Source organism: Branchiibius sp. NY16-3462-2 (genome assembly GCF_001594145.1).
Taxonomy (GTDB): Bacteria; Actinomycetota; Actinomycetes; order Actinomycetales; family Dermatophilaceae; genus Branchiibius.
The window spans coordinates 1-99,831 of record NZ_LVCF01000020.1 but is presented as its reverse complement, the minus strand read 5'-3'; the positions used below and the strand labels follow the sequence as shown (position 1 = coordinate 99,831).

The window sequence follows — 99,831 nt, the reverse complement described above, 5'->3', positions numbered from 1 at the left end:
ATCCCGAACCCGGAAGCTAAGCCCTTCAGCGCCGATGGGACTGCACCCGTGAGAGGGTGGGGGGGGAGGACACCGCCGAACAACCCTTCCCTTTCAGGGCCACCACACGGTGGCCCTGAAAGCATTTTCAGGGAGGTTTCGGCTGCCGCGCCGGGACCATCAAGCAGACTCGCAGAGTCGTGTGGCAGGCTGGTTGTCTTATGGCAAGCACCGTCACCGAGGTTGCATCGTCGCGGCCTGCATCTACGCCACGTCCCCGCCCATCCAACGAACCGCACCACCGGGATTCCTGGCGCGAGGCCGTTGCGGTCTGGGTGGGTCGACTCCTGATGATCGCGGCCGTCTGGTCGCTGATCTCCATTCCGCTGCGCGGGTCTGTCGTTGCCGAGTTCGGCGCAGACCTCCTCGGGCTGGTCAACATTCCCGCCGAGCCAAGCTTCTTCATGGCCGGGTTCCTGGCCGTGCTGGCCGGTGGTGTCCGCCGGCGGCTCCGGGCGGCGTACCTCTGGTTGGTCGTTCTGTCTGCGGTATCGGTTGCGGCGTCCGTCGCGATGGTCATTCGTGCCCAGGACCGCCCGGAGTTCATCGACGATCTGCGGCTACGCGGGCTGGCCCATGAGTACGCCGTATTCCGCAACAGCGAAGTAACCTCGGTGGTTGTCCTGATCATCGGGGTTGCGGCATTCGTCGTGCTGCTGATGTGCAGGAAACAGTTCCCCGCGCGACTGAGCAAGAACGCGGTCGGTGCCGCGATCGGTGTCCTCATCGGCGGCCTGCTCTTCTCTTTCGTAGTCACCTTCCTGCTGACGCTGCAGTTCCACGGGAGCTTGCGCACGGTCGGTGAGAAGCTGCTGTGGTCCGCGCGATCGACGTTCGGTATTGACTCGAATGCCTCGAACGGCGCGGTTCTCAACGGGCATAACGGCTTGCCGTGGGTGTACGGCCTGGCCGGCGTCCTTTCTGCTCTGGCATTGCTTCTTGCCCTCCTTGTCTTCTACCGCTCGGGCCGGCAGGCCGAGGCCGTCACGGCTGATGAGGAACTGCACATCCGGCGGTTGCTCTTGGAGTACGGCGAGGACGACTCACTGGGTTACTTCGCCACCCGCCGGGACAAGAGTGTGTTGTTCTCCCACGACGGGCTGGCAGCGGTGACCTTCCGCAACGAGGGCAGCGTGAGTCTGGCCAGTGCGGATCCGATCGGACGGCACGACTCCTGGGCAGACGCGGTTGATCAATGGATCAGGCAATGCCGCGAGACGGGTCGCTACCCAGCGGTCCTTTCCTCCTCTGAACGGGGCACGCTCACCTATAAGGCGGCCGGTCTACGCGCCTTCCCCCTCGGTGACGAGGCGATCATCTCGGTGGAGCGCTTCAACCTGAACGGCCCCACGATGCGGCCTGTTCGCCAGGCGGTCCGCCGGGTCGAACGCGCCGGCTACACCACCCAGGTGCGGCGGCACAGCGAACTCAGCCCGGACGAACTGACCCTGATCGCCAAACTGGCCGAGGAATGGCGCGGTGAGGACACCGAGCGGGGATTCTCCATGGCGCTCAACCGGCTGGGTGACCCAGCCGACGGTCGCTGCCTGATCATCACCGCGCACGACACGACGGGGACGATCCGGGGCTTCCTGTCGTTTGTGCCGTGGGGCAGTCGCGGCATCTCCCTGGATCTGATGCGCCGGGACCACGCCGCCGAGAACGGCCTGAACGAATACATGGTGTCTTCACTGGTCGATGCGGCACCAAAACACGGCATCCGGCGTATTTCGCTGAACTTCGCGGTGTTCCGTGAGGTGTTCAGTAACGCCGACCAGGTCAGTGCGGGACCGATCACCAAAGTCACCGATGCAGCGCTGGGCTACGCCTCGAAGTTCTTCCAGATCGAGACGCTCTACCGCAGCAACGACAAGTATCAACCGGATTGGGTGCCGCGGTTGCTGTGCTACGACCCCGCGCTGACCGTGGCCCGTGCCGGTCTGGCCATGGGCACGGCCGAAGGTTTCGTGCCCGTCGTCGGTCCGCGATTCCTGGTGGGTCAGCGCCTCGCTTCGGAGCAGGAGCAACGGTCGGAGCCCGACTTCGTCGCCAAGGTCCACGAGCAGGAAGTCGAGTTGCTGACCGCCCGGCCGCCCGAGCCGGTGCTCAACGAGCAGCAGCGAGTTCGTCGCAACAAGATGGCGCTGTTGGAGAGCGAGGGGCTGCAGCCCTACCCCGTATCGGTGCCGCGCACGCACCGGGTCGCGGATCTTCTGGTGCGCTACGGGGACTTGCCGGCGGATCAGATCACCGACGAGACGGTATCGATCGCCGGCCGTATCCGCGCGGTGCGGGACTTCGGTGGGGTGCTCTTCGCCGTACTCGATGATGAGGACGCCCGGATCCAGGTGATGGTCACGCGCGACGGGACGCCGGAGCAGGTGCGCACCTCCTGGCGCTCAGCGACCGACCTTGGTGACCTGGTCAGCGTGACCGGCCGGATCGCGACCTCCCGCACCGGTGAACTGTCGGTGTTGTTGGAGTCGTGGCAGTTGGCCGCCAAGTGCCTCTCGCCGATCCCGACGCTGGGTACGACGTTGGGCGACGACGTGCGCGCGCGGAACCGGACGTTGGAGTTGCTTGCCGACCCGACCGCGATGGACGTGTTGCGCAAACGGTCGATCGGTGTGCGGTCAATGCGAAAGACCCTGCAGGACCAGGAGTTCCACGAGGTGGAGACTCCCATGCTGCAGACCGTGCACGGCGGTGCGAACGCCCGGCCATTCACGACGCACATCAACGCCTATGACATGGACCTGTATCTGCGGATCGCACCGGAGCTGTTCCTCAAGCGCCTCGCGGTGGGCGGGATGCAACGCGTCTTCGAGGTGGGCCGCAACTTCCGTAACGAAGGCGTCGACGCGAAACACAACCCGGAGTTCACGTCGCTGGAGGCCTATCAGGCGTACGCCGACTACAACGTCATGCGCGAACTGGCCCGGGAGATCATCGTCAACGCCGCGATCGCGATCCACGGCTCGCCGGTTGCGTCACGCAAGCAGGACGACGGAACCCTGGAGCTGATCGACCTGTCCGCGCCGTGGCCGGTCAAACCGGTCTATCAGGCGGTGTCCGAAGCGGTCGGCGTCGAACTGACCACCGCAACGCCCCGGGAGCAGGTAGCGGCGGTGTGCCGGGAGAAGGGTCTGGAACTCGATGACCGGATGACGGCCGGTCAGTTGGTCGCGGAGTTGTACGACGAGTTCGTGGAGGGTCAGACCACCTTCCCGACGTTCTACATCGACTTCCCGGTGGAGACCTCTCCACTGACCCGGGTGCACCGCACCGACCCGAAACTGTCAGAGCGGTGGGACCTGGTGGCCTGGGGCGCCGAACTGGGCACGGCCTACAGCGAACTCATCGACCCCATCGACCAGCGTCGCAGACTCACGCAGCAGTCACTCGCCGCAGCGGCTGGTGACCTGGAGGCCATGGAGGTCGACGAAGACTTCCTGCGAGCGTTGGAGTTGGGGCTTGCTCCCACCGGTGGATTGGGCCTGGGGGTGGACCGGGTGATCATGATGATCGTCGGTGAGCAGATCAAGGCGACCCTGGCCTTCCCGTTCGTGAAGCCGCGTTCGATCGGATGACCCGTCCTCTCATCGGTCTGAGCAGCTACCACGCCGCGGTGGATCGGGGGGTGTGGGTGGCGCAGGACTCCGCCTACTTGACCTACTCCTATGTCGCGAAAGTCGCTGCAGCGGGAGGGATTCCGTTGCTGATCCCACCGATCGACGACGCGGACGAAGAGTGGGCACGCGCCGTACTGGAGACGTTGGATGGGTTGCTGCTCACGGGAGGCGACGACGTGGCGGCCGCCCGGTATGGCCAGGATCCGCATCCGGCGGCCCAGGAGCCGAGCTCGCAGCGGGACGAATGCGAGTTGCTCCTGGCGCGGGTGTCCCGTGACCTCGACCTACCGGTTCTCGGGATCTGCCGCGGGATCCAGGTGATGGCCGTGGCGGCCGGTGGCACGCTGATCCAACACCTACCGGATGACTACTCGAGGGTCGACCATCCTTCGGGCGGCGGCGTTTTCGGCTCCCACCCGGTGCAGATCCTGCCCGGCTCAGTCCTGCACGACCTGCTCGGAGACCGGTTTGAGGTGCCGACCTACCATCACCAAGCGGTGCGTGAGGCGCCGGGCTACGAGATTGCGGCACGCGCCGACGATGGTGTGATTGAAGCAATGGTCGACCCGGGAGCGCGGTGGCGGATCGGGGTGCAGTGGCATCCGGAGGAGGCGAGCGACCTGCGCATCTTCGAGGCCTTCGTTGCTGCGGCTACTGGAAATCGCGCGACTGGGTGACCACAGTGATCGGCAGTGCCTCAATGCGGTCAGCGACCACATTGGTGACCCCTTCCGAGGTGCGCTCCAGGATGCCGCGGATCACCATGGCCGACGCAGTCCGGGCAGTGCGCCGGTAACGCTGCCAAACTCCTTTACTGACAACAACATTCGCCAAACCGGTCTCGTCCTCGAGGTTGAGGAAGGTGATGCCGCTAGCTGTGGCGGGGCGTTGCCGGTGCGTGACGACTCCGGCGACCCGGATGCGCCGTCCTGGTTCGGCTCTGGCCAGGTCGGTGACCCGCAGGACGCCGTCCTTGATCAATTCCTCGCGAGCGTGCCGCATGGGATGGTCGACCGGGCTGATCCCTGTCGACTGCAGGTCGTGGATCAGCACCTCGCCGGTAGTGAGCTCCGGCAGCAACGGTGGTTGGTAGGCCTGCTGCACCGGGAGTTGATCGCTGCGTACGCTGGCCGCGGCCCCTGCCTGCCACAACGCCTCGCGGCGGGTGCCGGCGATCGGCTCCAATGCCCCGGACAGTGAAAGGGCTTCCAATTGATCGGTTTCCAGGTGGCAGCGCCGGGACAGATCGTTCATATCGGTGAAGGGGCGTCGGGCCCGTTCGGCCACGATCCGCTCAGCCAGGTCGGCACCGATGGCGGTGATATCCGCCAGACCCAGGCGCACGGCGTACCCGCAATCTCGTCGGTGACTGGCCGAATCGTCCGGTGCGTCCGGATCGAACGGTGGCATGGCCGCCGGGTCCGCGTCGTGCAGGCAGTCCTGCCTGCCTGGCTGATGGGCACCCGCCACCTGGAGGTCGGCGTACACCCCCGACCGGAGGATGTCGGGGCTGAGCACCTCGACCCCGTGCCGACGCGCGTCATGGGTGAGGGTCTGGGGTGAATAGAACCCCATCGGCTGCGCACGCAGCAGACCCGCCAGGAATGCCGCCGGGTAGTGCAGTTTGAGCCAGGAACTGGCGTAGACCAACACCGCGAAGCTGAGCGAATGCGACTCGGCGAACCCGAAGTTCGCGAACGCCTCGATCTTGGTGTAGATCTCGTTGGCGACTTCGTCGGAGAGGCCGTTGGATTTCATTCCGGCGTAAAGCTTCTCGCGCAACGAATCGATGCGCTCGACCCCTCGTTTGGAGCCCATCGCCCGGCGCAGCAGATCCGCGTCGGCCGACGAACAGTCACCGACAGCCATCGCCATCTGCATCAACTGCTCCTGGAAGAGGGGTACGCCGAGCGTGCGCTCGAGCACCGGCTCCAGCAACGGGTGGGCGTAGGTGATGGGCTCTTCACCGGTGCGCCGGCGGATGTAGGGGTGGACCGCGCCGCCCTGGATCGGACCGGGCCGGATCAGGCCGATCTCGACGGCCAGGTCATAGAAACAGCGTGGTTTCAGCCGGGGCAGGGTGCCGATCTGGGCCCGGCTCTCCACCTGGAAGACGCCGATCGAGTCCGCGCGGCAGAGCATGTCGTAGACGCCGGGTTCCTCCTTGGGAATCGTCTCGATCCGCCAGGTCTCGCCCAGGTGCTGTGCGGTCAGATCGAAGGTGTGCTGCACCGCCGCCAACATCCCCAGGCCGAGCAGGTCGAACTTCACCAGACCCATCCACGCACAGTCGTCCTTATCCCATTGCAGGACAGTGCGATCGGCCATCCGAGCCGGCTCGATGGGGCACACCTCGCTGACCGGTCGGTCGGTGAGGACCATGCCACCGGAGTGGATGCCCAGGTGCCGGGGGAAGCTGAGCACCTGGGTGGCCAGGTCGACGACCTCAGCGGGAATGTCGTGATCAGCGCTGCTGACCTCGGCGCCCCACCGCTCCACCTGGCGGGAGTAGGCATCCTGCTGGCCTTGGCTGTGTCCCAACGCTTTGGCCATATCGCGGACGGCGTTCTTGGGACGGTAGGTGACGACGTTGGCCACTTGGGCGGCGTTACGTCGGCCGTACCGGCGGTAGACGTACTGGATCACTTCTTCGCGGCGCCGGGAGTCGAAGTCCACGTCGATGTCCGGTGCTTCTTCGCGCAGTTCGGATAGGAACCGCTCGAACGGTAGGCCGTAGTAGATCGGGTCGATGACGGTGATGCCGAGGACGTAACAGACCGCCGAGGCCGCAGCACTACCCCGGCCCTGGCACAGGATGCCGCCCCGCTTGGCGAACTGCACGATGTCGTGCACGATCAGGAAGTAGCCCGGGAAGTCCTTGCGCTCGATCACGTCCAGCTCGCGCTCCAGCCGGGCCTTGGCTTCCGCAGTGAGCCTCGGCCACACCCGCGCCGCACCCCGCCAGGTCAGTTCGCGCAGCCAGGACATCGGCGTATGACCCTGCGGCACATCCTGTTTCGGTAACCGGGGACTGGCTGCCCGCAACGGGAACGCACACTCGTCGGCGATCTCGACCGTGCGTTCGATGGCACCCGGGAACCGCGCGAACCGGCTCTGCAACTCCGCGCCGCTTTTGAGGTAGGCCTGTCCGTGGGCGGGTAACCAGCCGTCCAGTTCCTCCAGACTGCGCCGGGAGCGCACCGCCGCCAGGGCCGTGGCGATCCGGAACTGCTCGGGGGTGGCGTAGTGGACCGCGTTGGTCGCCACGACCGGTGTGTTGGTGACCGCGGCAACCTGCGCCAGTTGGTCGCAGCGCACCGAATCGGCGGGGGATCCGTGGTCGGTCAGTTCGACGAAGACGTTGCCGGCGCCGAAGTGCTCCTTGAGGATCTCGACTTCCCGGGTGGCAGCGTCGATCCCGTGACGATCCAGGGCTCGCCGGACAGCGCCCTTGCGGCAGCCGGTGAGCACGACCCAGCTACCCGCCGCCTCGGCCGAGACCCGGGTCAGGTCGTGCACCGGTCGGCCTTTCTCGGCGTCGTGGGCCAGGTGGCCGTCGGTGAGAGCGCGGGACAACGTGCGGTAGCCCGCGCTGCCCTTGGCCAGCACCAGCAGATGATCGCCCTCCGGGTCGGCGACGCCGTTCTGCGGTTTGCCCAGACCGAGGGAGAACTCGGCACCGAAACACGTCCGCAGGTCGACCGCGTCTTCGGCCGACGCGGCGTACGCCTCGGCGGCTTCGGCGAACCGGACCACCCCGTAGAGGCCGTCGTGATCGGTCAACGCCATCCCGTGCAGGCCCAGTCGCGCCGCCTGGGTGATCAGCGCCTCGGGGGAGGCGGCACCGTCCAGGAAGCTGTAGTGCGAGTGGGCGTGCAATTCGGCGTAGGGCACGCTTGGTCCGTGGGCCACCTCGAGGGCGCGTGCTGTGAACGCAGCCCGTTTGCGGGAGAAGCCGGGCGCATCACCGCCGTCGGCGGGATACGCCTTGGCTCGCGGTTCGGGCCGGATCCCCTGGGACAGAGCGCGTTCCAGCTGCCACCAAGGGATCGCCGGATTATTGAAGCCCATGGGTCACCTCAGTCATAGCGCGCCTCGGCCCACCACTGCCCAGCAGCGTGCAGCACCAACCAGGCCTGCTGGTGGTCATCGACCAGTTGGAAACGATGCAGCGGTTTCTGGTCGGTCTTGGCGCGTCGCCACCACCGGCCGTTCACCGGCCACGGTCCGGCCCACGCGGTGATCCGGCCAGATACGCCTCCCGGCCACTGCGCACTGGTCGGGACACCCGTGAGGACCCCGCGATCGCTGATCGACAACGAGGTGCCGCGCTCGGTCAGCACCCGCATCGCCTGGGCTTCACGGAAGACAACGGAGGGGGCGGGGCCGGGCACGGTGTCCGGCCACGGCTGCTCCAGGCGTCGCACCGCTCGATCGGGAGTGGCTTGCCCGAACGGCGAAAAAGCTTGTCGTTCATGCAACATCCGTCCGCCGACAACACTGCCGACGAGTACCGCGTCATAACCCAGCCGGTGCTGCAAGCCAGTGAGCGTGTGCAGTACATGGTCGTCAGGTCGATCCCCCCATAGGCCCTGGCTGTGCTGCACGGCGGCGTCCAGTTCGGTGGCGGCGATCTCGATCAGGGTGATCGGCCGGTGGCTCTTCTTGCCCAGGTCGGTCAACTGCCACTGCACGCGGTCGAGGATCTCCCGGGCGCCCAGATGCCACGGGTGGCGCCACTCGCGTTCGTGGATCTCACCGGCGCTCTCCCGGGGTCCGGGCTCGTGATGGGTGATGATCCGGATGCCGGTGCACACCAAGGATCCGTCGTTGATGCGAGCGCTGAGTTGCTCGACGGCAGAACCACATTCGCTGACGATGACCTCGATGGCATCGGAGGGTTCCTCCAGCACGATGCGGGCGGCGAGTTCGTCGGGGGCGGTGCGCGGGTTCAGGATCGGCGCATCGAGTCCACAGGCCAACTGGTGGGCGCGCAACCCGGACGCGCCGAACCGGTCGAGTACCTGTTCGCGGGGCAACCCGGCCAGGGCTCCGATCGTGCGAATGCCCATGCGGCGCAACACGTTCGCCATCTTGGGGTCGCCGGCGGCTTCGGCGATGACTGTGACGGGAAGGTCGGCGAGGAGACCGGGGGAGCCACCGGGCGGCACGACCTCCACATCCTGGTACGCCGCCTGTTCTGCTGCGAAGAGACCGTCAGCCACCGCGACGCGAACCTCAGGTGCCCCGTCAGGATGGGCTCGGCGTACGGCGATCTGCAGCTCCTGCGCCGCCCTCGCCTCGGACCCGTAGAAGCGGGCCGCCCCGCCGGCCCGGACGGCCGCGACACCGGGCCGGACCAGATGCACACTCGGGACCACGTCAGCCATGGCCCGCAGGATGGGCTCGAAGGCACGCTGCTCCGCATCCGGATCATGTTGCAGGACAACTAGATCCGGGCATCGGTGTTGTGCCTGGCGCAGACGGTCGCCGGGCCGGATACCTTCGTCGCGCGCGGCCGCTGAACACGCGACCACGGCTCCCTTGGCCACCAACGCCATTGGTGCCTCGGTCGGGACACGGTGGATCATCCGGGCGGCGAGCACCGGCCACTGGGGGCACCAGACCAGCATGACGCGGACCGGTTGGGGTGCCGGCTTCACGTCAGCCACCGACGATTTTGAGGATGCAGCGGATTCTGAGGATCGTTCGGCGCGCAGCCGTCCTCAGAAAGCTCGATCTCCTCAGAATTGGTGATCCTCACGTCAGCTCCAGGTGCACGCTGCGGGTCCGGTGCCGCTCGGTGATGTCCAGTCGCACGTGTCGACGAGTCAGGTAGCCGCGGCCTTCACCGATACCGTCCCAACGCTCGGTGTGCGCGTGCACCTGCGCCATGGATCCGGCCGGCCAGCGACCCAGCACGACCACGGTCGCGCGACGATCGCGCAGGCGGGCCACCAGACGGTTCAACTCCGCCGGGGCGATCCGCGGTGGTGCGGGGGTGATCACCAGGTCGACCGCTTCGATCAGGGTGGCGATCACCTGCGTCCAGTCCTGACCGCCGGTCGGCAGCAGGATCAGCCGGTCCAGATCGATACCCCACCCGGCGGCGGCTTCGATACCCAGGTCGGGGATGCCGACCACGCCCGCCCAGCCCCCGGCTTCACTGGCTCCGGCGATCAAACCCAGAGCCACCGTGAGAGAGCCGGTCAGGTGATAGATGCCACCGCGGCGCAGGCCGCCGGGGAAGGCCGATGCCAGAATCGGGTGCACCGGCAGGTTGCCGCGCGGTGGCCTAGATGTTCCACTGAGGTGCTCGATCGGATCCAGCGGGCGTACGTCGGCCGGGCGCACCGCGGGGGCGCGATCGGTGACGGGAGCCGGTTGGAGCATTCTCCGATCATCGAACACTTGTTCGAACGATGCAACCCGCGTCGGCGTGTCTGCCTGGTAACGATCAGGACATCGGTGACACGCGACCCAACGGCTCACTGCGCTAGCCGCGAAGCGGGTAGACGGTCCTATGTCGATCGTCAGCAGCGACCGTTCAATCTGTACAAAACGTACAATTAAGAGTATTTGGCTATCATGGACGCCATGAGCGAGATCACCGTGAGCGATGCCCGAGCACGACTGGCTGATGTTGTGGATGCCGCGCGGGTGGGGCACGACCCGGTGTATCTCACTCGTCGGGGGCGACGGGTGGCGGCGGTGATCGACGCGGATGATCTTGACCGGCTGATCGAAGCCGCCGAGGATCTGGCGGACATCGAGGCTGTCCGTGCTGCCCGCGCTGAGATCGCCGACGGTGAAGCGACCATCCCGTGGGAGCAGGTCAAGGTAGACCTTGGCCTGGCATGACGTATCGGGTGCAGGTGGCGCCAGCGGCGCTCCGCCAACTGCGCAAACTTGACCCTCCTGCGCGGCGACGTGTCCAAGCTGCCATTGAACTGCTGCGGGATGAGCCGAGACCGAACGGCGCTAGGAAGCTCGTCGGCGGCGAGGGTGAATGGCGAGTCCGGACCGGCGACTACCGCATCGTGTACGAAATCAACGACAACGTCCTGGTGGTCCTGGTACTAGCAGTCGGCCACCGGCGCGACATCTACGAACGGCGCTGAGAGTCAGTTGGAGGAGTCAGCCAGGTACTGGTTGGCGCATTCCATGATGTAGCTCAACTGCTGCCGGGTCTGCTCGATGACGTGCAGTTGCTCGCCCAGCCGGGCGTACTCGGACTGCAGGATCGCGACGGATTCGCGCGTGACCTGTGTCGAAGGGGCATCGACGCATGGCAGCAACGACGCAATCACCGCGCTCGACAAACCCGCCGAATACAACTGCCGCAGCAGGCGAACCCGGTCCACAGCGTCCTTGTCGTAGACGCGATGGGTGCCTCCGTGGCTGCGCTCGGCGGTCAGCAGACCCTGCTCCTCGTAGTAGCGCAGCGAGCGGACGCTGGCGCCCGTCGTACGGGCCAACTCACCGATGCGCATGGTGACTCTCCTCACAAACGGTTGAAACTGACATCGATGTCAGATTCTACGCTGAGGCGAGAGCGCCCATCGGGGCGAAGAAGAGAGAAGGAAAAGCCATGCGGGCAGTGCAATACGACCGGTTCGGTGATTCGAGCGTGCTCACGATCGCCGAGCGCGACGAGCCCCACGCGGGCCCGGGTTCCGTGCGCATCCGCGTAGCGGCCGCCAGCATCAACCCGATCGATCGACTGCTGAGAGCAGGGGCGCTGCAAGAGATTCTTCCCCTCGAGCTACCCGCGGTGCCGGGCCGGGATGCCGCCGGCGTCGTGGACGAGGTCGGTGCCGGAGTCACCGATGTCGCGATCGGTGACCGGGTTTTCGGGCTGGGTGGGCTCAGTGACACGACTGCGGAGTACGCCGTGTTGACGGCCTGGGCGCCGACCCCCGCCGCCTGGAGCGACGAGCAGGCCGCCGCGGCAGGCCTGGCCTCGGTCACCGCGTGGCGGGCACTGGAGGCGCTCGGTGAACCCAAGAACGCCACGATCCTCATCGGTGGCGCCGCCGGGGCGGTCGGTGGTGCGGCCGCCGCGTTCGCACTCGCCGACGGCAACCAGGTCATCGGGACCGCGAGCCCGCGCAACCACCAACGCCTGCGAGAACTTGGCGTTATCCCGATCGCCTACGGAGAAGGTCTGGTCGATCGCGTGCGCGAAATCGCCTCTGCAGGTGTCGATTACGCCATCGACGCGGCGGGAGCCGGCTCGCTCCCGGATCTCGTCGAGCTGACCGGGCGGCCCGACAACGTCGTGACCGTGGTCGACCACCAAACAGCGGCTGAGCTCGGTGTGAAGTCCGCCAACGCCGACAATGACGCAGCCCTGCTGCGGCGCGCCGCTGACCTCGCGGGGTCCTACACGCCGTACGTCAATGAGGTCCTGCCCTTCGCAGACGCGGCCGAGGCGCACGCGCGATCCGAAGCCGGCGGCGGCAAGATCGTCCTGCGGATCGACTCCGGCACCTGACCCGCGGGACCCGTCAGGCGGCCGGCTGCTGGTCGACGTGCACCAGTCCGGCAATGAAGGCGGCCCGTTGGGTCCGGGCGGCGTCCGGCAGGTGATTGCCGCCCCCGCAGGTGCACTGCCAGGTCCAGTGCTGCGGAGCGGCGCGATGGATCCTCGCGTGATGAACCGTCGTGCGGATCAATGAGATCGCCATGATCCTCTCCCTTCCTCCAACCGTCAGGAGTCGCAACGTCCTGTTACAAGACAGTTCGGAGCGAGGAATCCACCGGATCACTGTGTCGGGAGAAATCCTTCCTTCCCTCCGGAGCCGATGAGGAGTTTGCTGCTAGAGGTAATCCTCGCCCGACAAAGGAGTCGCCATGCCCCGCCTGCGCAGCATCGTCCTCACTACCGTCATCGCCAGTGTCACTGGACTGGGCTTGGTGCCCACCGCTGATGCAGCAACCGTGCGATATGTCGCCCTGGGCGACTCCTACTCCTCGGGGGTCGGCGCCGGAAGTTACCTCTCCAGCAGTGGCGATTGCGACCGAAGTACGAACGCCTACTCCGCCCTCTGGGCCACGGCGAACCACCCCACGTCGTACGTCTCGGTCGCCTGCTCGGGCGCGAAGACCACTGACGTTCTGAGCAACCAGGTCTCGGCGCTGTCCTCCAGCACCACGCTGGTCAGCATCACCATCGGCGGCAACGACGAGAACTTCGCCGGGATCATGCAGGACTGCAACCTCAAGGGCACAACGACCTGCGTCAACGAGATCAACGCCGCCAAAGCCGACGCCACCGCGAACCTGCCCGGCAAGCTGGCGAAGGTCTACACCGCGATCAAAGGCAAAGCACCCAATGCCCACGTCGTCGTGCTCGGCTACCCCGACTTCTACGACCTGGACAAGTCCTGCATCGGCCTCAGCCAGTCGTCACGGACCGCGATTGACAGCGGCATCGACCTGCTCGACTCGCTGACGAAAACCGCTGCCAGCAAAGCAGGTTTCACCTTCGGCGATGTGCGCTCGACGTTCAGAGGACACGAGATCTGCGACTCCGGTCGCTGGCTGCACTCGGTGAATCTGCTGGACATCGAGGAGTCCTACCACCCGACCGCCACCGGTCAGAAGTCCGGCTATCTACCGGTCTTCAGCGCCAAGGCGTAACGCTCACAAGTCCCGGTAGAACTCGGCGGCCCAGCCGACCGGGCGAAATCCCATCGCGTCGTTGACCGCGATCATCGGTGCGTTCGACTCCGCGTTCCAGGTGCGCACGTACGGCGCGTCCGGGAACGCCTCCTGCATCGCTCGCGCTGTGCGCACTTTGAGTGCCATTCCCAAATGGTGTCCGCGATGCTCGCGATCCACCAGCGTGCCCCATTGATAGACCCGGCCACCGTCGGTCGCCGCGTGCACCAGATCGGTGTAGCCCACCGGCTCGCCGTCCGGCGCCATCGCCAGGGTGGTGATCCGGGTGCGCCCCTGCTGCTCCAACTCGGCCTCCTGGTCGCGGATGCGCCGCTCGTCCCACACCTCCACCTCGGGCACGTGCTCACCGGTGGGCGCCTCAGTCTCGACCTCGCCCACCAAGCGGCCGTACCCCGGCAGCACGTCCTGCGGTGCGGCGCCCGTCCACGTGCGGAACGTGTAGCCCGCGTGGTACGTGGCCGCCTCGCGTTCAAGATCATCCAGTACGTCGATCGGTACCGGCAGGTCGAGCACGCGCTGGACTTCCAGCTGGCTGACGTGGAATCCCGTGGCTGCAGCGAATTGCCTTCCAGGAGAGGCAGATCCGGCCCGCCCATCGTCGTACGACCACTGCAACCACGCGATCGCCCGGGTGCGGTCGGCAGCACGCGCCTCGCGCAACAGGTCCTCCAGCAACGCCGTCCCGATACCCTGCCGCCGTGCCTCCGGCACGACCGCCACGCCCACGTCGGCGACGGACGTGTTGTCCAACAACGGCAACCCGGCGGCGCCTACTCCGACAACCGCACCATCGAGGCGCACCTGCCGCAGGATCCGCCGGGCTGCATGCTCGGAGCTGCGCAGCATCGCCATCGTCTCCGGCAGCGAGTAGGAGGTGTGAAAGGCGAAGTCGTGTTCTTCAGCGCGGTTGCGAGCGGCGTGGAACGCTTCGATCGCCGCATCAGAGGTCAGGTCCAGCGGTTCGATGACGAAGCTCACGGCGTGAGTGTGCCTCGTCTACAGCGCTGGTGCCACTGGGTTTCCCGCCCGGCCAAAGCGATGCGTCAGGATGGGGCCGTCAGCCACGGAGGGGAGAGATGGGTCATGCAGCGTCAGGCGCCGCGCGTCGTACTGCCGACCAGCCTCGACCGGCTGTTCCCGGCCCGGCTGCGTGACCACGACGATGACGACCCGGTCGGCCCGCTGTGGCGCGCGGCCCAGATCTTCCGGTTCGCTTCGTATCTCTACGCCTTGGGTTTCCAGATCGGGATCACTCACGACCTGGTCCGACCCGGCGTCACGTGGGCCCTGTTCGCCGTACTGACCCTCGCGAACCTATGGTGGGCAGCCGGGTACCTGGTCGGCTTCGGGCGGCACTGGTGGTTCGTGGCCGTCGAACTGGCGGTCTGCGTCGTGATGATGGGATCCACGGCGTACGTCGCGGACGCCGCTTGGATCGACCAGAACCAGACCTGGCCGACGACTCTGTGGATGGCCAACGCAGTGGTCTCCGCGGCGCTGCTCGGCGGTCCGCTCGTCGGGATGGGTGCCGGCGTCGTGATCGCGTTGGCCAACTACTGGGTGAAGGGCTATTTCGTCTGGAACTTCGGCAGAAACGCGACCACGGTCCTGCTGCTCACGGCAGGGATGGCCATCGGGTTGGCGGCAGCACGGGCGCGGGCCACACATCAGCAGCTGACCGCGGCCATCCGGACCGCCGCGCAGGCCGGTGAACGGGAGCGGTTGGCGCGCGAGGTCCACGACGGTGTCTTGCAGGTCCTGGCGCTGGTCGCGCGGCGCGCACCCGAACTCGGCGGTGACGGACCGCAGTTGGGCGCCCTGGCCGCCCAGCAGGAGCAGCGGCTGCGTCGGCTCGTGGCGGACGGTGAACAGCCGCCCCCACCGGTCGGGGCCGAGGACCTCGGGGCGTTGCTTCGCTCGTTCACCGCGGACGGCGTCTCGGTCAGTTGTCCGGGCGAGCCGGTGACCGTGCCGGTCGGAACCGCGCGCGAGATCGGCGCAGCGGTCCGAAACCTGCTGGACAACACCCAGCAGCACGCCGGCCCCGGAGCGCGCAGCTTCGTTTTGCTGGAGGACCTCGACCAGCACGTCGTTGTCACCGTCCGCGATGACGGAGCCGGGATCGCGGACGGTCGCCTGGACCACGCGCAGGCAGAAGGCAGGATGGGCGTCAGTCGCTCCGTCGTCGGCCGGATCGAAGCGCTTGGTGGCCGGGCGCAGCTGACGTCCGCTCCGGGTGAAGGCACCGAGTGGGAACTGACCGTGCCGACGGCAGGAGAGCCGCGCTGATGACCGATTCCACTGCACAGCAGACTGATTCAGTGATCCGGGTGATGATCGTTGACGATCACCCGATGTGGCGCGAAGGTGTCGCCCGTGATCTCACGGATGAGGGTTTCGACGTAGTGGCGACGGCCGACGGGGTCCGGTCGGCCGCCGTACGGGCCGCGGCGGTGGACTTCGATGTCGTGCTGATGGATATGCACCTGGCCGACGGCACCGGTGCGCAGGCCATCGCCGAGGTCCTGGCTGCATGCCCCGCGGCGAACGCCCTCGTCCTGTCCGCATCCGACGAACGCGACGACGTCCTGGAAGCGATCAAAGCCGGCGCCACCGGCTATCTGGTCAAGAGCGCCCAGCGCTCCGAGTTGGTCGCGGCGGTCCGGGCTACCGCACATGGTCAGGCGGTGTTCACCCCCGGGCTGGCCGGATTGGTCCTGGGGGAGTACCGCCGGATCGCGCGTTCTCCCGGTCCCGAGACCCCCGTGCTCACCGAGCGCGAGACCGAGGTGCTGCGCGAGGTCGCCAAGGGTCTGTCGTCGCGACTGATCGCGAAGCGACTGGGGATCAGTGTGCGGACCGTTGAGAACCATGTCGGCGCCGCGCTGCGCAAACTGCAACTCGCCAACCGGGTCGAACTGACCCGCTACGCCATCGAGCACGGGCTGGACTCCGAGTAGCCGCACGGCCGATTACCCACGACCGGTGAGTAGTTCTACGCATGTCTGACGCAGCATCCCCGGCGAGGCTCGAGACATGGCTACTCCAACCTTTCCCGAGAACACTCCCGCTGCTGCTGTGAAGCAGATCCGCGCGCACCTTGCGGACATCTCCACCCGCGTGACCTGGGTCGGTGCAGAACTCGAGGCCCTCGATGAACTCATCGATGCGCAGGCCCAGCAGACGCCTGCGCCGTCGCCTCCCATGGCGGCTCCGACGGCGCCTCCCGTCGCGCCGCTCGCACCGCCGGTCGCGCCGGTCAAATCCAACCAGCCGCGCAACTTCTCCCCTCCGCGCACCGCTCCGGTCCCGCCGCCGGCTGCCCCGCCACCGCAGGACGTGTGGTCCCTTCCTCACCCCACGCCCCACTCCCCCCCCGCGTTCTCCGAGCGGGTCGCGGCTGCCGCTGAGCGCGGTCTGGTCGGCAAAGTCCTCGGCGGCGCCGGTGTCGCCATCACCCTCATCGGTGTCGTGCTGCTGTTGTTGCTGGCCGCGCAGGCCGGTCTGCTGAGCCCGTGGATCCGCGTGGCCGGTGGTGCAGTCCTGGCCGCCACCCTGTTCGGTGCCGGTCTTCGCGTCGGTCGTGACACCAAGCGCCGCTCCGGTGCCATCACCCTGGTGGCGACCGGTGTCGCCGCCGCGCTGTTCGATGTCCTGGCCGCCACCGCGATCTATCACTGGTTGGCGCCGATCGCCGGTCTGGCCGTCGCCGCTGTGGTGGCCGCAGGCGGCTTCGTCGTCGCCCATCGGTGGAACAGCCAACCGCTCGGCCTGATGGTCGGAATCCCGCTGTTCGCCCTGGCCCCTGCGGTCACCGGCGGCATCAACGAACTGCTGGTGGGCTTCCTGCTGACCTACGCTGCCGCCACCCTCTGGATCCAGCTGGGTCGGGACTGGTCCGCGACGTACGTCGTGAACACCGTCGTCTGCACCGCGCCGCTACTTGCTCTGGCGGGCACCACCGTCGCGGACAGCGTCTTCGCAAGCAGCCTGGAGACCGCCGACACCCGACTGGTCGCTCTCCTGGCCGGCCTGAACGTGCTGCTGGCCGTGGGTTCAGCCGTCGCCCTGTTGCGCACCTCGTCGCGTCCCACTGTCCTGGCCCTGACCGCGACCGCATCGTTGCTGCCGGTCATCCCGCTGACCATTGAACGCTTCGACCGGTATCCCGGCGTCATCGTCCTGGCCGGAGCAGCTCTCCTGCTGGCCGCGTTGGCCGTCAGTGGACGACAGCTTCCCGGCGTGACTCACACCGTTCGCGTCATCTGGCTCGCGACCAGTGCGGTGTGCCTGCCCGTCGGCTTCGGCGCGATCCTGCGAGGCAATTCGTTTGCTATCGCGCTGGCCGCCAGCGCGGTGGTGCTCGGTGCGGGGTCGCTGGTCGGCCGGGATCTGAGCGTTCCGCTGCGGATCGCCGCCAGCACCTTCGCCGGGCTGGCCGCCCTCGTCTCCCTGTCCGAACACCCGGCGGCGCGCCTGGTCCACTCCACCGACCTTCCGGTCGCCGTCCGGCTGAACCTGGTGATCGTGGACGTGCTGCTCGTGGCCGCGGTTGTCGTCCTTGGCTGGTCCTGGATGCGGGTTGTCACAGACAGCGAGCGCGTGCTGGTGGGCACCGGCACGGCACTCACAGTCCTGGCCCTGACGACTGCGTTCCTGGTCGACCTGGGCGGCGCGCTGGCCCCTGGTGATGCCGGGTTCCGCGCCGGCCACACTGCGGCGACGATCACCTGGGCGACTGCAGCGGCGGCTGGACTGGTGTGGGCACGTCGCCACACCGGAACTGCTCGCACGATGACCGTCACCGTGAGCCTGTCCGTCATCGCCCTGGCGGTGGCCAAGTTGTTCCTGTTCGACATGGCGACACTCGACGGGGTGTTCCGGGTCCTCGCGTTCATCGTGGTGGGACTGCTGTTGCTGACGCTCGGCGTTGTCTACGCCCAGTCGCTCACACCACGAGAGGACCGCACGCACGACGCCATCGCACACTGACGAACGCACGCCCACCGGCACCACCGGCCCCTGAGGGGGAGGTGGTGCCGGTTTGCGTTCTAGCCTGGCAATCGTGAGCGAACTGAGTGGGACCGTGGCCCTGGTGACCGGAGCATCGAGTGGGATCGGGGAGGCGACTGCCCGCACGCTGGCCGGCGCCGGAGCCACCGTCGCGCTGGTCGCCCGGCGCAAGGACCGGCTCGACACCCTCGCGACCGAACTCGGTGGTGGTGCGCTCGCGATCGAGGCCGACATAACCGACCGTGTGCAAGCGGAAGGCGCTGTCGCACAAACGGTTTCGCAGCTCGGCCGGTTGGACATCCTGGTCAACAACGCGGGGGTGATGCTGCTCGGACCCATCGAGGAGGCTCCGATCGACGAGTGGGACCGGATGCTGGAGATCAACCTGCGCGCCGCCCTCTCGATGACCAAAGCCGCGCTGCCGCATCTGCTGAGCGCAGCCGACAGCGACCCGCGACGGGTCGCCGACCTGATCAACATCTCCTCGACCGCCGGACGCCAGGTGAAGAAGGGCTCAGCCGTCTACAACCTGACCAAGCACGGGCTGGGCGCCTTCAGCGAGTCGTTCCGGCAGGAGTTCAGCCGACGCCACCTACGGGTCGGCGTCGTCGAACCGGGCGCCGTGGTCAGCGAGTTGCGGGATCACCTGCGCGACGGAGTGCGGGAAGCCAACCTGAAGCGGCTGGAACAGATGGAACCCCTTCAGCCACAGGACATTGCCAATGCCGTGCACTTCATCGTGACGCGACCGCGGCACCAGACGATCAACGAACTGCTGATCCGCCCGACGGAGCAGGACGACTGATCCGGCCGCTCACAGCTCTTGCACCTCACGCCACGTGAGGGTCTAGCGTCGCGAACAGCCGCGACGCAGGTTCGGCCGTGGCTCGAGCGAAGGAGAGCGACATGGCACGAATAACCCCCTACCTGACCGTCGACAACGGCGCGGCCGCGATCGACTTCTACGCCGCCGCCTTCGGGGCTCGGGAGGTGGGCCTGCGGTACGTCGAGGACGACGGCAGGGTCGGGCACGCCACCTTGCGTATCGGTCCGGATGAGTTCTATCTGTCCGATGAGTCCCACGAGCACGGCGCCTACGCGCCAAGGACCCTCGGCCACAGCACGACCGCGATCGTGCTCGGCGTCGAGGACGTTGACGCGACGTACGCCGCCGCCGTCTCTGCTGGTGCCACCGTCGACCGAGAGCCGACCGACGGCGCCGACGGAGGGCGGCGCGGGTGGCTGGTCGATCCGTTCGGGCACCGCTGGGCGATCGGCACCGCACGGGATTGACGATGGCTGACCAGGAATCCGGATGGCGCGTCGGCGAGCTCGCGGAACTCTCCGGGCTCACAGTGCGCACGCTGCACCATTACGACGACATCGGCATCCTGCGACCGGAGCGGACCTCGGCCGGGCACCGGGTCTACCGCCGGGAGCACCTCGAGCGGCTCTACCGGATCAGTGTGCTGCGCCGGTTCGGGACCCCGCTGGAGGAGATCGGCCGCGCCGTCGACGACCCGTCGTGGGCGCTGGGTGACGCACTGCGGGCACACCTGGCGGCGCTCGAGGATGAGGTGCTGCGCACCGAGCGACTCCTGCACCGGCTCACCGACGTCCAGGTCGAACCCAGCGCCGGGGACGGCGAGGTCGACGTCTGCCGGCGCCTGCTGGCCGTCATCACCGACACCGACCTGACCCGCACCGAGCCGCTGCGCCGGATCGCCGTGATGGTCTATGAGGACATCGAGCGTGCCCACGACCATCTGGTGCACGTCTTCGGTCTGGAGCCGGGGCCGCTGCACCGTGACCCCGAGGGGCGGGTGGTGCATGGCGAGGTGCGCACGGCCGACGGGACGATCATGCTGCATCCGGTCTCACCGCGATGGCGGCTGGCCTCACCCGCGGCGCTCGGAGCCGCCACGGGCATGCTCGTGGTCACCGTGCAGGACGTCGACGCGCACCACGCCGGGGTGCTCGCCCGCGGCGGAACGGTCACCTACCCGCCCACTGACCAGGACTACGGCGTGCGCGAGTACGGCGCGCTCGGCCCGGAGGGTGAGCCGTGGTCCTTCTGGACCCCGGCGGCACCCTGACGACAGCGTCAGGCCGCGATCGGCGTACGTCGATCAATCAGCCCGGCAGGATGTCCTGCTGGGCGGGCAGCTGGTCCTGGCGCACGATGCCGACCGGACAGGTCATGCCCTTGAACCCGTGGTTGCAATAACCGCCGGGGTTCTTGTGCAGGTACTGCTGGTGGTAGCCCTCGGCGTAGTAGAACGGACCGACCTCGGACGCCGGCTTCTCCTCGGTGCTGATCGCCCCGAAACCGTTGTCGTAGAGGACCTTCTGGAAGTCCTTGGTCGTCTGCGCGACCGCCGCCTCCTGCTCGGGCGTGGTCCAGTAGATCGCCGAGCGGTACTGCGTGCCGACGTCGTTGCCCTGCCGGTTGGCGGTGGTGGGGTCGTGGTTCTCCCAGAACGCCTTCAGCACCTCACCGGCACTGATCTGCTGCGGGTCATAGACGACCATCGCGGTTTCGGTGTGCCCGGTGCGGCCGGTGCACGTCTCTTCGTACGTCGGGTTGGGCGTGTAGCCGCCCATGTAGCCGACGGCGGTGGTGATGACGCCCGGGAGGCGCCAGAAAATCCGCTCAGCGCCCCAGAAACAGCCCATCGCGACGTAGAGCGTCGCGGAGCCCTCCGGGAACGGCGGGTGCATGGAAGTGCCGAGGACCACGTTGGTGTCGGGGATGTCCGGCAGCGGCTCGGGTCGACCGGGAAGTGCTTCTTGCGGCGTCACCATGGTGGCGGTGCGTCCGAATCCAAAGACCATGGCGTCGATTGTCTCATTTTGATCACAGCCCGGGGCGCTCGCGGGTGGGCAAAACCGATTCGGCGGCCTCCCGGGTGATGGGTAGCCTTGCCGGGTGCTGACCGTGCAAGACGCTTTGTTGACCCTGCAGAAGTTCTGGACCGACCGGGGTTGCCTGGTCGTGCAGCCGTTCAACACCGAGGTCGGCGCCGGAACCATGAACCCCGCGACCATCCTGCGGGTGCTGGGTCCCGAGCCGTGGCGGGTGGCGTACGTCGAGCCCTCCGTGCGCCCCGACGACAGCCGGTACGGCGAGAACCCCAACCGTTTGCAGACGCACACGCAGTTCCAGGTCATCCTCAAACCCGACCCGGGCAACCCGCAGGAGCTCTACCTGCAGTCCCTCGAGGCCCTCGGCATCGACCTGGATGCACACGACGTGCGTTTCGTGGAGGACAACTGGGCCCAGCCGGCGATCGGTGCGTGGGGTCTGGGCTGGGAGGTCTGGCTGGACGGGATGGAGGTCACCCAGTTCACCTACTTCCAGCAGGTCGGTGGGCAGAACCTCGACCCGGTCTCGGTCGAGCTCACGTATGGCATCGAGCGGATCATGATGGCCCAGCAGGGCGTCACCCACTTCAAGGACATGGTCTATGCGCCGGGTGTCACCTACGGCGAGTTGTTCGGCCAGTCCGAGTTCGAGATGTCGCGCTACTACCTCGACGACGCCGACATCGACACGAACCGTGAGCTTTTCGCTTACTACGTCGCTGAGGCGGAGCGGTTGATCGAGGCCCGGTTGCCCGTGCCGGCGCACACCTACGTGCTGAAGAGCTCGCACGCGTTCAACGTGCTCGATGCGCGCGGTGCGATCTCCACGACCGAGCGGGCCGCGGCGTTCGCGACGATGCGCCGGCTCTCGCGTGAGGTCTCCGCGTTGTGGGTCGAACGCCGTCAGGAGCTGGACTTCCCGTTGACGAAGTCCACGTTGTCCTCGATGGGCGGGCTCGCAGCGCCTGCTCCTTCTGCCTCCGTACTTCCGGCTGAATTGCCTTCTGAGCCAGCCACGTTCGTGCTGGAGATCGGCACCGAGGAGTTGCCGCCGCACGTGGTGGACCAGGCCATCGAGCAGGTGCGTGCGCTGGCGACCGAGGCGTTGGCGGACTCCCGATTGACGTACGGCGACCCGAGCGTGGCCGCCACCCCTCGCCGGATCGTGCTGACGGTTCCCGCTGTTTCTGCGACAGAGCCGGACGCGTCGACGTTGCGTAAGGGCCCGAAGGTTGCCGCCGCCTACGACGCGTCCGGCGAGCCGACGAAGGCGTTGCAGGGCTTCGCGCGGGGCCAGGGTGTCGACGTATCCGATGTCGTCACAGCCGAATTCGACGGCGCCTCGCACGTCGCGGTCTCCGTCGAGCAGAAAGGCCGCACCGCTCCGGTCGTCCTGGCTTCGTTGATCGAGAAGGTCGTCGAAGGTCTGCGCGCCGATCGCAACATGCGCTGGGCCGACCCGCAGTTGGCCTACAGCCGTCCGATCCGGTGGTTGGTGGCGTTGTGGGGGGACCTGGTGGTGCCCGCCCAGGTGTCGTCGCTGGTCACTGGCCGCACGACGTACGTGCAACGCGGCGATGACACGCCGCTCGTCGACGTCGCGACGGCCACCGACCTGATTCCGACCCTCGGTGCGCACGGCATCGTGCTCGACGTCGCTGCCCGCCGGACCGAGGTCGTCGACCAAGCGACCGATCTGGCGCAATCCGTCGGCGGCACAATCGAGTTCGACGGCGAGTCCGCGCTGGTCGAGGAGATCACCAACCTGGTGGAGCAGCCGGTCGGCATCCTTGGCTCCTACGGGGAGAAGTACCTGGAACTGCCCGAGCAGATCCTGGTGACGGTGATGCGCAAGCACCAGCGCTACCTGCCGGTGCGGGATGCCGCGGGCAAGCTCAAGCCGTACTTCGTCACGATGGCCAACGGCGCGTGCGACCCGGACGTGGTGCGCACGGGTAACGAGTCGGTGCTGCGCGCGCGTTACGAAGACGCGGCGTTCTTCTTCGACGCCGACCTGAAGGTGCCGTTGGCCGAATTCCGTTCTGCCATCGACAAGCTCACCTTCGAAGAGCGGGTCGGCTCGGTAGCGCAGCGGGCCGACCGGATCGCGGCGGTCGCGACGAAGCTCGCCGGCGGCGTCGAAGGGGTCGACAGCGCGACGCTGCAGCGGGCCGGGGAACTGGCCAAGTTCGACCTGTCGACCCAGATGGTCGTCGAACTCTCCTCGCTGGCCGGCACCATGGCCAAGGTCTACGCGACGCGGGCGGGGGAGACCCCGGCCGTCGCGCAGGCGCTCTATGACATGGAGTGCCCGCGGACCGCTGGTGGCGCATTGCCCGAGACCCTCGAGGGCGCGCTGCTGGCCCTCGCGGACCGCTTCGATCTGCTGGCCGCGATGTTCGCGATCGGGGCCAAGCCGACCGGCTCCTCCGATCCGTTCGCCCTGCGTCGCGCCGCCCTCGGTGTGGTGTCGATCCTGCGGGCGCGACCGGAGTTGTCGGCAATCACCGTGAAGGATGGGTTGCAGGCGGCCGCGATGCGCCTGGTCGCCCAAGGCGTGACCGTTTCTGACGAATCCATCGACGCTGCAGCGGAATTTGTCCGCGAGCGGTTCGTGCAGCAACTGCGTGATGAAGGCGTTGCGGCCGGTGTGGTGGATGCGGTCGCTCCGCTGACCGGTCGCCCGGGTGCTGCTGAGCAGGCGCTGGCCGACATTGCCTCCCTCGCGGATGATGCCGATTTCGCGAAGCTCGTGGAGGCGACCCAACGGATCACCCGGATCGTCCCGGAAGGCACGTCATCGGCGTACGACGCGGCGGTCCTGACCGAGCCGGCCGAGCTGCGCCTGGAGTCCCAGGTGGCCACGCTGCCGGACCAGTCCGCGGCTGGCCTTCCGGAATGGGCCGCCACGGCTGGTGACCTGACCGATTCGCTGAACACGTTCTTCGATGACGTGTTGGTGATGGCGCAGGACCCTGCGGTCCGCGCCGCGCGGCTCGGGCTCCTGCAGTCGGTCGTCGATAAGGCACCCTCCGGGATCGACTGGAAGGCGCTGTCCAGCGCGCTGGATTAGGCCGGCTGAGATCTCCGGAGGTGGTCAGGCGCGCGCGTCCGTGGTTTGGTGCAGGACATGGCATCTCGCGCATCCAACTTCTGCATCGACGCCGCCGACGCCTACGCCCAGGCGGTGTGGTGGGACCAGGTGCTGGAGGACTTCACCCTCGAGCCGGAGGCCGAACCGGGTGATGATGAGGTCAGTCTGAACGGTCCGGACGACCGCTTCCTGATCTTCCTGGAGGTCCCTGAGCCCAAGACGGTGAAGAACCGCATGCATATCTGTCTGCGACCGACCGACATCAGCCGGGACGAGGAGATCGAGCGGGTCCTGGGACTCGGGGCAACGTTGGTCGACGATCTGCGCAACGGCGACAAGGGGTGGGCCGTGCTGGCCGACCCGGAGGGCAACGAGTTCTGCGTGCTGGCGCCGTACCGGCCCTCCGGAGGCGACTCGTAGGGTGGAGCCCATGACGGGTTTCTCGACGAAAGCCATCCACGCCGGCCAGGAGCCGGATCCGCGCACCGGATCGGTGGTGCCAGCGATCTACCAGACGTCCACGTACAAGCAGGACGGTGTCGGCGGGTTGCGGGAGGGCTACGAGTACTCCCGATCAGCCAACCCGACCCGTGACGCTTTGCAGGAGTGTCTGGCCGAATTGGAAGGCGGCACAAAGGGATTCGCGTTCGCCTCCGGTCTGGCGGCCGAGGACGCCATCCTGCGGGCTGTCCTCAAACCGGGTGACCACGTCATCATCCCCAATGACGCGTACGGCGGGACCTTCCGGCTCTTCGACAAGGTGCACCGGCCGTGGGGGGTCGAGGTCTCCTTGGCCAAGGTGTCGCAAGCGGATGCGATCCGCGGCGAGATCCGGCCCAACACTAGGCTGATCTGGATCGAGACACCCACCAACCCACTGCTGGGCATCGCGGACATCGAGGCGGTAGCAGCGGTCGCCCGGGAGGCAGGGGTGCTGCTGGTCGTGGACAACACCTTCGCCTCGCCGTACCTGCAGAATCCCCTCACGCTGGGGGCGAACATCGTCGTGCACTCGACCACGAAGTACTGCGGCGGGCACAGCGACGTCGTGGGTGGCGCGGTCGTGGTGGCGGACGCGGAGCTGGCCGAGAAGATCGGCTTCCACCAGAACGCGATGGGTGCGGTGGCCGGACCGTTCGACTCGTGGCTGGTGCTGCGCGGTCTGAAAACCCTTGCGGTGCGGATGGAACGGCACAGCGACAACGCCGAGAAGGTCGCTGACTTCCTGCTCGGCCGCGACGACGTCACGCACGTCTACTACCCGGGGCTGGACTCCCACCCCGGGCACGACGTCGCCGCCCGGCAGATGCGCCGACCGGGCGGGATGATCAGCTTCCAGGTCGCGGGTGGTCAGCAGCGCGCGCTGGATGTGGTCAGCGCGACGAGCGTCTGGACGCTGGGGGAGTCGCTCGGTGGCGTCGAATCGTTGATCGAGCACCCGGCGAAGATGACCCACGCGTCGGTGGCCGGCACCGAGTTGGCCGTGCCGGATGACCTGATCCGTTGCTCGGTGGGTATCGAGGATGCGGACGATCTGATTGCTGATCTGGGCGAGGCGCTGGACCGCACCCGCCGTTGATTGGTCCTTAAACACTTTTGGATCGGGATTCACCCGACATCGCGCGTTCGAGGTGAATCCCGATCCAAAAGTCGGGGGTAATGAGCTGGGTGGTGGCAATCAGCCCTTGTACGGGCTCGCTGAGACGATCTTGACCTCGATGGTCTTGCCGTTCGGCGCTTCGTAGCTGACCGTCGAGCCGACCTTCTGGTCCAGGATGGCCGCACCCAACGGCGACTTCTCGCTGTAGACGGTCAGGTCGTCGGCGGCACCCTCACGGCTGCCCAGCAGGAAGTTCTCCTCCTCGCCGAAGATCTCGGCCTTCACGACCATGCCCGGGTGCACCGTGCCGTCGGCCTTGGGAGCGTCACCGACGGTGGCGTTGCGCAGCAACTCCTCCAGGGTGCGGATGCGGGCCTCCATCTTGCCCTGCTCCTCCTTGGCTGCGTGGTAGCCGCCGTTCTCCTTCAGGTCGCCTTCCTGGCGGGCCTCTTCGATCTTGGCGGCGATCTCGCTGCGACCGGTGGTCGTGAGCTGCTCGTGCTCGGCCTTCAGGCGGTCGAAAGCGTCCTGGGTCAGGAACGTCGTGCCGGTGTCAGTGCTGGTCACGTCGATCTCCTCCAAACTGGTGTAAGACAAAAAAGGTAGGCCCGGACCCGCGGGTCGCCGCTCGCTGGACATCTCCGTAGTGGAAAGTCCCAGATGCGCGGCCGGTCTGCAGGTCCAGACCCGTTCGTGCAAGAACCACCATTGTAAACGACGCCGTGCGCGGGACCCGACATTCTGGTGATCTGGCTCACCGCCGGGCCAGCCGGGGTCAGCTCAGCGGTACTGGCAGGAGTCCACGGTTGCGGCCACCGCACGGGAGACCGTGGCGATCGAGCGGGTGTAGCGGGTCGTGGTCAGGTTGCTGGCGGGCAGGTCCACCTGGAGTACGCCGACCTGGCCGTGGCTGTTATCCAGGGCTTCCAGCGTGCACTGCACCGGTCGGCCGTCCTGGTTGGTGACATCGAAGATCACGTCGACCCGCGCGTCGCTAACCACCTTGTGCCCCGCATCCGACCACGCCAGACCGCTGGTGGCCGACAACCCGAACCAGATCGCGGCGATCACGCCGAGAGTGATCCCGATAGTGCCGACCACCCACCACTTACCGGTGCCGGGGGCGGGTCGGGGCAGGGCCATGGAATGAGACAATAGAGCGCGTGACTGACTCGGATCAGACCGCCCTCGATGCAGACCGCAGCGGTCTTCGTCTGCTTGCGGTCCACGCCCACCCCGATGACGAATCCAGCAAGGGCTCGGCCACCGTGGCCAAGTACACCGCGGCAGGCCATCAGGTGATGGTCGTGTCGTGCACCGGCGGTGAGCGCGGCGACATCCTGAATCCCAAGCTGGCTGACAATGCCGAGGTCAAACGGGATATGGCCGAATACCGCCGCCATGAGATGGCGAAAGCCGCGCAGATTCTCGGGGTGGAACACACCTGGCTGGGTTTCGTGGACTCCGGTCTGCCCGAGGGTGACCCGCGACCACCGCTGCCCACGGGCAGCTTCGGCCTCGAACCGCTGGAGGTCACCGTGCCTGCGCTGCTGCGGGTGATCCGGGAGTTCCGGCCGCACGTGATGACGACGTACGACGAGAACGGCGGCTACCCGCACCCGGATCACATCATGACCCACGTCGTGTCGCAGGCGGCGTTCCGCGCGGCGGGTGACCCCTCGGCGTACCCGCAGACCGGGCCGGCCTGGCAACCGCTCAAGCTGTACTACGACCGGGGGTTCTCCCGGGAGAAGATGTCAGCCATGCACGAAGCTCTGCTGGCGCGGGACGGTGAGTCGCCGTTCGGGGACTGGATGAAGCGCTGGGACGGTATGCCGCCGCCGCGGATCACCACGCGGGTCAATGTCGGCGACTACTTCGGGGTCCGGGAGCAGGCCCTGCTGGCGCACGCCACCCAGATCGACCCGGACGGTTCGTTCTTCGCGTTGTCACCGGCTGAGCAGGCCGAGATCTGGCCGACGGAGGAGTGGGAGTTGGCGGCGTCATATGTGCCGGTTCCGGCCGACGAGGACGATCTGTTCGCCGGGATCGACCCGGCCACAGCGGACGCCCTGGCCAGTAAGGGTGGGCTGGACCTGGTCGTCGACGACATCCGCGAGAGCACACTTCCTGAGAATCTGCGGGTCGGCTGATGGGCGGCGACGAGGATGTCTCGACAACGGCGGGCATCTGGGGCTTCATCATCTTGTTCGGGCTCGCACTCGCGTGCTGGCTGCTGTTCCGCAGCATGAACCACCGGTTGCGCAAGGTGCGCTATTCGGCGGCCGACGAAGCGCGGGACCGCGAGGCGGTGGAACTGTCCGAAGAGACCGGTGAGTCTGAGCGGCAGGCGGCCATCGAACTGGACGAGGAGCGCCTCGAGGAAAAGGGCGAGGAAGAGCAGCGGTAGCGGTCAGTGCAGCAGCGTTGACGCAGTCACGTCGTGACCGGTGACGGCCAGCGACGCTGCGACGTAGTGCACCGCGAACGCCAGGATCGTGAAGGTGTGGAAGATCTCGTGGAAGCCGAACCAGCGCGGTGAGGGGTTGGGCCGCTTGGTGCCGTAGATGATCGCACCGATCGAGTAGAGCGCACCGCCGGTGATGATCAGGGCCAGGACCGCCGGACCTCCGCCGTGCAACATCGGTTTGATGTAGAAGACCGCGACCCAGCCCAGCGCCAGATAGACCGGTACGTAGAGCCAGCGTGGTGCACCGGTCCAGAAGACCCGGAAGCAGACACCCAGCAGCGCGCCGCTCCACACGAGGATCAGCAGGGAGCGAGCCTCCGCCGCCGGCAGCAGGGTGAGCGCGAAGGGCGTATAGGTGCCCGCGATGATCAAGAAGATGTTCGCGTGGTCCATCCGGCGCAGGGTGATGGCCGTGCGGGGACTCCAGTTGCCGCGGTGGTAGATCGCGGAGGTGCCGAACAACAGCACGGCGGTGATGGTGAAAACGATCGCACCGACTCGACCGGCGGTGGTCTTCGAAATCGCGATCAGGACGATTCCCGCGATCAGCGCCAGCGGAGCCATCACCAGGTGCAACCAGCCGCGCAGCTTGGGTTTGACCGACTCCAGCAGCGCCTTGGCGTCCTCGCGGGCGTCGGCGATGCTCTCGCGCACGCCCTCCCGGACCTCGGACATGCTGTCGCGCACGTCGCTCATGTGGTCGCGGACGCCGTCCTTCACCTCGGAGAGGCTGGGCAGGTCGGGCAGGTTGGGCTTGTTCATGGTGCTACCTCAGGATCCAAACCGGCGGTCGCGCTCGGCGTACGCGCGTAGAGCCCGCAGGAAGTCGACGCGACGGAAGTCGGGCCAATAGGCCTCGCAGAAATAGAACTCGCTGTGCGCGCTCTGCCACAGCAAGAAACCCCCCAGCCGTTGTTCGCCGGAGGTGCGGATGACCAGGTCCGGGTCGGGCTGGCCTTTGGTGTACAGGTGCTGGGCGATGTGGTCGACGTCCAGGTCGGCGGCAAGCTCTTCGATCGTCGCGCCCTTGGCCGCGTGCTCCAGGAGCATGGAACGTACGGCGTCCGCGATTTCGCGTCGGCCGCCGTAGGGGACGGCCACGTTGACCAGCAGCCCGGTGACGTCAGCGGTGTCCTCGGCGGCCTGCTTCAGCACGTTCGCGGTGCGTTCGGGCAGCATGTCCAGGGCGCCGACGGGGTTGATGCGCCACCGCTGGGCGGCCGCAAGATCGGTGACGACCGACTCAATGATGCCCAGGAGCGGTCGCAGTTCCTGCTCGGAGCGGGACAGGTTGTCGGTGGACAGCAGCCACAAGGTCACAACCTCGACGCCGACTTCTTCGCACCAGGTCAGCAGCGGCTCGATGTTGTCGGCGCCGGCCTGGTGGCCGCTGGCCGTGTCCGCGCCGCGGGCCTTGGCCCAGCGGCGGTTGCCATCCAGCATGACGCCGACGTGGCGCGGCAGGTTGTCCTTAGGCAGATCACGGGCCAGGCGGCGTTCGTACACGCCGTACAGCACATCGCTGATCCGCATCACTGCCCTGTTTCCTTGTCCCGGTCCTGAAGTGTTGGCTACTACCCCGTATGCCAGGTTAGCCCCGAACGGGCGGGCCTCGCACCGACTACGCGTGCATGACAACCGTCATGACGGAAGTTGTTCGAGAGTGCAAAGTCTGGTTTCCACGGCGGCCAGGCACTCGCCGTACGCCGTTAACAAAAACGTCACACACGGATGGGCGAGGCGCAGCACAATCGCCGTCGGCCTGCCGTAGCGTTCCGAACACGACCACACTTCGTGGTCGAACGGAAAGGCCCACTGGATGCAGCTGCTTCGGCTGCGGGATAGAGGGCCGGTTGCCCTCGGTGGGCTTATCCGGTCACTGTTCCGCAAGTGATTGCGCGGTTACCACCCGCGCGCCGAGGGAGTGTTATGAGCGAGATCGCCCAGCCCGGCCGCCGCACCTACGTCCTGGACACTTCGGTCCTGTTGTCCGATCCACGAGCTATTACCCGCTTTGCTGAACACGAAGTCGTGGTGCCCGTGGTCGTGGTGACCGAACTGGAAGGCAAACGGCACCACCCGGAGTTGGGCTACTTCGCCCGCTCCGCGTTGCGGTTCCTGGACGACCTGCGCGTGCAGCACGGGCGTCTCGACGCTCCGGTGCCGATGAATGACGGCGGCACGCTGCGGGTGGAGTTGAACCACACCGATCCGCAGTCACTGCCCTCCGGCTTCCGTCTGGGTGACAACGACACCCGCATCCTGGCCGTCGCGCGCAACCTGGCGAACGAGGGCCACGACGTCACTGTGGTCAGCAAAGATCTGCCGATGCGGGTCAAGGCCTCCGCGGTCGGGATGAACGCCGAGGAGTACCGCGCCGAACTGGCCGTCGACTCCGGCTGGACGGGTATCACCGAGATCGAGGTCGGCGACGCCGAGATGGGCACGCTGTACGACGAGGGGCGGCTGGAGCTGCCCAGCGCGGCTGAATTGCCTTGCCACACAGGCGTTGTCCTGCTCGGCCCGCGCGGATCCGCACTGGGTCGCGTGACGCCCGACAAGTCGGTGCGACTAGTGCGCGGCGACCGGGACGCCTTCGGTCTGCACGGCCGCTCGGCCGAACAGCGCATCGCCCTGGACCTGCTGCTCGACCCCGACGTGGGCATCATCTCCCTGGGTGGCCGCGCCGGCACCGGCAAGTCGGCGCTCGCGTTGTGCGCCGGTCTGGAGTCGGTGATGGAGCGCCGCCAGCACAGCAAGGTGATCGTCTTCCGTCCGTTGTACGCCGTCGGTGGTCAGGAACTGGGCTACCTGCCCGGCACCGAGAACGAGAAGATGGGGCCCTGGGCGCAGGCCGTCTTCGACACCTTGTCGGCCGTGGTGTCACGTGAGGTCGTCGAGGAGGTCGTGGACCGTGACCTGCTCGAGGTGCTGCCCCTGACGCACATCCGGGGGCGCTCGCTGCACGACGCCTTCGTGATCGTGGACGAGGCGCAGTCGTTGGAGCGCAACGTGCTGCTGACCGTGCTGTCGCGCATCGGGCAGAACTCCCGTGTCGTGCTCACCCACGACGTCGCGCAGCGCGACAACCTGCGGGTCGGCCGCCACGACGGCGTCGCTGCGGTGATCGAGAAGCTGAAGGGTCATCCCCTCTTCGCGCATGTCACGTTGCACCGCAGCGAGCGCAGCCCGATCGCGGCGCTGGTCACCGACATGCTGGAAGGCCCTGACGCGTAACCGGTTCCGCGAGTCTGCCCTCCCTTGCGTCGCGGGGGAGGGCAGACTGCGTTCATGCGAGCCTCGATGACCGCGGGTCGGAGGTCTGGTCCTGGCGATGGCCTTCGCCGCCGGGCTGTTGGGGGGACTGGCGGTGTGGGGGATCTGGGCGCTGACGCACCGCTCACCGGCCACGAACCTCACCGGCTGCGACGTGCCCACGGTGGCGAGCGACGTACTGCCATCGGTGGTGACGTTGTCGGTCAGCGGCCCGTCCGGCTCGGGCACGGGGTCAGGGGTGATGGTGCGTACGCCGATCGAGGGGGCGGGCAGCATCCAGGACGTCCCGCGCGGGCGGGATTACATCATCACCAACGACCACGTGATCGCGCCGCAGGGTCAGCCGGGGGAGATCCGGGTGACGTACGCCGATGGGCACTCCAGCGCGGCGACGCTGGTCGGGCGCGACCCGCTGACCGACCTGGCGGTAGTCAAGGCGCAGGATCCGTCGTCGCATGCGCGGGCGATCTCCGTCGGGTCGACCGGGGACCTGGTGGTCGGGCAGTCGGTGGTCGCGCTCGGCGCACCGCTGGGACTGACCTCGACCGTCACCTCGGGCATCGTGAGTGCGACGGACCGCTACGTGCGGGTGCCCTCGGAGTCCGGCACCACCCACCACTTGATCGGTGCGGTGCAGACCGACGCCGCGATCAACCCCGGCAACAGTGGCGGGCCGCTGGTGAACTGTTCGCAGCAGTTGGTCGGGATCAACTCCGCCGGGGCGGCGCCGGGTGGTGAAGGTGGCAGTGTCGGCCTCGGATTCGCCATCCCGTCAAGCCTTTTCGCGCCGCTGGCGTCGGAGATGATCGCGACGGGGACGGTCCGTCATCCGACTCTGGGCTTGCAAGTGGCGGAGGTGACCGCGGCGTTGGCGCAGCAGTACGGACTCCCGCCGGGCCTCTTCGTGCAGGCGGTGACCTCCCCGTCGGCGCAGGCGGGTCTGCGGCAGGGGGACGTGATCACGGCGATCGGTGGGCAGGCGGTGCGGTCCATCGATGACCTGAACACCTTCGAGTTGCACGCGACGCCGGGCGATTCGGTGAAAGTCGACTTCTCGCGGGACGGTTCGTCGCACACTGTGTCCGTAACGGTGGGGCAGGCGACCTAAGGGGATCGGTATGCGGATGGTGGCAGTGGTGGCTCTTGCGGCGACGGCGCTCGCGGGGTGCGGCAGTTCGTCGAGCTCACCGTCGACGGCGACCGGTACGGCGTTGACGTCACTGAGTGACCTCAACGGCAAGTCCTTCGTCTCGACCTCGGTGAAAGGCCATGACCTGGTGAGCGGCACCGCGATCACGCTGAAGGTCACCGACGGGAGCCTGTCGCTCAACGGCGGGTGCAACATGATCAACGGGGCGGCGACGGTGAGCGACGGCGTACTGAAGTTCACCGGGCACCCCATCCAGACGATGATGTCGTGCGGTGACGAGAAAGACGCCCAGGACAAATGGTTGACGGAGACGTTCATGACGGGGGTTTCCCCCACCATCTCTGGCGACGTTATGACCCTGACTCATGGCGACCTCACGATCGTGATGGGTCCCGGCTCGGCGGCGGCCTCGTCGAAGTAGCTGCGGCGGATTCGTCGGCAGAGCAGACTGTGGGGCATGACTGATGGATTCAAGCCTTACGAAGAACCCACCGCCGACGTCGTTGGTGCGCTGAACGGCCGCTCGTTCGTGAGCAGCACCGTCACCGGGCACGATCTGGTCGCCGACAGCAGCATCTCGCTGTCCTTTGAGGACGGTCGTCTGGCCGCGCGTCCGGGGTGTAACAACTACAGCGGCCCGGTGGCCGTCACCGACGGCAAGATCGCCTGGTCCGGACCGGCGATCTCGACCCGGATGGCGTGCAGCGAAGAGTTGATGGCCCAGGACGACTGGTTCAGTCAGTTGCTGACCGACGGCGCGGAACTGAGTGTGGGGGACAACGCGCTCACGCTGACGGCCGGCGACGTCACCCTGGAATTCAGCGAACTGCAGCCGCAGGACGAGGTCTGACCCATCTGCCCGAGCGGTCGCTGATTTGCGTGGCTAGCGGCGATCGGCGAGAGTGGCAGACGGTCTCGTTTATATAACGGGGCCGTTCTGCTGTCTCCGAGGGAAGGCTCCCGATGGCTCGCCAGGTTGGCCGGCACCGTGCACGTCGGAGCATCCGCTCTGCCGTTATCCGGCCGGCGGCGATGTCGGTGACCGCGTTCGGCCTCGTCTGCGGGTCGGCCGCCGTCTATCAGACTGCTACCGCGAGTCACGCGCACACGCCGACGGTGGAGGCTGCCGTGGTGGTGAGGCCGCAGCTTCCGGTGGCCCCTTCGCTGTCACCTTCAACGTCGCCTTCGGCGGCTGTCGAGCAGCTGTCGCGCTCGCAGGTCCGGCCCGTGTTGCCGGTGGTGCCGCCGGCGAAGGCGGTCACGCCGTCGCCGACTGCGACCCCTGCTCTAGCGGCTCGCCCGGCCAGCCCGGCGCAGGCCCAGCAGATGGCACAGACGATGCTCTCGGCGTACGGGTGGAATCAGACGCAGTGGCCGTGCCTGAACAAGCTATGGACCCAGGAGTCGTCCTGGATGACGACGGCTGAGAACCCGTCGTCCGGTGCGTACGGGATCCCGCAGTCGCTGCCGGCCAGCAAGATGGCCACGGTGGGCGCTGACTACCGCACCAACACCCGGACCCAGCTCACCTGGGGGCTGCAGTACGTGAAGGATGCGTACGGATCGCCTTGCCAGGCGTGGGATTTCCATCTCGCGCACAACTGGTACTGAGCCCCGGCTGCACCGCATCTGCGAGAATGGTGGAGATGTTCCGGAATCGTGCGTTCGCCGTCTGCTACTGGCTGATCACCATCGCGCTGGCCGTCGCCGGCGGCGTGTGGGGGTCGTCTCTGCTCGGTTCCCGGTCGCCGGAGTTCCACGATGACGGCAACGGTGTCGTCGTGTCGTCCGCTTCGCACGTGTTGTTCGAGGTGCTGGGCGGAGTGCTCGGTGCAGCGATCGTGCTGGCCATCGCCTCGCTGATCTGGTTCTTCCTATGGTGGCGCGCCCGGCAGGACGGCTTGGGTGTCGAGGACGATTACTACGACGACGACCTGTCGCTTGAGGATGTCGACGACATGATGGTGGACGACGAGGCGTCGGGTCGCGAGTAGCGGTCAGTCGGTGTGGCCGCAGGAGTTGTCGCACAGCAGCCAGAGCGCGGATTTACCGCAGCCGCACGAGGTCAGGCGCGTTTCGTGCTCGGCGACGTAGGTGACGTCATCGGGGATGTCGCTGATCTGTAGGTCGCCTTCGAGGACAACAGCACCATCGGCGTACGGCGTGACGGACGTTGTCGTGGACGGCAATTCAGCCGGCCCGTCGGCCAGGCGATACTGCAAAGCGCCACTGTGGCAACGGCGTACGACCTCGGCCACCTCGGACGCGGCGGCGTTGTCCACTTGGATCCACGGGCGTTGCTGGGTGTCGAAGACGGCAGGTAATCCGCGCACGCACTCGGCGTAGTGGATGCATCGGGTGGCGTCGTACGTGACCTCGATGTCCCGTCCGGAATATCGCTTGCCCTGCTCGAATGGGGTCTGGCTGGCCATGGTGACCTCCCGGGTTCGTGTGCAAGGTATCACCGCGGGTCGATAACCCCTCCTCATGGGCGTCAAGGTCGACACCGGAAAGGACCGCCAGCTGTGAGCGATGCCGAGGAGCCAGCCGCCCCGCCGGCCGACACAGAGCGGCCGCGTAGGCGAGTGCGGCGCGGGGCGCTCCCGACCAGTCCCGAGGACCTGGCGGCGGCCACCCCCTACGAGCCAGCTGACTCTCCCTCGTCGTCGTCGTCCTCGTCCGATGTCGAGCCTGACGAACCCGATTCAGAAGAAAGCAAGTGAAGGAGCACGATCATGCCCAACCCAACCCTCGGTCGCGGGGCGATGCCCACGCCCTCGCACGTGATGAAAGCTGCAGTGCGGCACAAGGCGAAGATCGCGGCACCGCCGTCGTACATCGTCAAGCCGCAGCGAATCTCCATGTGGGGCAATGACGTTCACGGTGACTGCGTGACCGCTGAGGAAGCCTTCGCCAAGGCGTGCAACTCCCCGGAGATCTTCATCAGCGACCAGCAGGTGATCTCCTGGGCGACTTCGCACGGCGTCCTGGAAGGTGCCTACCTGACACCGGTGATGGACACCATGCGCACCGACGGATTCACCTCTGGCAGCTACGAATACAACGACGGGCCGCACTACCTGGTCGATTACACCAGCTCGAGCAATCTGCACAGTGCGATCAGCCAGGGACCGGTCAAGCTCGGTATCGCCGCCGACCAGTTGGAGGACGCTTACTGGGGTAACAACGGCCACACCGGTTGGTACGCAACGGGATTCAACGCTGACTCGAACGAGGACCACTGTGTGTCGTTGTGTGGGTACGGCACCGTGGGTTGGCTCGCCGGGAAGCTGGGCGTTCCGGTTCCGGCCGGAGCCAACTCCTCGACCCCGGCGTACGCCATGTTCACCTGGAACTCCATCGGCATTATCGACGCGGCGTCCATGGTGGCGATCACGCAGGAGGCGTGGTTGCGCACCCCGACGACCATCACGACGCGCAACTTCAACCCGGGTCAGCCGACGATCCAGCAGGGTGCCACGGGCGACGCGGTGAAGCGGCTGCAGCGGGCGTTGCGGCGGACGCCGGACCTGAGCGTGGTCGTCGACGGCAACTTCGGGCCGCGCACCAAGGCCGCGGTGATCGCCTTCCAGCAGGGTGCGGGTCTGACTCCGGACGGGATCGTGGGTCCGATCACGTGGGCGGCATTACCCGGCGGGGGAGCGATGCCGACGCTGCAGCAGGGTGCCTCCGGTGCCGTCGTCACGAACCTCCAGCAGATCCTCACCAACGGCGCTGCCGGTCAGTGGGGTACCACGCCGGGTGGCGTCGACGGCCAGTTCGGTCCCCACACCCTCGCGTCGGTAAAGGCGTTCCAGCGCTGGGGCCACGTCACGCAGAACGGTGTGGTGGCCGACCCGACGTGGGACGTGTCGCTGCACGCCATGAGCGCTGATCTGGAATCGGCGGTGGGGCTGCAGTTCGCCGCGCCGTGACGGTTCGGATCTACTACGGGTCTACTGCCGGTCGCTACTTCGCGACCGGCAGTAGCTCGCTCGGGTTGATTCCGTACTGCCGCTTGAACGAGCGAGAGAAGTGGCTGGCGTCGGAGAAATGCCATCTCCGAGCGACCTGACTGACGGGGCGACCGGAGGTGAGATCGTCACGGGCGCGGGCCAATCGGCGTACGCGCAGGTAGCCGGACACGGTCTCGCCGGAGTCCTCGAACGCCCGGTGCAGGGACCGCACGGACACCCCGATCTGGTCGGCGATGGTGGCCGGGGTGAGCGTGCCGCGGTGCAGGTTGCGCTCGACGAAGGCCTCGGCGGCGGATCGGGTGGCGTACGTCGAGGGCGGCCAGGTCTGTTGCGGCGCCTGGAGCGCGGCAGCAAGCAATTCGATCGTGGCGTTGCGGGCCGCGGGCAGTGCGCCGAGCGGCAGGTCGTCGATGGTGCGGGACAGGCCGTCGAGGAAGTTGCGCAGCAGCGAGACAGCTGGCGCGGAAGAGTCCAGGACCGAGCCGGTGAGCAGTTCGCCGCGGGCGCCGACCTCGGCCAGCGCGGCCTTGGGCACCAGCAGACTGCGTTTGATCAACGGTTCCTGGACCACGAACTCGGCGTGCTGCGCGGAGTCCCACATCACGACGCTGCCCGGGCCGAGTTGCGCGGTGCGACCGGACTGGGTGACCAGTTCGCGGCCCTCCAGCGTCATCAGCATGATCAGGTACTCGCCGTCGGTCTGACTGATCTGCGGGCCGCGGCGGACGCCGGCGCACGGGTCGCAGGAGCAGTCGACCAGCACCAGATCGGCCAGGTGCCGTTGGCGGACGGAGGCGGAGTACGTCGTGTGGTCGGCGGGGGTGAGTTCGGTGATGTCCCAGGTCAGGTGGGTTTGCGACAGCAGCCGGGCCCACGATTCGCGAGCGGCCGCCAGGTCGTCCTCGCGCAGCGTCTGCACCATCGAAGCCTCCTTGGTCCCCTCGAATGTAACCCCGATCACAGCGCGTGGACCATGCGCTGCGCAGGTTGGCGCGCAGTGGCACGAGGTCGGCACGCAGATGCATGGCTGTGATCTGGGTCACTTCCTACCGTCGATGGCAACCCGCCGTTCCGAGTGGGAGATCAAGGGAGATCACGATGACTCAAACGCTGGACGAGAAGGCACAGGTCGCCGTACCGGACAATCGCACGGACGTGGAGTTCGACTCTGACGGAGTGACGCTGCGCGGGTGGTATTACCGCGCGTCGGGCGGTGGCACGGCGCCCACGATCGTGATGAGCCACGGGTTCGCCGCGGTCAAGGAGATGTATCTGGACAAGTACGCCGAAGCATTCTCCGCGGGCGGGCTCAACGTGCTGGTCTACGACAACCGCAACCTGGGCGCCTCCGACGGGCAGCCGCGTGGCGAGATCACGCCGTGGCAGCAGATCGACGACTACCGCAATGCGATCACGTACGCCGAGACGCTGCCGGGTAGCGACTCGGACCGGATCGGGATCTGGGGATCGTCGTACTCCGGTGGGCACGTCCTGGTGGTGGCGGCGCAGGACCGGCGCGTGAAGTGTGTGTCCGCGCAGGTGCCGGTCGTCGACGGGGACGCCAACTTCCGGCAGTTGGTGCGGGCTGACTTCGTGGGCGGCGCCCGCGATGGGTTCAACGCGGACCGGCGGGCGCGGTTCAACGGTGAGGCGCCGACGATGATCGACGTGGTGAATAAGGACCCGATGGCGCCGTCGGCGTTGCCGACCCCGGATTCCTACGAATGGTTCATCGGCACGCACGAGCTGCGGGCGCCGTCGTACGTGAACTCGTGCACGTTGCGCAGTGTGGAACGGTTCGCCGAGTACCAGCCAGGTGCGTATCTGCGGCTGATCGCGCCGACGCCGTTGCTGATGTGCGTGGCCTCGGACGACGTGCTGACGCCGACGAAGATCGCGATCGACGGTTTCCAGGAGGCGCGCGAGCCCAAGAAGCTGGTGGTGCTGCCGGGCGGCCACTTCGACGCGTACGTCAACGGGTTCGAGATTTCGTCTGCAATGCAGCTGGATTGGTTCAGGCAGTATCTGCTGGCTGGCGCTCCGGCTGCCTCGGGGAAGGGCTGACGTCAGCCCGCCATCGCGGCCAGTCGTGCGGCGGCGGCCGTGACGACGGCCCGTAGTTCCGGTGGGCCGTCGATCCTGATGGGTGCATCGATGGTGACCAGCCGCTGCGGGATCCAGTCGAGCCGCTCGGCGCGGATGGTCACCCGCTGCCAGCCGTCCGCGCCGGGCTCGACGGTCGCGAGGGTCCGCGAGAGCCAGTCGTTGAGTTGCTCGATGGGTGCCTGCACCCGAAGCGTGACGGTGTATCGATAGTCAGCAGAGGCGAATTCGGCAGCCAGGTCAGTCGGGTCGGTGACGGGGCGCTTGAAGTGGCCACGCGCCGTACGGGCATGCAGGATGCGATCGCAGCGGAAGGTGCGGGTCGCGTGCCGGGTGGTGTCGTAGGCGATGAGGTACCAACGTCCCTGCAGTACAACGAGTTCGTAAGGATGGACGGTGCGGCGGGGGCGTTCGCCGGCGCGATCGACGTAGCTCAGATCCAGGGGTGTGCAGGTGCGGACGGCCTCGCCGACAGTTAGCAGTACGCCGGGGTTGGGCTGTTCGTCGATCGCGCCACCCTGCGCGGAGACCGCCGCTTCTTGGAGCACGGCGGCCCGCTCGACGAGGCGCTCCGGGAGCGCGCGACGCAGCTTGGCGATTGCCGTGGCTGCGGCCGTCTGCGAACCGGGGGAGTGGGCGGCGGCAGCGCTCTCGGAGAGGGCGAAGAGCACGGCGAGCGCTTCGTCGTCGTTCAGCATCAACGGCGGTAGGCGGTATCCGGGCGCCAGCCGGTAGCCGCCGTACCGGCCGCGCACGCTCTCCACCGGGATGTCCAGGTCGCGCAGGTGCTCGACGTAGCGCCGGACGGTGCGTTCGTCGACGGCCAGTTCAGTGGCCAGCTCCTGACGACTGCGGGTGCCGGCGGACTGCAGCAGGTCCAGCAGCAGCAGGACGCGGGCGGCGGGTCGGGGCATGAGTCTCAAGCTATCGGTATTAGTGGGCGGATTCTGTCCACTATTACTCCTAGCGTCGTTGGCGTCCGCCGCCCCAAACGAGGAGATGTCATGAAACTCGCCGCTACTCGCATCATCACCGACGACGTCGACGCACTGGTTGCGTTCTACGAGCGGCTGACTGGTGCACCCGCCGCTCGCCTGCATCCGCTATTTGCTGAAATAGGCTCGGACACAGGGACATTGGCAATCGCCGGTTCGCAGACGGCGCCCCTACTAGCCGGCGCGGTCACCGCGGCGGACAACCGATCGGTCACCCTGGACTTTCTCGTGCCGGACGTGGACGCGACGTATGAGCAGGTGCGCTCGTGGGTGCCGATCGTGCAGGGGCCGACGGATCTGCCGTGGGGCAATCGGTCGGTGCTGCTGCGGGATCCGGACGGCAATCTGATCAATCTCTTCACGCCGACGACGCCGGCCGCTCGGGAACGATTTGGGTTGTGAGGAGGTCGGTCGCTCTGGCGGGGGAGACTGGTCTCGGCGATGGCATGCGGGTTCGGTCTTCTAATAAGGCGCCCTTATGAAGTGTGGCCGAGCCCCGTCGACTCAGGCGTGGGGCTCAGCTCGGTCTTTACAAGCCCAATCGCGGCCCCCAATATTGCGCCCATCGCTCTACGTCGCCGACTATCGACGAAACCACCACTAGTCGCGGCCATCCTCGGCCCAGCCACCTCAACTGACGACGAAACCGCCATGAGTAGCCACTTGTGAATCCTTCGACGGCACCGAACGTGTTCGTCCAGCCAGTTGACGAGGAAGTGTCAGCGGGCGGGTGACGCGTCCAGGGTGACTGCGCTTTCGCGGGCTGCCGTCGAAAGGGCGATAGCGTCGCGGATTATGGGGTTGGCAATTGGGCGGGTGTCCCGGCCGAGCATCATGGTGATCACCGCCGTCGTCTCGCTGCTGGCGCTGGTCGCTTTCGCGGTGGCGCTGGGACTGGGTTGGTTCGGTCCAGATGTGGGGGCCGGCGCGAACTTCTGCGAGGCCGCGCGCGATGGCCTGATAAAACAGCCGGCCAACACGTGGAGCAACCTCGGGTTCGTGATCGCCGGTCTGGCCGCTGCGCTCTACCTTGACCGTCACTGGTCGGAGCTTGCCTACCCCACGTTGCTGGCACCGTTCCCGGTGCTGATGGCGCTGCTCGGCCCGGGAAGCATGGCCATGCACGCCACCCAATCCAGCCTCGGTGGTCGGTTCGACGTCGGGTCCATGTACCTCTTTGCGGGCTACGCCGCGGCGTACGGACTCACGCGTCTCTTGGGTCGTGGACTTTTCACTCTCTCAATACTTTTCGTCGTTCTGGTGGTCGGCGCCGAGGTACTTGGGGCGTCGGATATCCCCGCGCCACTGGTCGACACCGCCGGGAACTTGGCGTTCGCCGTACTGCTGCTTGTCGCCGTACTCGTCGAGGTCTTCATCCAGCGGAGGCCGACCCATCCCGCGTCGTGGCGATGGGCGCTGATGGCGGTGGGCGCGATGGCGCTGGCGTTCCTGATCTGGAGTCTGAGCCACTCGGGTGGGCCGTTGTGCGATCCCCAGTCGCTGCTCCAGGGGCACGCGGTGTGGCACGTCCTGTGCGCGGTAGCGGCGTACTCACTGTTCCGGTTCTACGCGAGCGAGCGGCCTGCCGCCTAACTAATGCGAACCGTAGTGGTCACTAGCTCCCATTCTCTCGTCAGCTTTCGTGCGGGTCTTACTCAGCTGCACGGCCTAGCTTTCGCGTCACGGGGGGAGGAGCCGGGGTGGACAACGGGAACGCACCACCGAGTGGCAACGGCCGCCAGGCGCCTGCTGGGTACTACCCGGACGGCGCCGGCAACGAACGGTTCTGGGACGGGTTCAACTGGACCGAGTACGTGCGACCGCTGGCCGGCGGGCCTCAGCCGCAGAAGCGGAGAGGTTTGAAGAATCTCCCACAGTGGGGACGCGTGTTGCTGGCCCTTCTACCGTCACTGTCGGTGTTCCTGTCGGTCGCAGTGCGGCACATGGGTAACGATCCGCAGCCCGCCACTTCGCCTGCCACCGCGGTCGCGTCTAGCTCGGCGCCGACCCCCGCGGTTACCCAGAGCAGTCCGACCGTTTCGGACCCACCTCTGCCGACCGATCTGCCGACGGGGGCCGCCGCACATCGGATGAATCTGTCGGCTGGCAAGTACGTCGCGGGTGTGAAGGACATCGCCGATGGCACGTACGACGTTGTGCCGCTAGGCGGAACCTCCGGCTCTCTGGTCGTGGACTCCAGCGTCGACGACACAGACCCGCCGATCACCCAGCAACGCCTGGGCAATGATGCGGCGGGCTCCGTCCAGAAGGTGCGCGTCGACCTCAATCTCGACAACCAGATCGTGGTTCCTGCCGGTCTGAGAGTGGCGTTCATCCCGCATCAAACCGGTGAGGTTGGCGCACACGTTCGGACGGTGCTCTACGCCGGGACGTTCATCGTCGGGCAGGACATCGGGCCCGGGAAGTACAGGGTGACGGCGCCAGGGCAGGCCGGCGCGATCGACACCTTTACCAACGACCCTGCCACCGATGTTGATGCCGTGCTTGGCGACGGGAGCGAGCTGACGAAGACCAGCGTCGTCGTGCAGTTGACGAACGACGACGAGGTCGACCTGACCGACATGAGCAGAGTGATCTTCACGCCGGTGCCGTAGCCGCTAGCCCACGGTCTCAGTCGCGGCCCATCCTCCGGCCGGACGAATCTTTCTCCGCCAGCACGGTGATGAGCCGGTCTCGAATGCCGACTTTGCGCGGTTGGCAAAACTGCAGGTAAGTCGGCAATTTAAGGGGTACCCCGTCCAAGTCGTTCTCCGTTAGGTCGCACACCCCATGGTCACCCCAACCCATGGGTAGTCTGCGAGCGTGAACACCATAAGCGACGTCGTTGTCGCAGAAGTAGGTGAGCGTCAGACGTGGCTGGTCGGTGCCTTTATTGGGTCCGAGGACCGCACCAGCGAATTCGTCAGCGAGAGCCGGTGGGAAGTTGTCAATCCCACCGACAAGGATCAAGCAATGCTTAACGCGATGCGTCCAGGGGACCGCATCGCCATTAAGTCGTCGTTTGTTCAACGCCACGACTTGCCGTTCGACAACCGCAATCTGCCAGTCTCCGTCTTGAGAATTAAGGCGCGCGGGGTTATTCGTCGAGTCAGTGACACTCAGCTGCTCGTGGATTGGCAAGAGTTTCCTGAGCCTAGAGACTGGTATCTCTACACCTATCGGGCCACGATCTGGCTTCTATCCGACGACGAACAGGCAGAGCACCTCAAGCGCTTCATATTTGAGGACGAGCCTCAAGACCTGCAGTACTTCCTAAGCAGGCCGTATTGGATGGATCGATTCCGCAGCGACGACCAACTAGTTCCGCCGCCAGACAAGGCAGGCTACGACTGGATCCCCTTCTTCGAGGCCATGGCGGACGCGCTCGCTGAGTGGAGTCAGCGGCGGCCCGAGTTAGTCACGATCGTCAGCCGTATCCGCAAGGAGTCCGGCCACGGAACCTGGCACGACATGAACAGCGACGGCACGACGGGCCCGCTTGCGGACATCGATCCCTTCACGGTCATGAATATCTTCAACTTCGGACCCACAGGGTGGAAGAAGAGACAGGAGATTGCTCAACGACTGGCTACGGCGGTGGGCCTGGATCTACAGGCTCCGGCGCACTTCGAGGGTGTGCCCATCACCCACCCTCAGAACGCATGGCTTTTCAAGTGGGCAAAAGACCGAGATGACGACGCCATCGACAACCTCTGGTCCATTGCACACGCCGGTCTGGCGTGGGCCGACGCTCGGGGTGACCTTGAAAAGCGCGCAGCATTCGCCGAAGCGCTGAAAGCCAGTCTCCCGCAGAGCAATTGGACCTTGGCCACGGGGCTGTACCGTGCTCGTCCCATGCATTTCTGTCCCATGGACACGAATACGCGCGCGAAGTTGCCGTCCTTGCTGGGGGTTCTCAAGGCCCCACACCCGCAGGACAGTTCCGCTGTCGACTGGTACATGGATGTGTTGGACCGACTGCACGTGTACACCGCAACGCCGGGCAGTGAGTTCGCCTCCATCCCAGAGTTGTCCGATGCCGCATGGGCCGAGGGAGTCGCTAGCAAGGTCGAGGCGGACGAGGTTTTTGAGGACGATGGTGAAGACACACCGATCGCTGCTGGTGGTAATGAAACCGACGAACCGCCCGAGCCCCCCAGGCCGTACACGGTCGATGACATAGTCAAGGACGGGTGCTTCGTTCCACGGGCAGAGATCGAGCAAATGCTCGAAGTGCTCAGCCGGGGGAAGAACCTGATCCTCCAAGGCGCCCCCGGCACCGGGAAAACCTGGCTAGCTAAACGTCTTGGGTGGGCCATGACTGGCCACCGGCCGACCAGTTCGGTGCAAGTGGTGCAGTTCCATCCGAACACCTCGTATGAGGACTTCATTCGCGGATATCGACCGGTGACGAGCGACGACGGTGCAGCAGGGCTCAAACTCGTCGACGGTCCGTTCTTACGCCTGGCTGATCGCGCTCACCAGAAGGGTGAGCAGGCATTCACGATGGTGATCGAAGAGATCAACCGAGGGAATCCCGCGCGGGCGCTTGGTGAGATGCTGACGCTGCTCGAGCCGGGGCAGCGGAATAAGTCCGAGGCCATGCGACTCACCTACCACCGGGACACGGACAACCGCGGAATCTGGCTGCCGCCAAATCTCTACGTCATCGGAACGATGAATATTGCCGACCGGTCGCTGGCGCTCGTCGACCTTGCCCTACGCCGACGGTTCGCCTTCCGAACCTTGCGTCCCCAATTCAACGGGCTGTGGCGCCAGTGGGTTCTCGAACGTACGGGAGACTCATCGGTCGTCAATGCCGTAGGAGCCGCAGCCACCACACTCAACAACGAAATCTCCGCTGATCCGGCACTTGGTCCGCAGTTCGTCATCGGGCACAGCTACTTCACGCCTGCGGCAGTTGTCCCAGATCCGCAGGAGTGGTTCCACGAGCAAGTGGACTGGTCCATCCGCCCACTACTGCATGAGTACTGGTTCGACCGCCCGGAGCGCGCCGATGAGGCAGCTGACGCCTTGAAGAACGCTTGGCCGCGGGTGCAGGAATGAACTGAGTGGCCACGACCATGTCAGCGGACTTTGAGATCACCGTCGGCGAGGGCCGGACGCGGATTCCGGTTCGCAACCTGTGGCTTTTGTACTTGTGGGCGAGCGATCTGTACAAGTACCTCGACGAGACAGAGAGGTTGCGTGCTGAGTCGGACCCAGAGCATCTGGGGGACCTGGCCGCGCGAATCCTGGTGGCGGAGGTCTCGAATCGGCTTGTGCGCCAGTTGAGTCCGGGATATGTGGAGCAGAGAGCGGCCCTCTCTTCAGTGCGCGGGCGCATCGACCATTTGACGACAGCGCGGGGTGGTTTGCTGACGCGTGGACAAGTGGCGTGCGTGTTCGAGGAACTGACCGCGGACACCGCCCGTAACCGCTACGTCATGATCGCGCTGCAGACGGCTGGCCGACGATCCGAACGACCATTGCGCAGGGATTGCCTGAGCCTTGCGGCACAAATGGAACGGCTCGGCGTCCGGCAAATCCAGTTGGACCCCGCGACTCCCCGGCGGGAGGTCTTCGGGCATTTTGACCAGGAAGACCGCCGCATGCTCGCCGCCGCGCGGCTGGTGATTGAGTCCACGATGCTGACCCAGGAAACTGGTACCGACGTCGCTCGCAGACTCGCCCATGATCACCACACACTGAGGGACCTGTTCGAGAAGGCGATCAGGAGCTTTCTCGCGCGGAACATGCCCGACTGCAAGGTTCGTTCCGAGCAACTGCGGTGGGCGAGCCCAGCGGCCGGCCTGGATCAGTTGTTCCCGGTGATGAAGACCGACATCAGCATCGACCGCCGGGACGGCAGCCGGTTGGTCATCGATACCAAGTTCACGACCGCGACCCACGAGGCTCAGCATGCAGACGGCCAGCGCCTGCGCAGCGGTCACCTCTACCAGCTCTATGCGTATCTCGGTACGCAAGAGGATGGCTCAGACACCGCCGCAGCAGCGAACGGTCTGCTTCTCTATCCGAGCACTGAGGCGGCCCCAGACGTCGACGTGGAGACGACAGTGCAAGGCCACACGATTCGCGTCGCCACGATCGACCTGCGAGCAGACCCTGACTCGATCCGTGACCGTCTGCTGGATCTCGCATCCGGATGACGTAGAGAAAAACCCCGCGGCACGGACTTCAGAAGCGTCTGTGAGTCAGTGGATGGTGACCAACGAGCGGAGCGTCCGACGGGTCTCTTCGTCCGGTGAATAGATGGCCACGCCCTGCAATCCACGGGTGAGCAGCACCTTGTAAACGTTGCGCACCAATCGATCGAAGTCCGCGTCGCTAACACGAATCGTGTTCTTGAAGTCGGGATCACGGTTCTTGCTGCGGTCGGCAACCCAGAGGCCGTCACGCAGCACCAGGTCCGGACCGATGATGACGCCGGCGTAGTCGTACTCGAATCCCTGTGCGGTGTAGACACATCCGACCTGACCGAAGCCGGCGTCATCCGATGCCCACAAGGCCGCTGGCGGGGCGCCGCCGACTGACCGCTCTCCCTTGAGGTTCCACGGATGCGACCAGTCGCCGATGACGACATCGTTCACAAGAGAGCCGTCCGATCGAGGATCGCTCCACGGCCAGCAATACCCGGCCGACAGTCTTGCCCCGAACCCCGCGTCGCGATGTGCCTGCATCACGTGCTCAAGTTCCTGCGGCGAGTCGACCACGTCCACGTCGAACCGTTCGTCACCTTTCCACGCCCTCGGGCCTCCCGGCGTCAGCTCGAGAAGCCGTTCTACCCAGGCGACGTATGCCGCAGAACCGCCGCAGCGGAACTGGTCCTCGAGCGAGATGTGCTGGACCTGGATCCCGCGCTCGGCCGCGTACTTCTCGATGTCCTCGACGGTCCCCTGCTCCCCGGGGCGCACGACCTGGAACTCGTCGAGCAGGAAGACCGGAACCCTTGCAGCGGAGAACAACTCATCCAGTTGCGGTCGTCCCGTGCGGAACTGAGCTTTCGTCCACCGGTTTGCGGAGGTCTCCCGGACCCGGTGCGCTTCGTCCAAGATCAGCACGTCGAGGTCGTTCGGCTCGGCAGCCATGAAGGAGTTGAAGTACTGGAACATCTTCTTTACTGATGTTGAGCGGGCACCCGCCACCTTGCGCAAGGTCTGGGTGAATGACCGCGAACCGGTGGCGTGCATCACCGTCCGTCCCCGCCGTGACAACTCCCCGAGCAAGGAGAGCGCAATGACGCTCTTGCCGCTGCCGGGGCCACCCGTAACGATCACCGCAGTCTTCGTGTTTACCCGCCGCGCCCGCTCCACCGCGTGTAGCACGAAGTTGTACGCGTCGCGCTGCTCGTCGAGCAGGGTGAACATCTCGCGCCGCTGCACCTCTTCGGCTGCGACAGTAAGCAGTTGGCGGGAAGGTGCGATGCGGCTGTGGAGCAGTTCATCGGCGTACGTCGATCCGGGACCTGGCGCGAATCGGGACCGGAGGTACTCGACGAACTCACCACGTCGCTGGCCGGTGAACAACCGCCCGTAGTCGTCGCCGGGCAGTTGCAGTAGGTCACTGACCCCGGAGTCAGTCGCGTTGTGCAGGTAGGCAACTCCCGCAACAGCCTCGGCGCGGTCGGCAAGCACTGTCGTGAAGTCGACTAGGTACTCGCGGTAGTCACGTACCTGCAGCAGCGGGTGAGTGACCGGGTGGTGACCGTAGGCGTCGATCAGCACCAGGTTTGGATCACCTTCAAACGAGGCGGCCCGACTCCACTGCTTGAGCTCGACAATCATGTACGACGGACCACCGGTCCGTGGATGCTCCCCGACCAGAACGACGTCCGCGCGTTTGCTGGTCAACGGCAGTTGATACTCGATCAGCATCTCCACGTTGCCGAGCCCGGCGGAGATCAGGTCGGCGCGTAGGGCCGGGATGCTGCGGCTCCAGGAGTGGCGCTCTGCTGGCGACGGAGACCGCCCAGTGGTGACCTTCATTTGCTCCGCCAAGCGCTGGGCTAACGCGTCCTCGTGACCGGACATGGCCTCGGCGGTGGTGCGGTACAACGTCACAGGACAGGTCCCCAGGCAGCACGAAATGTCTCGTGCGGGTGGGGGCGTCTCCTAGAGAGGAAGCCCGTCGGGCCGCAATTACCGTCCGAACTTTACCGATCGGCGAGCCCGATCCTGGGCTATTGGGCTGCTGCGTGTCCTCTCCCGCGGTGGTTACGGGTGAAGAGAGCGCGCCTCCCGGATGGAGGCCCTTGCGGCGGTTCTGGCGCTGGTCCACCCAACGAATCCGAAGTCGTCGGCAAACGCCTTCCAGGGCCGGGTGGAGGAGCGCGGCTACAGCTTGCGGAGGCGGACTCGGCGTACGGCGTGATCAGGGCCCTTGGACAGGACCAGTGAGGCGCGTCCCCGGGTGGGCAGGATGTTTTCGGCCAGGTTGGGGGCGTTGATCGTGTCCCAGATGCCTTCGGCGATCTGGACCGCTTCGGCGTCGGACAACGACGAGAACCGGTGGAAGTAGGACTGAGGATCGGCGAACGCGGTCGCTCGCAGGGACAGAAAGCGATCGACGTACCAGCTCTTGATGTCGGCTTCGGCGGCGTCCACGTAAACGGAGAAGTCGAAGTAGTCCGATACGGCCATCGCTCCACCGCGCGACCCGGGCGCGGGGACCGAAGGCTGCAGCACGTTCAGCCCCTCGACGATCAGCACATCCGGCCGCTCCACCGTCACAAAAGCGCCGGGCACGATGTCGTAGGTCAGGTGCGAGTAGACGGGCGCCGACACCGACGGTGAGCCCGCCTTGACCTCGGCGATGAACCGCACGAGCGCCCGACGGTCGTAGGACTCGGGGAAGCCCTTGCGGTCCAGGATCCCTCGGCGGGACAGTTCGGCGTTGGGGTGCAGGAAGCCGTCGGTGGTGATCAGCGAGACCGACGGGGTGTCGGGCCATCGGGATAGCAACTCCTGCAGGATGCGGGCCGTCGTTGACTTGCCCACGGCCACCGATCCGGCGACCCCGATGACGAAGGGGACCTTGGCGCGGGATTCGCCCAGGAAGTCGCTGGTCACCTTGTGCAACCCGGCTGTCGCGCCCACGTAGAAGTTCAGCAGCCGCGACAGCGGCAGATACACCTGCTCGATTTCCGCCATGTCCAGGCGGTCCCCGAGGCCGGCCAATCGGCGTACGTCCTGGTCATCAAGGCTCATCGGGTGCGCGTCGCGCAGCCGCGACCACGCGTCACGATCCAGCTCGACGTACGGCGAGGGGATCGGGTGGCCGTTGGGACGTGACACGCGGGCCAGCCTACGGCCGAGCACTCCTGCGGTGCGCGAAGGCGCAAAGCAATTGACCTGTCGGTGGCGACGAATACGGTCAGGCCACCGGACCTCGAGATCGCCCGAGACCGGCACTCAGCAGACCTGGCCAAGGTCATTCGCCTCATCGCAAACTGATGGGGTTACGTTGTCTTCATAAGGCGGCCTTATGAAGACAACGGATTCATGGGTGGCCCCGGCGCGACGGGGGCAGTCGAGTGTCATCGCACGAGGCACGGCCGGCGACCGCCTACCCTTGGGGGCATGTGCGGAATCGTGGGCTACGTCGGGCCGATCGAGAACACCAAGGCCCTCGATGTGGTCATGGAGGGCCTGGCGCGGCTGGAATATCGCGGCTATGACTCCGCGGGGGTGGCGCTCGTCGCGGACCAGCGGGTCGACGTACGTAAGAAGGCGGGCAAGCTGGCCAACCTGGTCGGTGAGATCGACTCCCAGCCGTTCGCTGATTCGCGTACGGCGATCGGCCACACCCGCTGGGCCACCCACGGGGGCCCGACGGACGTCAACGCCCACCCGCACCGCGGCGGTGACGACGGCAAACTCGCCCTGATCCACAACGGGATCATCGAGAACTTCGCCGTTCTGCGCGACGAGTTGCAGGCCCAGGGCATCGTGTTCCAGTCCCAGACCGACACCGAGGTCGTCGCGCAACTGCTCGGCACCCTCTACGACGGCGACCTGACCGAGGCGATGCGCAAAACCGTCGCCCGCCTGGAAGGTGCCTTCACGCTGCTCGCGGTCCACGCCGACCAGCCCGACGTCGTCGTCGGCGCCCGCCGCAACTCCCCGCTGGTCGTCGGCCTGGGCGAGGGCGAGAACTTCCTCGGCTCGGACGTCGCCGCGTTCATCGGCTACACCCGCGAGGCCCTCGAGCTCGAGCAGGACCAGATCGTCACGATCACCCCCGAGGGCGCCACCGTCATCAACTTCGACGGTACCCCCGCGACGGGCAAACCGTTCCACGTCGACTGGGACGCCGCCGCCGCCGAGAAGGGCGGCTACGCGACCTACATGGAGAAGGAGATCTTCGACCAGCCGCAGGCGGTCGCCGACACCCTCCTGGGCCGCAGCAACGCCGCCGGCGATCTGCAACTGGACGACCTGCGGATCAGCGAGGAGCAGCTCGCCGCCGTCGACCGGGTGACGATCGTGGCGTGTGGCACCGCGGCGTACGCCGGGATGGTCGCCAAATACGCGATCGAGCACTGGGCGCGGATCCCGGTGGAAGTGTCGCTTGCCCACGAGTTCCGCTACTGCGACCCGATCGCCGACGAGAAGACGCTGGTCGTCTCGATCAGCCAGTCCGGCGAGACGATGGACACCCTGATGGCGGTCAAGCACGCGCACGATCTCGGCGCGCTGACCCTGTCGATCTGCAACACGCACGGTTCGACCATCCCGCGGGAATCCGACGCCGTGCTCTACACGCACGCGGGCCCGGAGATCGCGGTTGCCTCCACCAAGGCGTTCCTCGGTCAGATCACCGCCTGCTACATCCTCGGGTTGTACCTCGCGCAGCTCAAGGGTGGCTCCTACGCCGACGACGCCAAGCAGGTCATCGCCGAATTGCAAGACGTACCAAGCAAAATCGCTGACGTCTTGTCCAACGTGTCCCGCGTCCGCGAGGTCGCCCGCTTCATGGCCGACACCCGCTCGGTGCTCTTCCTCGGCCGCCACGTCGGCTACCCGATCGCCATGGAAGGCGCGCTCAAGCTGAAGGAACTGGCCTACATTCACGCCGAGGGGTTCGCCGCCGGCGAGTTGAAGCACGGTCCCATCGCGCTGATCGAGCCCGGCCAGCCGGTCTTCGTGATCGTGCCCGGTCCGGACACTCCGCACGGGCTGCACGGCAAGGTCGTCTCCAACATCCAGGAGATCCGCGCTCGCGGCGCCCGCACGCTGGTGATCGCCGAAGAAGGCGACTCCTCGGTGGACGAGTTCGCCGACGAGGTCTTCCGCGTCCCGCACACTTCGCCGATGCTGCAACCGCTGCTGACGGTGCTGCCGCTGCAGGTGTTTGCGCTCGAATTGTCCACGGCCAAGGGCCTGGACGTCGATCAGCCGCGCAACCTGGCGAAATCGGTGACCGTCGAGTGATGCTGCGATGATCCTCGGCGTCGGCATCGACGTCACCTCGGTCAACCGCTTCGCGGAGGCCCTTGAACGTACGCCGGCCCTCGCCGACCGCGTGCTCGTCGCCTCCGAGCGGAGCATGCCGATGCATTCGTTGGCCGGCCGCTTCGCCGCGAAAGAGGCTCTCGCCAAAGCACTCGGCGCTCCCGGCGACCTCGCCTGGCACGACGCCGTCGTGGTCACCGCGCCGTCCGGACAACCCTTGTGGGAGTTGTCCGGAACTGTCGCGGCACGTATGACTGCCTTGGGTGCCACCACCGCGCACCTGTCGATCTCGCACGACGGCGGGATCGCCACCGCCATCGTGATTGTGGAGGGCCCGTGATTCACGCGTATTCGGTCAAGGACGTCCGGGCAGCTGAGGCCGCGATGCCGGAGCTTGCGACCGGTGAGTTGATGCAACGCGCGTCGCAGGGGGTCGCCGAAGTGGCCGCTGCGCGACTCGAGGAACAGGGCGGGTCCTCGGTCGTCGTACTCGCAGGTCCGGGTGGCAACGGCGGTGACGCGCTCTTCGCCGCCTCCTTCCTCGCACCCGACTACGACGTGGTCGCGATCCTGACCGGATCCGGTGCCCACGAGCCGGCACTGCAGGCGGCGCACGACGCGGGAGTCGTTGTGCTGGAACCGGATTCGCCGACCGCTCTGTCCGCGCTCGACGAAGCAGACCTTGTCATCGACGGTATGACCGGCATCGGCGGTCGCCCCGGTCTGCCACCCGGCACCTCAAAACTGGTCGACGCGATCGGCGACGACGCTTACCTGCTGGCGGTGGACCTGCCCTCCGGCGCCGACCCGGCGGGCGAGGTCGCGTCGGACTGCGTCTACGCCGACGAGACCGTGACGTTCTCGCTGCCCAAGCCGGTGCACCTGCTGCCGTCCACCGAAGCCGCCTGCGGGCTGCTGACCGTCGTCGACATCGGGCTGACGCCGCCCGCGTCGCCTGCCGTGTCGCGACTGACGTTTGCCGACGTCGCCGCCCTGTGGCCGGTGCCCGGTCCGGACGACGACAAGTACACCCGCGGCGTGCTCGGCGTCGTGTCTGGTGGCGAGCACTACACGGGCGCAGCGATTCTCGGCGTGACCGCGGCCGTGACGGTTGGGGTCGGCATGGTCCGGTACGTCGGTCCGCCGGCTCCCACGGGCCTGTTGCGGGCCGCTGTGCCCGAGGTGGTGTTCGGCGAGGGCAAGGTCCAGGCGTGGCTGATCGGCTCCGGGATGGACTGGGACGACGCGTCCGAGGAGCAGAAGCGCGTCATCGGCGATGCGCTGGCTTCCGACCTACCGGTTGTGGTGGACGCGGGCGGCCTTGATGCGCTCATCGAGCCGCGGAAGGCGCACACCCTGATTACCCCGCACGCGGGGGAGTTGCTGCGGCTCGGGCGGCGGGTGCTCGATGAGGACCTGCCCGACAGTTGGGTCACCGACGCGCCGGTCGCCGCTGCTCGCAAGATCGCGGACGCACTCGACGTGGCAGTCCTGTTGAAGGGTTCGGTGACGATCGTCGTACCGCCCACCGCCACGGGCCTGGGCATCCACTCGCAGTCCGACGGCCCGGCGTGGCTGGCCACCGCGGGATCCGGCGACGTGCTGGCGGGTATCTGCGGGGCATTGCTGGCATCCGGGGTGCCGCCGCTCGGTGCTGGTGCACTCGCGGCGTTGGTGCACGGGGTCGCCGCCCACGACGTGAATCCCGGCGGCCCGATCCGGGCTTTGGATATCGCCCACCAGGTCGGTCGGACAGTGGGCAGGTTGCTGACTCGCTGAGGGGCCCTCCTCATCGTCGGGTTTGGGACCGGTTGTCCCACGATTCGCAATCGGGTGGGGTAACGAGTCCCAAAGCCGCGGGCGGTGGGGCGGTGGTGGCGGCTTTGTCGACGGTAGATCCTCTTGCATTATGCGCTTTGCGCATAGAACAATGCACATTATGAATAGAAGCTCGGCGATGTTGGTACCGATCTTCCGCAGTGACGCTCAGCTGCAGGTGCTGGGCGCGACGTACCTCGAGCCTGATCGCGAGTTCAGCGTGCCGGAACTGGTTGGTAGATCGTCGCGCTCGCAGCCGACGATTGCGCGCGAGGTGGAGCGTCTGGCTGAGGCCGGACTTGTCATTTCCGACTTACGGCACGGTCGACGTTATGTGTCGGCAAACGTGCAGTCACCGATCTTCGCCGAGTTGCGGGCGCTGCTTGTGAAGACCGTCGGACCCAAAGCAGTCATTGAGGAGGAACTGGGAACGGTCTCGGGGATCGAGCGGGCGTTCATTTATGGGTCCTGGGCGCGACGGTACTTCGGTGAGTCCGGACCGCTCCCTGAGGATGTGGATCTGATGGTGATCGGTGCACCGGATGTCGGTGCCGTGCGCGATGCTGCAGAAGTGGCCAGCCGACGCGTGCACCAGGATGTGAATCCGACGATCCTGACCCCCGCTGAGTTCGGGGCTGATGATCGAGGGTTTATCAGCCAGTTGAAGTCACAGCCGGTCGTCGAACTCGACGTTGCGGCGGTGAGGGCCGACCTCGGGACGGGTTGACCCACGATTCGCGATCGCGTGAGGTAACGAGTCCCAAAGCCGCGGGCGGTGAGGCAGGGGTCGGTGGTCAGCGGGAAATTGATTCGCTGACTGTCGGTGGCTCGCCGTACCGTTGAGCAAGCCATGACCGTCACTGTCACACCCCCGCACACGACCTCGCCCGAACCCGTCGCAGACCCCTCGCGTCGGGTCGATCTGGGCCGTCTTCGCAGCCCGTGGGGGATCGCCGCGCTGGTGTTCCTCGCCATCGCTGTCATCGGTCAGACGCTCGGCACGGTCGTCGCCGGACACCTCGCCACGAGCCCTACTGCCAAACTGGTCTGGCTGCTCACGATCTGTGTCGCCGGTGGCGCAATCCTTGACACCGCAGGGCGATTCACCTGGGCGGCGGTCGTCGACCGGGCCGAGGGCCGACTGCGCGAAGACCTACTGGACGCCGCGCTGCACCAGCCACTGTCCGCGCTGAACGAGCAGGCCGTCGGCGAGGTCCTCGACCGCGTCGACGACGACACCCACGAGGTCGGCAACCTGGCCCGGCGCGAGTCGTGGGGTTTGATGCGCACACTCTTCGGGCTGCTGCCGATGTGGATCGTCGCGGGGTTCACCTGGTGGCCGGCCGCGATCCTCTTCCCGATCGTCGGCACGGCGGTATTCGTGGCGATCCGGCCGCTGTTGGGTCAGATCGCTGAGGGCAAGGTCATCGAGGAGATGGCCTGGACCGACCATGCCGCCGCCCTCGAGGAGGGCATCGCCGGGGCCGATGATCTGCGTACGTCGCTCGGCCAGTCCTTCGCGATCCGGCGCCTCGCGGGTCTGTCGGCCAAGGTTCACGACCGCTTCTTCAAGGTGGTCACGATCGAGGGCAAGCTGATCCGGCGCACGGGGATCATCGCCTACGGATTCCTCGCCCTGACCGGTGTCGTCGGCGTTGCCCTGGTCAGTAGCGACCACCTGTCGCTGGGTGAATTGGTCACGCTGTTCCTGGTGACGACGACCTTCGTCGCACAGATCGACCAGACCGCCCACCACCTACCCGATCTGCAGGCCGGCCTGGGCGCGGTCATCCGGCTGCGGCAGATGCTGGCGGTTGCTCCCGAGCCCTCCGGCGGCGTCCCCGTGCCCGAGGGTGGCCTGTCGATCGACGTCCAGGGGCTCGACTTCAGCTACGGCAGTGGGTCGTTCGGCCTGCGCGACGTCAACCTGCACGTCCCGGCTGGTGACACGATCGCGCTGGTCGGCCGCACCGGCTCGGGCAAGTCCACTCTCGCCTCCCTGTTGTCGCGGGCCGTCGAAGCCCCGATCGGCACGGTCTTCCTCGGTGGCGTCGACATCGTCAACCTCGACCTGCAGCAGCTGCGCTCCAGCGTGGGCGTGGTGACGCAGCGCACCGAGATCCTGGCCGGCACCCTTGCCGACAACATCACCCTCTTCACCGAATTGCCCCGCTCCAGCGTGCAGGAAGCCGTCGACCGGCTCGGCCTGACCGATTGGGTCGAGGGCCTGTCCGACGGGCTCGACACCCTGCTCGGACCCGGTGGCACTGCGCTGTCCGCGGGGGAGGAGCAGCTGGTCGCCTTCGCACGACTGCTGGTCCGCAACGTGCAGGTCGTCGTCCTTGACGAAGCGACCGCCCGGATGGACCCCGTCACCGAAGCACGAGTCGTTGCTGCGGCTGACCGGTTGATCGCGGGCCGCACCGGTGTACTCATCGCGCACCGCCTGGGCACGATAGAGCGCGCGCGTCTGGTCGCGGTCCTCGATGGTGGCCGCGTGGTCCAACAAGGTGTACGGGCCGAGCTGGCGCAGCAGCCGGGGCCGTTGCGTGATCTGGTGCTGGCCAGTGCCGCCGTCGACGCTCCGGTGACCGAACGGTCAGCCGACGAGGGCGGATTGGTGGCCACTCGGCGTACGACGGAGCCCCCGCCCGCGCCCGAGATCGGCTCGGGACCCTCCCTGGCCAAGGGCATCGCGCACGCTCTGGTCGTGCGCCCCGAATGGGGTCTGATCGCGATCGGGATGTTCCTGATCTCCGCGATCTGCGGTGGCCTCGGCGCCGGTACCGGCTGGATCTGGGGCAACATCGTCCAGGATCTGCAGCAGGGCGGCACCCCGTCGTGGCTGCTGGTCGCGCTGGTGGCCTGCCTGCTGACCGGCGTCTTCACCCTGGTCTCGGCGATCAAGCGCTACCCGCGCTGGTGGATCGAGATCCTGCTGCGCGTGCGGATGTCCGTCCTCGTGGGGCAGACCGCGCAACACCGCCTTCCCAAGACACCGCCGGGTGAGGTGGTGGCCCGGGCGATGGATGCCGACCGTTATGCGCGGTACGCCGATCGCTGGGTCGACTTCGTCAACGGCCTAGCCATCGCCCTGGTGACCGCCCTCTTCGCCGGGACCTGGGTTGCAGGCGCCGTGCTGCTGATCGTCATGGTCGCCTCGGCACTGGCATCAGCCCTGGGTCGTCCGGTCGCTGGTCGCTCGGCCGCGCGTGCCTCCGCAGCACGGGCATCGTTCGGCCGCTCGCTGGTCTCCGCACTGGACTCGGCCCGCACCATCAAGTTGGCAGGCCGGATCCCGCAGATCCACCGGCACCTGCGCAAGGTCGACGGTGGCCGGGTTGAAGCGGCCGTCTTCGAGCACCGCGTCCAGGCGTTGCTGGACGGCGTGCCGATCCTGATGGTCCAACTCGGCGTCGTTGCTGCCTGGGCCGCGTACCTCGCCGGGTGGTGGGGTCTGGCCACGGCGATCCTGGTCGCGAACGCCGTCAACGGGTTCGACTGGTTCGGCCGGGTGGCGGGTTCGGTCGTCACCGAGGCGCCGGGCACTCGCGCGTGGCAGAAGGCGACGTCCCGGTTCGCCGGCGGTGTCGACCTGATGGACCTGCCGCCCGGAGTGGATCTGCTCACCGGTGAGGCACCTGCCGCGCCGGAGGTGGAGCGAATTCCGCTGCAGGAGTTGACTCTTCGTAACGTGACGGCACTGCACGACGACGGCACGATCGGCGTCACCGGGGTCAACCTCACGGTGGAACGCGGCGAACTCGTGCTGCTGCTGGGTCAGGTCGGCTCCGGGAAGTCCTCGTTGCTCAAGTCGCTGGCCGGCTTGCTGCCGCACACCGGCTCGATCCAGTGGAACGGTGTCGAGGTGCAGGACGCCGAGCTGTTCCTGCGGCCCGGGCAGGTCGCCTACGTCGGGCAGATCCCGCGGGTGCTGTCGGGGACCTTCGATGACAACGTGCGGCTCGGGTTCGATCGCGACTTCGAGCAACCGGCCGACGATGCCCGGCTGTCGCGGGACGTGGCGGACGCGGGTGGCGCTTCGGCGCTGGTCGGGCACCGCGGCGTACGCCTATCAGGTGGTCAGGTGCAGCGCCTCGCGTTGGCCCGGGCGCTCGCGGCCGACGCGGAGTTGCTGCTGGCCGACGACGTCTCCAGCGCGTTGGACGCGGCCACGGAGATCGAGCTGTGGACCGCGCTGCGGTCGCGCAACATGACGGTCATGGGCTCGACGTCGAAGCGTTCGGCGTTGGAGCGGGCGGACCGCGTGGTGGTGTTGGTCGACGGAAACCTCGCGGACGTCGGCCCGTGGAGTGAGTTGTCGGCCCGCTGGGGTCACCTCGCCGGCTGAGCCGGTCGCTCGCCACCCACGCACCTGACGCTGGCGGAGGCAGTGTGGGGTTCGTCGTCTTCATCAGGCTGACTTATGGAGTCATCGAAGAGCAGGGACCTTTCTGAGCCATTGGTTAACCAGACTTGACCAAGTAGAATTTCGTTATGCCAACAGTGAACGTCTACGAAGCCAAGGCGCAGTTGTCGAAGCTGCTGGAAATGGTGGAGCGAGGTGAGTCCGTGACGATCGCCCGAGCCGGGAAGCCCGTTGCAGATCTTGTCCCCCATGCCCGTAGTGACATCCGCTTCGGTGGATTCCCGGACGTGCAGTTCGACGATGCCACCTTCGACGACGAAGATCCGGAGATCCTCGAGATGTTCGGTCTGGAATGAGCGGGCTACTGCTCGACACCCACGTCCTGCTGTGGCTGCTCACCGACCATCACAGTCTCGGTCCGCAGACTCGCGCACGGATTACCGGTGAAGTCGTCAGCGTTTCGGCGGTCAGTCTCTGGGAGATCGAGATAAAGCGCTCGACCGGCAAGCTCACGTTGTCCGGTGACGCGCAGTCCGGCTTGGCTCAGGCAATTGCGGAGTCCGGTGTACGCGAGTTGCCGTTGCGCTGGGACCACCTGTCGACGTACTCAAATGTCCAACTGCCACAACGGGATCCGTTTGATCGCCTGCTGCTCGCGCAGGCCAGTTCCGAGCGACTCGACTTCGTCACCGCCGACCGGCAGATTCTTGGCGTCGATATAGGCGGCGTATACGACGCGCGCGACTAAGCGGCCAGGAAGATCCGTGGGGGTGGCGCCGTTACGCCGATGAAACGACGGGGCGGTAACCTTCGACCTCTCCGAACGCCCGCAGGCGGCGCTGCCTGCACTCATCACCATCAGGGGAAGTACATACGTGGGAACTCGTCAACTTGATCTTGGCTGCACCTTCCGCCACCAGGCGGCGTGGCCGACTGCGGCGCTGCTGCATGTGGTGCCCGCCGTGCCCAGCGACGGCGGTGACCCTGCCACGCGACGCAACGCGGGGATCATCTTCAAGGACGAGAAGTGGACCCTCGAACCGCAGATCGAGATCCACCCCTACGAGGACGCGTTCGGCAACCAGATCCAACGCTTCACGATGCCGCAGGGGGTTTCGACCGTCTCCTACAGCGTGCGCGCCGAGGTGCCTGACGAGATCGACCCCGCGGACGAGAGCGCCGCCGAGATCGCGCCGACCGATCTACCCGACGACACGCTGGTTTACACCCTCGCCAGCCGCTTCTGCCACAACGATGTCCTCTCCGGACAGGCGTGGAAACTGTTCGGCGGGATGACCCCGGGGTACGGCCGCGTGGCCGCGATCTGCGACTGGACCTGGAACTACCTGGCCTACACGACCGGGTCGACGACCTTCACCAGCACCTCCACCGACGCCTTCCTCACCGGCCGCGGTGTCTGCCGCGACTTCGCGCACCTGATGATCACCATGTGCCGCGCCCTGAACATTCCGGCCCGCTACGCCCACGGCTACCTGCCGGATATGGACGTCCCGCCGCTGCCGACCGCGATGGATTTCCATGCCTGGGTCGAGGTCTACCTCGGCGACCGCTGGTGGACCTTCGACCCGCGGCACAATGCCCGCCGCAAGGGTCGGGTGCTGATCGGCGTCGGACGGGACGCGGCCGACGTCGCCTTGATCACGACGTACGGCGCGCCCTGGCTTCAGTTGATGACCGTCACCGCCCAGGAGCCCACCTCCCCGGCTGTGTGACGCGCGACGCACTCGCTCGGCCTTGACCGGCCATCGATAGGCCGCGTGACACACTGAAATCGTTATGACTGGTCAGCCTCCAGGGGACGCGACGGCGCGGATCACCGTCGACCTCGACGCCATCCGGCACAACGCCGGTGTCCTCAAACGCCGGGCGGGCGACGCTGAACTGATGGCGGTCGTCAAGGGCGACGCTTACGGCCACGGCCTGATCCCGGTCGCGAACGCAGCCCTGGATGGCGGCGCCACCTGGCTCGGAGTCGCCCAACTGCGCGAAGCCCTCCAACTGCGCGATGCCGGGATCAGCGCGCCGGTCCTGTCGTGGTTGCACGCTCCCGGCGCCGATTTCGACGCCGCGGTCGCCGCGGACGTGCAGGTCGCCGTACCTCATAGCTGGGAGATCGAGGCAGTCGCCGACGCCGCCCGCCGGGCCGGGAAGCCGGCCACGGTCCACTTGAAGGTCGACACCGGCCTGGCTCGCAACGGTGCCTACGGTCCGCAATGGCCCGAACTGCTCACCGCCGCCGCGAAGCTGCAGGCCGAAGGCGTCGTCGACGTCGCCGGGGTCATGACGCACTTCATCTTCGCCGACTCCCCGCAGCACCCGAGCGTGCTGGCGCAGCAGGAGGCGTTCGCGCAGGCGGTGCAGGACGCCGAAGACGCGGGTCTCGACCTGCGGGTGCGGCACATGGCCAACTCCGCGGCCACCCTCACCGGAAGCAACGTGGCGTGGGACATGGTGCGGCCGGGGATCGCGCTCTACGGGTTGAGTCCGGTGCCGGATATCGGCAGCTCCCGCGACTTCGATCTGGTCCCCGCGATGACGGTGGACGCGAATGTGACTATTACTAAACGGGTTCCGGCCGGCCAGGGTGTCAGCTACGGGCACACCTACGTGACATCCCGGGAGACGACGCTGGTCGACGTGCCGATCGGCTACTCCGACGGCATTCCGCGCGCGGCGTCCAGCAATGGCCCGGTCCAGATCGGCGGGCAACGTTTCACCGTGAGCGGCCGGGTGTGCATGGACCAGTTCGTGGTCGATGTGGGGGATCTGCCTGTGGCAGAGGGGGATCGAGTGGTTTTGTTTGGCACTGGCGAGAACGGCGAGCCCACCGCGCAGGACTGGGCGGATGCCGCCGGGACGATCTCCTACGAGATCGTCGGGCGGATGAGCGGGCGCCTGCCGAGGATCTACCGGGGGCAGTCGTGAGTGTGCTGACCCGCAGCGTCGGGATCGGTGTCGGGGCGCTGGTGGCGGGAGCCGCGGCCGCCGGTGGCTACGCGCTGGACCGGGTGCGCAGGGAGCACCGAGCCGAACTGGACGGCGTCGACCTCACTCGGTTCGTCGTGCCCGCCGATGACGAGCGCGTGGTCGTCGCCGACGACGGGGTGCCGCTGCACGTCGAGGTCGACAACCCGGACGCCACCGAGCACACCGTGCTGCTCAGCCACGGCTTCACCCAGAACCTCCAGGTGTGGGTGAAACAGCGAAGAGTCCTGCGGGACAACGGATATCGAGTTGTCCTGTGGGACCAACGCGGCCACGGCCGGTCCGCGGAGGGCGAGCCCACGTCGTACTCGGTGACCACCACCGCGAACGACCTGCGCGCGGTCCTCGAAGCCACGGACGGTGGTGGTGCGCTCACCCTGGTCGGTCACTCGATGGGCGGCATGTCGATGATGCTGCTCGGTGAGACCAACCCGGAGCTGGTCAAGCAGCGGGTGACGAACGCTGCGTTCATCAGCACCAGCAGCGGTGACCTGTCGCATGCGGTGAACTGGGGGCTGGGGCGCTTCGGTGGTGTGGTCAACTCGATGGCCCCCGGAGCGCTGAACGGCCTTGCGTCCCGGCAGGATTGGGTGGACTGGACGCGCCGCACCGGCCGCGACGTCGAGCGGCTGATCGTCAACCAGCTGGCCTTCGGTGGCGAGACGACCCCGGAGGTCATTGCGCTCACCTCGGACATGATCGCCCGCACCCGGCTCTCCGTGGTCGCTGGTCTGATGCCGTCCCTGCTGAAACACGATGCGGCGGTAGGACTCCTGGCCTACGGCACGAAGCCCGCCGTCGTGATGCACGGGGAGGGCGACAAGGTGATCCCCATCGAACACGCCCGGATCATCGCGAAGGCACTGCCGCTGTCCGAACTGGTCCTCGTCGAGCACGCCGGGCACATGTTGCCGTTGGAGCAGCCGCAGATCGTCAACGAGCACCTGCTGGCCCTGATCGAGGCCTCTGTCGATGCCTGAGTACGTCGCGCGGCTGGCTTCTCCGGAGGCCACCGCGGAGTGGGGTTTTGCCCTGGGGTCGTTGCTGCAGGCGGGCGACCTGGTGCTCCTGCACGGTGAGCTGGGCGCCGGCAAGACGACGCTGACCCGATCGCTGGCTTCGGGGTTGGGGGTGCGCGGGCCGATCACGTCACCCACCTTCGTGTTGGCGCGGACCCACCCGTCCCTGGTCGGCGGCCCGTCGCTGGTGCACGTGGACGCCTACCGGTTAGGTGGGGACGCGGCCGCGTTAGACGACCTGGATCTGGATGCATCGGTGGATTCAGCGGTGACGGTGATCGAGTGGGGTGCCGGTGTCGCCGAGGGGCTTGCGTCGTCGCGCCTCGACGTCTACCTGACGGCTCAGCCGGACGAATCGCGTGAGGTGCGCGTCGTTCCGGTGGGGGAGCGCTTCGAATCGTTGGTTGCGGCGCTGCCTCGTTAACCTTGTCGGGTGCTGCTTGCCCTCGACACCGCGACGAACGCGGTCACTGCTGCCGTGCACGACGGCACCCGGGTGGTGGCGTCGCATTCGGTGATCGACGCGCGCCGGCACGCCGAGATCCTCATGCCGGTGATCGACCAAGTGATGACCGGTATCCCGAAGTCCGCGCTCACGCAGATCGCCGTCGGTGTCGGGCCGGGCCCGTACACCGGGCTGCGGGTGGGTGTGATGACCGCCCTGACGCTGGGTCATGCCCTCGACATCCCGGTCGTGGGGTTGTGCAGTCTGGATGCTCTCGCGGCGGCGGTTGCTCTGGACGAGTTCGCTGTGGCCACCGATGCGCGGCGCAAAGAGGTGTATTGGGCGGTGTATTCACAGGGCGTACGCCGATCCGCGCCTTCGGTGAGCTTGCCCGGGGAGCTGCCGATCGACGTACGTGAATTGCCAACGGCGGGACGTGGTCCGCTGCTCTACCCCGCCGACCTGGTCAACGGGATCGAGCCGCTGGACGTGGACGCGGGATGGTTGGCGACCGAGGTGATCCGGCGGCAGGGCGCCGGCGAGCCGTTGGATGAGGTGCGTCCGCTCTACCTGCGGCAGCCCGACGCGAAGCCGTCGAGCGGTGTGAAGTCGGTGCTTGGTTCGTGAGCGTCGAGTTGCGGGACATGCAGTGGCCGGACCTGGCTGCGCTGGACGTGTTGGAGAAGGACCTCTTCGGGCCGTGGGCGTGGAGCCAGGAGACGTGGTGGCAGGAGTTGGCGGGGCGGCCGCGTCGGCGGTACGTCGTGGCGACCGATGGTGAGGACATCGTCGGGTATGCGGGGCTGGACCACGGTGGTGACGTGTCCGATGTGATGACGATCGCGGTGGCAGCATCGCATCAGGGGACTGGGCTCGGGCGTTCCTTGATGGAGTGGCTCCTGCAGCAGGCCGAGGGGTCGGAGGCGGTGCTGTTGGAGGTGCGCGCGGACAACGCTCCGGCGATTGCGCTCTATGAGAAGTTCGGGTTCGAGCAGATCCAGGTACGGCGGCGGTACTACCAGCCCGGTGACGTGGACGCGTTGATCCTGCGCAAGCTGGTGGCGTGATGGAGCCGTTGGTTCTGGGGATCGAATCCTCTTGTGACGAAACGGGAGTCGCGTTCGTGCGCGGCAACACGTTGCTGACGGATGCGGTCGCCTCGAGCGTTGATCTGCATGCCCGTTTTGGTGGTGTCGTGCCGGAGGTTGCGAGCCGGGCGCACCTCGAAGCGATGATCCCGATGATGTCCCGGGCGGCTGCGGAGGCCGGGCATTCGTTGTCCGACGTCGATGCGGTTGCGGTGACGTCGGGACCGGGTCTGGCCGGTGCGCTGATGGTCGGTGTCGCGGCGGCGAAGGCTGTGGCGTGGGCGTTGGACAAGCCGCTCTACGGCGTGAATCACCTGGCGGCGCATGTGTGCGCGGACGTCTTGGATCACGGGCCGTTGCCCTCGCCGACGGTGGCGCTGCTGGTGTCCGGCGGACACACCGACTTGCTGTTGGTGAACGACATCGCTTCGGATATCACCGCGTTGGGCCGCACAATCGACGACGCGGCGGGGGAGGCGTTCGACAAGGTGGCGCGCGTGCTGGGGCTGCCCTACCCGGGTGGGCCGGAGATCGACCGCCTCGCGGTGTCGGGGGATCCCCGGGCGATTGCCTTCCCGCGGGGTCTGACCTCTCGCAAGGATTTGGAGCGGCACCGCTACGACTTCTCCTTCTCGGGTCTGAAGACGGCCGTCGTGCGCTACGTGCAGGAGCAGGAACGTGATGGCATCCCGTTGAACCTGCCGGATGTCGCGGCGTCGTTCAGCGAGGCGGTCGCTGACGTGTTGACTCGGAAGGCGATTGCCGCGTGCCAGGAGTACGGCATCAACAACCTGCAGATCGGCGGCGGTGTCACGGCGAACCGCTGGCTGCGCGCGATGGCCGAAGAGCGCTGTGCCGCAGCGGGAATCGAGCTGCGGGTGCCGCGGATCCGGCTGTGCACGGACAACGGTGCGATGGTCGCCGCCCTAGGATCGCAGATCGTGCAGCGCGGACTGCCGCCGTCGACGCTCGATCTCGGCACCGACTCGTCGCTCCCGGTTGAGCAAGTCCAGATGTAGTCGAGCGCGGTCGCGGTCTCGCTGGGAGTGCTCACCTCAACAAGTGACGAATCCGCCGCAAATCGTGGCCGTCTCAGGCGCAATTGCCTCAACTTGTGACGAGCCCGTCACAAGTCGCAACCTGCCCCGAGATCGGTCACTCGTCCGCGAGGAGAAGGACTGCTTGTACGCCGCTGACCCGGGTGATCGCGATCGTGCCGGACCGCGGGCCGCTCAGTCGCAACTGCCGGCGCAGCGTGTCCGCGTCCAACGACACACCCTTCTTCTTGATCGTCAGGTTACCGATCTGCTCGTCGCGCAATCGAGCCCGAAGAGCTTTGACGTTGAACGGGATTGCCTCCCGCACGGCGTACCTCTTGGCCCAGGGCACAAAGCGTTGCTTGGCCGAGGTCACGTAACCCAGCCCCGGCGCCAGCTCCCGGCCGTCGACCGCGTTGACGAGGGCGCCGGTCAGCCCAGCGCGGATCACCGCCCGGTCGGCCTCGTAGAGGAACCCGTGCACCTGGTCCAGGCCCGCGGTCTCGTCTGGTGCGTCAAGTGCGTCGGCTTCGGTGATGCGCTCGGGGGCGTGCTCGTCCAGCACGACGACCGCGCTGCGGCCCTTGACCGGAGCGAGTGAACCCCACCACAGCGCGCACTCAAGGACCTCGCCGCGGTACGAAACCCATTCGGCCGCAGCGTCGCTCGGGATCGCGCCGTGCGGGAGCGACGGGCTGAGTTTGGCGCCGACGGCCGGCAGCCGATGCGCCACGTCGAGCACGAAGTCCCAGCTCGGTGCCAGTTCGTCGATCGAGAACGTACGCCGAGTGCGCCCCTTCGCGTCTGTGACGCCCGGTGTCCGTCGGGCTGGGTCGAGCCATGCCCCCACACCACGAGCCGCTTCACCGGACGGCAGCGCGACCTCCTCAGCCCGGGCCTGTTGCACCGAAACCCTCGGCCATGGCCGCAGATTCACCGTTGCCACGGCAGCAGTCGTCTCGTCGGCATCGACCGCGTGCACCTGCAGACCGGCCTCCGCGAAGGCAATGGCGTCGGCCCCGATGCCGCAGCCCAGATCGAACACCGTCTCCACCCCGGCCTCAGCGAATCGTGAAGCGTGCAGCGCGGCGAGACGGGCCCGGGTGGCCTGTTCCACGCCATCAGCGGTGAAGAGCATCTGCTGAGCCGCGTCACCGAACTTGGCGGCTGCGCGAGCTCGCAGCCGGGACTGGGTCAGCGCGGCAGCCACCAGGTCGGGATCGAAGCCGTCCGCCCGCAACCGGGACCCGAGCGCGATAGCCGTCTGCTCGTCGTACGGCGGCAACGATTGCAACAGTCCCCACCCCTCACCGGTCGCGAGGCGCGCGACGAGAGCGGGATCCATGGTCGCTAGTTTGGCTCATGTGACAGCTATCCCGGTGATTCTGGACGTCGACACTGGCGTCGACGACGCGTGTGCCCTGTTGCTCGCCGCGCGGCATCCCGCGCTCGACCTGCGCGCGGTCAGCTGCGTCGGCGGCAATGCGCCGGTCGATGACGTCGTGCGCAACACGCTGATCGCCCTGCACGCGGCCGGTCGCGACGACGTGCCGGTGGCCCGGGGTGCCGACCGGCCGCTGCTGGAGACGCCGGTCGATGCGCGGCACGTGCACGGTGACGACGGGATGGGCGACCTCGGGTGGCCGCCGGCCGAGCGAGCGCCGGACCCGCGCCATGCGGTGGAACTGCTGCGCGACACCCTGCTCGCGTCGCCGCAGAAGGTCACACTGATCCCGCTGGCACCCATGACCAACATCGCGCTGCTGCTGCGCACCTACCCCCAGGTCGCGCCGAAGATCGAGCGCATCGTCTTCATGGGCGGCGCCGCTGACGTCGGAAACGCCACGGCATCAGCGGAATTCAACGTCTTCCACGACCCCGAAGCGGCCGCCATCGTCCTCGCCGCCGGCGCGGAGCTCGACATCAACCTCACGATGTACGGACTCGACGTCTTCTACGCGCCGGTCGTGACGCGGCAAGAGGCGGCGGCCCTGACCACGTCGGACGCCGCCCGTCTCGGTGGCGCGCTGATCACCTTCCAGTGCGACCGGTTCCAGCGCGACGAGGCGACCATCGGCGACGCCGGCGCCGTCTGCGCGGTCATCGATCCGGCCGGGCTGACGACCCGCGAGTTGCCGATGCGCGTCGAACTGGGCGGGACGTGGTCCCGCGGGCGCACCATCGTCGACCGCCGCGACTGGGACGGCGACATGAGCCACGATCCGCACGGCCCCGCGCCGCGGATCGATGTCGCGCTGGCGGTTGATGCTGAGCGCTACGCCAACCTGTGGCAGGAGACGCTGCGATGACCGTCTACGTCCTCGGCGCCCTCAACGTCGACCTCGTCACCCGCGTCCCGCATCAGCCCGCACCGGGGGAAACCATCCTGGGCCGGTCCGACGGCCGCTTCGCCGGTGGCAAGGGTGGCAACCAGGCGATGGCGGCGGCCCGTGCCGGAGCGGACGTGATCATGGTCGGCGGTGTCGGCGACGACGAACTCGGCTCGGCCTACCTCACCCGGCTCGAGGAGGCCGGGATCAACGCCGAACAGGTGCCGACCGCGCCGGGTGTCGCAACCGGGACCGCGCTGATCACCGTCTCCGATGACGGCGAGAACTCCATCATCGTGATCCCGGCTGCCAACGAATCTGCCACCGCACCAGTTGGATTAGTTGCGGGAGATGTGCTGTTGTGCTCACTCGAGGTGCCGCTGGACGTGGTCGCGACTGCAGCCCGGGCCGCGGACGCCGTGGGTGCCCGCGTCGTGCTGAACCTTGCCCCGTACGCCGATCTGCCGGCCGACGTGATCGCGACCGCTGACCCCGTGATCGTCAACGAGACCGAGGCGGCGCAGTTGCAGTCGGCCGGCCTGCGACCGGTGTCCCTCGTGACGACCCTGGGTGCGCAGGGTGCCACCTGGACCCGGGGGTCAGGTGAGGTGGTGCGGGAGCCAGGGATCGACGTACGCCGAGTGGTTGACTCCACGGGCGCCGGGGACACGTTCTGTGGTGCCCTCGCCGCTTCGTTGGCCGGGGGCGCCAGCGACGAGGAGGCCCTGCGGGCAGCGAACGCCGCTGGCGCTGAGGCGATTTCGTGGCAGGGTGCCCAGCCCGACGGTGCGATCTAGCCGCGACCTAGCCCAGATCTAACCCAGGATCCGGTCGACCAGATCGGTCCACCCGGTCATGACCCGGTCGCAGTCCATCTGCTCGATGCGCAGCTGCTGATCGAGAATTCGCCGATCCAGCGGCGCGATGATGGCGACGGCGAGTAGGTGCAGATCGCCGGTCACGCCAGCCGATCGCAGCAGATAGCGCACGTGGGTGGCGATGAAACTGTCTGCTGCATAGGAGCGTTCGATGGATTCCCCGGCCGCGGCGATCAAGGCGGCGCTGCTCAGGTTCAACTCGATCAACGATTCGCCGAACGCGAGCAGGCGGTCGCGGGGGCTGGCCCCGGGGCCGAGCGGCGACGGGCCGGACATGACACGTGCCTGCCAGGCGCGGGCGTGTTCGTTCATCAGGGCGCCCATGACGCCCTCGCGCGAGCCGAACCGGCGGAAGACGGTGCCCTTGCCGACACCGGCAGCACAGGCCAGGCGATCCATCGTCAGCGCCTCGGTGCCTTCGGCGGCGACGATCTGGCGAGCCGCGCACAGCAACGCCTCCCGATTGCGCGCGGCATCCGCCCGCTCGGTGGGTGCGCCGAAGGCAATCGGCAGTGGCTGGGGCTTCGACATGACGTGGATCACTCTACGGGGGAGGCGAATTGACAAAGCGGACTGCGGTCCGTTTAATGATGAGTGTACCCCAACCGGACCCCCACATCAGACTTCTAGGAGAACCCCATGACCACCGTCGCCGTCCTCGTCGGCAGCCTGCGCGCCGACTCCGTCAACCGCCGCGTTGCCGAGACCCTGCGCGACAACGCGCCGGAGGGTGTCGACCTCGTCATCGTCGATGGCCTGGCCGACCTGCCGTTCTACAACGAGGAGATCGACAACGAGTCCCAGGTGCCGGCAGCCGCCGTCGCGCTGCGGGACAAGGTTGCCGCCGCTGACCGCGTGCTGGCCGTCACCCCCGAGTACAACGGCACGATGCCGGCCGTGCTGAACAACGCGATCGACTGGCTGTCCCGTCCGTTCGGCACCGGCGCGATCGTGGGCAAGCCGTTCACCGTCGTCGGCACCACCCCGACGCCGTATGGCGGCAAGTGGTCGCACGCGGACGCTGCTCGTTCCGCCAAGATCGCCGGTGCGCACGTGCTGGAGGACGCCATCGTGTCGCAGAGCGCGATCGACACCGATGTCTTCAGCCCGGAGATCCAGGAGCGGTTCGCCGCTGCCCTGTCCGCCCTGGTCGAGGCCGAAGCACCGGTCGCTGCCTGAGCAAACCCTCGACGCACCCCCACTTGCGGCACAACCTGCCCGAGCGGGGGTGTGTTGCGTGTGCGCGGCCCCCGCTTGCGGCACAACCTGCGCGAGTGGGGGCTGGAGGGCGCCCGCGGGAGGTTCGCTCTCGGCGTACGGGAAAGGGTTGGCACTCGGCTTGCGTGAGTGCCAACGCCCGCCTAGATTCAGAGTTAGCACTCCGCCTCGGACAGTGCTAACGGCAGACCAGGGTCGACCCCCGCGACGGCGACCTTGCGAAACCGGGCCACCTGGCTGCGGCGGACGCACCCTCAAACGCAACGAATCCAAGAGGAAGGTCCCACCGTGTCGGTGAACATCAAGCCGCTCGAAGACCGCATCGTGGTCAAGTCGGTCGAGGCCGAGCAGACCACCGCGTCCGGTCTGGTCATCCCGGACACCGCCAAGGAGAAGCCCCAGGAGGGCGAAGTCCTGGCGATCGGCCCGGGCCGCATCGACGACAAGGGCCAGCGCGTGCCGCTGGACGTCGCCGTTGGTGACAAGGTCATCTACTCCAAGTACGGCGGCACCGAGGTCAAGTACGGCGGCGAGGAGCTGCTGATCCTGTCCGCGCGCGACGTCCTCGCGGTTGTCGGCTGACGAACCTCACACGCAGCGCCCCGGCTCGTGCGCCCAGAGTCCCCACGGACACGACGGGCCACCGGCCGGGGCGTCGCTGTTTGACGAAAGGAATCTGTAATGGCAAAGACGCTCGAATTCAATGACGAGGCACGCAAGTCCCTGGAGCGCGGGGTGGACGCCCTGGCCAACACGGTCAAGGTGACGCTCGGCCCCAAGGGCCGCAACGTCGTCATCGACAAGAAGTGGGGCGCCCCCACCATCACCAACGACGGCGTCACCATCGCCCGTGAGGTCGAGCTCGAGGACCCCTACGAGAACCTCGGCGCGCAGCTGGCCAAGGAAGTGGCCACCAAGACCAACGACGTGGCCGGTGACGGTACGACGACCGCAACCGTTCTCGCGCAGGCCATGGTCAAGGAGGGCTTGCGTAACGTCGCTGCGGGCGCGGCCCCGGCCGGCCTGAAGCGCGGCATCGACAAGGCCGTCACCGCGATCAACGACCGCCTGCTGGCCAACGCCCGTGAGGTCGACGGCCGCGACGAGGTCGCTTCTGTCGCAGGGCTTTCCGCCCAGGACGCCACCATCGGCGGACTGATCGCCGACGCGTTCGACAAGGTCGGCAAGGACGGTGTCATCACCATCGAGGAGTCGGCCACGGCCACCACCGAGCTGGACTTCACCGAAGGTATGCAGTTCGACAAGGGCTACATCAGCGCCTACTTCGTCACCGACCCGGAGCGCATGGAGGCCGTCCTGGAGGACGCCTACATCCTGATCAACCAGGGCAAGATCTCCGCGATCGCCGACGTGCTGCCGCTGCTGGAGAAGGTCGCGCAGTCCGGCAAGCCGCTGGTCGTCATCGCCGAGGACGTCGACGGTGAGGCCCTGTCCACACTGGTCGTCAACAAGATCCGCGGCATCTTCAACGTCGTCGCGGTGAAGGCCCCCGGCTTCGGTGACCGCCGCAAGGCCATGCTGCAGGACATCGCCATCCTCACCGGTGGCCAGGTGGTCGCCGAAGAGGTCGGCCTGAAGCTGGACCAGGTCGGTCTTGAGGTGCTGGGTCAGGCCCGCCGCGTGGTCGTGACCAAGGACAACACCACGATCATCGACGGCCAGGGCTCGCCCGAGGACGTCACCGGCCGCGTGGCCGAGCTGAAGTCCGAGATCGAGCGCACCGACTCCGACTGGGACCGCGAGAAGCTGCAGGAGCGTCTGGCCAAGCTGGCCGGCGGGGTCTGCGTCATCAAGGTCGGCGCCCACACCGAGGTCGAGCTCAAGGAGAAGAAGCACCGCATCGAGGACGCTGTCTCCGCGACCCGCGCCGCGATCGAAGAGGGCATCGTCGCCGGTGGTGGTTCCGCGCTGGTGCACGCTGCGGCGGCGCTGCAGAACCTCGCGCTCGAAGGTGATGAGGCCACCGGTGCCTCGATCGTGGCCAAGGCCGTGGTCGAGCCGTTGCGCTGGATCGCCGAGAACGCCGGTCTCGAGGGCTACGTCGCGGTCTCCAAGGTCGCCGACCTGCCCGTCGGCAGCGGCCTGAACGCCGCCACCGGTGAGTACGGCGATCTGGTGGGTGCCGGTGTCATCGACCCCGTCAAGGTGACCCGGTCTGCGCTGCTGAACGCGGCCTCCATCGCCTCGATGGTCTTGACCACCGACACGTTGGTCGTCGACAAGCCGGAAGAGGAAGAGCCGGAGGCCGGGCACGGCCACGGTCACTGAGCGGCTGATCAGTTCCTCAACCCCCGGCGCGCCCGGTACTGCTTCGGCAGTGCCGGGCGCGCTGCTGGGTGTTGACAGCTGCAGGTTTACACAAGAAAGGCCCCGGAGTTGCTCAGGCAGGGGAGCACGTGCCTATGGTTGAAGGGTTGAGCATTCAACGGACAGCCAGTTGATCGTCGGTAAGGAGTGGTGCAGTGAGCCTCGGCCCGCTACGCAAACCACGCCCGACCAGCGACAGCGCCGGTGACCTGCCTCCCTCTTCCGTAACACTTCCGCCTGTTTCTGCGATATCACCGGAGAACGCGCAGACCCCCCTGCGTGATCTTGTGGCGCAGGCCCGGCTTGGCGATGACGTCGCGACCAACGATTTGATGGCCGCTGTGCATTTGCTGTCGCTGCGTTACGCGCGGGCACGCTTGGGCAGATACGCAGCAGCCACTGATGTAGCGGCGGATGTCGCCCAGGAGGTGTGTGTGGCTGTGCTACTGGCGCTGCCCCGGTACACCGACCGCGGCCTGCCCTTCGAAGCCTTCGTCTACCGCATCGCCGCCAACAAGGTGGCCGATGTGCGCCGGGGTGCCATGAAAGACCCGGTCCCCACCGAGGAGTTCCCGGCGGTCGAGGATCTCGCGCCCGGTCCTGAGGAGCGGGCGATCAGCGCGGACGAAGCCGTGCGGGTCTGGGATCTGCTGGCCACGCTGCCGGAGCAGCAGCGGGAGATCATCACGCTGCGGGTCGCCGTCGGACTGACCGCCGAGCAGACCGCCAGTTCCCTCGGGATGACCGCCGGCGCTGTGCGGGTCGCCCAGCACCGCGCGCTGGCCAAACTGCGCGAGACCCTCGTGAAGCAACAGGAGGCGGACCAGTGACGCCTTCGTTCGACCAGATCAACCAGGACGACCAACTCCTGGATGCACTCGGCGCTCGCGGCACGGTGCGCGGTGACGAACTCACCGGCCTGCTGTCGGCGTGGACGACCGAGATCGACAACCCGACGGCGCTGCCGCGGCCGGGCCGGCATGCCCGCCACTCCCGCGCGCTGCGGATCGGCCTGACCACCACTGTCGTGCTCGGCACCCTGTCCGTCGGAGGCGTCGCAGCCGCGGTCACCGGCACCAAGCTGCCCGTGCTGCATCAGTTGGGCCAGGTCACCCAGAGCTTCTGGGGCGAGCAGGCTGCGCCGTCGGTGGCCGGGCCGCCGTCCGCATCAGCGCCCCCGCAGTCAACAGATGCCTCGACGCCGTGGTCCATCGACCCCACCCCGGATTCGGGTACCTCGCGTGACCAGGCGACCCGTGACCTGTCCACCCACGTGCCGTCCTTGGTGCCCCCGAGCACGCGGACCCATTTGCCCGGAGCGCCGGTGGTTGTCGCGAAGCCGAAAGGCGCCGCGCCGTCGTCGAGCAGCACCAGCACACCGGCGCCGACCACCAAGTCCCCGAGCCCGACCAAATCCTCGGGCACGCCCACGCCCACCGGCACGTCGACGTCCGCCGGGACGCCGACTCGCAGCACCGGCCCGGTGTTCGGAACTGCCTCGCCGCCGGCCCCGAGCAGCTCGACCTCCAGCGATTCCGAGCCGACCGCGACTCCCAAGCTGACGCCGTCCTCCAGCACGACCAGCACGCCGCCGGCGACGAGTTCTGCCACATCCAGCTCCAGCGCCACGTCGTTGTTCAGCACGCCCACGAGTTCGAACGGCGCGCAGAAGTCCCGCTGACCGGATCGGCACCCACCGGCGTGACCCTGAGCACTCCCGCGACCGCCGTACGATTGGGTAATGGAGATTCCCGACCACTTCGGCCAGTTGGGCCTCACCTACGACGACGTCCTCCTGCTGCCGGGTGAAACGGACGTCATCCCCAGCGAGGTCGATACGACCGCTCAACTGACCCGCGAGCTGACGCTGAAGGTTCCTTTGGTCTCTGCTGCGATGGACACGGTCACCGAGTCGCGGATGGCGATCGCCATGGCGCGCCAGGGCGGGATCGGCGTACTGCACCGCAACCTGTCGATCCAGGACCAGGCCGAACAGGTCGATCTGGTCAAGCGAACGCAGACCGGCATCATCTCCAACCCGGTCACCATCGGACCCGACGCGACGCTGGAAGAGCTGGACGAGACGTGCGGTCGCTACCGCGTCTCGGGCCTGCCGGTCGTCGACGTCGACAACAAGCTGATCGGCATCATCACCAACCGCGACCTGCGTTTCACCCCGGTCGCGGAGTGGGCGACCACCAAGGTCAACGAGATGATGACCCCGATGCCGCTGATCACCGGCAGCCCCGGGATCAGCCGCGACGACGCCACCACCCTGCTGCGCAAACACAAGCGCGAGCGGCTGCCGCTGATCGACGACGAAGGCCACCTCACCGGATTGATCACGGTGAAGGACTTCGTGAAGTCCGAGCAGTTCCCCGACGCGAGCAAGGACAGCCAGGGCCGGTTGCTGGTCGCCGCGGCGGTCGGCTACTTCGGCGACGCGTGGGAGCGGGCCACGACGCTGGTCGATGCCGGTGTCGATGTCATCGTGCCGGACGTCGCCAACGGTCACGCCCGGCTGATGTTGGACATGATCCGCAGGCTCAAGTCCGACCCGGCAACCCGCCACGTGCAGGTGATCGGCGGCAACATCGCGACCCGTGAAGGCGCCCAGGCGTTGGTCGACGCGGGCGTCGACGCGGTCAAGGTCGGCGTCGGACCGGGGTCCATCTGCACGACACGGGTCGTGGCCGGTGTCGGCGTCCCGCAGGTCACCGCGATCTACGAGGCCGCGCAGGCCTGCAAACCCGCCGGTGTCCCGGTGATCGGGGACGGCGGTCTGCAGTACTCCGGTGACATCGCCAAGGCGCTCGTCGCCGGCGCATCGACGGTGATGGTGGGCTCGTTGCTCGCGGGGTGCGAGGAGTCCCCGGGGGATCTGATCCTGATCCAGGGCAAGCAGTTCAAGACCTACCGCGGGATGGGTTCCCTGGGGGCCATGGCCTCCCGCGGCAAGAAGTCCTTCTCCAAGGACCGCTACTTCCAGGCCGACGTGGCCAGTGACGACGAGATCGTCCCCGAAGGGATCGAGGGCCGAGTGCCCTACCGCGGACCCCTGGGGGCCGTCGTACGCCAGTTGGTCGGCGGGTTGCACCAGTCGATGTTCTACGTCGGGGCGCGGACGCTACCGGAGTTGCAGTCGCGCGGCCGGTTCGTGCGGATCACCTCGGCGGGCCTGAAGGAGTCCCACCCGCACGACGTTCAGGGCATCGTCGAAGCCCCGAACTACTGGGCCGGATAACCTCATCCTGTGACTGAGATCGAGATCGGCCGCGGCAAGCGCGGGCGGCGCGCCTTTTCCTTCGACGACATCGCGGTGGTGCCCTCGCGGCGTACCCGGGACCCCGAGGAGGTGTCGCTGGGCTGGCAGATCGACGCCTATCACTTCGATCTGCCGATCATGGCGGCGCCGATGGACTCGGTCATGTCGCCGGCGTCCGCGATCGAGTTCGGTCGCCTGGGTGGTCTGCCGGTGCTCGACCTCGAAGGGTTGTGGACCCGGTACGAGCAACCGGAGCCGCTGCTGGAGGAGATCGCCGCGCTGGCGCCCGGCGACGCGTTGCCACGGATGCGCGAGATCTACTCCGAGCCGATCCGTCCTGACCTGATCGCCCTGCGGCTGAAAGAGATTCGCGATTCCGGGTGCACCGTGGCCGGTGCCCTGTCGCCGCAGCGCACCCAGGAGCACTGGAAGACCGTGGTTGACGCGGGCGTGGATCTGTTCGTGATCCGCGGTACGACGGTCAGCGCCGAGCACGTGTCCGGCAACTCCGAGCCGCTGAACCTCAAGCGATTCATCTACGAACTCGACGTGCCGGTCATCGTCGGCGGGGTGGCCACCTACACCGCGGCGCTGCACCTGATGCGCACGGGCGCGGCCGGTGTGCTGGTCGGGTTCGGCGGGGGAGCGGCGCACACGACGCGGCGGGCGCTGGGCATCCACGCGCCGATGGCCTCGGCGATCGCCGACGTCGCCGGAGCGCGGCGGGACTACATGGACGAGACCGGCGGGCGCTACGTGCACGTGATCGCCGACGGCGGGATGGGGCTGTCCGGTGACGTGGTCAAGGCCATCGCTTGTGGCGCGGATGCCGTGATGTTGGGTGCTGCTCTGGCGCGGTCCTCTTCGGCGCCGGGCGCGGGCTACCACTGGGGTTCGGAGGCGCACCACGCGCAGTTGCCTCGCGGCGAGAAGGTCTACGTGGGGACCGTGGGCACCTTGGAGCAGATCCTGAACGGCCCGGGCCAGGCGGCCGACGGGACGACCAACATCACCGGAGCGCTGCGGCGTGCGATGGCGACGACCGGTTACACCGAGCTCAAGGAGTTCCAGCGGGTCGAGGTCGTGGTGGCGCCTTACCAGCGCTCGTAGGCCTTGCGTAAAGACGTCGAGGATTTGATGTCACAGGTGTAGTGCCATGGGTGACCTACGTCACCTACTATTTGGTAATGACCGACACCCTGCAGGACTCCGCTGCGCCCACGGACACGGTTGCGGCGCGCAAAACCGCCCGGCCGCCGTACGCCATCGCCCCCCACCTCGCGCCCCGGTTGGCGCGTCGCGTCCTTAGCTCCCCGGGGGCTGACTCCATCGAGTGCGTCACGCCGTTCACCGGCGAACTGCTCGCGACCCTGCCCGGCAGCACCGTCGAGGACGTCGAGGTGGCATATAAGACGGCGCGTACGGCGCAGCGCAAGTGGGCGGCCACGCCGGCCCGCGACCGGGCGAGATTCCTGCTCAAGCTGCACGACCTGGTCCTGAAGAACCAGGACGAGCTGATGGATCTGATCCAGCTCGAGTCGGGCAAGACCCGTCGCAACGCGTTCGAGGAAGTCATGGACGTGGCGGGCGTGAGCCGGCACTACGCGCGTCGGGCCAACCACTACCTCAAGCAGCGGCGGGCCCTGGGCGCGGTGCCGGTGCTGACCCAGACCCGCGTGCTGCACCACCCCAAGGGTGTCGTCGGCGTTGTCGCACCGTGGAACTACCCGCTGTCGATGTCGATCACCGACGCGCTGCCGGCCCTGGTCGCGGGCAACGCGGTCGTGTTGCGGCCGGACTCCCAGTCGGCCCTGACCGCGCTGCGAGCCGTTGAGCTGATCGACCAGGCGGGTCTGCCGACCGGGTTGCTGCAGGTGGTCCTCGGGTCGGGCGCGACCGTGGGGCAAGCAGTGCTGGACCAGGCCGACTACGTGATGTTCACCGGGTCGACCAAGACCGGGATCGGGGTCGCGCAGCGGGCCGCTGCGCGACTGACCGGCGCGTCGATGGAGTTGGGCGGCAAGAACGCGATGTACGTCGCGGCGGACGCCAACCTGAACAAGGCCGCGGACGGTGCGGTGCGGGCGTGTTTCTCCTCCGCCGGGCAGCTGTGTATCTCGATCGAGCGGCTTGTCGTGCACGAGAGCGTGGCCGACGAATTCACCAAGCTGTTCGTCAAGAAGGTGCAGGCGATGAAGCTGGGGTCCGATCTGGCCTGGGGCAATGACATGGGGTCGCTGATCTCCGCGAACCAACTGAAGACCGTCGTGGATCACGTCCAGAACGCCAAGGCGTCCGGCGCGGTGGTCCTCGCCGGCGGGAAGGCGCGGCCCGACCTCGGCCCGTACTTCTACGAGCCGACCGTGCTGGCCAATGTGCCGGACTCGGCGACCTGTCGGCGGTGCGAGACGTTCGGTCCGCTGGTGTCGATCTACCGGGTGTCCTCGGACCGGGAGGCGGTCGCCTTCGCCAATGACTCCGAGTACGGCCTGAACGCCTCCGTCTGGACCAAGAAGATCCGTCGCGGCCGACAGCTCGCCGCACAGATCAAAGCCGGCACCGTGAACATCAACGAGGGCTATGTCGCTGCGTGGGGGAGCAACGGTGCCCCGATGGGCGGCATGGGCCAGTCCGGTCTCGGTCGACGACATGGCGCTGAGGGCATCTTGAAGTACACCGAATCGCAGACCGTCGCTGCGCAGCACGTCATGCCGATCGCGCCGTCCTTCGGTGTGCCGGAAAAGGTGTGGGCCAAGACGATGTCGGTCGGTCTGCGCGCGATGAAGCTGGGGAGGCTTTCGTGACAACGGATTACGACTACGACGTCGTCGTCATCGGGTCGGGTTTCGGTGGGGCGGTCTCCGCGATGCGGCTGGCGGAGAAGGGTTACTCGGTCCTGATCTACGAGGCCGGGCGCCGGTTCGAGGATAAGGACTTCGCCAAGACGTCCTGGCGGCTGAACAAGTACCTCTGGGCGCCCGGACTCAAGTTGTACGGCGTGCAGCGCTATCACGTGTTGCCGAACGTGATGATCCTGGCGGGCGCCGGGGTGGGCGGTGGTTCGTTGAACTACGCCAACACGCTCTACAAGCCGCCGTCGGAGTTCTTCCAGGACCAGCAGTGGGGGCACATCACCGACTGGGAGGAGGAGCTCTCCCCGCACTACGAGACGGGCAAGAAGATGCTGGGGGTCGTGGAGGAGAACCCGTGCTGGGGTCCGGTGGAGCAGTTGATGAAGGACACTGCTGAGGAGATGGGTGTCGGGCACACCTTCCGCAAGACGCCGGTCGGTGTGTTCTTCGGTGAGCCGGACAAGACGGTCGAGGACCCGTTCTTCGGTGGAGAGGGTCCGGCGCGCACCGGTTGCACCGAGTGCGGTAACTGCATGGTCGGCTGCCGCGTCGGTGCCAAGAACACGCTGATGAAGAACTACCTGGCGTTCGCGGAGAAGGCCGGTGCTCGCATCGAGCCGATGCGCACCGTCACTTCGCTCGAATCGCTCGGTGAGACAGAGGGATTCCGGATCACGACGGAACGCACCGGTGCCTGGGTCCAGAAGCAGGAGAAGTCGGTCACGGCACGGCACGTCGTGCTGGCCGCCGGCACCTGGGGCACCCAACAACTGCTGCACAAGATGAAGGCCTCCGGCACGTTGCCGAAGCTGTCTTCCTCGTTGGGGGTGCTGACACGGACCAACTCCGAGGAGTTGGCTGGTGCTGCGACGATGACCGTGCCCAAGGATGTCGACCTGACGACCGGTGTCGCGATCACGACCTCGTTCCACGTCGATGAGACCACGCACGTGGAGAACTGCCGCTACGGCAAGGGCTCGAATGTGATGAAGCTGCTGGTCGCGGGCATGGTCGATGGTGAGGGTCGTGGCGCATTGGCTCGCTTCGCGGCGTTCGGTGCCGAACTGGCGAAGACCCCTGTCCAGCTGTTGATGGCCGGACCGCTCGGCTCGGGCTGGAGTGAGCGCACGATCATCGCCCTGGTGATGCAGGTGTCGGACAACTCGATCACCGTGTCGGCGAAGAAGAAGCTGACCGGTGGGTTCAAGCTGACCAGCAAGCAGGGTCACGGTGCGCCGAACCCGACCTGGTTGCCGCAGGGCCATGCCACTGCTCGCGTCATGGCCGACAAGCTGGCGAAGCTGACGGGCAAGAAGACGATCGCCGGCACCAACTGGGCCGAACTGGCGAACAAGCCGTTGACTGCGCACTTCCTCGGCGGTGTGGTGATCGCGGACTCCCCGGAGAAGGGTGTCATCGACCCCTACCACCGTGTCTGGGGCTATCCGGGACTGTTCGTCACGGACGGATCGGCTGTCTCGGCCAACCTGGGTGTGAACCCGTCGCTGACCATTACCGCGCAGGCCGAGCGGGCAGCCGCGATGTGGCCGGCCAAGGGTGAGGAGGATCAGCGCCCGAGCCAGGGATCGGCGTACGTGCGGCTGGACGTCAAACCCAACCGGGTGCCGGGCACGGATCTGGGGATGCCGAAGATCCGGCCGTTGCAGCCAGTCGCCTGAGCGGCGTCGAAAACGTCAGGGGGCACGTGCACGTGGCAGCATCGAACCATGCGGGTCGTCGAAGTGATCACGAACCTGAACGTTCCTGACATCGACCAGGCCAGGGCGTTCTACTCAGGCTTTCTCGGGTTGAGCACCGAGGAAATGAACCTGGGTTGGGTGGCCCGGTTCAGCCAACCCGACGACTCCGACGTCTATGTCCAACTGGTCACCCAGGACAAGACGGCCCCGGTTGATTCGGTGGCGACCCTCAAGGTCGACGACGTCGATGCAGCGTACGCCGAGGCCCGCGCCGCCGGTGTCGAGATCGTGCACCCGCTGGGCACCGAGGAATGGGGCGTGCGGCGGTTCTTCGTCCGGGCGCCCGACGGCAACGTCTTCAACATCGCCCAAGCGCACTGAGCTGGAAGCGGCCTACTCCTCCGAGCGCCAGGCTTTCCAGAGCGCGGCGTAGGAGCCGTCCATCGCCAATAGCTCGTCGTGCGAACCGAGTTCGCTGATCTGACCGTCCTCGACGACGGCCACCCGGTCGGCATCGTGGGCCGTGTGCAAGCGGTGCGCGATCGCGACGACGGTGCGCCCCGTGACCACCGCGTTGAGTGACCGCTCCAGGTGGCGCGCGGCCCGGGGGTCCAGCAGCGAGGTCGCCTCATCCAGCACCAAGGTGTGCGGGTCGGCCAGTACCAGACGGGCCAACGCCAACTGTTGTGATTGCGCGTCGGTCAACCCGTAGCCTCCGGCGCCGACGACGGTGTCGAGACCGTCCGGCAAGGCTCCCGCCCAATCCGAGGCATCCACCGAATCCAGTGCCGACCAGAGGCGACCGTCGGCTGCTTCGGGCGCCGCCAACAGCAGGTTGTCCCGCAGGGTGCCCACGAACACGTGATGCTCCTGGGTCACCAACGCGACCTCACCACGCAGGACGGGCAGCGTCAGGTCCACCAGCGGCACGTCGCCGACCGTGACCGCGCCTGATCGCGGTCCGTCGATGCCGGCCAGCAACCGGCCCAACGTCGACTTGCCAGCACCGGAGGGACCGACCATCGCCAAGCGCTCACCGGGGACAAGGTCAAGCGAAACCCCGTGCAGCACATCGCGACCCGTCCGGTAGGCATAGCGCACGTCGGTCGCGGCCATGCGGGAGGACGTCGGCACCGCACCCGAGGCGGTCCGGTCGGCCGGAACCTCCTCGACTCCGATCACCCGCGACAGTGCGGTCGCACCGACCTGGATCTCGTCCAGCCAGCCCAGCAACTCATCGACCGGACCGGCCAGCGCCTGCGCGTAGAGCACGATCGTGGTGACCTGCCCGATGGTCGCGTGCCCTTGGAACACCAGCCACCCGCCCCACAGCAGCACCACGGCGACCGGACCCAGGACCCCGAGGTCGATGGAGGGGAACCAGCGCAGCCGCAGCGACAGCGTCCCCATCTCCGCGTCGAACATCTCCGCGATGCTTGCGTCGATTCGTTTGCGGGCGCGTTCTTGCAGCCGCAGCGCGTCCAATGTCCTTGCGCCTTCGACGGTTTCGGTGACAACGGCGTTGCCGACAGCGTAGCTGGCGCGTTCCCGCAGATACCGATCGCGAGCCAGCCGGAGGTAGCGGCGCGTCGTCAGCACCATCATCGGGACCCCGACCAGGAGCGCGAGCGCGACCAGTGGGTTCACCACGAAGCCGACGATCAAGGTCAACGTCAGCGTCACGGCACCGACGAACAATGACGGGATGCCGTACCGCACGACGTACGCCAGGGCCTCCACGTCATTGGTCGTGCGCGCGACGAGATCACCTGTGCCAGCGCGCTCCACGGTCGACAGCGGCAACTCGACGACGCGCGCGATGTAGCGCTCCCGCAGCCCCGCGAAGACGTCCTCGCCCATCACGAACGCGGCCCGGCGGGCGAACCACACCAGGACGGTCTGCACCAGGACCGCGGCGAGGAACGCCAGGGCGATCCGGTTGACGGTGGTGTACGTCGTGCCGCGGGTGAGGTCATCGAGCAACCTACCCATCAGCCACGGCGTGACCAGGGCCGCCAGCGCGGCCAGGCCCTGCAGTCCGACGACCAGGACCAGGAAGCCGCGGTGCTGACGGATGAGGGTCAGCGTGTGGTCGCGCACCTGGCGCGGGGTGGCGATCGGCAACGTACGGCGCGTGGTGTCCATCACGAGGCCACCACCGCGTCGTCGTCCCCGCGCACGACCACCCGGCGGTACGCCGGGTCCAGACGCAGCAGGTCGGCGTGCCGTCCGCGGGTGGTCACCTGACCGTCCTGCAACAACACGACCTCGTCGGCACGGTCCAACAACAACGGACTGGCCGTCATGACGATGGTGGTGCGACCGGCGCGTTCGGCGACCAGCCGACCGGCGATCCGTGCCTCGGTGTGCGCGTCGACGGCGCTCGTCGGTTCGACCAGCACCAGGATCTCCGCCTCGGACAGTAAGGCCCGGGTCAGTGTGAGGCGTTGCCGTTGGCCGCCGGAGAAGGTACGACCACGTTCCTCGACCGGTGTGTCCAGGCCGTCGTCGAGCGCGTCCAGGATGTCCTGCGCGCTCGCGACCTGCAGCGCTTCGTGGACGCGTGCGTCGCTGGCCCGGTCCCACGGATCGAGTTCGTCGCGAAGTCGCCCGGTGAAGAGTGCGGGATCGACCTGGGAGACGACCACACGGTCACGCACGGATTCGATGGGGACGTCCGCGATCGGCGTACCGGAAATGGTCACGTCGGTGCGCTGGGCTCCGAACCGGCCCAACCGGTCGGCCAGCGCTGCCGACTCCTCGGGCCGCGCAGACACCACGGCCACGAATTGCCCTGCGGCAGCGGTGAATCCGGACGTGGGATCACGGACTTCGCCGGGGCCGGGCGCGAGCGCACTGGTGGCGACATGGTCGGCCGAGTCGCTGGGCACCTGCAGGACCGCGATGACCTTGCCGGCCGCGACGTGCGCCCGGGTCAGCTTGCCGGCGAACTCGGTCGCGGTCTGCAGGGGCAGGACCAGGAACGCGGCGTACCCGTAGAACGCCACGAGCTGACCCACCTGCAGGTCGCCGTCCAGCACCGAATGCGCGCCGACCCAGGTCACGATCAGCGTGAACAGGCCCGGCAGCAGGATCTGGGCCGAGTCGAGCGTCGACTGCAACCCGGCCACCTGGTTGCCGCGGCGGCGTACGAGCTGGGACTGGTCGCGGTACCGCTTCAGGAAGGCGGCCTCGCCACCGATCCCGCGCAGCACCCGAAGGCCGGCCACAGTGTCGGCGCCGAGCTCGACGAGCTTGCCGGACGCCTCGCGTTGCTGGGCCTGGCGGCGCTGCAGCGGTTTCATGACCAGGGACAGCGAGGCCAGCAGCAGGGGGACGCCCAGCAGGACCAGCAGGCCCAACCGGACGGAGGTCATCAGCATGATCACCGCAACGACCAGGTAGGAGACGATCGCGCCGATGAACCGGTTGGCGACGTCGAAACTCCCACCGATGTTGGGAGCGTCGGAGGCGATCGTTGCGACCACTTTGCCCGTCGGCATGGACCGGGGGAGGGCGGCGCCGGTGCCTGCGGCGTGGTGACCCAGCCATTGCATGGTGCGGAAACTTGCCCGCAACCAGTTCTCCACGGCGTACCGATGGCGTAGCGCACCCGTCCCAGCGGAGATCACTGCGAGCGCGAAAACCACTGCGGACCAACGCATGAGGGCCGCGCCGTCGCGGGGGACGATGCCCTGGTCGATGGCGCGCCCGACAGCCGCTGGGGTCAGCGCGGCACACAGCATCCAGATGCTGCCCATGAGGGCGCCGAGGAGCTGGGAGCGCAGCTGGCCCCGGCCGATGCGGGCCAGGAAGCGCCACGGGCCGCGCAGATCGGGAGTGCCGGGATCGGCGAAGGGAAGTCGTTCCATTTCGAAGATCCACGGTCCTGCACCCGACCCGGTCAGGGCAAATCCTTTTTGGGTGGCCAGCGCCGCGCGTGACTTCTGGCGATGTCGTCACGAGTCGAGGTGTCTACGCTCGAGGAGGCCGCGACTGGTGGTGGTTTCGTCGATTGTTGATCGGGGCGAAGGTGAGAGGGAGGCGGACCGCAGCGCGCGACGTACTCTAGAAACCATGTTGCGCACCGCCCTCAAGCCCCAGTGGCTGGGCTGGTTGGGCGCACTGGTGGTCGTGGTGATCGCGTTCATCTGGCTCGGGCTGTGGCAGTTCGGCGTCGCGGAGACCAAGGGCGAGCACGACGCGATGCAGGACGAGGCGAACAAGACCCGCGTCACCCTGCAGGACTACATCGCACCGCACCAGGACTTCCCGGCCGACGGTTCGCTGCGACCGGTCCGGGTCAGCGGCCACTTCGACCCCGCCCACCAGGTGCTGGTCGCTGGCCGCGTGCTGGATGGCAAGGACGGCTGGTGGGTGGTGACCCCCTTGGTCGCCGACGGCAGTGGCGCCCGGATCGCAGTGGTCCGCGGATTCGTGAGTACGCCGAGTGCCCCGGCCCCGACGACCGGCACCGAAGCCGTGACCGTGGACGGTGAACTGGCACCAGGGGAGTCGCCCACCGACGCCACCTATCCCGCCGGCCAGGTGGGCAGCGTCAACCTGGCGATCTTCGCCAACCAGTGGGGCGGGCAGATCTACAACGCGTTCATCTTTGCGACCAGCGAGCAACCGAACGCCACCGCGGCACCGATCCAGACCTTCCCGCCACCGGAACCGGCCAGCGGCGGCCTGCAGATCCGCAACCTGGGCTACGCGATCCAGTGGTGGCTGTTCGCGGCGTTCGCGGTCTACATGTGGTGGCGGATGGTGCGCGATGACTACCGCGATGAACAGGCGCTTCGTGCCGCGGGGGAGAATGTGCCTGAGCCCAAGGAGAGAAATGCCAGTGTCTGAGCTTGACCGCATCCAGTTGATCGACGTCCCGAAGGCGCGCACCGCGCTGACGTTCTTCCGGGTGATGGCGGTGATCGTCGGTATCGGACTGTTGCTGCTGGTCCTCGAACTGATCCTGCACTACGGCTTCCACAACGAGGCGCTGGCCTGGTGGCCGCAGCCGCACGGCCTGCTCTTCATCCTCTACGTCGCCGCCACCGCCAACCTCGGTTTCAAGATGCGCTGGGACATCCCCAGGATGGTCGGGGTCATCCTGGCCGGTGTCGTCCCCTTCCTGTCCTTCTACGTCGAGCACCGCGTCAGCGGCACGGTGAAGCGTGAACTGGACGGGATCGAGGCCCGTAAACTTAACGCGTGACCCCCCCTTTGCAGGAGCACCCGGTCCTCGTCGTCGACTTCGGTGCGCAGTACGCGCAGCTAATCGCCCGCCGCGTCCGCGAGGCCAACCTCTTCAGTGAAGTCGTGCCGCACACCATGCCGGTGGCCGACATGCTGGCCAAACAACCGGCCGCGATCGTGCTGTCCGGGGGTCCGTCCTCGGTCTACGCCGAGGGCGCGCCGAGCCTGGACAAGGCGCTGCTGGAGGCCGGCGTGCCGGTCTTCGGGATCTGCTACGGCTTCCAGGCCATGGTCAAAGCCCTGGGGGGCACCGTCGAGCGGACCGGACTGCGCGAGTACGGCGCGACCCGGGCCACCGTGCGCCCCGAGTCCATCCTGTTCAACGGCCAGCCGGACACCCAGTCGGTCTGGATGAGCCACGGCGACTCCGTCTCCGAGGCCCCCGAGGGACTGGCCGTCACGGCCACCTCGCCCGGTGCCGACGTGGCCGCGATCGAGGACAACGAGCGCCAGTTGTACGGCGTGCAGTGGCACCCGGAGGTGCTGCACTCCACCTTCGGCCAGCAGGTGCTGGAGAACTTCCTGCTGCACGGCGCCCGACTGAACGCCGAGTGGACCCCCGCCAACATGGTCGAGGAACTCGTCGCGCAGGCGAAGGCCGAGATCGGTGACGCGCGCGCGCTGTGCGCCCTCTCCGGCGGTGTCGACTCCTCCGTCGCAGCAGCCCTCGTGCAGAAGGCAATCGGCGACCGTCTGACCTGTGTCTTCGTCGATCACGGACTGCTCCGTGAGAACGAGGCCGAGCAGGTCGAGCAGGACTTCGTGAAGGCCACCGGCGTCGACCTGGTCGTCATCGACGCGCGCGAGCAGTTCCTCACCGCCCTGGCCGGAGTCAGCGACCCGGAGACCAAGCGCAAGATCATCGGCCGCGAGTTCATCCGCACCTTCGAGCAGGCCGCGCGCGACATCGTGCACGATCGCGGTGACGAAGAGCACCCGGTGAAGTTCCTCGTGCAGGGCACCCTCTACCCCGACGTCGTGGAGTCCGGCGGCGGCACCGGCGCGGCGAACATCAAGAGCCACCACAACGTCGGCGGACTGCCCGACGACCTGCAGTTCTCCCTGGTTGAGCCGCTGCGGCTGCTCTTCAAGGACGAGGTCCGCCAGGTGGGTCGCGAACTCGGCGTCCCCGAAGCCATCGTCGCCCGCCAACCGTTCCCCGGCCCCGGCCTGGGCATCCGGATCATCGGCGAGGTCACGGCCGAGCGGCTGGACATTTTGCGCCGCGCCGACGCCATCGCCCGCCACGAGCTCACGGCCGCGGGCCTGGACCGCGACATCTGGCAGTGCCCCGTGGTGCTGCTGGCCGACGTACGTTCCGTGGGTGTCCAGGGCGACGGGCGCACCTACGGCCACCCGATCGTTCTGCGCCCGGTCTCCAGCGAGGACGCGATGACCGCGGACTGGACCCGGTTGCCCTACGAGGTGCTGGCCAAGATCTCCGGACGGATCACCAACGAGGTGGCCGAGGTCAACCGCGTCGTGCTCGATGTGACCAGCAAGCCACCGGGCACGATCGAGTGGGAGTGATCGGGCGCGTAGCGCGCACCCAGCCCCGCCCGTCACACTGGAGGGTATGACTGCCTCCGCCCTGGCCGACCGGGAAGCTTCGGCTGCCCGTACGGCGCGCGGCGGGCTGACCGTGCCGGCGTGGGTGCACGGATCGGCGATGATCGTTCTTTCTGCGACGGCGCTCGCGATCCTGGTGCGCTATTGCCTGCACAGCTACCGCGGGATCCGCTGGGACGAGCAACTCATGTCGGCCTGGGAGGTAACCGAGGCCACCCGCATGACCACCGCGCACTACCTGTCGGTGATCACGGTGCCGTCGGTCGCACTGGTCCTGATCGGCTGTGTCGCTACGGCGATCGTGCGTCAGCGGCTGTCGCTGGCCGTGGGTGCGGCAACCCTCATCGGCGGGGCGACCGTCACCACCCAGGTCCTGAAATACGAAGTCTTCGAACGGCTTCCGCAGGCCGGCGCCAACACCCTGCCCAGTGGTCACACCACCGTCGCCATCTCGGTGTGCATGGCCGCGATGATCGTGGTGCCGACCGGTTGGCGGGTGTTTCTCGCGCCGGTGGCGGCGGGTCTGTCAGCAGCGGCCGGGATCGCCACCGTCCTCGGCTCGTGGCACCGGCCCGGTGATGTGGTCGCGGCGTTGGCCGTATGCACTGCGTGGCTCGGTGTCGCACTGATCGTGATCTCCGCGCTGCAGGATCGGGCGCCCGTGGTGCGGTCGCCCGGTGTCTCCCCGGCGTTGGCGCTGGCCGGGCCGAGCCTCGTGCTACTGGTGATGGTGTGGCAACGGGGGATCGTGATCGGCGCCGGGCTGCCGCTGGTGGGCGCCTGGGCGGCCGTCGCGGTGTTCGCGGTCGCGGTCGGACTGGTCTTCAGCTGGCTGACGGCCGTCGCCGATCGCTCCCTGGCGTGAGGCTGTCGATCCGGTCACCGCTGGGCATGATCGCCAGTGGTGCTGCGGGCGTCGTCGTGCTGGCGCTCGGCGGCGTCGCGATTGCGGCGGGGCGCAGGCTCGACCAGAAGCTGATGCTGGCCTGGGCCTATGACGATCTGGTCATCGGGCCAGTTGGTGCGTTCGTCCGCTCACCGCTGGTGGTCGTGGTGGTGGCGCTGCTCGTCGTGGTGGCACTGTTTCGGCGCCGACCGGATCTGGCGGTCGGGGCAGTGGTGCTGGTCGGTGGGGCGAGCCTGAGCACCCAGATCCTCAAGCGCTATCTGATCGCGCTGCTCGCGACCGGTGAGAACACGATGCCCAGTGGCCATGTCACGGTCGTCCTGTCGGTCCTGCTCGCGGCCCTGCTGGTGGCCGGTCCGCGGTGGCGTCCGGTGCTGGCGGCGGTCGCGGGTTTCCTGGGAGCAGGGACCGCGATCGGCGCGATGATCGGCACCTGGCACGTGCCGGGTGATGTCGTCGCCGCAGCGGCGGTCTGTCTGGTGTGGTGCGGGATCGTTTTGCTGGCGCTGACGCCCGTGGCCGGCCGGTTCCGCCGGACGCCGGTCGCGCGCTGGTCACAGGATCCGGCGTTACAACCTCGGGGTCTCGCGCTCTTGGGCGCGCTGGCGGCGGCAGGCGCGCTCACGGCGTACCGGGGATTCCCGGATATCGCACTCGGCTGGTTCGTGGCGTCCCGGTTCGCCGGGCTGCTCGTGGCGCTCGCGATCGGCGGCGTCGTGGCCTGGTTCGTGGCGGCCCTGGACCAGGTGGACTAGGTCGCCGGGACGTGGTCGGGATGATCCGGATGGTCGGTGTGATCTATCGGGATCTCCTTGGGTGACTTCCACCAGGCCAACCAGCCGACGGCGCCCAGCGGCAACTCCAGGATGTGGGTGAAGAACCCGAACACCAACACACCGGCGGCTGCGGCGGCGGGGTCGGCTCCCCACGCCTTCAGCACCGCCAGGGTGCCGGTCTCGGTGATTCCGACGCCGCCGGGGGTCACGCCGACCGCGGTGAGCAACCGGCCGATGGCGTAGGCCGCGAAGAGGTTCACCCAGGGCAGGTTGACCCCGAGGGCGTTGAACACCCGCCAGAACAGGATGAAGTAGACGCCCATGAACCCGACCAGGCCCAGGGTCATCGGCAGCCAGCCGGTCCGGGTCACACTGGCCATCCGGGCCCGCTGGTCGACAACCAACTCGCCGAGGGCCGGGACCTGACCCTTCTTCTTGCCGCGCCGCAGGCGCCCGAAGAGCGGGGCGATCCAGCGGTCCAGCCAACCGGCGACGACCATCGTCAGCTTCGGGCTGACCAGGATCGCGATGAACGCCGTCAGCAGCAGCAGCCCGCTGATCCCGCCCCACCACGCTGCGCGCCGTACTGCCTTGGGGAGGGCGTCCTCGCTGAGCGACAAGGCGGCAATACCCAGCAACGGCAACGCCACCCGCGCCAGCACGTTCCAGACGCCGGAGACGATGATCGAGGTGGAGATCTCGCGGCGCACGAAACCCCACGACCGGGCCATCAGGTAGGTCGTCGCGACACCGGCGGCGCCACCGCCGGGCAGCAGGTTGCCGGCCGCCGAGCCTGACACGTTCATGATCAGGGCGCGCACGTGCGACAGACCCGGCAGGGACCCGGTCAGCGTGAAGGTGTAGCACCACAGGCCCAGCACGACCAGGCCGAAGAGCTCCAGACAGGTCAGCCAGCCGATCCCGCGGAAGGCATCGAAGATCTCGTGCCAGGTCACGCCACCCACCCAGGGCAGCACCCAGATGATCAACACCGCGGCCAGGCTGATGCCCGCCATCGCCGAGAGGACGGTGCGCCACGTCGGCTTGGGCATGTGCGGCGTGTCGTCCTCAAGGACCTCCGCCGCGATTGCGTCCGGCTGCGAATCGTCCGTCGTCATCGGCGGACCTCCTGGGTCGTGACTTGGAAGATGTCATGGCTCACCGGGCCGGTGTGCCGCGGGTCGACGTACCACTCGCGTCCGAAGACCAGGTCGTAGATCGGCCGGGGGATCCGCAGGAATGCCGCCAGCGTGCGATCCGCACCGCCGTCGGCAACTGCCTGGGAGGCGTGGGCGCGCATCGAGGCGCGTTTGGCGCTGATCTGGTGACGTACGTCGATGCGATGGGTGATCTGTTCCTTCGCCGAATAGGCGCGACGGTAGGAGTCGATGTCGAACTCGGGCGGGAACTTGTAGAACTTCGCGGCCAGGTTGATGCCCTTGACCAGCAGATCGCGGGGCACGGTGGCTTCGAGCATGGGGATGCCGGTCAGTTCGGCTGCCCTGGTCCCCACGTGATGGACCTGGACATGGTCGGGGTGGCCGTAGCCGCCGGTGGGGTCGTAGCTGGTGAAGACGTCGGCGTGCTCCTCGCGCAGGATGTCTGCCAGCTTCCCGGCCGCTTCGTCGACGTCCGCGTCGGAGAATCGGGTCCTGCCCGTCCCGTCGAGGTGAGTCACCGGGCCAAGCCCGGAATCGGCGTACCCGAGGTTGACGACGCGGGCGACCCCGAGCGCGTCGGCGCTGGCCTGCACCTCGGCCAGGCGGGTTTTCGCGAGTTCGGCGGGATCGCCGTACGCGCTGCTGGTCAGGCCGAGGGCGCCGTCGGTGGCGACGACAAGCACCACCCGGTGACCCGCCGCGGCCGCTTTGGCCATCGTGCCCGAGGTGAGCAGAGCTTCGTCATCCGGGTGCGCGTGGAAGAACACGGCGACCGACATGGCCCCCATCCTGCCCTGTGCTGCTGCGATGAGCCTGAAGGGTCGCCCGGCGTGGCCATTACTGTTGTGCGACGTGAAGGTCGCGTTGCTCACCGACTGCTACCTGCCGCGGCTGGGTGGCATCGAGGTGCAGATGCACGATCTGGGCCGGCATCTGGTGGCCGCCGGACACGAAGTGCACGCATTCACCGCGACCCGGGGCGCCGATGGGACCCGGCACGGCTCGGAGCTGATCGACGGCGTGCAGGTACACCGGTCGGCGATCCCGCTGCCGGGGGATCTGCCCGTGAACCCGTTTGCTCCGCGCGAATTGCGCTGTGTCCTGGGCGATTTCGATGTCGCGCACGTCGCGATGGGCGTGGTGAGTCCGTTCGCGATGGACAGCACGCGGGTCGCGCTGGGCCTCGGTATGCCGACCGCTGTGACGTGGCACTGCGTGCAGGACCGGTTCCGGTTCGTGGTGCAGGCGGCGGGGTATGTGCGGCGTTGGTCGCGGCGCGGCGCGGCGTTGTCGGCGGTGTCGTCGGTTGCGGCGGCGCCGTTGGCCGGGCTGTCCCAGACCCCGATCGCCGTCTTACCCAACGGGATTTCGGTGGCTACGTGGGCGCCGTCAGGGCCGTTGCGAGTGCCCGGCGGTTCAGTGGTCGAGGTGGTCTCGGCGATGCGGCTGGCCACCCGGAAGCGACCGGTGGAGTTGGTGGCGGCGGTGGGTGCGGCGCGTTCTGCGTTGGCGGGGCGGGGCGTGGACCTGCGGCTGACGATCCTGGGCGATGGGCCGTTGCGCTCGCGGGTGCTGCGCGAGGCTGCACGGTACGGCGAGGGCTGGCTGGATCTGCCCGGCCGGGTGACGCGGGAGGAGTTGCGAACCCGCTACCTGGATAGCGACCTGTATGTCGCGCCCGCCCGGTTGGAAGCCTTCGGGATCGCGGCGCTGGAGGCACGGACCGCGGGGTTGCCGGTCGTGGCGCCGGCGATGAGTGGGGTCAGCGAATTCGTCACGGATGGCGTGAACGGGGTGCTGACCGGCCCCACAACCGCCGATCTGAGCAAGGGAATTGTGCGGTTGGCGGGCGACACGGCGTTGCTGCGGGAGATCACTCTCACCAACCAGACGTCCGCGCCCGCGTGTGACTGGCCGGACGTCGTACGCGCAGCGCTCGAGGAGTATCGCCGGGCCGGCGCCTGATCCCGGGCGTCGACCGCACCCCCAGGGGACCTTGCCCCGTTGGTCTGCCCCCACTTTTGGAACGGGATCCACGTCGAATCCACGGATTCGGGTGAATCCCGTTCCAAAAGTCTTGGGGACAGAGCGTGGGTGCTGGGTTGAGCGTCAGCCCATCGAGCCCGGCAGCACCGTGTCGACGATGTAGACGGTCGCGTTGGCGGTCTGCACGTTGCCGCAGACCACCGAGGCGGTGCCGTCGACCTTGAGGTCGGGCGCGGCGCCGGTGACCTTGACCATCGACCCGGCGAGCGACTTGTGATCGCCCACGACGGCCATCGGGTCGAGCTTCTCGCCGATCACGTGGCCGGTCAGCACCTTGGTCAGTGCCGCCTTGTCGGCCAGCAACTTGTTCAGGTCGGCCGCCGGGATCTTGGCGAAGGCGTCGTTGGTCGGCGCGAAGACCGTGAGGGCCTTGGCGTTGTTCAGCGTGTCCACCAGGCCGGCCTTCTTGACCGCGGTGACCAGGGTCGACAGCAACGGGTTGTTCGACGCAGCGGTCGCGACCGGGTCGGAGGTCATCCCGCTGAACGAGCCCTTACCGGAGGCCGGGACCTTGGCGCAGCCGGCACCGAAGGGCGCCATCGCGTTGGCGGCCGAGCTGGACCCCATCGACGACGAACCCATGGAGCTCATCGGTGAGGACGACTCCGAGGTCATCGGGGCCGACGAGGAGCTCGTCGCCATCGGTGAGGCGGCGGACGAACCGCTGTCGGAGCTGGAGGAGCCGCAGGCCGCCAGGGCCATCGGCATGACCAGCGCAGCGGCCGCAAGCGTGAACGTGGAGCGAGTCTTCATGAGCGTGCCTTCCTGGAGGGATGTGGTGTGTGGTGGTTCGCTGTGGATGCCGGAGTGGATGGGTCGATCACCCGCCGATGACGACGAGTTGCTGGATCCCGCTGGAGCCGCTCGGGAAAACCGGTGCCCGGTCGGCGGTCTGGGTCTGGTCGTCGCCGTAGATGACCCGGGCCTGCAGCGTGTGCTGGCCGGTGCCGGGGACGTCCCAGATGAAGTACCACTGCCGCCAGAAGTCGACGCCGACGTCGGGGCCCAACGTGCAGTCCTGCCAGGGCTTTTCGTCGATCTTCAACTGCACCTTCACGACCCCGTGCCGCTGCGCCCAGGCAACGCCGCCGACGACGGTGCGCCCCTTGACGGTGGCCAGGGATGCCGGGGTGTCGATCCGGGCGGAGGGTTTGATCGGGCCGTCGGTCGTCCAACCCCGCTGTGTCCAATAGGCTTTCGCGTCGCCGTACGTCGTGACGCGCAGCTTCGTCACCCACTTGGTGCCGCCCAGCATCCCGTAGAGGCCGGGCGTGATCAGCCGCGCGGGGAACCCGTGCGTGCGAGGTAGCGGTGCACCGTTCATGCCGATGGCCAGCAGTGCTTCCCGCTCGTCCAGCAGGGCACTCAGCGGGGTGCTGATCGTGAAGCCGTCGGTCGCCGTACTGAACACCTGGGCCTGGGGCTTGCCCGGATCCTTCACCCCCGCCCGGTCCAGCAGGTCCTTGGTGCGCACGCCCAGCCAGCGCGCGGCGCCGACGTAACCGCCGCCGACCTCGTTGCTGACGCAGGTCATCGTGATGTCGCGTTCGATCAGATCCATCCCGATCAGCTCGCGGTAGTCGATCGTGAACGGCCGCTCGACGTCGCCCTCCACCGTGAGGGTCCAGGAGTCCCGGTCCAGATTGGGTACGGCGAGTGCGGTGTCAACGCGGTAGAACGCGCCGTTGGGGGTGCGCAGGGGAGTGATGTCCCGGTAGGTCTTCTCCAGGCCGGTGGGTAACGCCGGCAGCGGGCTTCGCGCCTTGGGAAGTGCGAGGTTGCTGGGATCCGTTGCAGCACCAAGCTTCTGGCCCAGGGCGGCGGACCCGACGGCAGCGACCGCGATGGCACCGGATCCGGCGAGGAACGCCCGCCGGGTGTTCGCGCCCGAGGGGTAGCCGTCGGGGCCGGACCGGCCCAGCCTGAACAGTCCGGTCAGCGCCAGCGGTCCGGCGATCGCTGCGAGCAGGGCGGGCGCGAGGTCGCGCCACGAGCCTGTCGGACGTTCCAGAGTGGCGGCCGCGGCCGTGGCCACCAGCAGCAGCTGCACCACGATCCCGTAGACCAGTCGCCGCCGCGCCAGCAGCCCACTGATCGCTGCCAGCACGACGGTCCCGGCGACGACCGAGGCGAGCAGGACCGTCTTGTCGTTGGTGCCGAAGTGCTCGATCGCCCAGTCCTTCAGGGCGGTTGGCGTGCGGTCGATGACTGCTGAACCGATGATCAGGACCGGCGAGGTGGCCGGATTGAGGACCGCCGCGAGGAGATGGGCCAACCCCATCGCGACCGCAGCGGCGAGGACTCCGGCAAGGGCGGCGCGACGACGGGACATACCCGTGGTTCGGCGCAGGGGCGGCGCCGGATGGGCGCCGGGTTACCGTCAGGCCACGTCGGGGTGGGTTCCCTCGGCCCGCCGCTGCTCGGCGTACGCCTCGATCTTGCGGTCGATCGCGTTCCCCATGAACTTGCCCGCGCCGAAGGCGACGACGACGGCGATGCCGAGGGCGACGTACGAGAAAGTACTCAGGTATTTCTCCGCGGCCCTGCCCAGGTAGTACACGGCGTAGGTGGTGCCGCCCGCCCAGCAGATCGCGCCGGCGACGTTGGCGATCAGGAACCGTGGGTAGTGCATTTTGAGCGCACCGGACAGCGGCCCGGCGAAGATCCGCAACAACGCCACGAACCGGCCGAAGAACACCGCCCACATGCCGTACCGGTCGAAAACGTGCTCGGCGTAGGCGATGGTGTCGTCGTTGAAGTGCGCGGGGAACCGGCGTTTGAGGACGTCGAAGATCTTGAAGCCGTACTCCCGCCCGACCCAGTAACCGATCGAGTCACCGATCACGGCCCCCAGCACGCCGGCGATCGCCACCGAGTGCGGCGAGACCGCCAACTCGTGCTTGGACGACATCAGCGCCGCGGTGACCAGCACGATCTCGCCGGGCACCGGGATGCCGAAGCTCTCGATCATCACGACCACGCCGACGACGATGTAGACCAGCCACACCGGGATCGTGGTGAGGAAGTGCTCCATGGTTCTCCTAGTGCCAGCCGGCGTCGTCGACTCCGCCGGGAATGTCGCTGGCCGGATCGTACGGCGTGCGCGTGAAACGGAAACTACCAACATCGAGGTACGCCGACTGCTCGCCTCGCGCGTGCACCTGCAGTGGCTCGCCGGCGAAGTAACCGTCCTGTCCGAGCCAGCGGTCCTGCGCGAGGCGCACGAAGCGGGCGCCGCGCCCGGAGCCCACCGGTGTCAGGATCAGGTCGGCTCCGTGCAGTGTTGCGACGTGCGGGCGCGGCCCCCAGAACCACGTGCCGGTGAGATCCAGATCCGCCGTGTGCTCACCCGCAGGCTGCCACGCAGGTGGGATCAGCGGCACGTAGCGGCGTAGTTCAGTGATGAGCTCCGTCGCGCTCAGGTCGACGCCGGCGGTCGAATTCATCAGCAGCACAGCACAATCACCGGATTCGGGATCGGCGCGCAACGCGGACTGGAAACCGGGCATCGAGCCACCGTGCCCGACGTAACGGGCCGTCCCCAGGTTGGTCACATCGACGCCGAGGCCGTAGGCACGCGTCCAGCGCTCGCCCGGTTCGTCGTCGACCAGGGTCGGGATCAGCATCCGCTCGCGGAACTGCTCGGGCAGCACCTGCGCATCACCGCGGACCAGGAACTGGCCGAAGGTGAGCAGGTCATCGACCGTCGACCACAACTGACCCGCCGGGGCCATGGCCCCGGTGTCGCCCGCGGGTTCGGCGTGCACCAGGTCGGCATAGGGATGCACCGCGAGACCGTGCGCACCGGTGGCCGGACGGTCGTACGTCGTGTGCTCCAGCCCCAGCGGGTCCAGGATCCGCTCCTGCAACACCTGGCGCCAGTCCTGCCCGCGCAGCCGGGCCACGAGTTGCCCGAGCACCGCGAATCCCACATTCGTGTAGTGGAACCGGGATGCCGGGATGTGCGCCTGGCGGATGCTGGGGATCAGTTGCTCCCAGGTGAGTCCCGCGGACCGTTCCCACCACGGTCCGTCCGTCTCGGCGTACAGGCCGGCGCCATGGGTCAGCAGCGCCTGCACGCTGACGTCCGGCAGGTCGGTCAGTTCCGGCAGGCGGGCGGTGATGGGGTCGGTCAGGTCGGCCCGCCCCTCGGCGACCAATTGCATCACCAGGACCGCCGTGAACGTCTTGGTGATCGAGCCGATCCGGTACGCCGTGTCCGGACCGGCCGGCGTACCGGCGGCGTCCAGGTCTCCCACGGCGCCCGTCCATCCCAACCCGGTGGTTGTGCGCACCCCGGCCACCACTGACGGGGCTCGGTCGCAGTGTTGGGCGCGGGCGATGCGGGCGGTCAGCGCCGCCCGGGCGGCGGGGGAGAGTTCCTCGGTCACCGGGGCATCCTCCCAAACCCCGCCGGACCCTGCCGAACCACGGAGTTGTCGGCGGCTCGCCGTACCCTGGGAGATGACATGAGCAGCCTTTTCGACGACCTTCCCCTGCCCGGATTCAGTGGCACCCAGGCCTCCCCACGACCCACCGGGGTGGACGACCGCGGCGTGCCGGACTGGGCGCGCACCGGCGGCCCGGCGCCCGAACCGGCCCAGCCGCAGCAGACCCGCGGTGAGGAGTTGCTGGCAGGTCTCAATCCGCAACAGCGGGAGGCCGTCGTGCATCACGGCGGCCCGCTGTTGATCATCGCCGGTGCGGGCTCGGGCAAGACGCGGGTGCTGGCACACCGGATCGCCTATCTGCTGGCCGAACGCCACGCGCAGCCCGGGCAGATCCTGGCGATCACCTTCACCAACAAGGCGGCCGCCGAGATGCGCGAGCGCGTCGAAGCACTGGTCGGGCCGGCCGCCAAAGCAATGTGGGTCTCGACCTTCCACTCCGCGTGCGTGCGGATCCTGCGCCGGGAGGCCGGCAAGCTCGGTTTGAAGTCCAGCTTCTCGATCTACGACGCGGCCGACAGCCAGCGACTGATGGCGATGGTCGTGCGCGATCTGGACCTGGACCCCAAGCGCTACCCGCCGCGGTCGTTCAGCCACCAGGTCAGCAACCTCAAGAACGAGTTGATCGACGAGGAGACCTACGCCGGTCAGGTCAGCGAGGGCACCCACCAGGAGCGGATGCTGGCCCAGGCCTACACCGCCTACCAGCGCCGACTGCGGCAGGCCAACGCGCTCGACTTCGACGACCTGATCATGACGGTGGTCAATCTGCTGCAGGCCTTCCCGGACGTCGCCGAGCACTACCGGCGACGGTTCCAGCACGTGCTGGTTGATGAGTACCAGGACACCAACCACGCCCAGTACGTCCTGATCCGCGAGCTGGTGTCGGCGCACGTGTCCGATGCTGCGCTGGGCGAGTTGCCTCCGGCGGAGTTGTGCGTCGTCGGTGACGCCGACCAGTCCATTTACGCCTTCCGCGGTGCCACGATTCGCAACATCGAGGAGTTCGAGCAGGACTACCCGGACGCGAAAACCGTTCTGCTGGAGCAGAATTACCGCTCGACCCAGAACATTCTGCAAGCTGCGAACGCCGTGATCGCGGGCAACGACAAGCGTCGCCCGAAGAACTTGTGGAGCGAGGCCGGCGACGGCTCTCTGATCGTCGGTTACGTCGGGGACTCCGAGCACGACGAGGCGTCCTTCGTGGCGCGCACCATCGACGAGCTGGGTGACGAGGCGGGCGTGCGACCCGGTGACGTCGCGGTGTTCTACCGCACCAACGCGCAGTCGCGTGCTCTAGAGGAAGTCTTCGTCCGAGTTGGCCTGCCCTACAAGGTGGTTGGTGGCACCCGCTTCTACGAGCGGCGTGAGGTCAAGGACGCACTGGCCTACCTGCGGGTCATCTCGAATCCGACCGACACGGTCAACCTGCGGCGCATCCTCAACGTGCCCAAGCGGGGGATCGGCGACCGTGCCGAGGGCGCTGTCGCGGCGCTCGCGGACCGTGAGCGGATTCCGTTCATCGCCGCGCTCGGCCGCGCCGCCGATGCGCCCGGAATCGCGACGCGCTCGGTCGCGGCCATCTCGGCGTTCACCGCCCTCCTGGAGTCACTGCAGAAGGTCCGCGAGAGCGGCGCCGGGGTCAGCGACCTGCTGGAAGCGATCCTCGACCAGAGCGGCTATCTGGCCGAACTGCGCAAGAGTCCCGATCCGCAGGATGAGAGCCGGATCGAGAACCTCGCCGAACTGGTAGCTGTCGCAGGTGAATTCGACTCCAACTATCCTGGCGCCCCACTTGAGGACTTCTTGGAGCAGGTGTCGCTGGTCGCTGACACCGACGAGATCCCGGCCGACGACCAGGAGGACCGCGGTGTCGTCACGTTGATGACGTTGCACACCGCCAAGGGGCTGGAGTTCCCGGTGGTCTTCCTCACCGGGCTGGAGGACGGCACGTTCCCGCATATGCGGTCGCTGGGCGACAAGGACGAGTTGGCCGAGGAGCGCCGGTTGGCCTACGTCGGCATCACCCGGGCCCGCGAGCGCCTGCACATCTCCCGAGCACAGGTCCGCTCGGCGTGGGGATCGCCGCAGTACAACCCGCCGTCGCGTTTCCTTTCAGAGATTCCGTCGTCGCTCATCGACTGGCAACGCATCGAGACCACTGGTTCGCGTCCGTCGTCGACTCCGGCGGTGGCCCGGCTCGCCGCCCGGCCCGGCGTGCGCTCGCCGGGCAACCGGCCGGTCATCTCGCTGGACGCCGGTGACAAGGTCACCCACGACAGTTTCGGCGTGGGCACCGTGATCCGCGTGGAGGGCCAGGGCGAGCGCGCGATGGCGCACATCGACTTCGGTGGCGACACCGGGGTGAAGCGACTGCTGCTGCGGTACGCCCCCGTCGAGAAGCTTTGAGCATCTCGACCAGGGTCGCCGTCCCGCGGGATTGGGCGGGCACGTTCGAGCCGATGATCGTGCCCGAGCACCATCGGAAAATGGCGAGTGTCGATGCGTTGGTGCTCTCACTGACCGCCAAGGGCCTGACGACCGGGGAGATCAGCTCTCGCCTGGAAGAGATCTAGGGTGCCTCAGTGTCCAAGGACACGATTGCCCAGATCACTGACGAGGTCAGCGAAGAGACGACCGAGTGGTCAGCCCGCCCGTTGGATGCGATCTACGCTTCGATCTTCATCGACGCGATCGTGGTCAAGGTCCGTGAGGTCAGGTCGCTAGCCGCCCGTTCTACGCTGCGATCGGGGTCAGTGTCGATGGGTGCAAGCACGTGCTGGAGCTGTGGGCCGGCACCCCTGGTGATGGCGAAGGCGCCAAGTATTGGCTGGCGGTGCTGACCGAGCTGAAGAACTGCGGCGTCACCGACGCGATGTCCGTGGTCTGCGACGGACTCATGGGCCAACCCAAGGTCGTGGAGCCAACCTGGCTTGGTGCGATCGTGCAGACCCGTGTCATTCAACTGCTGCGCAACAGTTTTCGGCCGACCTCCCGTAAGTACTGGGACCAGATCGCCCGGGAGTTGAAGCTCGTGTACACCGCCGCGGCAGCGGCCAGGGCCGAGTTCGACAAGTTCGCCGACGGGTGGGGGCAGCGTTACCCCGGGCTGATCAGGCTTGAGACAACGCCTGGGAGCAGTGCACGCTATTCCTAGCCTACGGGGACAGGCACATGGACCATGCGACGGCAGCCGGCACTGAACGTGTTCGCGTCGGTCTTCGAGGGCCACTGGCCCACCGCAGGGCAGGACTAACCATGAGGTCTGGAAAGCTGATTTTCGGATAGCCCCGGGATTGAAGGCTCCGGTGGGTTCGGGCTCCGTCTTCCTGGGCGCGACCTGAACACCACCTACCAATATGTCGGGAACGGTCGTCCGGTGCTGGTTTGTTTCGTGAGGTGGAGACGGTGTCGAGTCACATTGCGCGGATCGTTACGGTCGCTCGATTTCGTTGCTGCACAGGCAATTTGCGATGTACTCCGCTAACAGATTGACGACTGGCTTCGGTCGACTGTTGGGGTTGGCGCCGACACGCCGTGAGTCCGCGCAGCCTCAGAGTGGGGCCAGGTTACTGCCAGGTTGTGTGCTGCCTGAGTTGCTGCCGTGTGGTGGCCGGGCGTGACTGAAGGGCTTCGGGGAATGCGCGCTTGGTCGATGCGGTGGTTGTCGTTCGCAATGCTGATGGTGATGGCTGCTGTCGTCGGCTTGGATTGTGTGGCTCCGCCGCACGCGGACGCGGACACCCCGGTCGCGGCCGGGGAGTACATCCCGGTCACCTCGACCCGGTTGATGGACACTCGTTCGTCGGGCGGGGCGTTGGCGGCGGGTGAGACCCGTAATGTGACGGTGAGTGGTATTGCCGGTGTTCCGACCTCAGGGGTGTCGGCGGTTTCGCTGACTATCGGTGGAACGGGTGCGACTGCGGACACCTGGTTCACGGCGTGGGCGGCGGGCGCGACGAAGCCGGCGGTGTCTCAGCTGGACGTGCCGGCCGGGGTCAGTGTTTCGAACGCGGTGATCGTCCCTGTCGGCGCGAACGGGCAGGTCTCCATTTTCAACAACACGGGTTCGGCCCACCTGATCGTTGACATCAACGGGTATTACGACAACAACCAAGCCACGAGTGCTGGGGGCACGTTCGTGCCGTTGACACCGACCCGGATCGTCGATTCTCGGTACGGGACGGGCACCTCAGCGGCGAAGTGGGCGGCGGGAGAGACCCGTGCGGTGCAGGTCACGGGCCAGGGCGGTATTCCGACCGCCGGGGTATCGGCGGTGGTGGTGAACATCACCGGTGCGCAGGCGTCGGCGACCTCATTCCTGCGGGCGTGGGGCGCTGGCTCGGCGCCGTCGACATCGGTGGTGAATATTGCCTCGGGTCAGGATGCGGGAGCGATGGTACAAACTGGTTTGACCAGTGACGGCAAACTAAACATCTACAACAACGCGGGCACCACGCACGTGATCGTGGATGTGGAGGGGTATTACTTGACCCCGGATAATGACGCGCAGGACTACTTCGTGCCAGTTACCCCGACCCGCATCCTGGCCACCTCGACCGGGTTGAACGCTAAGCAAGCTAAAATGACGCCCGGGTCGACTATCTCGGTGCCGGGGCGTGGCGCAACCGTGAACTCCACCATTGTCGTGCCCAACAGCAAGAATGTTGTCGCGGTGGTGGTGTCATTGACCGAAGCCCACAACAACGCCGGGGGTTTCATGACCGCCTACCCCAGTGACCAGGCACGGCCGACCGCGTCAGTGTTGAACTACACCTCCGGGAACAATCTGACCGGTACCGCGGTCGCGAAGCGGGTCTGTCCGGAACTTTGTGTAAGTGGCGTGGCGTGAGGTCCCTGCCGGAGGTGGGGTCTGGAAGGAAGATCGCGTCATGTCTGATGAGCAAGCGCGTGAGTTGGTGACAGTGTCGGCGACCGAGG

At 67.3% G+C, this 99,831-nt stretch carries 90 protein-coding genes and 1 pseudogene; 65 read left to right on the top strand and 26 right to left on the bottom strand.

Annotated elements, in window-relative coordinates; genetic code table 11:
• Positions 1–200 precede the first annotated feature (200 nt).
• Positions 201–3,629 carry a bifunctional lysylphosphatidylglycerol synthetase/lysine--tRNA ligase LysX gene (lysX, locus tag AZH51_RS05965; RefSeq protein WP_291522338.1) on the top strand — a complete coding sequence of 1,143 codons (3,429 nt, stop codon included), beginning with the start codon at positions 201–203 and terminating at the stop codon, positions 3,627–3,629.
• Positions 3,626–4,348: a gamma-glutamyl-gamma-aminobutyrate hydrolase family protein gene (locus AZH51_RS05960; RefSeq protein ID WP_291522336.1), complete on the top strand. Its 723-nt coding sequence runs from the start codon at positions 3,626–3,628 to the stop codon at positions 4,346–4,348. The genes lysX and AZH51_RS05960 overlap by 4 nt, the downstream gene beginning before the upstream one ends.
• On the opposite strand, the gene AZH51_RS05955 is transcribed toward AZH51_RS05960, so the two are convergent.
• The 3 genes from AZH51_RS05955 to AZH51_RS05945 all read right to left on the bottom strand — a co-directional run bounded on the left by AZH51_RS05955 (position 4,323) and on the right by AZH51_RS05945 (position 10,064).
• Entirely contained in the window at positions 4,323–7,742 is a 3,420-nt protein-coding gene (locus AZH51_RS05955) for an error-prone DNA polymerase (RefSeq protein ID WP_291522335.1), read from the bottom strand. The genes AZH51_RS05960 and AZH51_RS05955 overlap by 26 nt on opposite strands.
• 8 nt (positions 7,743–7,750) lie before the next feature.
• Positions 7,751–9,343, bottom strand: coding sequence for a DNA polymerase Y family protein (locus tag AZH51_RS05950; protein ID WP_291522333.1), 1,593 nt, complete (start codon positions 9,341–9,343; stop codon positions 7,751–7,753).
• 88 nt (positions 9,344–9,431) lie between these two features.
• On the bottom strand, positions 9,432–10,064 hold the full coding sequence (locus tag AZH51_RS05945) for a hypothetical protein (protein WP_291522331.1): 633 nt from the start codon (positions 10,062–10,064) through the stop codon (positions 9,432–9,434).
• Positions 10,065–10,268: 204 nt separating this feature from the next.
• Here AZH51_RS05945 and AZH51_RS05940 point away from each other — a divergent pair, with 204 nt between their 5' ends.
• Together AZH51_RS05940 and AZH51_RS05935 are read left to right on the top strand one after the other, a co-directional pair.
• The gene (locus AZH51_RS05940; RefSeq protein ID WP_291522330.1) at positions 10,269–10,532 is read left to right on the top strand and encodes a type II toxin-antitoxin system Phd/YefM family antitoxin; all 264 of its coding nucleotides are present in this window, start codon (positions 10,269–10,271) and stop codon (positions 10,530–10,532) included.
• Positions 10,529–10,792 carry a type II toxin-antitoxin system RelE/ParE family toxin gene (locus AZH51_RS05935; protein ID WP_291522328.1) on the top strand — a complete coding sequence of 88 codons (264 nt, stop codon included), beginning with the start codon at positions 10,529–10,531 and terminating at the stop codon, positions 10,790–10,792. Before AZH51_RS05940 ends, AZH51_RS05935 begins: the two co-directional genes overlap by 4 nt.
• A 3-nt stretch (positions 10,793–10,795) precedes the next feature.
• On the opposite strand, the gene AZH51_RS05930 is transcribed toward AZH51_RS05935, so the two are convergent.
• Positions 10,796–11,164, bottom strand: a complete 369-nt coding sequence (locus tag AZH51_RS05930; RefSeq protein WP_291522326.1) for a MerR family transcriptional regulator — start codon at positions 11,162–11,164, stop codon at positions 10,796–10,798.
• Between the two features lie 98 nt (positions 11,165–11,262).
• Here AZH51_RS05930 and AZH51_RS05925 point away from each other — a divergent pair, with 98 nt between their 5' ends.
• Positions 11,263–12,168: an NADP-dependent oxidoreductase gene (locus AZH51_RS05925; protein WP_291522324.1), complete on the top strand. Its 906-nt coding sequence runs from the start codon at positions 11,263–11,265 to the stop codon at positions 12,166–12,168.
• A 13-nt stretch (positions 12,169–12,181) separates the two neighbouring features.
• Here AZH51_RS05925 and AZH51_RS05920 read toward each other — a convergent pair whose 3' ends face one another.
• The gene (locus tag AZH51_RS05920; protein WP_291522323.1) at positions 12,182–12,361 is read right to left on the bottom strand and encodes a hypothetical protein; all 180 of its coding nucleotides are present in this window, start codon (positions 12,359–12,361) and stop codon (positions 12,182–12,184) included.
• A 166-nt stretch (positions 12,362–12,527) separates the two neighbouring features.
• Between AZH51_RS05920 and AZH51_RS05915 the strand changes: the two genes are divergently transcribed.
• The gene (locus AZH51_RS05915) at positions 12,528–13,316 is read left to right on the top strand and encodes an SGNH/GDSL hydrolase family protein (RefSeq protein ID WP_291522320.1); all 789 of its coding nucleotides are present in this window, start codon (positions 12,528–12,530) and stop codon (positions 13,314–13,316) included.
• Between the two features lie 3 nt (positions 13,317–13,319).
• Here AZH51_RS05915 and AZH51_RS05910 read toward each other — a convergent pair whose 3' ends face one another.
• Positions 13,320–14,336 (bottom strand): GNAT family N-acetyltransferase, encoded by a 1,017-nt coding sequence (locus AZH51_RS05910; protein WP_291522318.1) that lies wholly within the window; start codon positions 14,334–14,336, stop codon positions 13,320–13,322.
• A 105-nt stretch (positions 14,337–14,441) separates the two neighbouring features.
• Here AZH51_RS05910 and macS point away from each other — a divergent pair, with 105 nt between their 5' ends.
• From macS to AZH51_RS05880, 6 genes are all read left to right on the top strand, one after another.
• Entirely contained in the window at positions 14,442–15,647 is a 1,206-nt protein-coding gene (gene macS / locus AZH51_RS05905) for an ATP-binding protein (RefSeq protein ID WP_291522316.1), read from the top strand.
• Complete coding sequence (locus AZH51_RS05900; protein ID WP_291522314.1) at positions 15,647–16,318, top strand: response regulator transcription factor; 672 nt, start codon at positions 15,647–15,649, stop codon at positions 16,316–16,318. Before macS ends, AZH51_RS05900 begins: the two co-directional genes overlap by 1 nt.
• A 76-nt stretch (positions 16,319–16,394) precedes the next feature.
• Positions 16,395–18,350 (top strand): DUF2339 domain-containing protein, encoded by a 1,956-nt coding sequence (locus AZH51_RS05895; protein ID WP_291522312.1) that lies wholly within the window; start codon positions 16,395–16,397, stop codon positions 18,348–18,350.
• 73 nt (positions 18,351–18,423) lie between these two features.
• Positions 18,424–19,176, top strand: coding sequence for an SDR family NAD(P)-dependent oxidoreductase (locus tag AZH51_RS05890; protein ID WP_291522310.1), 753 nt, complete (start codon positions 18,424–18,426; stop codon positions 19,174–19,176).
• A 101-nt stretch (positions 19,177–19,277) separates the two neighbouring features.
• The gene (locus tag AZH51_RS05885; protein ID WP_291522309.1) at positions 19,278–19,664 is read left to right on the top strand and encodes a VOC family protein; all 387 of its coding nucleotides are present in this window, start codon (positions 19,278–19,280) and stop codon (positions 19,662–19,664) included.
• A gap of 2 nt (positions 19,665–19,666) precedes the next feature.
• Positions 19,667–20,467, top strand: coding sequence for a MerR family transcriptional regulator (locus AZH51_RS05880; protein WP_291522307.1), 801 nt, complete (start codon positions 19,667–19,669; stop codon positions 20,465–20,467).
• Positions 20,468–20,504: 37 nt separating this feature from the next.
• Here the strand turns inward: AZH51_RS05880 and msrA are convergent, their stop codons facing one another.
• Positions 20,505–21,206, bottom strand: a complete 702-nt coding sequence (gene msrA / locus AZH51_RS05875) for a peptide-methionine (S)-S-oxide reductase MsrA (RefSeq protein WP_291522305.1) — start codon at positions 21,204–21,206, stop codon at positions 20,505–20,507.
• A gap of 94 nt (positions 21,207–21,300) precedes the next feature.
• Between msrA and AZH51_RS05870 the strand changes: the two genes are divergently transcribed.
• The 3 genes from AZH51_RS05870 to AZH51_RS05860 are packed head-to-tail and all read left to right on the top strand — an operon-like array spanning position 21,301 to position 25,909.
• Positions 21,301–24,309 (top strand): glycine--tRNA ligase, encoded by a 3,009-nt coding sequence (locus AZH51_RS05870; RefSeq protein ID WP_291522303.1) that lies wholly within the window; start codon positions 21,301–21,303, stop codon positions 24,307–24,309.
• 57 nt (positions 24,310–24,366) lie between these two features.
• Positions 24,367–24,750 carry a VOC family protein gene (locus AZH51_RS05865; RefSeq protein ID WP_291522301.1) on the top strand — a complete coding sequence of 128 codons (384 nt, stop codon included), beginning with the start codon at positions 24,367–24,369 and terminating at the stop codon, positions 24,748–24,750.
• Positions 24,751–24,760: 10 nt separating this feature from the next.
• Positions 24,761–25,909, top strand: coding sequence for a cystathionine gamma-synthase (locus tag AZH51_RS05860; protein WP_291522300.1), 1,149 nt, complete (start codon positions 24,761–24,763; stop codon positions 25,907–25,909).
• Between the two features lie 99 nt (positions 25,910–26,008).
• Here the strand turns inward: AZH51_RS05860 and greA are convergent, their stop codons facing one another.
• Entirely contained in the window at positions 26,009–26,497 is a 489-nt protein-coding gene (gene greA / locus AZH51_RS05855) for a transcription elongation factor GreA (RefSeq protein ID WP_291522298.1), read from the bottom strand.
• A 213-nt stretch (positions 26,498–26,710) separates the two neighbouring features.
• Complete coding sequence (locus tag AZH51_RS05850; protein ID WP_291522296.1) at positions 26,711–27,073, bottom strand: DUF4307 domain-containing protein; 363 nt, start codon at positions 27,071–27,073, stop codon at positions 26,711–26,713.
• Between the two features lie 20 nt (positions 27,074–27,093).
• On the opposite strand from AZH51_RS05850, the gene mca reads away from it, so the two are divergent.
• On the top strand, positions 27,094–28,083 hold the full coding sequence (gene mca / locus AZH51_RS05845; RefSeq protein WP_291522295.1) for a mycothiol conjugate amidase Mca: 990 nt from the start codon (positions 27,094–27,096) through the stop codon (positions 28,081–28,083).
• A complete protein-coding gene (locus AZH51_RS05840; RefSeq protein ID WP_291522293.1) occupies positions 28,083–28,340 on the top strand; it encodes a hypothetical protein in 258 nt (85 codons plus the stop codon). Before mca ends, AZH51_RS05840 begins: the two co-directional genes overlap by 1 nt.
• 3 nt (positions 28,341–28,343) lie before the next feature.
• On the opposite strand, the gene AZH51_RS05835 is transcribed toward AZH51_RS05840, so the two are convergent.
• Together AZH51_RS05835 and AZH51_RS05830 are read right to left on the bottom strand one after the other, a co-directional pair.
• Positions 28,344–29,075: a hemolysin III family protein gene (locus AZH51_RS05835; protein WP_291522346.1), complete on the bottom strand. Its 732-nt coding sequence runs from the start codon at positions 29,073–29,075 to the stop codon at positions 28,344–28,346.
• A 96-nt stretch (positions 29,076–29,171) separates the two neighbouring features.
• The gene (locus AZH51_RS05830; RefSeq protein ID WP_291522291.1) at positions 29,172–29,933 is read right to left on the bottom strand and encodes an isoprenyl transferase; all 762 of its coding nucleotides are present in this window, start codon (positions 29,931–29,933) and stop codon (positions 29,172–29,174) included.
• A 396-nt stretch (positions 29,934–30,329) separates the two neighbouring features.
• On the opposite strand from AZH51_RS05830, the gene AZH51_RS05825 reads away from it, so the two are divergent.
• The 6 genes from AZH51_RS05825 (at position 30,330) to AZH51_RS05800 (ending at position 34,820) form a co-directional block, all read left to right on the top strand.
• Positions 30,330–31,637 (top strand): PhoH family protein, encoded by a 1,308-nt coding sequence (locus AZH51_RS05825; RefSeq protein ID WP_291522289.1) that lies wholly within the window; start codon positions 30,330–30,332, stop codon positions 31,635–31,637.
• Between the two features lie 97 nt (positions 31,638–31,734).
• Complete coding sequence (locus AZH51_RS05820; protein WP_291522287.1) at positions 31,735–32,784, top strand: trypsin-like peptidase domain-containing protein; 1,050 nt, start codon at positions 31,735–31,737, stop codon at positions 32,782–32,784.
• A 10-nt stretch (positions 32,785–32,794) separates the two neighbouring features.
• Entirely contained in the window at positions 32,795–33,247 is a 453-nt protein-coding gene (locus tag AZH51_RS05815) for an META domain-containing protein (RefSeq protein WP_291522286.1), read from the top strand.
• 36 nt (positions 33,248–33,283) lie between these two features.
• On the top strand, positions 33,284–33,676 hold the full coding sequence (locus AZH51_RS05810; RefSeq protein WP_291522285.1) for an META domain-containing protein: 393 nt from the start codon (positions 33,284–33,286) through the stop codon (positions 33,674–33,676).
• Between the two features lie 113 nt (positions 33,677–33,789).
• Complete coding sequence (locus AZH51_RS18710) at positions 33,790–34,437, top strand: hypothetical protein (RefSeq protein ID WP_367188031.1); 648 nt, start codon at positions 33,790–33,792, stop codon at positions 34,435–34,437.
• 35 nt (positions 34,438–34,472) lie between these two features.
• Positions 34,473–34,820 (top strand): hypothetical protein, encoded by a 348-nt coding sequence (locus AZH51_RS05800; RefSeq protein WP_291522283.1) that lies wholly within the window; start codon positions 34,473–34,475, stop codon positions 34,818–34,820.
• A gap of 3 nt (positions 34,821–34,823) precedes the next feature.
• Here AZH51_RS05800 and AZH51_RS05795 read toward each other — a convergent pair whose 3' ends face one another.
• Positions 34,824–35,258 (bottom strand): (4Fe-4S)-binding protein, encoded by a 435-nt coding sequence (locus AZH51_RS05795; RefSeq protein WP_291522281.1) that lies wholly within the window; start codon positions 35,256–35,258, stop codon positions 34,824–34,826.
• Between the two features lie 303 nt (positions 35,259–35,561).
• Here AZH51_RS05795 and AZH51_RS05790 point away from each other — a divergent pair, with 303 nt between their 5' ends.
• Positions 35,562–36,761, top strand: coding sequence for a peptidoglycan-binding protein (locus tag AZH51_RS05790; RefSeq protein ID WP_291522279.1), 1,200 nt, complete (start codon positions 35,562–35,564; stop codon positions 36,759–36,761).
• Between the two features lie 34 nt (positions 36,762–36,795).
• On the opposite strand, the gene AZH51_RS05785 is transcribed toward AZH51_RS05790, so the two are convergent.
• The gene (locus AZH51_RS05785) at positions 36,796–37,725 is read right to left on the bottom strand and encodes a helix-turn-helix domain-containing protein (protein ID WP_291522277.1); all 930 of its coding nucleotides are present in this window, start codon (positions 37,723–37,725) and stop codon (positions 36,796–36,798) included.
• Between the two features lie 176 nt (positions 37,726–37,901).
• Between AZH51_RS05785 and AZH51_RS05780 the strand changes: the two genes are divergently transcribed.
• Positions 37,902–38,867 (top strand): alpha/beta hydrolase, encoded by a 966-nt coding sequence (locus AZH51_RS05780; RefSeq protein ID WP_291522275.1) that lies wholly within the window; start codon positions 37,902–37,904, stop codon positions 38,865–38,867.
• Positions 38,868–38,869: 2 nt separating this feature from the next.
• Here AZH51_RS05780 and AZH51_RS05775 read toward each other — a convergent pair whose 3' ends face one another.
• On the bottom strand, positions 38,870–39,820 hold the full coding sequence (locus AZH51_RS05775; protein ID WP_291522273.1) for a YafY family protein: 951 nt from the start codon (positions 39,818–39,820) through the stop codon (positions 38,870–38,872).
• Between the two features lie 90 nt (positions 39,821–39,910).
• Here AZH51_RS05775 and AZH51_RS05770 point away from each other — a divergent pair, with 90 nt between their 5' ends.
• The 5 genes from AZH51_RS05770 (at position 39,911) to AZH51_RS05750 (ending at position 46,071) form a co-directional block, all read left to right on the top strand.
• A complete protein-coding gene (locus AZH51_RS05770) occupies positions 39,911–40,303 on the top strand; it encodes a VOC family protein (protein ID WP_291522271.1) in 393 nt (130 codons plus the stop codon).
• Positions 40,304–40,696: 393 nt separating this feature from the next.
• Positions 40,697–41,494 carry a ceramidase domain-containing protein gene (locus AZH51_RS05765; RefSeq protein WP_291522270.1) on the top strand — a complete coding sequence of 266 codons (798 nt, stop codon included), beginning with the start codon at positions 40,697–40,699 and terminating at the stop codon, positions 41,492–41,494.
• Positions 41,495–41,601: 107 nt separating this feature from the next.
• Positions 41,602–42,516: a DUF2510 domain-containing protein gene (locus tag AZH51_RS05760; protein ID WP_291522268.1), complete on the top strand. Its 915-nt coding sequence runs from the start codon at positions 41,602–41,604 to the stop codon at positions 42,514–42,516.
• Between the two features lie 208 nt (positions 42,517–42,724).
• Positions 42,725–44,968: an AAA family ATPase gene (locus AZH51_RS05755; protein ID WP_291522266.1), complete on the top strand. Its 2,244-nt coding sequence runs from the start codon at positions 42,725–42,727 to the stop codon at positions 44,966–44,968.
• A gap of 5 nt (positions 44,969–44,973) precedes the next feature.
• The gene (locus tag AZH51_RS05750; protein ID WP_291522264.1) at positions 44,974–46,071 is read left to right on the top strand and encodes a hypothetical protein; all 1,098 of its coding nucleotides are present in this window, start codon (positions 44,974–44,976) and stop codon (positions 46,069–46,071) included.
• Between the two features lie 45 nt (positions 46,072–46,116).
• On the opposite strand, the gene AZH51_RS05745 is transcribed toward AZH51_RS05750, so the two are convergent.
• Both AZH51_RS05745 and coaA read right to left on the bottom strand, forming a co-directional pair.
• Positions 46,117–47,982 (bottom strand): DUF2075 domain-containing protein, encoded by a 1,866-nt coding sequence (locus tag AZH51_RS05745; protein WP_291522262.1) that lies wholly within the window; start codon positions 47,980–47,982, stop codon positions 46,117–46,119.
• Between the two features lie 273 nt (positions 47,983–48,255).
• Positions 48,256–49,215 carry a type I pantothenate kinase gene (gene coaA / locus AZH51_RS05740; RefSeq protein ID WP_291522260.1) on the bottom strand — a complete coding sequence of 320 codons (960 nt, stop codon included), beginning with the start codon at positions 49,213–49,215 and terminating at the stop codon, positions 48,256–48,258.
• A 285-nt stretch (positions 49,216–49,500) separates the two neighbouring features.
• On the opposite strand from coaA, the gene glmS reads away from it, so the two are divergent.
• From glmS to tsaD, 14 genes are all read left to right on the top strand, one after another.
• Complete coding sequence (gene glmS, locus AZH51_RS05735) at positions 49,501–51,354, top strand: glutamine--fructose-6-phosphate transaminase (isomerizing) (RefSeq protein WP_291522258.1); 1,854 nt, start codon at positions 49,501–49,503, stop codon at positions 51,352–51,354.
• A gap of 7 nt (positions 51,355–51,361) precedes the next feature.
• Positions 51,362–51,715, top strand: a complete 354-nt coding sequence (locus AZH51_RS05730) for a holo-ACP synthase (protein ID WP_291522256.1) — start codon at positions 51,362–51,364, stop codon at positions 51,713–51,715.
• Positions 51,712–53,154: a bifunctional ADP-dependent NAD(P)H-hydrate dehydratase/NAD(P)H-hydrate epimerase gene (locus AZH51_RS05725; protein WP_291522254.1), complete on the top strand. Its 1,443-nt coding sequence runs from the start codon at positions 51,712–51,714 to the stop codon at positions 53,152–53,154. Before AZH51_RS05730 ends, AZH51_RS05725 begins: the two co-directional genes overlap by 4 nt.
• Positions 53,155–53,332: 178 nt before the next feature.
• On the top strand, positions 53,333–53,920 hold the full coding sequence (locus AZH51_RS05720; RefSeq protein WP_291522252.1) for a winged helix-turn-helix domain-containing protein: 588 nt from the start codon (positions 53,333–53,335) through the stop codon (positions 53,918–53,920).
• Between the two features lie 123 nt (positions 53,921–54,043).
• A complete protein-coding gene (locus AZH51_RS05715) occupies positions 54,044–57,544 on the top strand; it encodes an ABC transporter ATP-binding protein (RefSeq protein ID WP_291522250.1) in 3,501 nt (1,166 codons plus the stop codon).
• 146 nt (positions 57,545–57,690) lie between these two features.
• Positions 57,691–57,918 carry a type II toxin-antitoxin system Phd/YefM family antitoxin gene (locus AZH51_RS05710; RefSeq protein WP_291522249.1) on the top strand — a complete coding sequence of 76 codons (228 nt, stop codon included), beginning with the start codon at positions 57,691–57,693 and terminating at the stop codon, positions 57,916–57,918.
• Complete coding sequence (locus AZH51_RS05705; protein WP_291522247.1) at positions 57,915–58,310, top strand: type II toxin-antitoxin system VapC family toxin; 396 nt, start codon at positions 57,915–57,917, stop codon at positions 58,308–58,310. The genes AZH51_RS05710 and AZH51_RS05705 overlap by 4 nt, the downstream gene beginning before the upstream one ends.
• 127 nt (positions 58,311–58,437) lie before the next feature.
• Positions 58,438–59,295 carry a transglutaminase family protein gene (locus tag AZH51_RS05700; RefSeq protein WP_291522245.1) on the top strand — a complete coding sequence of 286 codons (858 nt, stop codon included), beginning with the start codon at positions 58,438–58,440 and terminating at the stop codon, positions 59,293–59,295.
• A 64-nt stretch (positions 59,296–59,359) separates the two neighbouring features.
• Positions 59,360–60,508 (top strand): alanine racemase, encoded by a 1,149-nt coding sequence (gene alr, locus AZH51_RS05695; RefSeq protein WP_291522243.1) that lies wholly within the window; start codon positions 59,360–59,362, stop codon positions 60,506–60,508.
• Entirely contained in the window at positions 60,505–61,548 is a 1,044-nt protein-coding gene (locus tag AZH51_RS05690) for an alpha/beta hydrolase (protein WP_291522241.1), read from the top strand. Before alr ends, AZH51_RS05690 begins: the two co-directional genes overlap by 4 nt.
• Positions 61,541–62,011 (top strand): tRNA (adenosine(37)-N6)-threonylcarbamoyltransferase complex ATPase subunit type 1 TsaE, encoded by a 471-nt coding sequence (gene tsaE, locus AZH51_RS05685; protein WP_291522239.1) that lies wholly within the window; start codon positions 61,541–61,543, stop codon positions 62,009–62,011. The genes AZH51_RS05690 and tsaE overlap by 8 nt, the downstream gene beginning before the upstream one ends.
• Before the next feature lie 9 nt (positions 62,012–62,020).
• On the top strand, positions 62,021–62,659 hold the full coding sequence (gene tsaB, locus AZH51_RS05680) for a tRNA (adenosine(37)-N6)-threonylcarbamoyltransferase complex dimerization subunit type 1 TsaB (RefSeq protein WP_291522237.1): 639 nt from the start codon (positions 62,021–62,023) through the stop codon (positions 62,657–62,659).
• Positions 62,656–63,099, top strand: a complete 444-nt coding sequence (gene rimI, locus AZH51_RS05675) for a ribosomal protein S18-alanine N-acetyltransferase (RefSeq protein WP_367188030.1) — start codon at positions 62,656–62,658, stop codon at positions 63,097–63,099. Before tsaB ends, rimI begins: the two co-directional genes overlap by 4 nt.
• Positions 63,099–64,139 carry a tRNA (adenosine(37)-N6)-threonylcarbamoyltransferase complex transferase subunit TsaD gene (gene tsaD, locus AZH51_RS05670; RefSeq protein WP_291522342.1) on the top strand — a complete coding sequence of 347 codons (1,041 nt, stop codon included), beginning with the start codon at positions 63,099–63,101 and terminating at the stop codon, positions 64,137–64,139. Before rimI ends, tsaD begins: the two co-directional genes overlap by 1 nt.
• Before the next feature lie 136 nt (positions 64,140–64,275).
• Here the strand turns inward: tsaD and AZH51_RS05665 are convergent, their stop codons facing one another.
• Positions 64,276–65,502, bottom strand: coding sequence for a class I SAM-dependent methyltransferase (locus AZH51_RS05665; RefSeq protein WP_291522235.1), 1,227 nt, complete (start codon positions 65,500–65,502; stop codon positions 64,276–64,278).
• Between the two features lie 19 nt (positions 65,503–65,521).
• On the opposite strand from AZH51_RS05665, the gene AZH51_RS05660 reads away from it, so the two are divergent.
• Positions 65,522–66,466 (top strand): nucleoside hydrolase, encoded by a 945-nt coding sequence (locus AZH51_RS05660; protein ID WP_291522234.1) that lies wholly within the window; start codon positions 65,522–65,524, stop codon positions 66,464–66,466.
• Positions 66,463–67,284: a PfkB family carbohydrate kinase gene (locus AZH51_RS05655; RefSeq protein WP_291522232.1), complete on the top strand. Its 822-nt coding sequence runs from the start codon at positions 66,463–66,465 to the stop codon at positions 67,282–67,284. The genes AZH51_RS05660 and AZH51_RS05655 overlap by 4 nt, the downstream gene beginning before the upstream one ends.
• Before the next feature lie 18 nt (positions 67,285–67,302).
• On the opposite strand, the gene AZH51_RS05650 is transcribed toward AZH51_RS05655, so the two are convergent.
• On the bottom strand, positions 67,303–67,896 hold the full coding sequence (locus AZH51_RS05650) for a TetR/AcrR family transcriptional regulator (protein WP_291522230.1): 594 nt from the start codon (positions 67,894–67,896) through the stop codon (positions 67,303–67,305).
• Between the two features lie 108 nt (positions 67,897–68,004).
• Between AZH51_RS05650 and AZH51_RS05645 the strand changes: the two genes are divergently transcribed.
• From AZH51_RS05645 to AZH51_RS05600, 10 genes are all read left to right on the top strand, one after another.
• Positions 68,005–68,544, top strand: a complete 540-nt coding sequence (locus AZH51_RS05645; protein WP_291522228.1) for an NAD(P)H-dependent oxidoreductase — start codon at positions 68,005–68,007, stop codon at positions 68,542–68,544.
• 327 nt (positions 68,545–68,871) lie between these two features.
• Positions 68,872–69,165: a co-chaperone GroES gene (gene groES / locus AZH51_RS05640; protein ID WP_109685981.1), complete on the top strand. Its 294-nt coding sequence runs from the start codon at positions 68,872–68,874 to the stop codon at positions 69,163–69,165.
• Between the two features lie 99 nt (positions 69,166–69,264).
• A complete protein-coding gene (gene groL, locus AZH51_RS05635) occupies positions 69,265–70,872 on the top strand; it encodes a chaperonin GroEL (protein ID WP_291522222.1) in 1,608 nt (535 codons plus the stop codon).
• 194 nt (positions 70,873–71,066) lie between these two features.
• Complete coding sequence (gene shbA / locus AZH51_RS05630; protein WP_291522220.1) at positions 71,067–71,741, top strand: RNA polymerase sigma factor ShbA; 675 nt, start codon at positions 71,067–71,069, stop codon at positions 71,739–71,741.
• Positions 71,738–72,592, top strand: coding sequence for a hypothetical protein (locus AZH51_RS05625; protein WP_291522218.1), 855 nt, complete (start codon positions 71,738–71,740; stop codon positions 72,590–72,592). Before shbA ends, AZH51_RS05625 begins: the two co-directional genes overlap by 4 nt.
• Positions 72,593–72,652: 60 nt before the next feature.
• A complete protein-coding gene (gene guaB, locus AZH51_RS05620) occupies positions 72,653–74,155 on the top strand; it encodes an IMP dehydrogenase (RefSeq protein WP_291522215.1) in 1,503 nt (500 codons plus the stop codon).
• 9 nt (positions 74,156–74,164) lie between these two features.
• The gene (locus AZH51_RS05615; RefSeq protein ID WP_291522213.1) at positions 74,165–75,286 is read left to right on the top strand and encodes a GuaB3 family IMP dehydrogenase-related protein; all 1,122 of its coding nucleotides are present in this window, start codon (positions 74,165–74,167) and stop codon (positions 75,284–75,286) included.
• Positions 75,287–75,363: 77 nt separating this feature from the next.
• Positions 75,364–76,980 (top strand): succinic semialdehyde dehydrogenase, encoded by a 1,617-nt coding sequence (locus AZH51_RS05610; RefSeq protein ID WP_291522211.1) that lies wholly within the window; start codon positions 75,364–75,366, stop codon positions 76,978–76,980.
• On the top strand, positions 76,977–78,707 hold the full coding sequence (locus AZH51_RS05605; RefSeq protein WP_291522209.1) for a GMC oxidoreductase: 1,731 nt from the start codon (positions 76,977–76,979) through the stop codon (positions 78,705–78,707). Before AZH51_RS05610 ends, AZH51_RS05605 begins: the two co-directional genes overlap by 4 nt.
• Positions 78,708–78,755: 48 nt before the next feature.
• Positions 78,756–79,109, top strand: coding sequence for a VOC family protein (locus AZH51_RS05600; protein ID WP_291522206.1), 354 nt, complete (start codon positions 78,756–78,758; stop codon positions 79,107–79,109).
• Positions 79,110–79,121: 12 nt separating this feature from the next.
• Here AZH51_RS05600 and AZH51_RS05595 read toward each other — a convergent pair whose 3' ends face one another.
• Both AZH51_RS05595 and AZH51_RS05590 read right to left on the bottom strand, forming a co-directional pair.
• On the bottom strand, positions 79,122–80,873 hold the full coding sequence (locus AZH51_RS05595; RefSeq protein WP_291522340.1) for an ABC transporter ATP-binding protein: 1,752 nt from the start codon (positions 80,871–80,873) through the stop codon (positions 79,122–79,124).
• Positions 80,873–82,600 (bottom strand): ABC transporter ATP-binding protein, encoded by a 1,728-nt coding sequence (locus AZH51_RS05590; RefSeq protein WP_291522205.1) that lies wholly within the window; start codon positions 82,598–82,600, stop codon positions 80,873–80,875. The genes AZH51_RS05595 and AZH51_RS05590 overlap by 1 nt, the downstream gene beginning before the upstream one ends.
• Positions 82,601–82,805: 205 nt before the next feature.
• Here AZH51_RS05590 and AZH51_RS05585 point away from each other — a divergent pair, with 205 nt between their 5' ends.
• Genes AZH51_RS05585 through AZH51_RS05565 form a run of 5 tightly spaced genes read left to right on the top strand, consistent with a single transcriptional unit; the run spans position 82,806 to position 87,215 of the window.
• Entirely contained in the window at positions 82,806–83,585 is a 780-nt protein-coding gene (locus tag AZH51_RS05585; protein ID WP_291522203.1) for an SURF1 family protein, read from the top strand.
• Positions 83,572–83,943: a DUF3817 domain-containing protein gene (locus tag AZH51_RS05580; protein ID WP_291522201.1), complete on the top strand. Its 372-nt coding sequence runs from the start codon at positions 83,572–83,574 to the stop codon at positions 83,941–83,943. The genes AZH51_RS05585 and AZH51_RS05580 overlap by 14 nt, the downstream gene beginning before the upstream one ends.
• Positions 83,940–85,514 carry a glutamine-hydrolyzing GMP synthase gene (gene guaA / locus AZH51_RS05575; RefSeq protein ID WP_291522198.1) on the top strand — a complete coding sequence of 525 codons (1,575 nt, stop codon included), beginning with the start codon at positions 83,940–83,942 and terminating at the stop codon, positions 85,512–85,514. Before AZH51_RS05580 ends, guaA begins: the two co-directional genes overlap by 4 nt.
• 46 nt (positions 85,515–85,560) lie before the next feature.
• A complete protein-coding gene (locus tag AZH51_RS05570; protein WP_291522197.1) occupies positions 85,561–86,418 on the top strand; it encodes a phosphatase PAP2 family protein in 858 nt (285 codons plus the stop codon).
• Entirely contained in the window at positions 86,415–87,215 is an 801-nt protein-coding gene (locus tag AZH51_RS05565; protein WP_291522195.1) for a phosphatase PAP2 family protein, read from the top strand. The genes AZH51_RS05570 and AZH51_RS05565 overlap by 4 nt, the downstream gene beginning before the upstream one ends.
• Here AZH51_RS05565 and AZH51_RS05560 read toward each other — a convergent pair.
• Positions 87,212–88,354 carry a lysylphosphatidylglycerol synthase transmembrane domain-containing protein gene (locus AZH51_RS05560; protein WP_291522193.1) on the bottom strand — a complete coding sequence of 381 codons (1,143 nt, stop codon included), beginning with the start codon at positions 88,352–88,354 and terminating at the stop codon, positions 87,212–87,214. The genes AZH51_RS05565 and AZH51_RS05560 overlap by 4 nt on opposite strands.
• Positions 88,351–89,184, bottom strand: a complete 834-nt coding sequence (locus AZH51_RS05555; RefSeq protein WP_291522191.1) for a PIG-L deacetylase family protein — start codon at positions 89,182–89,184, stop codon at positions 88,351–88,353. The genes AZH51_RS05560 and AZH51_RS05555 overlap by 4 nt, the downstream gene beginning before the upstream one ends.
• Positions 89,185–89,203: 19 nt before the next feature.
• On the opposite strand from AZH51_RS05555, the gene AZH51_RS05550 reads away from it, so the two are divergent.
• The gene (locus AZH51_RS05550; RefSeq protein ID WP_291522190.1) at positions 89,204–90,361 is read left to right on the top strand and encodes a glycosyltransferase family 4 protein; all 1,158 of its coding nucleotides are present in this window, start codon (positions 89,204–89,206) and stop codon (positions 90,359–90,361) included.
• A 144-nt stretch (positions 90,362–90,505) separates the two neighbouring features.
• On the opposite strand, the gene AZH51_RS05545 is transcribed toward AZH51_RS05550, so the two are convergent.
• The 4 genes from AZH51_RS05545 to AZH51_RS05530 form a co-directional block, all read right to left on the bottom strand.
• A complete protein-coding gene (locus AZH51_RS05545) occupies positions 90,506–91,195 on the bottom strand; it encodes a fasciclin domain-containing protein (protein ID WP_291522188.1) in 690 nt (229 codons plus the stop codon).
• A 67-nt stretch (positions 91,196–91,262) separates the two neighbouring features.
• Complete coding sequence (locus AZH51_RS05540) at positions 91,263–92,774, bottom strand: molybdopterin-dependent oxidoreductase (RefSeq protein ID WP_291522186.1); 1,512 nt, start codon at positions 92,772–92,774, stop codon at positions 91,263–91,265.
• A 48-nt stretch (positions 92,775–92,822) separates the two neighbouring features.
• Positions 92,823–93,476: a DedA family protein gene (locus tag AZH51_RS05535; protein ID WP_291522184.1), complete on the bottom strand. Its 654-nt coding sequence runs from the start codon at positions 93,474–93,476 to the stop codon at positions 92,823–92,825.
• 7 nt (positions 93,477–93,483) lie between these two features.
• Positions 93,484–94,833, bottom strand: coding sequence for a serine hydrolase (locus tag AZH51_RS05530; RefSeq protein ID WP_291522182.1), 1,350 nt, complete (start codon positions 94,831–94,833; stop codon positions 93,484–93,486).
• Between the two features lie 78 nt (positions 94,834–94,911).
• Between AZH51_RS05530 and pcrA the strand changes: the two genes are divergently transcribed.
• The 3 genes and pseudogenes from pcrA to AZH51_RS05510 all read left to right on the top strand — a co-directional run bounded on the left by pcrA (position 94,912) and on the right by AZH51_RS05510 (position 99,742).
• Positions 94,912–97,299 carry a DNA helicase PcrA gene (gene pcrA / locus AZH51_RS05525; RefSeq protein ID WP_291522180.1) on the top strand — a complete coding sequence of 796 codons (2,388 nt, stop codon included), beginning with the start codon at positions 94,912–94,914 and terminating at the stop codon, positions 97,297–97,299.
• Between the two features lie 53 nt (positions 97,300–97,352).
• Positions 97,353–98,047 (top strand): annotated as a pseudogene (locus AZH51_RS18705) (transposase).
• A 462-nt stretch (positions 98,048–98,509) separates the two neighbouring features.
• Positions 98,510–99,742 (top strand): hypothetical protein, encoded by a 1,233-nt coding sequence (locus AZH51_RS05510; protein ID WP_291522178.1) that lies wholly within the window; start codon positions 98,510–98,512, stop codon positions 99,740–99,742.
• Positions 99,743–99,831 lie beyond the last annotated feature (89 nt).

What these genes read in the sequence shown, in the direction of transcription:
- AZH51_RS05650 (WP_291522230.1), bottom strand. Translation starts at nt 67,896, where the DNA reads ATGTCGAAGCCCCAGCCACTGCCGATTGCCTTCGGCGCACCCACCGAG.
- AZH51_RS05840 (WP_291522293.1), top strand. Translation starts at nt 28,083, where the DNA reads ATGGGCGGCGACGAGGATGTCTCGACAACGGCGGGCATCTGGGGCTTC.
- AZH51_RS05590 (WP_291522205.1), bottom strand. Translation starts at nt 82,600, where the DNA reads ATGGAACGACTTCCCTTCGCCGATCCCGGCACTCCCGATCTGCGCGGC.
- AZH51_RS05600 (WP_291522206.1), top strand. Translation starts at nt 78,756, where the DNA reads ATGCGGGTCGTCGAAGTGATCACGAACCTGAACGTTCCTGACATCGAC.
- AZH51_RS05595 (WP_291522340.1), bottom strand. Translation starts at nt 80,873, where the DNA reads ATGGACACCACGCGCCGTACGTTGCCGATCGCCACCCCGCGCCAGGTG.
- AZH51_RS05770 (WP_291522271.1), top strand. Translation starts at nt 39,911, where the DNA reads ATGAAACTCGCCGCTACTCGCATCATCACCGACGACGTCGACGCACTG.
- AZH51_RS05850 (WP_291522296.1), bottom strand. Translation starts at nt 27,073, where the DNA reads ATGGCCCTGCCCCGACCCGCCCCCGGCACCGGTAAGTGGTGGGTGGTC.
- AZH51_RS05705 (WP_291522247.1), top strand. Translation starts at nt 57,915, where the DNA reads ATGAGCGGGCTACTGCTCGACACCCACGTCCTGCTGTGGCTGCTCACC.
- AZH51_RS05825 (WP_291522289.1), top strand. Translation starts at nt 30,330, where the DNA reads ATGAGCGAGATCGCCCAGCCCGGCCGCCGCACCTACGTCCTGGACACT.
- AZH51_RS05780 (WP_291522275.1), top strand. Translation starts at nt 37,902, where the DNA reads ATGACTCAAACGCTGGACGAGAAGGCACAGGTCGCCGTACCGGACAAT.
- AZH51_RS05540 (WP_291522186.1), bottom strand. Translation starts at nt 92,774, where the DNA reads ATGTCCCGTCGTCGCGCCGCCCTTGCCGGAGTCCTCGCCGCTGCGGTC.
- AZH51_RS05665 (WP_291522235.1), bottom strand. Translation starts at nt 65,502, where the DNA reads ATGGATCCCGCTCTCGTCGCGCGCCTCGCGACCGGTGAGGGGTGGGGA.
- AZH51_RS05865 (WP_291522301.1), top strand. Translation starts at nt 24,367, where the DNA reads ATGGCATCTCGCGCATCCAACTTCTGCATCGACGCCGCCGACGCCTAC.
- AZH51_RS05580 (WP_291522201.1), top strand. Translation starts at nt 83,572, where the DNA reads ATGCCAGTGTCTGAGCTTGACCGCATCCAGTTGATCGACGTCCCGAAG.
- lysX (WP_291522338.1), top strand. Translation starts at nt 201, where the DNA reads ATGGCAAGCACCGTCACCGAGGTTGCATCGTCGCGGCCTGCATCTACG.
- AZH51_RS05655 (WP_291522232.1), top strand. Translation starts at nt 66,463, where the DNA reads ATGACCGTCTACGTCCTCGGCGCCCTCAACGTCGACCTCGTCACCCGC.
- AZH51_RS05925 (WP_291522324.1), top strand. Translation starts at nt 11,263, where the DNA reads ATGCGGGCAGTGCAATACGACCGGTTCGGTGATTCGAGCGTGCTCACG.
- msrA (WP_291522305.1), bottom strand. Translation starts at nt 21,206, where the DNA reads ATGGTCTTTGGATTCGGACGCACCGCCACCATGGTGACGCCGCAAGAA.
- AZH51_RS05835 (WP_291522346.1), bottom strand. Translation starts at nt 29,075, where the DNA reads ATGTCCGAGGTCCGGGAGGGCGTGCGCGAGAGCATCGCCGACGCCCGC.
- AZH51_RS05955 (WP_291522335.1), bottom strand. Translation starts at nt 7,742, where the DNA reads ATGGGCTTCAATAATCCGGCGATCCCTTGGTGGCAGCTGGAACGCGCT.
- AZH51_RS05885 (WP_291522309.1), top strand. Translation starts at nt 19,278, where the DNA reads ATGGCACGAATAACCCCCTACCTGACCGTCGACAACGGCGCGGCCGCG.
- AZH51_RS05800 (WP_291522283.1), top strand. Translation starts at nt 34,473, where the DNA reads ATGTTCCGGAATCGTGCGTTCGCCGTCTGCTACTGGCTGATCACCATC.
- AZH51_RS05895 (WP_291522312.1), top strand. Translation starts at nt 16,395, where the DNA reads ATGGCTACTCCAACCTTTCCCGAGAACACTCCCGCTGCTGCTGTGAAG.
- AZH51_RS05550 (WP_291522190.1), top strand. Translation starts at nt 89,204, where the DNA reads ATGAGCCTGAAGGGTCGCCCGGCGTGGCCATTACTGTTGTGCGACGTG.
- AZH51_RS05720 (WP_291522252.1), top strand. Translation starts at nt 53,333, where the DNA reads ATGTTGGTACCGATCTTCCGCAGTGACGCTCAGCTGCAGGTGCTGGGC.
- AZH51_RS05585 (WP_291522203.1), top strand. Translation starts at nt 82,806, where the DNA reads ATGTTGCGCACCGCCCTCAAGCCCCAGTGGCTGGGCTGGTTGGGCGCA.
- AZH51_RS05535 (WP_291522184.1), bottom strand. Translation starts at nt 93,476, where the DNA reads ATGGAGCACTTCCTCACCACGATCCCGGTGTGGCTGGTCTACATCGTC.
- AZH51_RS05730 (WP_291522256.1), top strand. Translation starts at nt 51,362, where the DNA reads ATGATCCTCGGCGTCGGCATCGACGTCACCTCGGTCAACCGCTTCGCG.
- AZH51_RS05815 (WP_291522286.1), top strand. Translation starts at nt 32,795, where the DNA reads ATGCGGATGGTGGCAGTGGTGGCTCTTGCGGCGACGGCGCTCGCGGGG.
- AZH51_RS05545 (WP_291522188.1), bottom strand. Translation starts at nt 91,195, where the DNA reads ATGAAGACTCGCTCCACGTTCACGCTTGCGGCCGCTGCGCTGGTCATG.
- AZH51_RS05560 (WP_291522193.1), bottom strand. Translation starts at nt 88,354, where the DNA reads ATGACGACGGACGATTCGCAGCCGGACGCAATCGCGGCGGAGGTCCTT.
- AZH51_RS05830 (WP_291522291.1), bottom strand. Translation starts at nt 29,933, where the DNA reads ATGCGGATCAGCGATGTGCTGTACGGCGTGTACGAACGCCGCCTGGCC.
- AZH51_RS05810 (WP_291522285.1), top strand. Translation starts at nt 33,284, where the DNA reads ATGACTGATGGATTCAAGCCTTACGAAGAACCCACCGCCGACGTCGTT.
- AZH51_RS05715 (WP_291522250.1), top strand. Translation starts at nt 54,044, where the DNA reads ATGACCGTCACTGTCACACCCCCGCACACGACCTCGCCCGAACCCGTC.
- AZH51_RS05915 (WP_291522320.1), top strand. Translation starts at nt 12,528, where the DNA reads ATGCCCCGCCTGCGCAGCATCGTCCTCACTACCGTCATCGCCAGTGTC.
- AZH51_RS05880 (WP_291522307.1), top strand. Translation starts at nt 19,667, where the DNA reads ATGGCTGACCAGGAATCCGGATGGCGCGTCGGCGAGCTCGCGGAACTC.
- AZH51_RS05765 (WP_291522270.1), top strand. Translation starts at nt 40,697, where the DNA reads ATGGGGTTGGCAATTGGGCGGGTGTCCCGGCCGAGCATCATGGTGATC.
- AZH51_RS05710 (WP_291522249.1), top strand. Translation starts at nt 57,691, where the DNA reads ATGCCAACAGTGAACGTCTACGAAGCCAAGGCGCAGTTGTCGAAGCTG.
- AZH51_RS05610 (WP_291522211.1), top strand. Translation starts at nt 75,364, where the DNA reads ATGACCGACACCCTGCAGGACTCCGCTGCGCCCACGGACACGGTTGCG.
- AZH51_RS05785 (WP_291522277.1), bottom strand. Translation starts at nt 37,725, where the DNA reads ATGGTGCAGACGCTGCGCGAGGACGACCTGGCGGCCGCTCGCGAATCG.
- glmS (WP_291522258.1), top strand. Translation starts at nt 49,501, where the DNA reads ATGTGCGGAATCGTGGGCTACGTCGGGCCGATCGAGAACACCAAGGCC.
- groL (WP_291522222.1), top strand. Translation starts at nt 69,265, where the DNA reads ATGGCAAAGACGCTCGAATTCAATGACGAGGCACGCAAGTCCCTGGAG.
- AZH51_RS05795 (WP_291522281.1), bottom strand. Translation starts at nt 35,258, where the DNA reads ATGGCCAGCCAGACCCCATTCGAGCAGGGCAAGCGATATTCCGGACGG.
- pcrA (WP_291522180.1), top strand. Translation starts at nt 94,912, where the DNA reads ATGAGCAGCCTTTTCGACGACCTTCCCCTGCCCGGATTCAGTGGCACC.
- tsaD (WP_291522342.1), top strand. Translation starts at nt 63,099, where the DNA reads ATGGAGCCGTTGGTTCTGGGGATCGAATCCTCTTGTGACGAAACGGGA.
- AZH51_RS05900 (WP_291522314.1), top strand. Translation starts at nt 15,647, where the DNA reads ATGACCGATTCCACTGCACAGCAGACTGATTCAGTGATCCGGGTGATG.
- AZH51_RS05940 (WP_291522330.1), top strand. Translation starts at nt 10,269, where the DNA reads ATGAGCGAGATCACCGTGAGCGATGCCCGAGCACGACTGGCTGATGTT.
- AZH51_RS05945 (WP_291522331.1), bottom strand. Translation starts at nt 10,064, where the DNA reads ATGCTCCAACCGGCTCCCGTCACCGATCGCGCCCCCGCGGTGCGCCCG.
- macS (WP_291522316.1), top strand. Translation starts at nt 14,442, where the DNA reads ATGCAGCGTCAGGCGCCGCGCGTCGTACTGCCGACCAGCCTCGACCGG.
- AZH51_RS05935 (WP_291522328.1), top strand. Translation starts at nt 10,529, where the DNA reads ATGACGTATCGGGTGCAGGTGGCGCCAGCGGCGCTCCGCCAACTGCGC.
- tsaE (WP_291522239.1), top strand. Translation starts at nt 61,541, where the DNA reads ATGCCTGAGTACGTCGCGCGGCTGGCTTCTCCGGAGGCCACCGCGGAG.
- AZH51_RS05790 (WP_291522279.1), top strand. Translation starts at nt 35,562, where the DNA reads ATGCCCAACCCAACCCTCGGTCGCGGGGCGATGCCCACGCCCTCGCAC.
- AZH51_RS05820 (WP_291522287.1), top strand. Translation starts at nt 31,735, where the DNA reads ATGGCCTTCGCCGCCGGGCTGTTGGGGGGACTGGCGGTGTGGGGGATC.
- AZH51_RS05860 (WP_291522300.1), top strand. Translation starts at nt 24,761, where the DNA reads ATGACGGGTTTCTCGACGAAAGCCATCCACGCCGGCCAGGAGCCGGAT.
- alr (WP_291522243.1), top strand. Translation starts at nt 59,360, where the DNA reads ATGACTGGTCAGCCTCCAGGGGACGCGACGGCGCGGATCACCGTCGAC.
- guaB (WP_291522215.1), top strand. Translation starts at nt 72,653, where the DNA reads ATGGAGATTCCCGACCACTTCGGCCAGTTGGGCCTCACCTACGACGAC.
- AZH51_RS05555 (WP_291522191.1), bottom strand. Translation starts at nt 89,184, where the DNA reads ATGGGGGCCATGTCGGTCGCCGTGTTCTTCCACGCGCACCCGGATGAC.
- AZH51_RS05645 (WP_291522228.1), top strand. Translation starts at nt 68,005, where the DNA reads ATGACCACCGTCGCCGTCCTCGTCGGCAGCCTGCGCGCCGACTCCGTC.
- AZH51_RS05930 (WP_291522326.1), bottom strand. Translation starts at nt 11,164, where the DNA reads ATGCGCATCGGTGAGTTGGCCCGTACGACGGGCGCCAGCGTCCGCTCG.
- AZH51_RS05920 (WP_291522323.1), bottom strand. Translation starts at nt 12,361, where the DNA reads ATGGCGATCTCATTGATCCGCACGACGGTTCATCACGCGAGGATCCAT.
- AZH51_RS05570 (WP_291522197.1), top strand. Translation starts at nt 85,561, where the DNA reads ATGACTGCCTCCGCCCTGGCCGACCGGGAAGCTTCGGCTGCCCGTACG.
- AZH51_RS05775 (WP_291522273.1), bottom strand. Translation starts at nt 39,820, where the DNA reads ATGCCCCGACCCGCCGCCCGCGTCCTGCTGCTGCTGGACCTGCTGCAG.
- AZH51_RS05960 (WP_291522336.1), top strand. Translation starts at nt 3,626, where the DNA reads ATGACCCGTCCTCTCATCGGTCTGAGCAGCTACCACGCCGCGGTGGAT.
- AZH51_RS18710 (WP_367188031.1), top strand. Translation starts at nt 33,790, where the DNA reads ATGGCTCGCCAGGTTGGCCGGCACCGTGCACGTCGGAGCATCCGCTCT.